Source organism: Streptosporangium sp. NPDC000396 (assembly GCF_042898655.1).
Lineage (GTDB): Bacteria > Actinomycetota > Actinomycetes > Streptosporangiales > Streptosporangiaceae > Streptosporangium.
Genome location: NZ_JBIAZA010000004.1, coordinates 226,930 through 341,420 on the forward strand (window position 1 = coordinate 226,930; position 114,491 = coordinate 341,420).

The window sequence follows — 114,491 nt, forward strand, 5'->3', positions numbered from 1 at the left end:
GCCGAGTTGCTGGAGCTGGTCGGGCTGGCCGACAAGGCCAAGGCGCACCCCGCGCAGCTGTCCGGCGGCCAGAAGCAGCGGGTCGGCATCGCCCGCGCGCTGGCCGGAAGCCCCTCGGTGCTGCTGTCGGACGAGGCCACCTCGGCGCTCGACCCGGGCACCACGCAGTCGATCCTCGCCCTGCTCAAAAGCCTCAACCGCGAGCTCGGCCTGACCATCATGCTGATCACCCACGAGATGCACGTCGTCAAGTCGATCTGCGACTCGGCGGCCATCATGCGCGACGGCCGGATCGAGGAGTCCGGGGCCATCCCGGAGCTGATCGCCAGGCCGGGGTCCCGGCTCACCGCGGAGCTGTTCCCGCTCCCCGAGCCGGAGCCCGGCACGATCACGATCACCTTCACCGGGCACGCCGACGAGCCCGTGGTCTCGGAGGTGGTCCGCAAGTTCGACGTGGACGTCAGCATCCTCGGTGGGGCACTGGAGGAGGTGGCCGGCGTCTCAGCCGGACGCCTGCGCCTGCGCCTCACCGGTGAGGAGCGCGCCGTCGCCCTCGCCTACCTGTCCGAGCGCGGCCTGCTGGTGGAGGAGGCCGCATGAGTTGGGATGAGATGGCTCCCCTGCTGTGGGAGTCGGCCGGGCAGACCGCTCAGATGGTCGCGTGGTCCACGCTGTTCACCGTACTGATCGGGCTGCCGCTCGGCGTGGCGCTGGTCGTCACCGACCGGGACGGCCTGTTCCCCTCGTGGGCGCTGAACCGGATGCTCGGTCTGATCGTCAACATCGGCCGTTCCCTGCCGTTCATCGTCCTGATGATCGCGGTGATTCCGCTGACCAGGCTGATCGTGGGCACCACCATCGGCACGGCCGCCTCGGTGGTCCCCCTGACCCTTGGCGCCGCGCCGTTCTTCGCCCGGCTGGTGGAGACCGCCCTGCGCGAGGTCGGCCGGGACAAGGTGCAGGCGGCCCAGGCCATGGGCGCGAGCGCCACCACCATCGTCGGCAAGGTCCTGCTCCCCGAGGCGATGTCCGGCCTGGTCGCGGGGCTCACCGTGACCGTGGTCGCGCTGATCTCCTACTCGGCGATGGCCGGGGCGATCGGCGGCGGCGGGCTCGGCGACCTGGCCATCCGCTACGGCTACCAGCGCTTCGAGACCACGCTGATGGTGGTCACCGTCGTCGTGCTGATCATCATCGTTCAACTCGTGCAGACCCTGGGCGACACCATCGCCCGCCGTCTCGCGCGTCACTGACCCCAGGGGATCCCGCCACAAGCAAGGACCTCTGGTTTTTCACACCCAAAAGGAGTACACCGTGCGTAAATTCTTCGGAATCGCATCGGCCGTCACCGCGCTGACCTTCGCGTTGACCGCTTGTGGCTCGACCGGGACGGCCGAGACCACGGCCGGCGCGGCGGGCAGGGCCTCCATCTCGGAGGCGCTCAAGGTCGGCGCCAGTCCGGTCCCGCACGCGGAGATTTTGAAGTTCGTCAAGGACAAGCTCGCCGCGAAGGAGGGCCTGAACCTGGAGATCGTCGAGTTCACCGACTACGTCCAGCCGAACGTGCAGCTCGACGACGGCCAGATCGGCGCCGACTTCTTCCAGCACAAGCCCTACCTGGATGACTTCAACGCCTCCAAGGGCACCAAGCTGAGCTTCGTCCAGCCGGTCCACCTTGAGCCGCTGGGCCTTTACTCCAAGAAGATCACCGACATCGCCGCGCTGGCCCGGAACGCGACCGTGGCCCTGCCGAACGACGCCACCAACCTGGGCCGGGCGCTGAAGCTGCTGGCCGACAACGGCCTGGTCACCCTGAAGGCCGGGGCCGGGACCGCGGCCACCGAGCGCGACGTCACGGCCAACCCCAAGAACCTGAAGTTCCAGCTGCTGGAGGCCGCGCAGCTGCCCCGCTCGCTGGACGACGTGGACGCCGCCGTCGTCAACGGCAACTACGCGATCGAGGCCGGTCTCAAGCCGGCCGAGAACGCGCTGGTGCTGGAGAAGGCGCAGGGCAACCCCTACGCCAACGGCCTGGTCGTGGCCACCGGCAAGGAGCAGGACCCGCGCGTGGTCAAGCTCGCGAAGCTGCTCGTCAGCCCCGAGGTGAAGCAGTTCATCGAGCGGACCTACAAGGGCGCCGTCATCCCCGCCTCCTGACGCCGGGCACCTCCGACACGGCCGCGACCTCCACACCCTCGGGGGTCGCGGCTTCGTCGCGCCTTCTCACGGAACACCAAACCGAGTAACGTTCGGTTTTATGCACCCGGGAGCCATCGCAGCAGTCGCGCCGGACAAACCCGCTGTGATCATGGCGGATTCGGGGCGGGTCGTCACCTTCCGCGAGCTGGACGAGGAGTCCAACCGGCTCGCCCATCTGTTCCGCGCCTCCGGGCTCCAGCCGGGTGACCACATCGCCTTCATGCTGGAGAACCACCCGCTGTTCCTGGTGGTCGCATGGGCCGCGCACCGGTCGGGTCTGTACTACACCGCGATCAGCTCGCGGCTGAAAACCGACGAACTCGCCTACATCGTCGACAACTGTGAGGCGCGGGTCTTCATCTCCTCCGCCCAGCTGGCGGATGTGGCCACCTCGATCACGGCCGCGACACCGAAGGTCGAGCTCAGGCTCATGCTGGACGGCGTCGCCCCGGGTTTCGGCTCCTACGAGGAGGCGGTGGCGGCCCAGCCGTACACGCCGATCGGGGACGAGTGCCAGGGCGCGGACATGCTCTACTCCTCCGGCACCACCGGGCTGCCCAAGGGTGTCAAACCCACCCTGGCGAAGGTCGAGCTGGACCGGCCGGGGGCGCTTTTCCAGCTCATCCAGTTCCTGTTCGCGCCGTCGGCCGACAGCGTCTACCTCTCCCCGGCGCCGCTGTACCACGCCGCTCCGCTGCGCTACTGCATGAACTTCCAGCGCTTCGGCGCGACGCTCGTGGTCATGGAGAGGTTCGACCCCGAGCAGGCGCTCGCGCTGATCGAGAAGTACGGCGTCACGCATTCGCAGTGGGTGCCGACCATGTTCATCAAGATGCTCAAGCTGCCGGAGCGGACCCGGGCGCGCTACGACCTGTCGTCGCTGACGTGCGCGATCCACGCCGCGGCGCCCTGCCCGATCCCGGTCAAGGAACGGATGATCGAATGGTGGGGCCCGATCATCCACGAGTACTACGCGGGAACCGAGGGCAACGGATTCCTCTATGTCGGTTCGGAGGACTGGCTCAGGCACAAGGGCACGGTCGGCCGCCCGCTGCTCGGTGTCGTGCACATCTGCGACGAAGGGGGCAACGAACTGCCGCCGGGCGAACACGGCACGGTTTACTTCTCCGACGGGCCGAAGTTCGTCTACCACGGTGACGAGGACAAGATGAAGGCCTCGCAGGACCCCCTGGGCCGGGGCTGGACCACCCTGGGCGACATCGGCTATCTCGACGAGGAGGGTTTCCTCTATCTCACCGACCGCCGCTCCTACATGATCATTTCGGGCGGGGTGAACATCTACCCGCAGGAGGCCGAGAACGTTCTGTCGATCCACCCGAAGGTGGTCGACGTGGCGGTCTTCGGCGTCCCGGACGAGGAGATGGGCGAGCAGGTCAAGGCCGTCGTCCAGCCGGTCTCCATGGACCTGGCGGGGCCGGAGCTGGAGGCGGAGCTGATCGAGTACTGCCGCTCCCAGCTCGCCCCCTACAAGTGCCCGAAGTCGGTCGACTTCCGCGAGAGCCTGCCCAGGCACCCCACGGGGAAGCTCTACAAACGGCTTCTCCGCGACGAATACTGGCCCGCCAAACCCTGATCTCGGCATGAACCCCGCTGCCGGTGCCGTCAGGACAGCAGCCCGCGCTCCAACGCCGTGATCACGGCCGCGGTCCGGTCGGAGACGTCCAGCTTCTTGAACGCGCGGAGCAGGTGCGTCTTGATCGTGGCCTCGCTGACGAACAGTTGCCTGCCGATCTCGGCGTTGGTCAGGCCCTGGCTGACCAGGCGCAGCACCTCGCGCTCCCGGTCGGACAACGGCTGCCGCATTCCCCGCGCCCGGAACAGCCTGGTGGCCAGCGAGGGGGTGAGAACGGTCTCGCCACGTGCGGCGGCATGGACGGCGTTGATCAACTCCGCTCGGGAGCTGCCCTTGAGGAGGTAACCGGCCGCACCGGCCTCCACCGCGCGCAGGATGTCGGAGTCGTTCTCGTAGGTGGTGACGATGACCACCTTGCTTCCCGGTGAATGCCGCAGGATGCGCTCCGTCGCGGTCACCCCGTCCATCTCGCCCATCCGCAGATCCAGCAGCACGATGTCCGGTCTGAGCGCGGTGGCCAGCGTGACCGCCTCCTCGCCCGAACCGGCCTGCCCGACGACGGTGACGCCGTCCGCGGACTCAAGCATCGCGCACAGGCCTTCTCTCACCACCGGATGATCGTCGGCCAGCAGCACCTCGATCGTCCTGCCGTCATCCACCGGTTTCCTCCCCGACCGCGGGCTCCGCGGGCACCGTCACCTCGACGGTGGTGCCCCCTCCGGGGCGGCTGCCGACCGTCGCCACGCCGCCGATCTCCTCCACCCGGGACCGCATGCCGTGCAGCCCGAAGCCCTCCTGATCCGGGCGTACGGCGAAGCCCTCGCCGTCGTCCCGGACGACAAGGCGGACGGTGCTCTCGTCATACGCCAGGAGCACATCCACCCTTCGTGCCTCCCTGGCGTGCTTGCGCACATTCGCGACCGCCTCCTGCGCGGCCCGCAGCAGCACCACGCCGGCCGCCATCGGCAGGGGTCTCTCGACGCCCTCGACCGAGCACCGGACATCCAGCCCGGTCTGGGAGGCCAGGCCGTCCGCCTGCCGCCGTACGGCCTGCGCCAGCGAGTTGCCCCGCAGCGCCGGGGGCGCCAGCGCGGTGACGAAGCCGCGGGCCTCGGCCAGGCTCTCCCGAGCCACCCGCCCAGCCAGCCCGAGATGCGAGCGCGCGAGGTCCGGGGCGTCGTCCACCTGCGACTCCGCGGCCTGCACCAGGCTGATGATGCTGGTCAGGCTCTGCGCCAGGGTGTCGTGGATCTCCCGGGCCAGCCGCTCGCGCTCGGCGGAGATCCCGGCCTCGTGAGACAGCCGGGCCACGCGCTCCCGGTTGCGCCGCAACTCGCCGATCAACTCGGCGCGCTCCTTGCTCTGCCGTACCATTCCGCTGATCCAGGCTCCGATGAAGACCGACAGCGCGATGCCGAGCAGCGACGTCGGCAGCACGCCGACCACGCCCGAGTTCAGGTCCCCGCCGTGGAGCCACACCACCAGGACGGGCATGAGGTTGGCCAGCAGGACGACCACGATGGCCGGCGACGTGGGCAGGCTCATCATGAACATGGGAACCACGGCGAACAGCGCGAAGGAGCCTCTCGGGTCGAACGCGGCCGCCAGAGCGAACAGCAGGAAGAGCCCGACGGGGAAGACGACGTTCCTCCGGGCGGCAGCCCTGTCGATCATGAGTCCCCGGCCCAGACCGGCGTACCAGGGAACGATCAGGGTCAGCGCGCCGATCGCGATCGCGCGGTATTCCTGCCGGCCGTCAGAGGTGAACAGAAGGACCGTGGTGACGAGGTAACAGACCGCGAAATAGCCGTCCCACAGGCCGAAGCGGCGAATCCTCGTCTCCGGGGCGTGGGCCGCCTCTGTCTTCGCCGCGTCCACCTGAGTGTGAATACGCACCGCACAAGTCCTACCACTCCCTACGAAATCCTGCCGATCCGGGGCGACGGTGGAACGCTCCCCGCGAGCCGTCGATGACGATCGCCCATCCGCCTGTCCGGCCGCTCATCCGCCTGGCCGCTCATCCGCCTGGCTGCCGGTCCGGCTGTCCACCGACCGGTGGACAGGCGAATCCACCGGCCAGTCGTCGCGCCGGGACAGGCGGCGGCCATAGCGTTTCCGGCAACGGCGAAGCGAATTCCAGGAAAGAAGAGAAAAGGCGGCGTTGAATGAGTCCTTTTTTGACCGCGCTCATTGCCAGCGGAACGATTCTGGCCATCATTTTGGCGACGGACCTCGGTCGCCGCCAGGTCACCACGATGCGAATGATGCGTTCCGTGATCGCGATTGTCGTCATCATCGCGATTTTCGTCCACTCCCTGCCGCTGGACGGAAACGCGCCCTCCCTCCAGCTCGCGGGCATCGGGATAGGTGTGATCTGCGGGCTGGTCGCCGGTTCCCTGCTCCCGGCCTACCGGGACGCGTCCGGTGAGATCTACACCGTCGGCGGGGTCGGATACGCACTCGTCTGGATCGTCATCTCCAGCGCGCGAGTCGTTTTCGCCTACGGTTCCGAGCACTGGTTCGGTGAGGAAATCATCCGTTTCAGCATCGACTACGAGATCAGCGGTCCGGATGTCTACTCCAACACCTTTGTTTTCATGGCGTTGGCCATGGTGCTGACCCGGACCGCGGTGCTCGTGACCAAGCGCGGCCGCCTGCGGGCAGCGCACGCGAACGCCGTCCCCGATGCCGAGTCCATGCAGCGGTCCGGCAGCACGCTGTGATCCGACGGCCGAATGGCCGTCCCGCACCGTGGCGCCGCTCGCGAACCATGCGTCGACGGGGTCATGCATGGACCGAGCTGGGGTGCGTCATCTCGGCTGAGCCGTTGACCGGGGCCGTCTCACCGAGAATGGCGACCTCCGGGGCACCCAGGTGCTCCGCCATGGCGTCGTGGGAGCGGTGCGCGATGGGGAAGCGCTCCAGGAGCTCCTCCGGGATGGCGAAGGCGCCGACGAGATCCAGCGCATGGGGCACGAGATCCGCGACGGCCGCGTCGAGGACGGCGGGGAGCTCGTCGACATGGTCCGCGGACAGATGGCCGGCGGCGAGCAGGTCGCCACTGTGAACGGCGATCCGCCGTAGCGCGAAGAGGCGGTGGAGCAGGTGAAGCAGGCGCTTCGCCTCGGGGTGGGAGGTGCCTGCCGCCGCGCTCAGCATCGCGTCGCCGGCCAGCCGCTGGGCGTGCGCGGCGACGAGCTCCAGGGCCGGGTTGCTGGCGGCGTTCCAGCGACCGAGCGGGTCGGGGTCCGCGCACCGCTCAAGCGCGGCGCGGGCGCGCCGATCCCAGATCCCTTCGACGCTGGTCAGCAGGTACTGCAGGAAGGGCGGGCTGGTCAGGGCGGTTGCGGGCGGCCCGGTCAGGGCGGTGGCGAGAGGCGGGGGCGGGGGCGAGGCGTGCCCCAGGACCATCTTCCCCGCGGCCTTGAGCCAGATGGGCAGGTTGTCACCCTCCGCGGTGATCGCCAGTTCGTTGGAGTTCAGGTAGTCGGCGATGCCGTTGAGAGGGAACAGCCCCTGGGCGCCGCAGCGCTCACGGCACTCGTTGAGCACGTCCCGCGCCTGCCAGGTGATCCAGCCTTTGGCGATCCCCACGAGGTGCTCGGCCTGGGCGCGGTCGTCGGGGGAGCACGTGACCCATCGCCGCACGGCGGTCCGGTGCAGCACGGTGGCGGCGTAGGTGGTGGCCAGCACGCCGAGCAGCCGCGAGTGGTGGCTGCGATAGGCGAACAACGGCACGCTGCCTCCGGACAGGCCCGAGGTGCGGCGAGTGTGGGCATAGCGCACGGCGATGGCCACGGCCGCGCGGGCGCCGCCGAGGCTGCACGCGCTCATGCAGAGCTTCCCGACGGTGACCCGGCCGATGGAGCGGAGAAAGCGCCGCCGAGGGTTGTCGAGGACGCTGGTGAAGGAACCGCCCGCGACGAGCCGCCCGTGGTCCGACTCCAGCAGGGCGTGACGGGGAAGCCGTACGTGGTCGAAGGAGGTGAGGCAGTGGTCCACAGGCGCGCCGATTCTTTCGGGGAGCCGGCGGACGCGGACGCCGGGGAGGATTCCCGTCTCGTCGCTCAACGGGGTGAGGAAGAGGAACACCCCCCGCTCCTCGCCGTCGACGACGAGCCGCGCGGCGACCACGGCGCTCTTGGCCCCGCCGACCAGGCTGGTGTTCGGCATGTATTTCTGGGCGCCCGGATGGGGAGTATGGAGCACGAAGCCGTTGGCGGCGGCGTCGAACACCGCGGTCGTCTCCAGCTGCGCCGCACTGTTGCCGTGCGCCAGCTCGGTGCACAGGAACGCTCCGGTACGGCGCAGCGTGGTGAACTCCCGCAGGCTGCGCAGCTCATGAGGATCGTGGTCCATCAGGCTGCCGAGAAACAGGTTGTAGTGAATGCCCGCGATGACGGCCAGCCCGCAGTCCACCACCGTGGCCCATTCGTGCATGCCCGTGAGCAGCTCCACATCGGTCACGAGCCGCTCGACCGACGTCACACTCTTGTTGACGTGCCTGAGCCGCTGGTAGGCCACCTGCCTGCGTTCTTCGGAGGTCAGGTCCCGATGGCCGCGGAACGGCTCGGTTGTGAAAAGCCGCCGCCATGGTTCGTGGACTTCGTCGAACCGCTCCCCGAAGAGCGCACCGGTAAGTGCTGTCACGGTATCCATTGCGAATTCCTCGTCTCCGTGGCGACGGCGGGTTCAGAACCGCCCGAACAGGCTGTTGCCTGGCGCCGAGGGGTCCGTGCCGAGGAAGTACTCCGCGGTCGCCCGACGCAGCTCCTCCCGGGTGAGATGGCCCTTGGACCCCGTGTCGAGCGAGGCGAACGCCGTGGCGCACTGGTCGGCGGGCACGCCGAACCCCTGGGAGATGACCAGGTCGAACTCCTCCCGGGTGACCTCGCCGTCACCGTCGGTGTCGGCGATGGAGATGATCGCGTCGCCTATGGAGCCGACATTCTGGTAGCCGCCCGATTCGCTGACGACTCTCAGGCCGTACGCGGAGAAGTATTCCTCGAAGCTGACGTGCCCGTCGCCATCGGCGTCCGCGGGTTTGACGACGGTCTCCCAGAAGCTGAGGAAGGAGCCGCGCACGGCCTCATGCTCGGCCGAGCCGGAGGCGAAGCCGAACGACGCACTGACCCTGTCCGCGGTGCCGAGATAGTCGGCGAGCTCCAGGGTGTCGCTTCCGTCGCGGTCCATCAGGGTGAAGAAGTGCCGCAACTTCCGCTCGAGGAAATCAGCCACAGGAATTCCTTCCGTCCATGGTCTCGTTCGTCACTCATGGTAGTCAAGTGACTGCAAATTGTGAACACGTGATCCCGTTGAGTGACCTGTCGTGCGAGAAGACCCTGGGCCGGGACTCGTCGTCTCCCACGGGGCGGCATCGGCCTGACGGCGGCTCGCGGGAGACGCGCCGGCCGGGCGGACGGGCCCGGGGCGGCAGATGGGCCCGGGGCGTGCCGATGCACAGAATGTGCAGGTCCGCGAAGGACACGGCGTCCTCCTAGGGGCCGGTGAAGCGAAGTTCTCCGGGGTGGCCGTGGGAGGCTATAGCTTCGGCCAGTCCGGGCTCGTCGAAGGGCGTGCGACCGTCGCGGAGCGCGCATGATCTTCGGGTCGGTGTCCAGGCCGAGAACCTGGTGTCCCAGGCGGGCCGACCCCGCCGCGTAAGGTGCGCCGAGGCGCCCGCAACCAATGACGTTGATTTTCACGCTGTACCTCCATGTGAGAAAGGGACGATGAGCACGTGCGAATGACCGTGATCGGATGTGGCCATCTGGGCGCGACACACGCGGCCTCGATGGCGGAGATCGGCCACGAGGTGGTGGGTGTCGACATCGACTCCGCCAAGATCGAGACGCTGAGTTCAGGACGGGCTTGGTTCCATGAGCCGGGGCTGGACGAGATGCTCGCCCGGCACGTCGCTTCCGGGCGGCTGCGGTTCACCACCGACTTCGCCGAAGCCGGCGCGTTCGGGGAGATGCACTTCCTCGGGGTCGCCACCCCCGGCATGACCGGCCGTGACGACTACGATCTGTCGCAGGTGTTCGCCGCCGTGCAGTCGCTCGCGCCGCACCTGCACCGGCCGTGCCTCATCGTGGGCAAGTCCACGGTCTCGGTGGGCACCACGGCGGCTGTGCAGGAGCTGGTCCGGGAGCTGGCCCCGGCCGCTGAGCAGGTGTCGGTGGCGTGGAACCCGGAGTTCCTGCGTGAGGGGCGCGCCGTCCAGGACACCCTCCGCCCCGACCGCATCGTTGTCGGAGTGACCTCGGCGAGGGACGAGCAGGCGATCCGCGAGGCGTACCGGCCGATCACCGACGCCGGCGTGCCGCTGGTGGTCACCGACCCGGCCACCTGCGAGCTGGTCAAGGGCGCGGCGAACGCGTTCCTGTCGATGAAGATCTCCTTCATCAACGCGGTGGCCGACATGTGCGACGCGACCGGCGGTGACGTCGTCCAGCTCGCCGACGCCATCGGACTGGACCCGCGCATTGGCCGGGCGTTCCTGGACGCCGGGATCGGCTATGGCGGCGGCTGCCTGCCCAAGGACACCCGCGCGTTCGCCGCCCGCGCCCGCGAGCTCGGTGTGGACCGCGCGGTGGATCTGCTGACCGCCGTGAACCAGATCAACGCCGGCCGCCGTGACCGGGTGGTGGAGATGACCCGCAAGGCGTGCGGCGGTGACGTGACCGGTCGCCGGATCGGCGTGTGGGGGGCGGCGTTCAAGGTCGGCACCGACGATGTGCGCGACTCCCCGGCCCTGGACGTCGCGGCGCGGCTGCACGCGCTCGGCGCGCTCGTCACGGTCTATGACCCGATGGCCGTCGAGACCGCCCGCGCCGTCCATCCGGAATTCGACTACGCCGACGACGCGCCGGCCGCCGTCTCCGGAGCCGACGCCGTGGTGGTCATGACCGGCTGGCCGGAGTTTCGAGATCTCGACCCGGCGGACGTCGCCGCCGTGGTGGCCCGGCAGGTCGTGATCGACGCCCGGGACGCCATCGACGCCGACTGCTGGCGTGAGGCCGGATGGTCGGTGCAGCGGCTCGGTCGCCAGTAGCGCTCTCACGGCCGTTCCCCGATGTTCACGGCGGCCTGCCCGGTCGCCGTGAACCCGTGGCCGTCTCCGTGGTCCGGGTCTCCTCAACCTTCGAAGAAGGTCATGGTCACCCCGGACACGGTGCACTGAACCGGTGTGAAAGCGGCCGGATCCCCGGTTGGATCGATGTGTTCGCGCACGGCCTCGCTCAGATAGATGTGACCCGGCCTGCCGAGGTCCTGAGCCATCTTGGAGGCGACGTTCACCGGCGCGCCGGCGATGTCCCGGCCGCCACCGGGGATTTCCCCCGCCAGCACCGGCCCGGTGTCCACACCGATCCGGCAGATGATCTCGTGCTCGGCCAGGCGCGAACGCAGGCGCCGCGCGAAGCGTACGGCGGGTGCGGGATCCTCGAAGGCGTAGATGGCCAGGGGGCCGGCGACCTTGATCTCGATGGCGCCCTCCGGGGGCATGAGACGCAACCCCGTCTCCTTCATCACCGCCGACAGGGCCAGCCCGTTCAGCAGCGTGAGCTCGGGGCTCCCGGCCGGGACGGCGTCGCGTTCGGCCAGGACCACCGTCCGGTTCCTCAGGTGCCTGCCGGTGAGCCGTTCGGCGAGCTCGGTGTCGTCCGGACGGCGCTCCAGCCGCAGCAGGTCGTCGTGGAAGGCCAGGGGATACGGGATCGGGTATCGCTCGTCGCCCACGGGCGCGTCGTTCAGGCGTGGGCCGTCCAGCACCTGGTAGACGGCGCCGATCGTGCTCTCCACGCCGTCCTTGCGCCGTATGGCGAAGCGGTGGCCGGCGGGCAGCCGGTCGACGACCGTCCCGGTCACGGCGATCTCGCCGCCTTCGAGGTGGTTCTCCGCGATGTCCTCGATCGCGTCGGCCTCCGCGCCGTACAGCCCGCCGGACAGGTCGTAGAAATGTCCGTGGTGCACACCGATGCCGATCCGGACCCGGCAGTGGCGCTCGACCTCGTCCTGGACTCTCAGCAGGGCGGACAGCAACGTCTGCGCGTCGGTCGAAGCCGGGTGGAACATCTGGGCGTTGTCGGCCGCCCACACGCCGACCGCCCGGCCGCCGACGGCCATACCGTGGGCGTGCAGGATCCGCTTGGGCCGGTCGATGAGTGCCAGCACGTGGAGCAGGCTGAGCTGCCCGCTCAGCTTCGTCAGGCCCGCCGAGTCGGACACCACGCTGTAGCCGGTGGCCGTGTGTCCGCTCAGCAGGCGCCGCGCGTCCGCGATGCTCTGACCGCTCTCGCGCCACTGCCTGACCAGCGTCAGCGGGAGGTCGGCCGCCTCCCGCGCGATGTCGAAGGTGCCGGGAGCGTGCAGGTCCGCGGGGGGTTCGGAAGTCACCGGAACACCGTAGCTCACCAAGTGTAGTTGAACATATTCGTTCAGTGACTTTTCTCGCAGGGCCTCGGCGGAACGCGGCACAAGCAAAGCCGTCCTCATGCACTGAGCCCTTTCTACCCTGACGGCGCTGGTCACGGTGGGCATGGAAGAACCTGGCCGAAGTCGGCGAAGTACAGGCGGCTGCCGTCGGTGAGGATGTTGCCGAAGTGGGCATCGAAGTGGAGCAGCCCGTTCGCGTTCATGAAGGAGATCCCGGCGGCCAGTTCCCGCTCCAGCAGGCAGCACGCCGATCCGACGGCGTCGCCGCCGAGGGCGGACTGCGCCGCCAGCCACCGGCTGACGTCCTGCGGGATGTACTGGTGACGGAATGGGAAAGGCTCAGTGTTCGGGGGAGGGGAGGGTCGGTCGCGGGCCGGCGCCGCGATCCAGCGGGCGGGGAAGGAACTGGCCTGGAACGCCGAGCTCACGGCGAAAATTCTCGTGGAACGCGTTCGTCGCGTTCGTGTACAGCCGCCAGCACTTCTCCCACACGTCCGGGTCGGTGTCCAGCTTTCCACGCGCCAGCCACTCCAACCGGTGCACCGCGTCGTTCAGCTCCCCGGTCACGCGGATCGTCTGCGCGTCGCCGAGCATCCTGACCGCCTCGTACGTCAGGGACCGGCGTGTTTCCGCCTCGTCTAGGAGCGCCATGGCCTTGTCCCCGTCCACCCCGGGCGCGGCGTCGTGGAGCCCGTGCTGTGCCGTGATCTGGCGGGTGAGGATAGCCAATTGCTTGATGTCTCCGGCGTAGCGTGTGTAGAGCTCCAGCTTTCTGTCCACCCAATGGCGCGCCACTTCCCTGCGGTAACGCGACCTGTCGTTCAGCGCTGTAACCGCGTACGTGGTGAGTGCGCCGATCACGACGGCGGCTATGGTCGCTATCTGGCTGGCGAAGTCCATGACATCTACTTCGCAGGACTTCGGGCGATTCGTCAACGGATCGACCGGCCTCTGGCCAAGTCGGCGCCGCCACCCGGCGGGCCGCCCCGGGCCGGCCGTGATGGCCGTCGCAGGTGGCGGGTGCTGACAGGGGCTCAAGCCGGGTAATCCCTCGGCTCGTGCAAATCCGAGAAGGCATACCAGGCGACGCCGAAGCAACCGCGACGCTGCGCACGGAGTGCTTCTCAGCGCCTTTCGTCGGCAGGTACTGCCGTCCAGGAAGTACGGCTTGGCTCGAGTGCGGCCGGTCGGGCGTCCGGAACTGCGATAACAGAGCCAACGACTCGTTCCGGGCAGGTGGCACGCAAAGCGCTCAGCCCGCCCGGCCTTGCGTGACATCGGCATGGAGCAGGCGCGGGGAGGCTGCGAATCCGTGGCGGGAATACGCCGAAACCCCTCGGTCGCTGGAGTGCACGGTGACCCGCTCAAGCTCGAAATTACGAGCCCACGCCAAGACTGCCTCAATCAGCTCGCCACCCAGGCCGCGGTCACGCTCATCCGGCGTTACGTACACGCACTGCACGTCACCCGACGCCCGTTCGAAGGCCTGCGGGTGCGGCACGCGCTGCGTGATCGCCAGCCATGCCATGCCGATGACCACATTGTCGCGTACCACGACCATGCACCGATGCGAGGACTCGTTCTCTCGCGCCCACGCCACGAACCGGGGCACGAACTCGCTCAACGTCGCCATGGGCGTGCCGTGGATCTCTTGCACCCATCGCCAGCGCAGCTCGGCGACAGCGTCTAACTCATGGGGCTGAACAGGACGAATCGCAATGTCGTTCACGAACTCATCCTGGTGCAGGCGCCGCCGGTGTGACGGCCGTTTCCATCACCCGGGACCGTCGAGACACCGGCCCCAGACCGACACGTATGCACCTGAAGACCGCAGTGCAGGAGAGACGCCGACCGCGCAGCGCCCAAACCGCCCCGCCCGCTCGTCCCCCTCCGGTCACTCGGGCTCCAACAGGCCGGAGACGACAAGCAGCTCAGCTGCTTCACCGCGGAGATCGGCTGGCGGCTCGGCCATCCGTACTACCAGCCACGCAGCGAATACGACCCCATCGCGCACTGGATCGAGCAAGATTGCTGGCGACCGCCCAGCCCGCCGCCGACCACGTTCGCCGCCGCCCCAGGACATCGCCGCCCTGGCCACCTGGCCACGGCCGTCACTCGCTCCAGCCAGACGCGCCACGACAAGGCCGCCTTGTGGTTCTCCCGCAAGCGCCGTCCCGGCCGAGTCATCCTGTTCCACCGCACGGTCCACCCCGTCGTCATCCGCGAGTGGAGCACCCCGATGGAGACCTTCTCCGGCGCGATCTGGCAAAGCCAACGCACCACACAATCTAGTCGGCCATGAGGGCGGCGGGATCAGCGAGGCTTTCCCTCATGGCGCCTCACCGACAGGAAGACCTGAACAGGTCCACTCGAAATCGTCGAGACGAAGGTGTCGTGCCGCAGTTCAACATATGTCTCTCCCGCCAACTTCAACCGGAAGAGACACTCGTGCGCCGGTGAGCCATGGCGGTCGGCTTCACCCACCTGAAGGTCGCCGTCGAACCCAGAGGCCCGTGCGCACTCGCCGCAGCGATATCCGGGCGGATCGAGATCACGTCCGGCACAATAGGGGTGGTTCTGTCCGGGGGGAACGTCTCCTGGACCAGGTTCCGGTCGCTGGTCGGCCGCACAGCCGCTGCTGGGGGAGATGGTGGGGTGTCTGGCCTGCACGCCTGGAGCAGGCAGCAGCCGGCAGGCCATCCATGAGGGCGTCATCCCGGCCACCCAGTACATGAGCACAGAGCGGATCGGCGCCATCGTCTACGACGGCGCCGATCCCGCCGATGACCCGCGATGGCACCTATCAGGGGCGCACACCCGAGCCGAGTACGACCGATGGTGCAGGCACGCCTGCGGCATGGCCTGCCTGCAGATGGTCCTCGACCACCGCGACGGGCACACACCGCCCCTGCTGGAGCTGCTGCACGGCTGCCGCTCCTACGGCGGCTACGTCGAGGACGATGACGGCGAGATCAAGGGCTTGTACTACGCCCCCTTCGCCGCGTACGTGCGTGAAGTTCACGGCCTACACGCCGATGTGCATCCGTACCTGGCCGTGGCCGAGATTCCTGGCCTGCTCGCCGACGGGCACCTGGTGATGGCTTCCGTTCACAAGGAGATCCGTCGCCCGGACCTGCCGGCACCCGGCCGCGGCGGGCATCTGGTCCTCGTGACCGGCCACGACCACGGTCTGATCCACCTGAACAATCCTTCCGGCCACACCCCCGATGCCCGCCGAGCCTGCCTGCCCATCGACGTGTTCGAGACGTTCTTCGGCGGTCGCGGCATCGCCGTGCGCACGCGCCAGATCTAGAACGTGCTGTCGAGATGAGGACACCCCGCCAGCCCGCCCGGGACGGCTGGTCCGGCGGTCCGGGATGACTGCGCCCTGGTGCCGGCGTCTCGACGGTGATCCGCAGGGCCCTGGGGACCAGGGCGCGCACATCGAAGAACGACAAGTATCTGCGGACGGACCAGCCGATCTCGGCCGTAGTGGAACGGGCCGCAGCTGCGGCTGGTCGTACCAGCACACGTTTTTCTCGGCCGCATGAAGGTATTCGCCATGATTCCGCTGCCACCCCACCGCACCAAGGACCGCCGCGTCTGGACGCGACGTCCTCCGGGCTGGTCGGGCCGTACGGGGTCGGGCGGGCCGAGGACAAGCCTGACAACACCGCACCGGCCGAGCCGGACACCATCGAGTCCCGGCCGGTAACGGGATGAAGTGATACTGCGGTGGTGGCTGACCCTGGACACGCCGGCCGACGGCAACCCCTGCACGACTCCGGGACCAGGGGGCTTGGCAACCCGCCAGAAAGCGCGTATCCCAACCATGGCGATAGACCGTCTATGAGCCGGTGCAGGCCTAGTATGAGCCGGTGACCGAGACCCTGCACCCCAAGGGTGTTGATCTCTTCGAAGTTCACCGGCTTCATCTGGCGGAGGCTGACGCGCCGTGGTTGTCGCCTGAAGACCAGTTGGTCAGGGACCGCGTGTGGGACAAGGCGGTTCAGGCCAATCCGGCACTCTTCGATGGGCCGGTCGTGGTGATGACGCGGTTGGAGTGGGAAGGCCCACACAATCTCGTCATTTCTTGGGCCCGGGTGACGTATCGGCACTACGCCCTGCGTCAGGTTCCGGGCGCCACCGCGCTGCCGTCGCTGTTCGTGAATGTCGTGCAGCCGACGGACGACGGGTGTGTGCTGGCGGCGCGGATGTCGCCGTCAACGGCTGCTCCGGGCCGCTGGCAGCTGCCGGGCGGATCAGTTGAGCCGCCCGAAGAGCACGAGGTGCTGGATGAGGCTGCGCTGCGTGGCCATGCCGCGCGCGAGCTGGCTGAGGAGACCGGTCTCGACACGGCACCCGAAGACCTGACTCTGTGGGCCGTTACGCGCGGCGAACACGGGAGCGTCGGTTTTGTTTTCCTCGCCCCGGGTCAGCCGGCGTCGGTGATGCGTGAGCGCTTCGCGACTCTGGTGGCCGCCGAGCAGGCCCGGGGGCGTGAATCCGAGCTGGACCAAATTGCTCTGGTGCGCTCCCCGGTTGAGCTCGCGGACCTGGATGGGCCGCACGTGGACTACCTGGAGCCGGTCGTCCGCCGGTACACGGAGGCATTGCTCCGACGCGATGCCTCCGACCCGATGTAGCTGCCGGACCGGTCATCGGCTGCTGGTGCGGAAGTCTCGGGCTCGCTCGGCGAGCTCGGCCGCGCACCGCAGGCCGTTATGTTGAGACTCGTCCCGATTTCGCCTTGCGTCTTCGCGATGCTCCTCGCCGGATCGGCCACTGTCACCCGCGGGTGAACACTCCTGCGGCGATCAACCCGGCGAGTCCCATGTCCATGTCGGTCATCGCACCCGACAGCACGTGATCAACGAACGCATCCAGCGGCACCGTCTCCACCCGCAGGAACTCCGCCCCTTGCGGGGAGGGAGCGGCCACCCTGCGGCACCCCCGCGCGAGCACGCCGTACCGGACATGGGTGGCGTAGGAAGCCAGGTAGGTTTCGGCCACGACCTCGACCGAGGATGCCTTGTAGCCGGTCTCTTCCAGCAACTCACGTTCGGCTGCGGCCTCCACGCTCTCCCCGGTGTTGGCATCCCCGCCGGGTAGCTCAGCGAGCACTCGGCCCGGACCTGGGCGAAATTGCGCCACCATCACCGCCTGGCCGTCGTCTGTCAGGGCGACAACGGCGACCGTCCGACCGCCTTCCAAAATGTCCCAGTCACCTGCATGCCCATCCGGATACCGGTAGGTGCGAGAACCCACCTTGCGATAGCCGCCGGGGGTGCCGCTTTCCCCGATCAGTTCCCACTGCAGCGTATCGCGCGGCGTCTCATTCACGCCGCGACCCTATATCCGGAACATCCTGGTGACCGTGGAATGAGCCGCAGCGAGTCAGCCTTCTACCGGAACTGGCCCTGACCCGTCGCGCCCAAGGGCTGGTGATCGGCCAGGAGGCTAAGGGTGTGTTAGTCCGCCAGGACTCCGCCGAGACCTCTGAGTCGGAAGCGCCCGGCGTGACTGGCGAGATCCTCGACCAGCTTGCCCGAATATGCCAGTCCCTTAAGGAGCTGGGTGATCGATTCGCCGTTCTGGAAGCGGTCGTGTTCGAAGAGCGGAAGCGATCTCAGCTGCCAACGTGCCGCCTGGATCGAGACTGCCCTATTTATCTCCGAAGTCGAAGATTGACTCCTCGTCCCAGAACGGCAGAACGTAGCGACACCGCTTACAGATCATCAGCGTCATCAACTGCGAGTTCCAGCCCCATCTGCTATCGACTCGGCCCTGTTCCTGCTGGAAGGAGGTGCAGTTGCAGAGGGGGCAGGATAACTGCGGTGTCGTCATGCCAGCGGAACGAGCGGGCGATCAGATGGGTTCCTCGCGGTACCGTCAGCTCTGAGCGGCTTTCTGTGGCGCCATTCACGCGGCGTGCCGCCCGCGGGCTTTCTCGGCTCATCGCAGAAGAGGGTGTAGTCGGGGCCTGAAGCCGCCGGTGTCGAGCATGCTGCGGGTGATGTAGTTGGTCAGGTTGCGGAAGCCGAGGGCGGTGCCGCGGAGGTGTTCGAGTCGGCCGTTGATGGCCTCGGTCGGGCCGTTGGACGTGCCGGGTCGGTCGAAGTAGGCCAGCATGTCAGCGGCGCGTTGTTTCAGCGTTCTGCCGAGTCGACTTAGCTCGGGCAGTCCGGCCGGGACGCCGTGGCTGATTGTTTTGTGATCCAGAATCGCTGATCGGGAGAAGGGGCGGCGCGAGCCGAGGTCGCCGACTCGCCCGCGCCGGCCCCACTGCTCACTCTGCCGTCAGTCCCTCAACAAGGCCGGTCGTTGGCCTGCCGAGGAGTCGAGAAAGATCGTCACCGACCCGAGCAAAAACCCCGGCGGCGATGGTTTCATCGAGACTTACCAAGAAGCTGGCCAGCTCGCCGTCCATCCCCGAATTGATGAGCGCTACCTGCAACTCTTCGGGAGTGACAGGCTGGTAAGTGACCTCTCGCTCCAGCACGACCGACATCGCTTCGGCGATGTCGGCGTAGGTGAAGTTCGTGTCGCCTGAGAGGCTGTAAGTGATATTGCCGTGCCCATCTGTGGTGACAACGACGGCCAATGCCTCAGCCAGGTCCTTCCGGCTGGCTGCCGCAACGACGGCGTCACCGGTCGCCGCGGCGAGAACGCCGGTGAAGCGGGGGCCTGCCAGCGCCTGAATGTAGTTCTCGATGTACCAGGTGTTCCGCAGGATCGTGTACATCACACCGGAAGCGGTAAGAGCTTCCTCTGTCGCCCTGTGGTCCGCATTGATCTCGAACCGGTCATCGTCGGCTCGAACTCCGCTGGTGTAGTAGACGTGTCGGACATTCGCGTTCTTCGCAGCCTCGATGACCGACTCGTGCTGAGCAAGGCGATTCGGGTCGCTGCCCGAGATCAACACAATGTCAGAGTGCCTGGCAACCAGTTCTGCGACGCCGACTGAATCCGACAGATCGACGGCAGCAGTGCTGAACCCGGCGGAAGCAAGTTCCCCGAGGCGCAATTGATTCCGGCCGACCGCGGTGATCGTTTCGGGACTGATTCCCCGAGCGACCAGCGCGTCCAGGACGTGGCGACCGAGTGCCCCGGTAGCCCCGAAAACCAGGGTGCTCGCCTCAGGCACGGTCATGGAGAGTGATCTGGTAGCCGTCGGGGTCGGCGAAGGTGAATGTCCGGCCGAAGGGGCCGTCGATCGGTGCGGAGACGATGGTGTGACCGTCGGCGACGAGAGCATCGTGAATGGCCTGGACGTCTGTGGCGTGGAGCCAGATCGCGGCACCGATGCCGGGCTGAGCAACGGATGCGAGGTCGGTGCCGGGAACGACGTCGCGGAGCGCGAACGCGATCGGCTTCGTCTCGAAGACGACGGCGTGCGGAGGTCCGGCCTGCGAGCGAACGAGGCCGAGGTACTTCTCGTAGAACGCCTGCGAAGCGTCGAGGTCACGCGCTTGCAGTGAGATGAAGTCGGGGCCGATGGCGGGCAAGATGATGCTCCTTCTCTTCGTGTCAGTTTTCTGACACAGGCCACCGTATGTCAGAATACTGACATGAGTCAAAACGGTGCCGGTGTCGACCTGGACAAATCACTGGGCTACCTGCTGAAAGAGGCTTCGAGCGCCCTGCGCGCAGCCATGGAGGAGGTGCTGCGGCCACTCGGGATGAGCGTGACGCACTACTCCTGCCTCGAACTGCTGGCTCAACGGCCGGGCTTGTCGAACTCCGAGCTCGCGCGCGGCGCGTTCGTGACACGGCAGTCGATGAACGTGCTGCTCCAGGCCCTGGAACGAGAGGGCTACGTGACCAGGCCTGCGGAGGCGCCCGTAGGGAAGGTTCTTCCCGCGCGGCTCACGTCTCGAGGCCGACAGAGCCTGGAGAAGGCGACCGTAGCGGTCCGGTCCGTCGAGGTCAGAATGCTGGCCGGCATGACCGAGACCGAGCAGGCAGGCGCGTTCCGGATCCTGCAGAGCATGATTCATTCCCTGCGCGATGGCAACGACGGTGCATAGCTCGTTCCTCGGCGCGCGTCTCGCCGCGCCCGGACAAGGAGTGCAGCCGAGCGTGAAAATCCGTGCAGGCGACCTCGAAAACCGACAGCCCCCGACTACACCCTCTTCTGCGATGAGCGGCTTTCTCCATCGTGTCTGTCGCCGTCTGTACCGCGGCGTCCGATACGCGGCCTCGAACAGTTGATATTCATCCTCGCCGAACCACAGCGCTTTGTGGTGAACGGTTTGACTCCGGTGTGCACGAACACCGGGATGCCTGCGTGGTTCAGGCGATAGCAGAAGCTCAGATTTTCTGAGAAGGGGCGGCCATCGCTGTAGCGGACCTGGGTGAACCATGCCTCGCCGGATGCCTCACGGACCTTTTCGGCGGCTGTGCGGGAGCCGTACACCACCAGGGGTGGGCGGGGCGGGACAGGTGCGACGGACAAGAGGAGAGGTTACGGGTGAGGGCTGACGGATCAGCGAAGAGTCATGAGGCGAGCAGGTCGAATCGGTGCCGAGCGTGGACCTGCCGTCCAGCCACATGCCCCACGCGTCGAGGTAGTTGATGTCTGCCACGACCGGAGCGTAAAGCGGCTGGCATGGTCTGGCCAGGCCGTGCGGGCGGTCAGCCGATCTCGGTGATGTATGGCTTCAACTCGAAGGAGTCATCTCGCCCGTACACATACTTGATGCCGAGTGGGTTGGGGCCGAGGTCGAAGCGGGTTTCCCGCATGTAGTCCTCGCCTCTGTCGTCAACCAGGTCGAGCGAGATCTCCTCGATGTTCACACCCTGGAGCTTCTGCTTGGCCAGTTGTAGCGCCTGCTCGCAGTCTTGGGTGTCGAGTTTCGCGGCGAACTGTGTACTTGCTTTTTCGTCGATGACGACGTGTGGGGGGTTGACTGTTGGGTTCCCGCACGTGTGGATGTAGCCCTGCTGGAGGGCGTACAGGAAGTTGTGCACGCTGTCTGCCTTCAGGACATGGTTGCCGCCGAAGACCACACCTAACCCGCCAACGATCACGAATAACCCGATGACCACCACGACGGCGAGGACCATAGCGCAACCAGCGATTCGTCCCATGGCGATCAACATGCCCGCCTAGTACGGCGACCACGCCTGTTCTGTGAGTGCGCGTCTAAGGGGTCAAGCGGCGTGGTGGGCGCGTTCCAGCTCCGCCAACTGGCGGTAGTCGTACACGTTGTAGCGGCCGATTCTCCCGAGGGGTTCGAGCCCGGCGCGGGAGATCCAGGAGCGAACCGTGCCAGCGGGGATGCCCCATTCGCGGGCGACCTGTGTCGGTGTGACGACGTCGTGAGGTTGAGGGTCGGAGGACATGTCCACCTCCGGAAATGCGAAATGCCCTCAGACTTTCCCGTCTGAGGGCATAGCTCTGCTGGGATCCTGCGTTGCAGGCCTGATCAAATTCCGCAAGTCAAGGCTTGACTATGACGTATCGGACGTCTATCCGACCGCGTAGGCCGTTGTCGTGATCGACATGGGCTGATCACTGATCACCATTCGCAGATCGACTTTGAGCGCATCGCACAGCATCCGGGCCTCATCAAGGTTGAACGTCTTCCGCTTGCCGCGCTCCAACTTGGCGATGATCGACCGGTGGATCCCTGTCTGGTTGGCGACGTACTGGATCGTCAGTCCGCGGGCGAGCCGGATTTCCTTGAGCCGGGCGATGATCGCCGCCTGGTCGAGCATGCCGACCATCATGGCCCTCTCATCGAGTCGGAGCCACTCGCGGACGGTCATGGACATCGACTCCTCGGGCACGTTCAGAGGGAGGACGAACGGGATGACCCGTGCGCTTCCGTCAGCGCACAGGGTCACATCCGCGTAGGTGGTGGGGCGTGGAGGCGGTGAGATCACAATGTGATCATTGTTTCAGATCGGGCAGGGCGACGGACCAGTTTGACGGCCTCCTCCACGAGGGCGTCGTACTCGGTGACCAACAGGACACGGGCGACCAACCATGCGCAGCCGAGGGTGAGAGAGTCGGTGTGAAGCGCTCCGGCTTCGGTGACGCTCTCCGCGTCGCAGGGAAGGCCGTTCTTCTCAAGGAAGGTGATGAAGGCGCGGGCGGTCCGCGTGTACAGGTAGATCGTGGGGTCGGCCTTCTTCTGCGCTTCCAGGGTGAGCTGCCAGGAGCCGAGGAGCGCAGGCAATGGCGTCCCCGCGGGTATGGAGGGCTTTGGACGACGGGTGCATCTGGGGCGATCGGGGTTGAAAGCGACGACGTTGGTTTCGGACACGAGGGGCCTCCTCATCGCGGGTCGCAGCCATCAAGCGGCTGCCCGGCGGGGAGGCCGATCATTGGCCCTTTCACCTACGTCCAGGCCGGGAGAAAGTTGTGGGAGGCGGTTTCCGTGCCGCCGGACCCTGTCTGACCACGGCTGATAAGGCGGTTGTCAGAGGATTCGGGTCGTCGAGATCATCCCCTTAACCTGGGCTTACTCACCCTCGGGCATCGTTTGGGTACCGGGAAGCACTGGTCGCCGCTCCGGCAACCCGCGGGCGGACGTAGGACTTGGGGGATGACATGGACCCGAACAAGAATGAGCAGAACACCACCCCGGCCGAGACGACCCCTGAGAATGACGGCTGGAGCCAGTTTGGAAAGGTGCCACCGCGCGCCGGCGGTTTCAGCGCGGGCAGGGACACCGGGCCGGAGCCGACGTTGATTCACCCGGTGCCGGAGGCGCTCACGGCCCAGGCGCCCGCGGTGCCCGCCCAGCGAACTCCCCTCACCTTCGGGCAGAAGCTGGGCGCCGGTCTCGCGCTGGCGGCGATGGCCGTCGGCGGCGGAGTGGCGGGGGCCTTCGCCGCGACCTCTTTCAACGGTGGCACCGTGACGGCCATCCCCGTCTCCGCTCCCGTCGTCAACCCGGTCGGCAACGTGACCACGGTCGCCGACGTCGCCAAGGCCGTTCAGCCCGCGGTGGTGTCCATTCAGGTCAAGACCGGCAACGGCGGAGGCGAGGGATCCGGCGTGGTGTTGTCCGCCGACGGCCTGATCCTGACCAACAACCACGTCGTGGAGGCCGGTGGGCGAGGCGGCCAGGTGACCGTCAAGTTCAGCGACGGCAAGACCGCCACCGCGAAGGTCGTCGGCACCGACCCGGCCACCGACCTCGCGGTCATCAAGGCGAACGATGTCTCCGGTCTCACCGCGGCCTCCATCGGCGACAGCGACCGGCTCAAGGTGGGCGACTCCGTGCTCGCCGTCGGCAGCCCGCTCGGACTGTCCGGCTCGGTCACCGCCGGAATCGTCAGCGCCCTCAACCGCACGCTGACCGTTGGCGGCTCGCAGCAGCAGATGCCGCCCGGCTGGGGTGGCCAGCAGATGCCGCCGGGCTGGGGCGACGGCCCGCAGGAGCGCGGCGGCGCGTCCACCACCATCGGCGGCGCCATCCAGACCGACGCGGCGATCAACCCGGGCAACTCCGGTGGCGCGCTGGTCAACGCGGCCGGGCAGGTGATCGGCATCAACACCGCCATCGCCACCAACGGTGGCGAGGGCAGCATCGGTGTCGGCTTCGCCATCCCGATCAACACCGCCAGGCAGGTCGCCGAACAGCTCATCAAGAACGGCAAGGCCTCCCACGCCTTCCTGGGCGTGAGCGTCACCGACGCCACCGGCGACGCGGGTGGGGCACTGGTCGGCCAGGTGACCGACGGCAGCCCCGCGGCCCGGGCCGGGATCAAGCAGGGCGACCTGATCACCAAGATCGACAACACTCCGGTGGAAGACTCCGCCACCGTGGTCGGCGCGGTCCGCGGCTTCAAGCCGGGGCAGAAGGTGACCATCGCCTACGTCCGCGACGGCCGGCCCCAGACCACCACCGTGACCCTGGCCGAGAAGACCGGCGAGTAGTTCCCGCGAACTTTCACGAATTTCCGCGGACGGATGTGCCGCCGGGACCACGGACGGTCCCGGCGGCACACCCGTTTCGAGGACCCGGTGGCCGGGTCTTGTCTCCGGGGCCCGGATGCCTGGGAGCACCGAGTCCCGATAACGCCTCCCCGGAGCCGGTGGCCGGGTCTCGTCTTCGGGGGCCGGGCGCACGGGAGCCTCTGGTCCTGGGAAACGCCTCCCCGGGAGGTGTTCCCAGGACCGGGCGTTCCCGGGCGAAAGAGCCCTGACGTTCAGGCGAAGCGGCGGCCCTCGTCACGCCGGTAGGCCCACACGGCCAGTGCCCCGGCGACCGCGCTCCAGACGGCGAACATCACCAGCGGCAGCGTCCCGGGGGTACCGTGGCCGACCGCCGCCCAGACCAGTTCGACCGCGCCCCGGCTGGGCAGGTAGGGGCCGATCAGGCCGATGAAGGCCGGTGCGTTCATCGGGTCCATCAGCAGCCCGCCGCCCACCGCCATCGGGAAGAGAAGGAGCTGCACCACCGCGATCGCGGCCTTGGACGGCAGCGCGTAGCCGATGAACAGCCCCAGCAGGGTGAACGGGATCGACGCGACCACCAGGGCGCCCAGCCCGAGCAGGAGCTGGGCGGGCGTCGCGCTGGCCTCCGTGAGCAGCGCGGCGATGACCAGCACCGGAACGATTCCGAGGAGGGTGAAGAGCAGCCCGTTGAGCAGCCTGGCCCCGAACCTCGGCCACGCTCCCGCCGGGAGGGTGCGGGTGTAGGGGTCCCACGGCTGGGCGCGGTCCTCGGAGACTCCCAGGCCGTGGGTGAACAGGGCACTGGACATCACCGCGAAGACCATCATCGACGCGCTGGCCAGCGTGGCCCCGACCGGGTGGTCCCCGGCGAACGGCACCACGAAGAAGAGCATGGAGGCGGCGGGGAAGAAGCTGTTTCCGATCACCGCGATCGGGATGCGGACGGTCTCCAGGAACTGGTACTTGGTATGGGTAAACAGGAGGGACATGGGGGTGGTCCTCTTTTGGAAGCTCAGGCGGCTTGAGGCGCGCGGGCGGTGATGACCAGGAACGCCTCCTCGAGAGAGGTGGGGCGGATCTCCAGGCCGGAGAAGGGGACGTCGGCGCGGACCAGGTCGCGGACCAAGGCGTCGGCGTCGGCGGTGAGCAGGTGGGTCCGGGAGCCGTCGTGCTCTGTGCTCAGGACGCCGGGCAGCTCGGGGAGGCTGTCGCAGACCAGGGTGACGCGGCGGATGCCCGCCATGTCGCGCACCGCCGCGGTGGTGTCGTCGGCGAGGACCCGGCCCTGCCCGATGACCACCACCCGCTCGGCCAGCGCCTCGATCTCCTCCAGGTAGTGGCTGGTGAGAACCACGGTGCCGCCGTCCGCGTGGAAGTGCCGGATGGCGTCCCACAGCGCCCGGCGGGCCTCGACGTCCAGGCCCGTGGTCGGCTCGTCGAGGAAGACCAGCCGGGGGTTGCCGACGAACGCCAGCGCCACCGCGAGCCGTCGCTTCTGCCCGCCCGACAGCCCCCCGACCTGGCGGCGGTCCAGCCCGGACAGGGCGAACCGCTCCAGTAGCGCCCCCCGGTCGGCGCTCCGCGGGTAGTGGGCGGAGACGAAGTCCACGACCTCGCCGACCCGCAGCGTGGGCGGCAGGCCGGTCTCCTGCGGGGTGACGCCGATGCCGCGTCGCCGTACGGGGTCGGCGGGGGAGCCGCCGAACAGTTCGACCCGGCCCGAGCTGGGCCTGCGCAGTCCGACGAGCAGGTTGATCAGGGTGGACTTGCCGGCGCCGTTGGGGCCGAGCAGGCCGACCAGCTCACCCTGCCGGACGTCGAGGGAGACGCCGTCCAGCGCCAGCACGTCCCCGTAGCGGCGGGTGACCTCGACGGCCCGCGTCAGTATCTCCGTCATCGGCGGAAACCTTCTTTCCTGGATGGATGTCAGCTGTTGTCGCCGGGGGGCGGTGTCACGGCCGTGTCCAGCAGTTCGCGGATCGCCGCGGTGTAGTTCTCGAAGGCGAGGCGGCCCCGCCGGGTGAGGGCGACATAGGTGACGGGGGTGCGTCCCCGGTGAGTTTTGGTGATCTCGATGTAGCCGGGCTCCTCAAGCTTGGTGAGGTGCACCGACAGGTTTCCCGCCGTCATCCCGAGGAGGTCCTTCAGGCCGGGGAAGGTGATCTGGTCCCCTTCGGGCAGGGCGTTGAGCGTGACGACCACCCGTAGCCGGGCCTGTGCGTGGATCACCGGATCGAGCTCGGGTGTCATCCGTGGCCTCTCCGGCGCAGCAGCAGACCGCCGACGATGGACCCACCTCCGGCGCCCACCGACATCAGCAGGGCGTGCCAGCCCGGCCCGGCGGCGGTGCCGACCGCGTTGAGCACGGCCATTCCCGCGCCGAGGACGAACATCGGCCGGACGAGCCAGAGGGCCCCGCCCGCCATGTAGAGAATGGCGACCACCATCATCGACAGGCTCGCCCACAACAGGCTGTTCTCCGCGGGGGGAAGCTGTGTGCCGAACCGGATGGCGATCGCCCACATGGAGAGAAAGCCGAAGGACCAGGCGAAGCCGTACATCATGCCGCGCGTCTGGGACGCGCCCCGCACCGGGCTGCGAAGCTGCCACATGGTGAGCGCGCTGACCAGCATCGCCAGCGCCATCAACCCGAACAGCAGCGTCAGTACGACGGGGAAGGGGATCGGCACGTACGGCGTGCCGGACAGGCCGTGGTGAAGGAACAGCGCGCCGAATCCGACGAACCAGGCGACGCCCCACGCCAGATAGTGCGGCACCGGGTCGGGTGTGAGCCTGTGGGCGGCCACGGAACCCTGTTGCTCGATCAGCCGGAGCATCTCCTCCGGACTCAGCGCCCGCTCGTCATCGTCCACGGCGTCCCCTCGGGGGTGCAAAGAAGTTTGAATCGCAAACCTATGGTTTGAACTGTAAACCACATTGCGCTGTCAACTCAACTTCGCGGGCAGGTGCCACCCCGGCCTCCCGGAGCGTGTTCCGCGGACCCTCTCCCACGCGGCGGATCGGCCAGGCGGATGCACCGCAAGGCCACGGTGAGGGCACATGACGGGCCAGAGGCGACGCGCCCCCGAGCCTCCCGCGGAGAACTCCGCCGGCCGGCGTCTCAGAGCTGTCGCCTCCGTGCCGCGGCTCCTACTTGACCAGCGCCTCCGACCGCCACAGGTCGCGGTAGTAGCCGTCGGCACCCACCAGTTCCTCGTGGGTGCCCCGCTGGATCACCGAGCCGTTCTCCAGCACGACGATCTCGTCCACCTGCTCCAGCCCGCGCAGGCGGTGCGTGACCAGCAGCGTCGTGTGGCCGTGGGTCGCGTCCAGCAGGTCGGTCATGAGCGCGTCGGCGGTCTCCTCGTCCAGCGCCTCGGCGGGCTCGTCCAGCAACAGCACCGGCGGGTCGTGCAGCAGCGCCCGCGCCAGCGCCAGCCGCTGCAACTGCCCTCCGGACACCGTCCGCCCGTCCTCTCCGAGCGTGGTGTCCCACCCGGTCTGCTTCACCCACCGTTCCAGCCGGGCCCGCCGTACGGCGTCGGCCAGGGCGTCCTCGTCGGCGTCCGGCCCGGCCAGCCGCAGGTTGTCCTTCAGCGAGGCCTGGAACACGTACGGGTCCTGGGTCAGCCCCGTCATCATCCGCCGGGCGTCATCCGAGGACAGCTCCCGTAGCTCCACCCCGTTCAGCCGGATCGTGCCCGACTCGGGCTCCACCAGGCGCATCAGGGCGGACAGCAAGGTGCTCTTGCCGGCGCCGCTGGGGCCGACCAGGGCGACGCGCTTGCCGGGAGTGAGGGTCAGGCTGACGCCGTTGAGGGCCGGGGAGCGGCCGGATCCGTGCCGGACCACCAGGTCGTCGATCTCGACGGTCGGCGGTCCGCCGGGGACGGGGGCGGCGGAGACGGGCTCGGTCACGGCGGGCGGGGTGGTGCGGACCTCCCGCAGGCGGCGAAGGGCGGCGAGCACCCCGGTCAGCCGCTCTCCGGCCGCGGCCATCGGCAGCACCGGTTCGAACGACACCAGCGAGGTCAGCGCGAGCACCGCCGTGGCGACCGTGCCCGTCCCGGCGTTCCGGGCGGCCAGGATGACCGCCAGCACGGTCAGGCCCTGAGTGAGCGCGCCGAGCCCCACGGCCACCGCGTTCGCCCGAGCCTGCCTGCGTTCCAGCCTCGCCAGCCGGGCGTCGGCCTCGGCGCAGGCCGCCAGCGCCCTGTCGTTCGCTCCGTAGGCGGCCAGGTCGGCGCAGCCGTGCACCAGGTCGGCGACCCGGGCGGCCAGGTCGGCGCGTGCGGGGGCGATCCGGGCCGACCAGCGCCGTGCGGCGGCGGCCGTCCCGGCCGGAATCAGCACCCCGGCGATCACCAGACCGGCCAGCAGCACCAGCGCCGCCGCCGGAAGCAGGAACAGCGCGATCGTCACCGCGGCCACCCCGGTCACCAGAGCCGCCACGGCCGGAAGCAGGCAGCGGACCAGCAGGTCCTGCACCGCGTCGGTGTCGTCGACCATCCGGCTGAGCAGGTCGGCTCCCCGATGGTTCAGCGGCCCGGCCGGGATGAGCGCCTGGTACAGCCGCTCCCGGGTCGTCGCCTGGGCTCGCAGCGCGACGTCGTGCCCGGCCAGACGCTCGCCGTACCGGAAGGCGCCCTTGCTCGTCGCGAACGCCCGGACCCCGACGATCGCCACGCTCAGCGCCGCCAGCGGCGGCTGCTCGGCGGCCCTGGTGATCAGCCACGCCGCCGTCCCGATGAGCCCGAGCCCGGCCAGTTCGGCCGCCGCCCCCGCCGCCGCGGCGAGAGCCAGCCGTCCGCCCGCGCGCCTCATCGAGACGCTCCGATGCGCTCGGTGGACACCACGCGGCCGTCGGCGAGCCGGATCACCCGGTCGGCCAGATCGATCATCGCGGGCCGGTGGGCCACGATCACGGCGGTGCGGCCCTCGGCGAGATCGCGGGTCGCGGTCACGATCGCGGCCTCGCTCCGGCCGTCGAGCCGTGCGGTCGGCTCGTCCAGCAGCAGGAGGTCCGCCGACGGACGGCAGAACGCCCGGGCCAGCGCGACCCGCTGCCGCTGCCCGGCCGACAGGTTCGCGCCGCGCTCGCCGAGCACCGTGTCGTAGCCTTCGGGCAGCGCCGTCACGAACTCGTCGGCGTGGGCCGCCCTCGCCGCGGCCCGGACCTCGTCGAAGGTCGCGCCGGGGGAACCGAGCCGGATGTTGTCGGCCACCGAGGTGGCGAACAGGTGCGGCCGCTGCGGCACGAACGCCAGCCGGGCACGCCAGGAGTCGTGGTCGGTGAGCTCGACGCCGTCGACCAGCACCCTGCCGGTCGTGGGGGTGATGAAACCCAGCAGGAGGTGGAGCAGGGTGCTCTTGCCCGCGCCGCTCTCGCCGACCAGCGCGACCCGCTCACCGGGCGCGATCACGAGTGAGACGTTTTCCAGCGCGGCCTCCTCCCGCTCCGGATAGCGCACGGTGACGTTCTCCAGCCGGATCTCCGGAGCCGTGCCTGCTCCTGCTCCCGCGTCCGCTCCCGTGGTCGCGTCCGTGCCGGACGTCTCGCCGGCCGAGGCCGGACGCCCGGCCTGCCCGTCGAGTACGGCGAAGGCCTGGTCGGCCGCCGCGACCCCCTCCATCGCCGCGTGGAACTTGTTGCCCATCGTGCGCAGCGGCAGGTACGCCTCCGGTGCGAGCAGCAGCACCAGCAGCGCGGTCGACAGCTCCAGCGACCCGGACAGCAGCCGCAGGCCCACCGGCACGGCGACCAGCGCCAGCGACAGCGACGCGGCCAGCTCCAGTACCAGCGACGACAGGAACGCCACCCGCAGGGTGCGCATCGTCGCGGCTCGGTGGGCGTCGGCGACCTGCCGGATCACCTCGGCCTGGAACCGGGCCCGGCCGAAGGCGCGCAGCGTGGGCAGGCCCCGGACCACGTCCAGGAAGTGCCCGCCGAGGCGGGACAGGGCCCGCCACTGCCGTTCGGTGACGGCTTTGGTGTGCATGCCGACCAGCGCCCCGAAGATCGGGATGAGCGGCAGCGTGACCAGCACGATCACCGCGCTGGCCAGGTCGGCCGCGAACAGCCGGACGAGCACGGCGATCGGCACGACACCCGCGACCGCGACCGCGGGGAGATACCCCGAGAGGTAGGGGTCGAGGGCGTCCAGGCCCCGGCCGGTCAGCGTCACCAGCTCACCGGAACGGTGCGAGCTCAGCCGGGCCGGGCCCAGCTCCTGCAGCCGCGACAGCAGCCGGTGGCGCAGCACCGACTTCACACCGGTGGTCATGTGCCCGGCGGCGACGCCCTGCACCAGGCCGAATACCGCCCGGACACCGACGACCAGCGCCAGCAGGGCCAGCGCCGAGGTCGCGAACCGGCCGGACAGCACGCCGGCGAGCAACTCCGCCTGGACCAGGACGAGCAGTCCGGCGAGGATCGCGGCGGCCAGGCAGAAGGCCAGGTGGCGGCGGACGGCTCGCTCGCTGCGCGCCAGCCGTACGAGATCCTTGTGCATGCGAACCTTAGAGGGAACCTTAGAAGAACGACGGGAACTGATCGGCCGCACGCCGGGGGCCGAACGTGCGCCACACCCATACTTGCGCACTTACCATGATCGGTGCGAACGGCAGAATCATGACACTCAACACACTCAGTGTGCCCGCCGGCGCGGTGTGCTCCAGCATCCACGGGGCGAGTACGGCGAGCAGCACCGCCGCGGGCGCGGCCGCCGCGCATGCCGAGGTCACGAGCGCCTTCCCGGTACGGCTCGCGCCGGTCACCTGTCCGGGCAGCCGCCAGGAGGCGAAGGTCCAGCCGTGGAAGGCGAGCGCCGCGATGACCACCGCCCCGCAGCCGAGACCGGGCAGGCCGACCGCCGGTCCGGACAGGCCGCCGGCCATCGCGGCCAGTGCCATGCCCCAGCTCAGCGCCAGGCCGTACGAACCGATGCAGATCATCCAGTCCCAGCCCGCCCGCCAGGCGCGGCCGTCGAGGCGGCGGCGGAACCACAGCCCGGCGTCGCGCAGGATCCACGAGACCAGCAGGCAGACCACCAGCGGGTAGAGGCCGAACAGCACCTCTCCCTCGATCGAGGGGAAGACGCCGAACAGCACGCCTGCCACGGCCACCAGCCACACCTCGTTGGCCAGGACGAACGGCGCCATGGCGGCGACGATCCTGTCCCTGTCCCGAGGGGTCCTGCCGAGCACGGGCAGCAGCATGCCCAGGCCGATGTCGAAGCCCTCCAACGCGAAGTAGCCGATCAGGAGCAGGGCGAAAACGCCGAACCAGAGGATGTCCATCGTCTGTCCTAGAAGTTCAGCGCGGGGGTGCGCGCGGGGGAGTCGGTTGAGCCGTACGCGCCGAGGGTGACGGCGGCGGGCCCGCGCAGGACGGTGCGGGCGATCAGGATGTAGTCGACGACCGCGAGCAGGCCGAGCACTCCGGCGAAACCGATGAAGGACATGGTGACCATTCCGGAGGTGAGACCGGGGGACATGGCGTCGGCGATGGTGAGCTTGCCGTTGATCAGCCATGGCTGGCGGCCGAGTTCGCGTGTCAGCCAGCCGCAGATCGCGGCCAGGAACGGCAACGGGGTGATGATCATGAGGATCGGCTGCGCCCACCGCCAGCGCGGCAGCCACCACGCGACGGGCAGCAGTACGAACATGATGAGGAACTGAAGCATCTGCCCGATGAAGAGCATGAACCCGAGCGTGGAACCGGCCACCGACGTGTGGAACTTGTCCGGCTGGAACTGGGAGATCGGGCCGAACTGCGCGTAGCCGAAACCGACCGTGATCAGCGAGCCGACGAACGAGGCGACCACTCCCAGGCGGAGCGAGCGCGTGAAGAACTCCCGCTCGGCGGTGCGCTTGAACAGGTGGTAGGCGCTGGCTCCCATCACCACGAAACCCCCGGTCCACAGACCCGCGCCGAGCACGTGGGGAAGGGCCATGGTCAGCATGGGGTTGGCGGCCAGCGCGCCGAAGTCGGTCAGGACCAGGTGACCGCCCCGCTCCACGGCTCCGGCAGGATTCTGCAGGAACGAGTTGGCCATCATGATCCAGAAAGCGGAGACGTAGGCGGTCAGCGTCACCAGCCAGATGCACGCCAGGTGGAGCCACCTGGGCAGCCGGTGCCAGCCGAAGATCCACAGGCCCAGGAACGTGGACTCCAGGAAGAAGGCTCCGAGCGTCTCGGCCGCGAGCGGCGCGCCGAAGATGTCGCCCGCGTAGTGCGTCAGGCCGCTCCAGCTCAGCCCGAACTGGAACTCCATCACCAGGCCGGTGAAGATGCCGAGCGCATAGTTGATCACATAGATCTGGCCCCAGAAGCGGGTCATCCGCTCGTGGACCGGCTTGCCGGTCATGGCGTAGCGGGTGTGCATGATCGCCACGAGGGGTGCCATGCCCAGGGTCAGCACGACGAACAGGAAATGAAGGCTCCCCGTCACCGCGAACTGTGTCCGGGCCAGGTCGAGCACGTCCATGGCTTCGCCTCCCTTGTTATGTTTGTCTACATGTAGACACTCTACATGTAGCACGCCTACGCGTAGAGTGCCTATACGAGAGGTAGGGTGACGAGGTGAGTGAGCGAGCCGACAGTCGCGGTGACGCCGCGTTCGAGGGGCAGTCGCAGGAGGTCGCATGAACGCCGACGCGCTCCGGGGGCATATGGACGCCCTGCTGCTGTCCGTGCTGGAGCACGACCCCCTGCACGGCTACGCGATCATCGAGGCGCTGCAGGAGCGCAGCGGGGGCGCGCTCAACGTGCCGACCGGCACCGTCTATCCGGCGCTCCGCCGCCTGGAGCAGGCGGGATATCTGGCCAGCGAGTGGGCCACGGTGGGCGGGCGCAGACGGCGCACCTACCGCCTGACCTCCTCGGGCCGCAGGGCCCTCGCCGGAGAGCGTACGGCCTGGCAGAAGTTCGCCGGTGCGATCGGCAGCGTGCTGGAGCCGCGCTCGACGCGGTGAAGCGTGCCGGGGTCGCGTTCGACGCGGTGAAAAGTGCCGGAGCCGCGCTTTACGCGGTGAAGCGTGCTGGAGCCGCTGAAGCGTGCCGGGGTCGCGCTCTACGCGGTGGACGGGCGGCGGGCGGTGGCGCGGAGGCACTGGCCGGCGCCGTACAGCTGCAGGAACAGGAACGCGTCGCTCACCAGCGAGACGGCCACGCTCGGCGGGTAGCCGAAGAGACCGGCCGGGTCCCGCGAGCCGTAGATCAGCGCCGCGGACAGCACCAGCGTGACCGGCAGCATGACCCAGACGAACACGGCCAGAGACCGGGTGACGCGCCGGGGCCGCCGGATCCTGCGCAGCCCCCGGCCCAGGGCGAGCAACGCGGCGCCGCCCAGCACGCCGGTGAGCATCTGGAGGATGTCCAGGCCGCGGGCGACCGGCGTGAACCAGCCGGGTTTGAGCTCGTAGAGCGCCGGGTCGGCGGGGAAGAGGCGCCAGATCACGCTCCACATCACCGCGGTGAACGGCACGCTGACGAACAGCAGGCCGGCGAGCCTGCGCCCGGCCGCGACGCTCAGCCCCTCCTGGTAGCCCGGCGCGATCTCGCTGATCGGGCCGAACTCCTCGACCGCGACCCGCTCCGCCTCGGCCCGGTCCAGGCCGTCGCTCTCCAGCGCCTCGGCGGTGTCGAGCAGGCTGTCACGCGCCTCGGTGACCATGTCGAGCTTGGGACCCCTCGGGCCTTTGAGAGTACGGCTGAGTCCGAGCACGTAGTCGTCGATGACGTGGGGGCTCGCCATGTTCTCTCCAGTCGCCGGGTCCCTCCAGCGTATTTGCCGCCCATTGTGGCCGCGGCCGTGGGTCGGCCGCATCGGGGACCACCCTGAAAAGACCCGGGGTCGACCGGTGGAAGGTCTCCTGCCCGTCACAAGCCGTGCGAGTCACGGGACGTGCCCTCGCAGGTGGCCGTACGGCGTCGGCTCTAGGCTCGGAGCAGCCTCGGAGCAACCTCCGGGCAACCGGGGAGAGACCGGCCGATCGTGATGGAGGCAGCCGCCGATGACAGAGACCGTCTTGCCGTACAACGGGACTCGGCTGGACCGGGCGTCCGTCCGTCGCGGCGATCCCGCCTGGATCGATACGCGCCGGCAGGCGGCGGGGAGCACGGTCATCCCGTTGTGGCGGGATAAGTGCCTGGTCACCGACATGGGTCTGGTGACGCTGCCCGCCTCCGAAGCGGGAGAGGAACCCGTCTTTCTCGGGCTTGATGCCGGGGCGGCGCTGTTCGCGACCGACCTGTCCGCTCTCGACGAGGGGGAGGCGCTGCGCGTGGTGGGGGCGGTGAGGAGCGTGGAGGTGCGCGAGCTGTTCTCCACGCTCGACGCCCAGCAGGCCGCGACCCTGGCCTACGCGCGCGGAATCCTGCACTGGAATCGAAACCAACGTTTCTGTGGTGTGTGCGGCGGCGGCACCGAGAGCCGCGACGGCGGCCACCTGCGGATATGCCTGTCGTGCGGAAAGCTGCTCTTCCCGCGGATCGAGCCTGCGGTGATCGTGCTGGTCGAAGCTCCGGGGGAGCCTCGCCGGTGCCTGCTCGGCAGGCACCGCGGCGCGGCCGGAGGGGCGTATTCCACGTTGGCCGGATTCGTCGAGATCGGCGAGAGCGTGGAGGACGCGGTGCGCCGGGAGGTGTTCGAGGAGGCCGGGGTGCGGGTCGGCCCGGTCGAATATCTGGCTTCCCAGACCTGGCCGTTCCCCGCCGGTCTGATGCTGGGATTCAGGGCCACGGCGCTGTCGGAGGAGATCGACCTCAGCGGTGACGAACTCGTCGACGCCCGCTGGTGCACCCCGCAGCAGGTGCTTGAGCTGCAGAACGCGAACATCCGGCGTGGGACTCACCGCACGGACTCGATCGAGCAGTTCCTGGTCGACTCCTGGATGCGTTCGAGCGACCCTGACTGAGTCACGCCTCCAGCCGTCCCGCCTCACCTCTCTCCTCTCACGTCGCCCGCGAACGCCGGAGGGCCTTTCCGGCCGCGGCAGCCTGGATGTCCCACAGGGCGCCCGCCTAATGGAACAGGTGGATCCCCGGGGCGGGTGCTCGGGGGCCGATCGGGCGGCGGGCGGCGTGGGAGACCGAGCTCGCCAGGAAGCTTCCGGCCGTGATGGCCGCGACCAGGACGAACCATCCCATGGCGCGGCTCATCCGCAGGCCGTACCCGCTGAGGATCCAGTAGAGCGACAGCAGCCAGCGCCCGGATGACCGGCTGGTGATGCGGCGCATCTCCATCGCCCCGAAGGCGAAGTCGGCGGCGACGGCCTTGTCGTCCACTCCGGAGCGGAGGCGGGAGTAGAGGACGGCGAGGCGGTGCGGGGTCGGAGGCTCGGCCTCGGAGCGGGACCATCCGCGCCAGATGTGCTCGTCGGCGAGGGTGCGCCGCCGGGTCCACCAGCGCAGCGGCGGCCAGCGCAGCGCGAACCGCACGCCGCGCGGGGTGGTGGCGAACGCGCAGCCGGTCAGCCGGAGCCGCTCCGGGTGACGGATTCCGCTGAAGCGGCAGTCGCTCAGGTCCACGCAGGTCAGCTCCAGCGCCTCGGCGTCCACCCCGCGAAGTGAGGTCACCCGGGCGGTGCCCCGCCCGCTGACCACGGCCGGGCCGAGCAGCGTCGCGCCCTCAAGGTCGGCGTCGGCGTCGTCGAGGCGAACGGCCAGCCGACCGGTCACCCACAGGCGCCGCAGGTCCACCGGGCAGCCGCTGACGGACAGGTCGAGGCCGTTGCCGGCCCACGCGCCGAGGAGGGTCAGGCGGCGGCCGACGGTGGCGGGAGTCAGGTATCCGCCCGCCCAGAACCGGGCCACCTCGAATCCGGCCAGCCCGCCGAACTCGGCCTTGCGGAACGACACGGCCCGGCCGAAACGGCATCCCCGGAAGGTCGCGTCACCGGTGAACCGGGTGCCGTCGAAGGTGGCGAAACCATGGAGCTCGGCGCTCTCGAAGGACACGGTCCGCTCGAACCGGGCCGTGCCGAACAGCGCGTCGCGGCCGATGGAGACCCGGTCGAAGGCCGCGTGCCCGGTGACGGTGACGCCGTGCATGGACAGTTCCTTGGCGAATCTGACCTCCCTGAAGGAGGCGTTTCCGGCGAAACGCGCATCGAAGAACGAGGCGAGGCGGTGGAAGCGGGCGTGGTCGAAGGAGACGTCCCCGCCGAACACGACGCCGCCGAACCGGGCCTCCTCGGGGAAGACCGCCCGGTCGAACCTGGCCCGGCCCAGGTGGCTGCGCGTGGCGGCCAGGATCCGCTCCAGCAGGTGCATGCCGACGGTGGTGCCCCGCAGGTCGATCGCGGAGCCGGGGGACAGGTCGCGGACGACCTCGTCGAGTTCGCCGTGATCCAGGTGTGCCAGACAGCGTCCGTACGGTTGCCGCGCCGATCCGGCGCACTCCGGGGAGGCGGCGCAGGTTACCCAACCCACGTCCAGAGTTCTCATGACCGAGTGATACCCACAGACGGCGACAAAGCGAGATCTAGGTCAAGGCAAGCCATATCTGAGACCGCTTGATCGACATGAAGTGTCAATATTCGCTTATTTCACTCTCTATCAACTTATAGGTAAGTGTCTCCAGATCAAAGGAGCTCTACGCTCCCGATCATGCGTGCTTTATCCAGCGTTTTACCCAGGACGCTCGCCGCCCTCGCGGCCGTCAGCGTCGGCGTCGTCGGAGTGACGGCCCTCACCTCGGCCCCGGCCCTGGCGGAACCGGGCAACGTCGTCATCAGCCAGGTCTACGGCGGGGGCGGCAACAGCGGCGCACCGCTCGCCAACGACTTCGTCGAGCTGTTCAACCGCTCCTCCGCGCCCGTCACGCTGGACGGATGGTCCGTCCAGTACGCCAGCGCCACCGGCACCGGCAACTTCGGCGCCAACCCGGTGGTGCCCCTGTCCGGCGTCCTGGCACCCGGCCAGTACCACCTCGTCCAACTCAGCGGCGGCGCCAACGGAGCCCCGCTGCCCGCACCGGACACCACCGGCGCCATCAACATGAGCGCCGGCGCGGGCAAGGTCGTCCTGGCCCGTTCGGCGGAGGGCCTGGCCTGCAACGGCGGCTCCACCCCCTGTACGGCGGAGCAGACGGCGTTGATCGGCGACCTCATCGGATACGGCACCGCGAACTATTTCGAGGGCACCGCGGCCCCCGCCCTCTCCGGCGCCGCGGCCGGTCTGCGCAAGGACCACGGGTGCGCCGACACCGACGTCAACGGCACGGACGTGGAGACCGCGGCCCCCGCGCCGCGCAACCGGGCCACCGCCCCGGCGCCCTGCGGCGGCGTCGAGCCCACCCCCACGCCGACTCCCACGCCGACCCCGACCGTCGAACCCACACCCACCCCCACGCCGACGCCCACTCCCACCCCGACGAAGGAGCCGTGCGAGACCCCGGCCACCCACCAGATCGCCCAGGTGCAGGGGAACGGCGACGCCAGCCCGCTGGCCGGCCAGACCGTCCGCGTCGAGGGCGTCGTGACCGCGGACTTCCAGGAGACGGGCCAGCTCGGCGGGTTCTTCCTGCAGGATGAGACCCCCGACGCCGATCCGGCCACCTCGGAGGGCCTGTTCGCCTTCGCCCGCAGCTCGTTCAAGGACGTCAAGGCCGGTGACCGGGTGCTGGTCACCGGCAAGGTCGTGGAGTTCAACGGCTGGACCGAGCTGTCGCCGGTCACCGCCGTGGACGTCTGCGGCACGGGCGCCATCACGCCGGCGCGGCAGAGCCTGCCGCTGGCCGAGGGCGCGACCTTCGAGCCGGTCGAGAGCATGCTCGTCACCTTCCCCGGGCCGCTGACCGTCAGTGACCACTACAACCTGGGCCGCTTCGGGGAGATCACCGTCTCCTCCGGGGGCCGCGTGTTCCAGCCGACCGACCGGCCGGGTGTGGACGCCGCCGCGAACGCGCGCCGGACCCTGCTCGTGGACGACGGCTCCACCAAGGAGAACCCGCCGGCCATTCCCTACACCGACCCGCACACCGTCCGGCTGGGCGACACCGCGTTCGGCGCCACCGGCGTGCTGGGATACGGCTTCGGGAAGTACCGGCTCCAGCCGACCAAGCCCATCGGTTTCCTGCGGACCAATCCGCGCCTGCCCGCGCCGCTCCCCGTGCTCGGCAACGTCAAGGTGGCCAGCTTCAACACTCTCAACTGGTTCACCACCCTGCGCTCGCGCGGTGCCGGCAACGCTGAGGAGCAGCAGCGGCAGCTGGCCAAGCTGGTCGCGGCGCTGAAGGGCATGAACGCCGACGTGGTCGGCCTGATGGAGGTCGAGAACAACGGCCAGACCGCGCTCCAGGCCCTGGTGGACGCGCTCAACGCCGAGGTCGGGGCAGGCACCTACGCGGCGCTGACCCACCCGAACCCCGGCACGGACCTGATCCACGTGGCGATGATCTACAAGCCGGCCAAGCTCCAGCTCGTCGGCGCGGCCCAGTCTTCGACCGACCCGGTCTTCCGGCGCCCCCCGCTGATCCAGACCTTCCGCCGGGTCCAGGGCGGGCAGCCGTTCACGATGGTCGTCAACCACTTCAAGTCGAAGGGGTGCGACGCGAACGCCACCGGCCCCGACGCCGACCAGGGCGACGGCCAGGGCTGCTACAACGGTGAGCGCGTCCGCCAGGCGAAGGCGACGCTGGGCCTCATCGAGAGCCTGGAGCTGCCCAACCCGCTGGTGCTGGGCGACCTCAACGCCTACGGCGAGGAGGACCCGCTCGACACGCTGGAGGCCGGCGGCCTGGCCAGTGTGACCAAGAGGTTCATCCCCGCGCCGCTGCGCTACAGCTACCTCTTCGACGGCCAGGTCGGCGAGCTGGACCACGCCCTGGCCGGCAAGGGCCTGATCAAGCGGGTGACCGGCGCGACGATCTGGCACATCAACTCCGACGAGAGCCGGATCCTCGACTACAACACCGAATACAACCCGCCGGACCTCTACCGGCCCGACGCGTTCCGTTCCTCCGACCACGACCCGGTGGTCATCGGCCTGAGCCTGCCGGGGCGTTAGAGGGGCGTACGGCATCCGGGGCGCCCGGGGCGGATGGAATGCCCCGGGCGGGGAAATGGTTATGCCAGCCGTACAGACGTGAACGACAAGAGGAGCCACAGGTGGCGACCATTGAGGTAACCGAGAAGAACTTCAACGAAATCGCCGACGAGGGAATCGTCCTGCTGGACTTCTGGGCGGCGTGGTGCGGGCCGTGCCGCACGTTCGGGCCGATCTTCGAGAAGTCGTCGGAGAAGCACGGCGACATCAAGTTCGGCAAGATCGACACTGAGGCGGAGCAGGGCCTGGCGCAGGGGTTCGAGATCACCTCAATTCCGACGATCATGGCCATCCGCGATGGCATCGTCGTGTTCGCCCAGCCCGGGGCGCTGCCCGCGCCCGCTCTGGAAGACCTGATCAGCCAGGTCCGCGCGCTCGACATGGACGCGATCCGGGCCGAGCTCGCAAACGAGATGGGCGTCCAGAACGGCTGACGCCCGATAGGGAAAGCCCCGCGACCGGCGGCCTCGGGCTCCGGGATCGTCGCGACACCTGATCCGTTCAGGGGTCGCGACGGCTCCCGGGGCCGGCCGTGAGGGCGCGGGGCTTTCGCGTGCGAACGCCTCCGAAGGCTCAGACCGCGCGGTACAGCTCCGCCAGCCGGAAGGCCAGGTCCAGCGACTGGCTCCGGTTGAGACGGGGGTCGCAGGCCGTCTCGTAGCGCAGCGCCAGGTCGTCTTCGGCGATCTCCAGGCCGCCGCCCACGCACTCGGTGACATCGTCACCGGTGAACTCGATGTGGATGCCGCCGGGGTGGGTGCCGAGCGCGCCGTGCACCTCGAAGAAACCCGCCACCTCGTTCAGGACGTCGTCCAGGCGGCGGGTCTTGTGGCCGCTGGGCGCCTCGAAGGTGTTGCCGTGCATCGGGTCGCAGATCCACGCCACCTGGGCGCCGCTCGCGGTGACCTTCTCCACCAGCGTGGGGAGGTGTTCACGGATCTTCGACGCGCCCATGCGGGTGATGAACGACAGGCGCCCGGGCTCGTTGTCGGGGTTCAGCTTCTCGATCAGCGCGAGGGCGTCCTCGGGCGTCGTCGTCGGGCCGAGCTTCACCCCGATCGGGTTACGGATCTGGGAGAAGAACTCCACATGCGCGCCGTCGAGCTGGCGGGTGCGCTCGCCGATCCAGACCATGTGCGCCGACACGTCGTACGGCCGGCCGGTCCGGGAGTCGATCCTGGTGAGCGCCCGGTCGTAGTCGAGGATCAGCGCCTCGTGCGAGGAGTAGAACTCGACGCTGTGGAACTCCTCCGGGTCGGCCCCGCACGCGCGCATGAACGCCAGCGCCTGGTCGATCTCCCGGGCGAGCTGCTCGTAGCGCTTGCCGGCCGGGGACTCGGCCACGAAGTCCTGGTTCCAGGCGTGCACCAGGCGCAGGTCGGCGTAGCCGCCCTTGGTGAAGGCGCGGACCAGGTTCAGCGTCACCGCGGAGGAGTGGTAGGCGCGCAGCAGCCGCCAGGGGTCGGGGATGCGGGATTCGGGAGTGAAGTCGAAGCCGTTGACCATGTCGCCCCGGTAGGCGGGCAGCTCCGCGTCGTCACGGACCTCGGTCGGCTTGGACCGGGGCTTGGCGAACTGCCCGGCCATCCGGCCGATCTTCACGACCGGCACCTTCGCCGCGTAGGTGAGCACGATCGCCATCTGCAGCAGCGTTTTGAGCTTGTTGCGCACGTCGTCTGCGGTGGCTCCGGCGAACGTCTCGGCGCAGTCGCCGCCCTGCAGCACGAAGGCCTCGCCCCGCGCCACCGCCGCCAGGTGCTCCTTGAGGTTGTCACACTCCCCGGCGAACACCAGGGGCGGCAGCCCCTTGAGTTCGGCGACGACCTTGTCCAGCTCGCCGTGGTCGGGCCACTCGGGCTGCTGCGCCGCGGGCAGCTGCCGCCAGGAATCGAGGTTGATGCTCACGACATACCAGGCTATTGCAACTACGTGGGAGCGCCGACCCATTGTCCACGTATTGAGAACGTTCTTTACGCATGATGAGACTTCATGGGGGTCCTGACATGTTCGGGAAGGACGCCCTGGCCGATGAAACGGCGGGCCAGAGAGCTGATCACCGGGAGCCGGGAAATGTCGCGCGGCAGCCGTACCGGCCGGGCTTTCTCGGATAGGGCGGGACGGATCACCAGGTTCTGCACCACGCGCTGGGCGAACTGGGTGATCACAGTGGGCGGGATGCGGCGGCGCTGGATCTTGGCGAGCAGCGATTCGGGGATTTCGGCTCCGGCGGCGAGCGGTCCGGCCAGCAGGTTGGCCGCGGCCACCGCGTCCTGCACCGCCAGGTTGATGCCGACGCCGAAGACCGGGGACATGGCGTGCGCGGCGTCGCCGATGATCAGCAGGCCCGGACGATGCCAGCGGCGCAGCCGGTTGAGCGCGACCGACAGCACGCTCACGTCGCCGAAGTCCGACAGCAGCTCGACGCGGTCTTTGAGGAAGGGCAGCAACCTGCCGACCGGCTCGCGGAGCGCCTCGATGCCCCGGGATCGCAGGGCGTCGAAACCGTTCTTGGGAATCATGTAGGCGAGCTGCCAGTAGGTCCCGCGGTTGATCGCCACCATCATGTGGCCGGTGGACAGCCGCAGGAACGTCTCGTCGGGGTCGGCGGACTCGCGCGGCAGCCGGAACCAGAGCACGTCCATCGGCGCGCCGTGCTCGACTGGGACGAGCCCGGCGGCCCTGCGCACGTCGGAGCGGCGGCCGTCGGCGGCCACGGTGAGCGTCGCCCGGATCTCGTGCTCGCCTTCGGGGTCCCGGTAGCGGACTCCGCGCACCGCGTTGCCCTCGCGGATCACGCCGTGCACCTCGGCGTTCATGACGAGGCGGAAGTTGGGATAGCGGCTCGCGGCGCTCGTCACCAGGTTGAGGAAGTCCCACTGCGGAACGAACGCGATGTAGTCGTATTTGCCGTCCAGCCTGGACAGGTCGGCGACCGGCACCGTGGCGTCGTCGGTCTTGAACTCCATGGAGGACATCTTGCGGTGGGGAAGCCTGAGGAACTCCTCCGCCAGCCCGATCTCGTCGAGGACCTGCAGCGTGGAGGGGTGGATCGTGTCGCCTCTGAAGTCACGCAGGAAGTCGCCGTGTTTTTCCAGGAGTGTCACCTGGACGCCGGACCGGGCCAGCAGCAGCGCGAGCATGGCCCCCGCCGGGCCGCCCCCGGCGATCACGCATGTGTTCCGATTCATAATTCATCACCCATTGAAATTCTCTCACAGGGTGGCCGCGAAGAAAACACTCTCCCTGGCAATCCGGTCGTCACCCGGTGTCGAATGGGGAGGTGTGAGGACAGAGCGTGAGCCCTCAGAGGCGCCGGTCCCCGGAGCGGGGACCGGCTTGGAGGATCTCCTGGCTCAGGTGGCGCTGGGACAGGAACAGGCGTTCGACCGGGTCTACGACCTTCTGGCCGGACCGGTCTTCGGTCTCGCCCGGCGGGTCGTGCGCGACCGCGCGCAGGCCGAGGAGGTGGCGCAGGAGGTCCTGGTCGAGGTGTGGCGCACCGCGTCCAGATACGACCGGACGCGCGGCAGCGCCCTTTCATGGGTGATGACCATGGCCCACCGCCGCTCCGTGGACCGGGTCAGGTCCGCGCAGGCCTCGACCGACCGGGAGGAGCGGGTCTCCCGGATGTCCGGGGAGGTCGCCTACGACGAGGTCTCCGAAACGGTCACCGCCCGCCTGGAAGGGGAGCGGGTGCGCCGCTGCCTCGGAGGCCTGACGGACCTGCAACGGCAGGCGGTGACGCTCGCCTACTACGGTGGTTACAGCTACCCGGAGGTGGCCGGGTTGCTCAAGGTGCCGCTCGGCACGATCAAGACCAGGATGCGCGACGGACTCGTGCGACTGCGCGACTGCATGGGGGTGGAGCGATGAACGAGGATCTCCACACCCTGTCCGGCGCCTACGTGCTGCACGCCCTTCCGGAGCGGGAGGTGGCGCTCTTCGAGGACCACATGGCCAGGTGCGAGGCCTGTGCCGTCGAGGTGCGCGGCCTTTCGGAGACCGCGGCCCGCCTCGCCGCGGGAGCCGCCGAGACGCCGCCCGCCTCGCTGCGGGCCCGCGTCATGGAGCGGATCGCTGAGGTGCGCCAGGAACCGCCGCTGGTGGAGCGCTCCGCCGAGCCGCCACCCGGCGACGTGGTACGGCTCAGGCCCCGCTCTCCGTGGCGCGGGCGTGTCGCGACGGGCCTGGTGGCGGTGGCGAGCGCGGCCGCGGTGTTTCTCGGCGTCGTCGCCGTGGACGCCGTGCGGGAGCGTGACGCGCTCCAGCGGGTCGTGGCCGTGATCGCGGCCCCCGACGCCAAGACCGTCAGGCGCCCCGTCTCCTCCGGGGGCACCGGCACCATCGTGATGTCGCGGGCGGAGGGGCGGATGGTGTTCACCGCGCGAGGCCTTCCCGCACTGCCCGGCTCGCGTGTGTACCAGCTGTGGCTGATGGGGTCCGGCGGCGTCCGCCCGGCGGGGCTGCTGGAGCGCACCTCCGGCGGCGTCACGGCCCCTGTCCTGGCCACCCCGCTCGAAGGCGACGACCGGGTCGGCCTGACGGTCGAACCGGAGGGCGGCTCCGAACAGCCCACCACGACGCCCGTCATGGTGGCCAGGATTCCATCCGCCTGACGGGTGACGCGTGCCGTGACCGGTTCGGCGACAGTTGTGCCATGACCGTTTATGAGACCGAGAGACTGATCATCCGTGAGTGGACCCACGACCAGGCCGATCTCGACCGCGTGACCGACCTCTACTCCCGTGAGGAGGTCACCCGCTGGCTGCCGCCCTTCACCTTCGAGGCGGCAGCGGCGGTGGATCGCTGGCGGGCCTTCCACGAGCGGGATCGCCGGTTCGGATCCTGGGCGGTCGAGGTCCGCGACACGGCGGTCGCGGCCGGGACCGTGCTGTTCCGGCCGATCCCGGGGGGAGAGGGGGAGGTGGAGGCGGGCTGGCACTTCCACCCCGACTCCTGGGGGAACGGCTATGCCACCGAGGCCGCCAGGGGCGCGGTCGAGCGAGGCTTCGCCTCCGGGCTGGAGGAGGTCTACGCCCTGGTCATGCCGGGCAACGAGGCGTCCATGGCCGTCTGCCGCCGACTCGGCATGACCCCGCGCGGGCGGACCCGGCGCTTCTTCGACATGGAGTCCGAGATGTTCCACCTGCCCCGAGACCGGTGATCTCTTCGCGGCGGCGCGGCGGCACTCGCGTCATTCCTTGAGAGCCGCCTCGCGGGCCGCCATGACCTCGTTCACGTTCTCCTCGGCCCAGTCGGTGATGGCCTGGATCGGGGTCCGCAGCGTCCGCCCGAGCGGAGTCAGCTCGTACTCCACGCGCGGCGGCACTTCGGCGAAGACGCGCCTGGTCAGCAGGCCGTCACCGGCCATCGCGCGCAGGGTCTGCGTGAGGACCTTGGGGGTGACGCCATTGATCATGTTGCGCAGCGTGGTGAACCGCTGGGGGCCGTCCAGCAAGGCCAGGACGACCAGCACCGACCACTTGTCGCCGATGCGGTCGAGGACCAGCCGGGTCGGGCAGTTCGGGTCGAACGCATTTCCGCGCTTCATAGTTTCCAAAGGGTATCAAGAGAACTTTGAAGTAACCAGTATCCAATGGATACCTTCACTTCCGCGACCATCGTAGGAAGAAAGTGGAGGTATGTCATGAGAATTCTGCTCATCGGAGCCGGCGGCATGATCGGGAGCCGGATCGCGGCCGAGGCCCGGGCGCGGGGACATGAGGTCACCGGGGTGACCCGCAGCGGCGCCGAGGGGACCGAGAGGGCGGACGCGAGCGACGCCCCGGCCGTGGCCGCGCTCGCCGCCGGCCACGACGCCGTGGTCCTCGCGATCGCGCCGCCGCGTGACGGCTCGGAGGCGTCGGGCCCGCTGCTCGCGGCCGGGCACGGCGTGCTCGAGGGGCTGCGCGCGTCGGGGGTAGGCCGCCTGGTGGTCGTCGGGGGAGCGGGCAGCCTGGAGGTGGCGCCGGGGACTCGGCTCGTCGACACCCCCGGATTCCCCGACCTCTACAAGGCCGAGGCGCTGGCCCAGGCCGAGTTGCTGGACCTGATCCGCACGCGGGCCGGCGATCTCGACTGGACCTATGTCTCGCCCCCGGCGGAGATCGCGCCGGGGGAGCGCACGGGGGCCTACCGGCGGGGCGGTGACCAGCTGCTCACCGACGCCGACGGCAGGAGCTTCATCAGCGCCGAGGACTACGCCGTGGCCCTGGTGGACGAGCTCGAGACGGGCCGGGGCACCGGCCGCCGCATCACCGTCGCCCACTCCGGCCTCCCCGCGGGCGAGGAGCCGGCTGAGGAGTCCTGACGGAATCTCTCCGGCGGCAGGGGCTCCGGCCGCTTCCGCATCCGTCGCGTCCGTCCGGCGCGGGTCAGACGGGGGAGATCGTCCAGGAGGTCTCGACCTTGTCGCCGGGCTGGAGCACGATCAGATCGGTGCCCGAGTTGAAGGCGTCCGGCGGGCAGGTCATCGGCTCGACGGCCAGCCCCGCGTGGTCGAGCCCGGTGCCGGTGCACACCTGCACCCAGGGCAGCCTCGCGGCGTCCCAGCGGAGCTCGACCCCGCCGGCCGGGCCGCTCACCCGCACCCGGACCAGCCCGTCGGGGTCCGGGAGGAGGCCAGTGAAGGCGTGGTCCACGGCGGTGGCGCCGACCGGGCGTGAGGTCCTGAAGTCGTACGGCGTGCCGGAGACGTCCTCCAGCGAGCGCGGCAGCAGCAGGTCGTCCACCAGCAGCACCGTGGTCGCGGGCACGCGCAGTTCGTATTCCTCGACGCTGTCGCCCGCCAGCAGCCACGGGTGCGGGCCACAGCCGTAGGGGGCGGGGCGGTCGCCGAGGTTCTCCGCGGTCAGTGTGGTGGCCAGCCCGTCGGGAGTCAGGGAGTAGGTCACCTGCAGGGCGACGGTGAACGGGTAGCCGGGGGAGGGGGTGATCGTGTGCGCCAGCCGTACGAAACCGTGCTCGTCCTCCACGGCCAGCCACTCCACCGCCCGCCAATCGGCTTCGGCGACCAGCCCGTGCAGGGCGTGGCCCCTGTTCTCCTCGTTCACGGGAAGCCGGTAGGTCTCGCCGCCGAAGGCGTAGGAGGCGCCGGCGACCCGGTTGGGCCAGGGAGCGAGCAGGGTGCCGCTGTAGCAGGGGATCGGCCCGTCCTCCGGCCAGCTGGTCACCAGGTCGCGTTCACCGTGCCGGAGCACGCGCAGGGCCGCGGCTCGCTCGGTGATCTCGGCGTACATGGCGCCGCTGCGGAGGGTGAACTGCCGGGACACGGGGGTCCTTTCGCCGGGGATGGAAAGTATGTGCGACCCGCTCAAGTTACACGTGTCCGATCGGGCGGAGTCACGCTTGATCGGATGGGTGTCCAATGTCACCGCGGGGCGCTCCAGGCGCCCGCGCACGGCCGCCGCCGGGGTGGGTGAAGGGTGAACAAAAGCGGCGAGCGGTCCCTGCGAAGGGGGATCGCAGGAACCGCTCGCTCAAGGAGCCTTTTGAGTTCTCACCCCGAGGGGAGGGGCGTGCACCCTACCGGCGCGTTTGGGTCAGCCGCTGTAGACCGGGTAGCCGTAGCCGACGACCTGGGAGGTGGGCCGAACGCGCTGCTCGACCTTGCCGTTGCCGGTGTTGCCCTCGATCGTGGTGATCGTGCCGTCGCCGTTGTCCTTCTTCACGAAGCCGACGTGGTCGATCCCGTCGATGCTCTTGCCGCCGTTCCAGTCGAAGTAGACGACGGCGCCGGGCTTGGGAGTGGTGCCCCAGTGCCCGTTGTTCTTGAACCACTGGGCGTGGGTGACGGTGTAGGCGTCCCAGCCCATGGTGGGACGGATGCCGGCGTGGTCGCCGACCCAGGAGACGAACATCGCGCACCAGGGAGCGTTGGCGTAAGCCCGCACGCTGCCGCCGTCACGGGCGACGGTCTCCTGGGCCCGCTGGGAGGACATGTACCAGGCGTGGAACTTGGTGCCGCCGCCCTGAGCGTTCTCCGAGACACCGATCTGCTTGGAGGCCAGGTCCAGGACCTGCGCGGCCGTGACCTTGGGCAGCCGCTGGGCCTGGTTGTTGGCGACCTCCGCCGGCGGGGCGCCGACGGGGCTGTGTCCGGGCGTGTCCGCCAGGGCGGGGGCCGCGATGAGGCCACCGGTGACGGCGATGGACGCACCCACGAGGACGCGGGCCAGACGGTTCATCTTGGGGGTGAGGCGGTGCTCGGTCATGCGGGGATTCGACTCCTTGCTTCGCTTCCATACCGCCTACCGGGTTAGCTGACGGGTTCGGGCTGGGAAGTGCCCTACGGCGCGTGAAAGCGCTGATTCACCCCAGAAACGTGGTTCCCCGGTTCCGCGAGACTCGCGGATTCGGCGGCCGGGCTCATCAGGCGGATTGGTCCGTTCCTGACAAGTTCGGTCGGGCAATGTACTGGCAATGCGCAGGCCTTGGCAGACCTAGGCGTTCGCCACGAATGAGTAGAAGCTACGTGAACCGGACAAACGATTACAAGTCCGACACATTGCCTTGACTTGGGAAAACGCCCCAATCGAGGGGGAAAGGTTGGAAGTTCCGGAGCTGTCGCGAGAATGTGCCCGCGATCGATTCGGCGCCGGAAACCCCTGTGAATCAGGCGTTTTCGAGCGACGGCATCGGCGAGGAGCCGCCATGGCGCGGCTTTGCGCTTCTCTGACCCGGCCGTCACCGTAGATCTTTTAGCTTGCGACCGTTTTAACCTGCGAAGATGCCCGTGCGCGTCATGATCCCGTCTTGGGATTCGCCGTGAACCAGGCGGCGCCCGGCGGGGACGGCACCCGGCGGGCCCGCCCTTGACGAAGAGGTCCCAGGGGGCCTGCCGGTAAAGGGCGGACCATGTGAGGGCAGGGACTCGGCGGCCGTCCGGCCGGGCTCGGCCCTCCCGGCCGGGGCACAAGTTGGTGTATTCGGGTGTTCACCCATAGTTCCCGGGCGTGTAAGACATCCGGGTTACCGTGGGACAGTCGTGAACGGGTCATCGCCCGGCGTGGAGCACGGTCGAGACCACGCGCGGGAGCAGGGTTCGGCCGTTGCCTGGGTGGAGTCCCCGCTGCAGATGCTCTGCGCCGTGGAGGCCCACCACGCCGGGCTGCTCGAAGCGCACACCCGGGTGGTGCCCCGGGCCGGGCTGCGTCCGCTGGCCGTCACCCGCCGTGAGATCTCCCGGCTCGGCCTTCCCGGCGGCCTGGAGCTGCCCGAGCCCGAGCCCGAGATGCCCAGGCCCCGTCGGGGCACGACCTGGGCGGTCGGTGACGCCTTCTCCGGCAAGGTGCAGGTCGGCTGGCTCACCGCGCTGCCGGGCCGCATCGTGATCGTCGACGACGGCCTGGCCACCATCAGGCTCCTGGAACTGCTCACCGGCCGGATCTGGACGCCGCTGCTGAGGGCCCGGGCCACCGCCGGTCCGCTCGGGACCAAACTCAGGAGCGTGCTGGGGACGGCCGCCGGCCTGCGGCTGCGCGCCGCCGCCCGATCGGGGCGGCTGTCCGTCTTCACGGCGCTGCCCGTGCCCGCCGAGCTGGCGCGGGCCGTACGGGACAGGGGCGTCGAGCTGGTCACCCACGACTTCGCCTGGTTGCGGTCGCAGCCCCTGCGCAGGCCGCGCCCCGAGGAGCGGACCGTCGTCCTCGGCACCTCGCTGGTCCGCAACGGCCTGATCCACCGTGACCGCTACTTCACCTGGCTGGCCGGGCTCGGCTCGGCCGAACCGGTGGCCTACTTCCCGCACCGCCGGGAGGACCCCCACGATCTCGCCCGGGTCAGGGAACAACCCGGGATCACCGTTTATGACGGTGGCATCCCCGCCGAGATGACCCTGCGCGGGCTGGCCGCGGAGCAGCGGGTGCTGAGCCTGCCGTCCACCGCGGTCACATCTCTGCGGGTGCTGCTCTCGGCCCGCGGCGTCACCGTGGAGACGGTCGACGTTCCCGACGAGTGGTGGACCGCCCAGGCGGCCCCCTCGCTCCGTTCCCACCTGTCGATGTTCGCCCATCACGACGCTGGAGTCACAGGGTCATGACCCCCCGGATGAAACGGATCGATCCGAGGGGACCCCACGCTGGAGGTGCTTGTTGAAGATCCTGGCTGTGGCCGACTCGGATTCCTACCTGAAATGGGCCGCCTACCTGCTCGGGGACCTTCCTTCGAGCTGTACGGCGGAGCTGACGGTGATCCGTACCCCGATCACGCCCTCCCCGGCCCAGATCCACGCGGCCGTCGCGGGCGCGGCCACCGATCCACCCGTGCTGTCGGCCCGGGCGCTGCGCCGGGCCGCCGAGCGGCTCAGACCCGACGTGGTGCTGGTCGCCTGCACCGGGCCCGTGGTGGACGTGCTGGTCAGCGAGGTGCTCGCCGGCCTGGCGCCGAGACCGGTGTTCGTGTCGGGGCTGCCGGGGATCTCCATCCCGGCGACCGAGAAGGCGTGGCTGTTCCGCAGCGGATGTGACCTGTTCGTCCTGCACAGCGGGCGGGAGGTGGAGGAGTTCTCGGCGCTCGGCCGGCAGCTGGGCGGAGGAGGGGCGGTGGGCCTGGCCCGGCTGCCGTTCCTGCGCGGCGGGACGGAGGTCCCCGTCACCGGTCCCCGCAACCGGGTGGTGTTCGCGACCCAGGCCAAGGTGCCCAAGCGCAGGGAGGAGCGCGAGCAGATCCTGCTCGCGCTGGCCACGCTGGCCGAACGCCGTCCGGACCTGGACGTGGTGGTCAAGCTTCGTGCCTTGGACAACGAGCGCCAGACCCACAACGAGCGCCATCACTACCAGCGCCTGTGGCAGTCGCTGGCCGACGGGGGCCTGGTCCGTCCCGGCGCCGTACGCTTCGAAGCCGGTTCCATGCACGAGCATCTGGCCCACGCGGCCGGGTTCGTCACGGTCAGCTCGACCGCGGCGCTGGAGGCGATCGCCCAGTCGGTGCCCCTGCTGGTGCTGTCGGACTTCGGGGTCAGCGCCGAGATGATCAACCTGGTCTTCGAGGGAAGCGGCCTGCTCGGCACCCTGGACGACCTGTCCGAGGGGCGTTTCCTGACGCCGGACGAGGCCTGGTGCCGGGCGAACTACTTCCACCAGCCCGGCGACAGCGACTGGATCTCCCAGCTGGTCGCCCTGGTCGGCCAGGCCCGTTCCGGCCGCCTGGTCCCCGCGCGATCGCTGCTCGACGGCCCGGAGTTCGCCGCCGCCCGCCGCCGTGCCCGCCTGCGCGTCGAGGTTCCGCCCAACGTGCTGCGCGTCGGCTACCGGGCCAAACGCCGGATGCGCCGCTATCTCAACGCCCTCGGCTAGACGAGTAAGTCCGAGCTCCACGCCGAGCATGTGCTACCCGGTCGGCGTCACGTAGCCGAGGAGCACGTACGGATAGCAGGAGCCACGTCACGGCCTCATGCCTGCGAGGAACCCGGTCCAGCGCAGGTCGGGCGGGAGGTGGCTCATGTCGTTGAACATCACGATCGTGGGCGGCAGGCCGTTGCGGTACTCGATGACCGTCAGTGCGGTGTTGGCGCTGTTCAGCCCGAGCCACCGGGATGGCGGCGCGTCCAGTGCGTGCCGCACCAGCCACGCGATCTGGTAGGCGTGCGTTACCAGGACGTCGTGTGTGTCGGGCCGGGTCTCTTTCGTGGTCGTGTCGGGGGCCTTCGCGAACCGGGCAACCAGGGCCTCGGCGAGTCTCTGGCCCGAGGCTGCCTCGGTGTCGTCGTAGCCGTCGAAGAAGCCGGCCCAGGACGGGGGTGTTTCGGCCGCACTGGGAACGTAGGGCACGTGGTCGACGAGTTCGGCGGCCTCAGTCACGGGCACGTTAGGTAGATGCCGGGCGAGTTCGTGCGCGCTTGCCACGGCGCGTGGTAGCGGAGAGTGCCACACGGCGTCGACCGGTACGCCGGCGAGCCGTTCGCCCAGCAGGTCCGCCTGCTGGCGCCCGATGTCGGTGAGCTCCCCGAACGCGTCGGCCGCGCCGTGGCGTGCTAGGTAGAGGTGTCGCGTTGTCATTAGTGGTTAGGGGCGCGGTGTCCGTGAGGGCCCGCTTCCCATCTCCTTTCGATCCGTAGATGTGGGTTCGGCGGCGGGATGCTTGGGTGGGGTCGGCTCTTGATCTGGCAGAGACCGAGGAGACCGTGCGCGGCCGGGCGGCGCGATCATCGTCAGCGAACGGGGCGGGGTCCGTGCCGTTGCGACTGCTGACACTCTTGCTACGTCGGCGGTGTGCGACTTCTGGCGATGTCTCCCGGCCAGGGACGGAAGTGATCAGTCAAGCGTTTGTGGCCGTGACGGTGCCGGTGGTGCCGTCGATGGTGATGATGGTGTCGTCGTGGAGCCTGCTGGTCGCGTTTGGGATGCCGAGGACGGCGGGGATGGCGTGCTCGCGAGCGACGATCGCGGCGTGGGAGAGCACGCCTCCGGTTTCGGTGACGACGCCGGCGGCGATGCGCAGCAGCGGTGTCCAAGCGGGGTCGGTGAAGGGGCAGACGAGGATGTCGCCCGGGTGCACACGTGCGAAGTCGCCGGGACCGCGGACGATTCTCGCGGTGCCGGTCACGGTCCCGTGACTGCCTGGTGTTCCGGTGAGTGTGGCGGCTGGGGTGGCCGAGGTGCCGGAAGGCGGTGTTGGTGGTGGGGGTGCGGCGGTGACCGGCCGTGCTTGCAGAATCCAGGTGCGGCCGTCGACGATCGCCCACTCGATGTCCTGCGGTCCACCGAGTAGGGCAGCAATCTCCTTGCCCAGCTTGGCCAGCTGTGTGGCGGTCGCGTCGTCGATCGTCGGTTGGTTCCGGGTGCGGGTGGGTACGTCGCGAATGACGAGCTGCGTGCCGTGCCGGTCGAGGCGGGTTCGTTTGTCTGCGATGGCGCGTGTGACCGACCCGTCGTCGGCGACGCAGTAGGCGTCAGGGGTGACCTTGCCCCCGACGATGCTGGGGCCGAGGCCCCAGGACGCCTCGATCTGGGTGGCGTCGTTTGGGTCTGCGGGTGTGAACATGACCCCGGATACCTCGGCGTCCAGCTGGCGTTGGACGATGACGGCCATCATAAGATCGTCGGACGGCTGGTCGTCTCGGCCGGAGGTACGCCGGTAGTCGATGGCACGTGGAGAAAACAGCGAGGCCCAGCAGGCACGCACGGCATCGGCGACCTCGCTGACTCCGTGTACGGCGAGGAAGCTCTCGTGCTGACCGGCCGCCGATGCCTGACCGGTGTCTTCATTTGCTGCCGATGATCTTACCGCCACGGGCGGATCGCCGAGCTCGTCGAGTGCGTTTCCCAGCGCATCGATCACGGTGGCGTGGACCGGGCGGGTCTCGATCACCTGCCGCGTTGCGTCAAGATCGTCCGACTCGCTGGCGAACCGCCCGAGGTTCAGGTCGCGGACAGCGGCGAGGTAAGCAGCGAACGAGACGACGAAGCCATCAGGAACCGGCAGGCCCGCGCGGAGCAACGCGCCGAGTGCGCCGGCCTTGCCCCCACAGGTATCGGCGACAGCCTCCGTGAGGGGTACGATCATCCACCTCAACCCTTCAACAAATAGTTGACAACATTTTGTTGATTATGAATCATGGGCTGCATGCAACGCAAGCACGACATCGCTCACACCGTGCACACTGACCACATCCAGGCCCACCGTGAGCAGGACGCGCGTGAGCGCCTTCTGAGCCTGGGCGCAGATGCGCTCGACGCCCGCCCGTGGCGACCCTCGCCCGCCCCGCTGTCGGCGGTCGACCTCGTGCAGTTCGCTGTCTGGCGCTGGGCCGATCTGGGCCCGGAAGACATCCTGAGCACGCTCGCCCTCCTGCCCGCCGCACGCGACGAGGTCGAAGGACTCGAAGCCGCCCTGCTGTTCACGGCCCGGAGCGCAGGACTGACCTGGGCACAGATGGCGCACGCAATGGGGTTCAACTCCCCGCAGGCGTGCCAGCAGCGGTACACCCGCCTGGCAGCACGACAGGACGCCGGCTCGTGACGCGGGACTCTCAGCCCGACCTGCTGGTCCTGCACGCCATGCGCCTCACCGGGTTCGCAGACACCCCGGTGATCGCTCATCGGTTCGGGCTCGATGCGGCCAAGACGAAAGAGGCGCTGTGCGACGCCGAGGCACGTGGCTGGGTTGAGCACACCGCCTTCGCCGGCACCGGAGGTTGGTCGTTGACCGAACCGGGCCGGGCCGAGAACGAGCGCCGGCTCGCGGCCGAGCTCGCACGCGTCGGCGGTGCCGACGAGGTCCGTGACGTTTACCGCGAGTTCCTCCCGCTGAACGCCCTCCTGTTACGAGCCTGCACCGACTGGCAACTCCGGCCCACCGCCGGCGATCGGCTCGCCGTCAACGACCACTCCGATTATGCCTGGGACGCCAGAATTCTCTACGAGCTCGCCGGCATCGACCGCGCACTCACGCCACTCGCAGACCGGCTCGGGAGCGTCCTCACACGGTTCCGCGGATACGACACACGATTCACCACAGCCCTGGCGCGCGCCCGAGCCGGGGAGGGCGCCTGGGTCGACCGTACCGACGTCGACTCCTGCCACCGTGTCTGGTTCGAGCTCCACGAAGACCTCATCGCCACGCTCGGCCTCGACCGGCGCGCGGAACCCTGACCTTACGCTTCCCCGCCCACATCCACTCGGCTGCCACCGCCGACGCGCCAGCGACCGGATCATCTTCGACTCATGACCGCACCCCTATCCGTACGGCCTCCTACAGCCCCGGGTAGAAGCCCGGAGAGCCCAGCTGCTCGAACCAGCTCGGTGGCTCAGACGCGGTGAACGCGTTGGCCATCGCGTCCAGCCAGGCGCCGAACGTGGGGAAGGTCGCCGCGGCCCACCTGCTCGGGCATGTGCACGAGATCGGAGTTCAGCGCAACGATGGCATCGTCACCGACGACGACGAACTCGATGTACCCGTTGGATGAGACGTCCCAGCGCTTACCGGCAAAGGTGTTGTGCTCGGCGAGGAAGGCCCGGTAGCTGGGCGGAGCCGTCCAGTCGACGGTTCCGAAATGGGGCTTCAGCCCGGTCTCGCGGTCGCGGACGGCTTCGGCGGAGGCGGGCTCCGACGCCGTGATGATGACCGTTCCGGATTCGGCGGCGCGGTGAAGGATTGCCAGACTCTCGTGTATCGACATCGCGGTCCTTGACCGGGTGATCGTACGGCTACGTGGGCGTGGCCCGACAACTACAGGTGCCTGATTGTGGCCGATGACAGCGATCGGCGGGATCCGTAGAACCACACCAGGCGATGACGCATTCAATTACGCGGCGTCACGTTCGAGAACCCCGGCAGCCCGAGTGGGCAAGTCCTGACCCAGCCCGCAGACAGCCCCCATCCGCACCAATCCACGTGGCCTCTCAGGCGTCCTTTGTGGATAGCCGACTGGCGGAATCAGCCCGCGTTGCGGGGTTCTCGCCGGGTGAGCACCAAGGGGGCGTCCTCGGTGATGGTGACGGTGTGCTCGGAGTGGGCCGTGCGCCCTCGTCGGACGTGGCGAGCGCGCCAAGTGATCGCTCCTGTGGGCGCAGCGCCCGCGATGGCAGGGTGACGATGGTGTACAGGCGGCAGCCTGTTGTCCAGTGGACAACAGGCTGCCGTTCATGACACCCAGACGACGCAGGCGCAGTCCCGAGGAATCGCGGGGGGAGCTGCTGGCGGCGGCGGCGGCCCGGCTGATCAGGGAACGAGGTCCGGACAATGTCAGCTTGAGACAGATCGCAGAGGCGGCCGGTGTCGCCCATGGGCTCGTGACGCACTATTTCGGCACCTATGCCGCCCTGGTCCGGGAGGTATTGACGGCCGAGAACGATCGTGTCGAGGAGCGGGTACGCGAGCGGATCAGGGCCGAGCGGGGTGTACCGACCGCTGCGGGGATCATGGGAGTGCTGTTCGACATCCTGGCCGATGAGCGCTACCTGCGCCTGTTCGTCTGGGCTGAGATGCATTCCGACTATCAGGGGGCCGCGCGGCCGGAGCTGGTGGAGCTGATGGACGCGATCGAGGCCGGGATCCGCGCCGCACTGGCGGGGCGGCCCGTTCCGAGCCGGTCTCGCATCGAGGCGGTGGCGAGATCGATCTGTGCGACGCCCGCTTCACCAACCACGAGATCAGGGTCCGTGTCTTCGCCCTCTGGGGCTACACGGAGGTCACCGTTCCCGACGACGTCGAAGTCGAGGTCAAGGGCTTCGGCCTGTTCGGCGGATTCGACAGAAGCGCCGTCCGCAGAAAGCGGGGGGCGCCGCGGGTCGTCGTCAGCGGCCTTGCCTTGTTCGGCGGTGTCGGCACGAAGGCCAAGAGGGCACGGAAGACGTCCTGACCAAGAATCGGGCGCCGGCTGGGGCCAGCTCGGCCAGTTCGTCTTTCCCATGGACGCGCTCTGCCAATGCGGCGTCGTGTCAGCAAACGGTTCCGGTGGGAAACGAGCCTTCCGCGTCTACCCGCCCTGGGTGACCACCACCAACCGCCAAGCCAGCACTGCGCAGGCGTGGCAACTGGACCACTTCCTGCACCTGCCCCAGGACCGACCCATCGACTCCGCCCGCGCCCAAGAGCTCTACTACCCATAGGACGGACAACCCAGCCGGGGTGACACGATCGCTGATCGCCTACGACCTCTGATCATTCGGAATGACTCGTCTAGGGGGAGGCCGGACAGGCAGGCGGAGCAAGCAAGGCGGCGGGGCAAGGCGGGCGGGCGGAGGTTACGAAAGGGCCCTGGACAGGCAACGGCGGAGCCTGCCCAGAGTGCTCGCCTGAGGTGTGCCGCCGGCGGGGAGCAGCCCCAGGGTTGTCAGGCGCTGGCGCTTGAAATAGCGGGCGGGGCCGTGGGCGTCCAGGTAGGCGGCGGCCGTCTCGCGCAGGCCGGGGTGGGTTTCGCTCTGCATGCAGTAGCCGACCGCGCGGACCAGCACCGGAAGGTCCACCGCCGGCGGCTCCTCCAGCGATCCGTCCGGGGACAGGCGGGGCAGCAGGGCGTCGGTGACGGTGGCGGGAATCCGGTTGCTGTTCTCGTACGGCGTGAGCCGTTCCAGGACCGTCTCGCCGCCCATCGCCGCCACCGGCAGGCCGAAATAGCGCCTGGCGGTGATCAACGCGGTGGAGAAGCACCCGACGACGAGCTCTGGCCTGAGCGCGGCGAAGCACGACTCCGCCGGGACCGTCTCTCCCACGACCGCCAGCCGTACGCCCAGCTCCCCGGCGGTCTCGCGAAGCTGCTGGGCGTGCCGCCGCCCGGCGGCCGGGTGGGGCTTGAACAGCACGGTGCCGAAGCCCCGCGCGGCCAGTCCGCGCAGCATGTCCGCGTGGAGCCCGGCCTCCTCCTCGGGGGTGACGATGTCGAGCGCCGACAGATACTGGCCCAGGATCATCGCCTGGCCGGTGGGCAGACCATCCGCGCTCGGCTGGATCATGCTGAGCACGTCGAGGAAGGACCGGTCGGGAAGGCGCTCGGCGGGCACGCCGTACTCCGACAGCAGCAGCGGGGACAGGCCGGGAACGAGGTCGAGGTGGAGCAGGCGGGTGATCCGGCCGGAGATCTCCTGGGGGAGGGGGTCGCGGGTGGGACCGTAGCTCATCAGGCCGTCGGAGTAGACCGTGATCGGGCAGTCCTTGATCAGACCCGCGATGGTCCTGGCCGGGGGGACCGCGATGGACTCCAGGACCAGCTCGTCCGGGTCGCCGTCAAGGGAGAGATGGGACCGCAGGAGGCGGCCCAGCATCGGGACCTCGATGATCCGGGCCTTCCAGTCCGACGGGTGCAGCGGGGCCACGATGTCGTTCCACGACCAGACCTCGTCGAAGCGCGGGCGCAGCGCGGCGAAGCCGGGAGCCTCGTCCAGGGACGGGGTGATCTCGGGAATCGCCGCGTTGTTGGAGACCAGCAGGATCCGGCGGCGGTCGTGCGGCCCGAAGCGGCCGTCGTCGATCGCGGCCGCCAGCGTCATCGCGCCGAACAGGGTCGAGGCGTAGAACAGCTGCGTCATCGGGTCTCCAACAGTCTCTGCAGGATCTGGTCGCGTTCCGGTTCCAGGCGGACCTCGGCGAGCAGGCCCGGGGGCAGCCGCCGCAGGGCGTCGGCGCCGCGTCGCTCGAAGCGGGTGCGGAGCTCGGGGGAGAAACGGTCACCCAGCTCCAGGTGATGGGCCAGAAGCGCGCAGAAGGTGCGCGCGGCCTTGGGCGCGAACTCCTCCTTCAGATCCGCGAAGACCAGGTCGAAGGCGTCGAAGAAGTGCAGCTGCCTGGCGTCGCCGACCTGGGTCAGCGAGCCGGACACCATTCGCCGGTAGAACAGACCGGCCAGCGAGACCACCCCGAACGAGCTCGCCTGCCGGTGCAGCCGCCAGATCCACGGCCGGTCCTCGGCGGTGTGCAGGTGCCCGGGGAAGGTCAGCAGGTCGCCGAGATCGCGGCGGTAGATCCCGGCCCAGGCGTAGGGGTAGTCGACCATCGTCTTCACCCCGGCGGGCAGGATGTGGTCGCGCGGCTTCAGCACCACCTCCCGGGTGGCCAGCGGCGCCCGGTGGACCACCCGCTTGCGGCCCTCCACCTGGACGTGGTCCACCCGGACGAAGTCGCAGCCGAGCCGCTCGATCGCCCCGACCAGGTCGGCGAGGTAGCCGGGGGCGATCCAGTCGTCACCGTCCATGAACGTCAGATAGCGGCCGGACGCCAGGGACACCCCGAGGTTGCGGGCGTCCGCCAGCCCGACCGGAGCGTCGTTGCGCAGCGCGATCAGACCGGGCAGATCATCGCGGAAGTCGTCGATGATCTGCCCGGTCGCGTCTGCCGATCCGTCGTCCACCACGATGAACTCGAAGTCCCTGCGCGCGTTCCTCGCCAGCGAGGTGAGCGCGTCGGAGATGTAGAGTTCGGCGTCTCGTACCGGGACGACGACGGACAGCTTTATCAAAATTGTCCCTCTGTGATGTTTTCCGGACGGCTAGACGGTGACGCGGCGCAGGCGCGCCTTGGGGGCCTCCTCGCCGGGGAAGACCCGCTTGACGCCGTCACCGAGGGCGGTCTCGATGATGCGGATGTCGCGGACCAGGTGCTCCAGGCCGGCCGGCTCCAGCGAGGCGGCGTGGTCGGAACCCCACATGGTGCGGTCCAGCGTGATGTGCCGCTCCACGGTCACCGCGCCCAGCGTCACCGCGGCCAGCGAGATCTGCAGCCCGCGCTCGTGGCCGGAGTAGCCGACCGGCACGCCGTACCGCTCCTGGAGGGTGACGATCGTGCGGAGGTTGGCCTCCTCCGGGGGAAGCGGGTAGGTGGAGGTGGCGTGCATCAGCACCAGCTTGGAGGTGCCGAGGATCTCCACCGCGCGGTCGATCTCCTCCAGCGTCGACATGCCGGTGGACAGGATGATCGGCTTGCCGGTGGCGGCGAGCGCGCGCAGCAGCTCCAGGTCGGTCACGCTGGCCGAGGCGACCTTGTGCGTGACCACGTCCATGGCCTCCAGGAAGTCCACCGAGGGCACGTCCCACGGCGAGGCGAACCAGTGCAGGCCCCGCTCCTGGCAGTACTTGGCGATCTCGGTGTACTCCTCCAGGCCGAACTCGGTCCTGATCTTGTACTCCATGTAGGTCATCTCGCCCCACGGCGTCTGCCGGATCTGGTCGCGCTGCTCCAGCGGCACGCAGATCTCCGGCGTGCGCTTCTGGAACTTGACCGCCTGGCAGCCCGCGTCGGCGGCCACGTCGATCAGCCTGCGCGCGATGTCCAGGTCGCCGTTGTGGTTGATGCCGATCTCGCCGATCACGTAGACCGGCTGCCCGGCGCCGACCAGCGTGTCGCCGATCTGGACCGGCTTGGCGACCGGGGAGAGCCGCAGCTCGGCCCGGGGGGCGGGCGCGGGCTCGGTCTCCGGGCGGGCCGCGAGGACCCGGTCGCACAGCTCCCGTACGGCTCCCGCCCCGCCGGGCCGGGTCAGCACGGTCCGGGCGGCGGCGCGGACCCGGGGGTGGGCGTCGGGAACCGTGACGGGCCAGCCGACCTCGCTCATCGGGCCCAGGTCGTTGACGTCGTTGCCGACGTAGGCGACGCGGGCCGGGTCCAGCCCCTCGATGGCCAGCCAGTCGCGCAGCACGGTCCGCTTGTCGGTCAGGCCCTGAAGGACCGGCACGCCGAGCTTGCGGGCGCGGGCCGCGACCACCGGGTTGTGCTCGGTGGACATGATCATCAGCTTGACGCCGGCCCGGCGCAGCAGCGCGATGCCCATGCCGTCGGAGCGGCTGACCGCCACCATCTCACGGCCATCCTGGTCGACGTAGGCGCGGTCGTCGGTGTGCACCCCGTCGAAGTCGGTGATCACCGCGTCCACGTCGATCGGCTCGGGCTGGTCCACGAAGGGCGCCAGCGCCCGGACGATCTCCAGGTCCTCGGGGGTGTCCACCTCAAGGGCGTGCCGCGACGGCACCGCCTGTACGGCGACGGCGCCGAAGAAGCGGTGCCCGTGCTCGCGCAGGCCCTCGGCGCGCATCACGTAGAACGCGCCGGTCTCGCGGAAGTGCGGCTCGCGGTCCTGGCGGCGCGGCCGGAAGGACGGGTCGTGGTTGACGCCCGCACCGGCGGCACTCCACAGGAACTCGTGCGTCTCAAGCCCGGAGAACACCACGTCGGCGGTGCCGTCGAGGACCTTGACGATCGCGGTGTCCAGGTCGGCGGGGTCGATGAACGCGCTGGTGCACTGGACCAGGACGACCACGTCGGGGGTGTCGGACAGGTGGTCGAGCACGTGCAGCACGGCCGACTCGCTGGAGGCGGTCGCGTCGCTCAGCTCGGTCGGCCGGTCGATCACGGTCGCTCCCGCGTCGCGGGCCACCCGGGCGATCTCCGCGTGGTCGGTGCTGACCACCACCTCGTCGATCAGCTCGGCCCGCAGACAGGCCTTCACCGCGCGGGCGACCAGGGGAGTGCCGCCCACCGCGGCCAGGTTCTTCAGCGGAACGCCCACCGAACCTCCACGGGCGGGGACAACGGCCAGGACTCGCAAGGTGGCTCCTCATGACATACGGCAAACGCCCCTGAACTGGGGTGTTTTAGGAACGCTAGTCACGAGGGTGACCGGACAGGGGTGCCTGAGCTGAACGTCCAGAGTCGCCCGTCTTAACTTTCCGGGCGAGTGGGAGCTCCAGCATGGGGGGTGTCATGGCCGGTGCCGAACGGCGTCCGGCACCGGCCGTCACCGGCCGTCACCAGGGCCGGCTCTGCGGCGCCGGCGCCAGGTGACGGAGGAACCAGTCGCGGGCCAGCCGGGCCACCTGCTCCAGCGCCCCCTCTTCCTCGAAGAGGTGCGACGCGCCGGGGACGATCACCAGGCGGACCTCGCCGTCCAGCTCCTGCGCCGCCTCGCGGTTGAGCTTGACGACGACGGGGTCCCGCTCCCCGACGATCAGCAGTACCGGCTGGCGGACCGACCCGAGCGCCTCACCGGCGAGATCCGGCCGCCCGCCACGGGAGACCACCGTCTTCACGAAGGCGGGCCGGGCGGCGGCGGCGACGAGCGCGGCCGCCGCGCCCGTGCTGGCGCCGAAGAGCCCGAGGCCCAGGCCGGCGGTGGGTTCGTGCCTCACCAGCCAGTCGGTCAGCGCCGCCAGCCGTACGGCGAGCCGGCCGACGTCGAACCGGAACTCGCCGGTCTGGGCGTCGATCCGCTCCTCCTCGGGAGTGAGCAGGTCGGCGAGGATGGTCGCCAGACCGGCCTGCCGCAGCTCGTCGGCCACGTGGCGATTGCGCGGGCTGTGGCGGCTGCTGCCGCTTCCGTGCGCGAACAGCACCATTCCGCGCGCCGGGCTCGGCACCGCGATATCGGCGTCCAGGACGACGTCCGCGGCGGGGATCTGCTGGCTCATCTCCCCTCCTGGCGTGACATCGACGCGGCGCGGAGCAGGTCGCGCACCTCTTCGTCGGTCGTCTGGGTGAAATCCAGGTAGGCCTGCCCGACCGCCAGGAAAGGCGACGGCATGGTGGCGCAGACCATCTCGTCGACCACGGCGGCGAACTCATGGCAGGTCGACTCGGGCGCGGCCGGGACCGCGACGACGATCCGGGCCGGCTGAAGGCGACGAAGCGCCTGGACGGCGGCGCGCATGCTCGCGCCCGTCGCGAGACCGTCGTCCACGACGATGACGGTCTTGCCGGTGAGATCCGGCGGGGGACGCCCCTCCCGGTAGGCCCGCTCCCTCCGGAGCAGCTCGCGGCCTTCCCGCTCGGCCGTCTCCTGGATGGTCTTCGACGAGATTCCCAGGCCCCGGATGACGTCCTCGTTGAGCACGACGCCCCCGCCGCTGGCGATCGCGCCCATGGCCAGTTCCTCCCTGCCCGGGACGCCCAGCTTGCGGACGAGGAAGACGTCGAGCGGAATGCCGAGAGTCCTGGCGATCTCGTACGCCACGGGCACACCGCCCCGGGGCAACCCCATCACGACGGTATCGGGCCTGTCCCGGTAGTGCTCCAGGAGGCCGACCAGAACTCGACCGGCATCATGCCGGTCCTGAAACAAGTGGTCTGACATGGCTACCAACCCCGATCGGCGTAACCCGCCTTACCCGCTCCACATCAACCCAACCTGCACCATGCCGAGTTTTGAATCTGGTCGCACGCCGGATCCCGCTCACCCGGCCGCCACCGTGAAAACGGCCACGGTGCGTGCCGGGACGCTCAGCGTGCCGGTGCCGGGGTCGAAGGCAGACCGCTTCACGACGTCGTCGCCGCCGGCCGCCTGGACGGGGTGGAGCTTCGCTCGGGCACCCTCCAGCGCGGCCATGGTCTGCGACTGCGTCTCGGGGGTCGCGTTGAAGACGACGGTGATCGACTTCCAGTGCGGATCGATGCCTGAGGCGTCCAGGTGCATGGTCACGACACCCGGGATCTCCCCGATGCCGCTGGTGGGAAAGGTGAGCCGGCTCTGCACCTCGGCCAGGGAACCGAGCGCGAAGGCGGGGGAGGAGGAACGGATCCTCAGCAGCTCGCCGTACCTGGCCCGTGCCGCGCCGATCGCCGCGCAGTCCGGCTTCAGCGCCGGGTCGGCGAGCAGCGGCCTGGCGTAGACCCACCTGTCCGCGTTGCCGGCCTCGGGGGGCAGCCCCGCGCCGAAGCCGTTGCCCCGCGAGCAGTCCCACAGCAGCCGGTTGAACCAGTCGCCGGAGTCGTAGGAGTTGCGGTCGAGCGACTTCGATCGCAGCCGCTCGCTGCCCGCGTGGACGAACGCGATGCCCTGGGCCAGCACGACCGTGGCCAGCGAGAGCGACTGCATGCGCACCCGATCGGCCATCGAGGTCGCCTGCGGCAGCTTGTAGGCCAGCGCGTCGAACAGGGTCTCGTTGTCGTGGGCGTCCACATAGGTGACGACCTCGCCCGGTGCGGCGGCGTAGCCGGCGGGGGAGCCGTTGTAGCTCACCTCCGAGCCCCTGACCTGCCGGCCGTCGGAGGCGGTGAAGATGTAGTCACGCAGGTTGCCGGTCAGCCCCACCTTGATCAGGTCCTGGTAGTCCAGGAGGCGGATCCTCTGCTGCTCGGCCGTACCGTTGGCCGCGGACCCGTTGGGCGCGCCGGCCAGACCCGAGCCGAATCCCTGGACCCGGGGGTCGGCGTCGAACGGGTTGCCGCCGCGCACCGCGTCACGCAGGCGGTCGCTGAAGGTGGCGATTCCGCTGCCGGCCATGTTGAGCTGGGTGGCCTGCTCGAAGCGGGCGCCGCCGGCGACTTCGCCGAAGTTCCAGCCCTCGCCGTACAGGATGATCGACGCGCCGTCCACGCCGTCCTCGGCGAGGGTCAGCTCGTCGAGCGCCCTGCGGACCGCGAGCATGTTCGCCTTCGGGTGGTGGCCCATCAGGTCGAACCGGAAGCCGTCGACCTTGTACTCGCGGGCCCAGGTGACGACGGAGTCGACGACGAGCTTGCCCATCATCATGTGCTCGGGCGCGGTGTTGGCGCAGCAGGTGGAGGTGGCCACGGTGCCGTCGCCCAGCAGCCGGTGGTAGTAGCCGGGCACGACGCGGTCGAGCACCGAGGCGGGGTCCTGGCCGGAGGCGTGGGTGTGGTTGTAGACCACGTCCATGACCACCCGCAGCCCGGCCGCGTTCAGCCCCGCCACCATGCTCCGGAACTCCCTGATCCGGCCCGAACCGTCCGGGTCGCGGGCGTAGGAACCCTCGGGCACGGTGTAGTGCAGCGGGTCGTAGCCCCAGTTGAAGGAGTCCTTGGCCGCGGTCCGCGCGATGCAGGCCTGTTGCCGTTCGGAGTCGGCGGGCATCGAGGCCAGGTCGCAGCGGGGCTCGGTGCGGCCGGCTCTTCTCTCGGGAACGGTCGCCATGTCGGAGACCGGGAGCAGGTGCACGTGGGTCAGGCCGTCCTCGGCGAGCCCGCGCAGCTCCTTCATCCCGTCGGAGTCCGTGGCGAACGCCGCGTAGGTGCCCCGCAGGTCCTCGGGAACCGAGGCGTCGGAGGCGGAGAAGTCACGCACGTGCAGTTCGTAGATCGACGCGCGCCCCTGGGGCACGGCCTCGGGCTTGACCAGGGAGGACCAGCCGCCGGGCCACAGGGACCGGTCGGAGAGGTCCACGAGCTGGCTGCGGACCGAGTCGGCGGCCAGCGACAGGCTGTAGGGGTCGGTCACCTCGTTGGTGACCACCCTGCCCGCGGCGGGGGAGTAGACCGTCACCAGGAAGGTGTAGTAGCGCTCCTTCCAGGAGGGCAGGCCCCGCACCGACCACACGCCGGTCTCGTCGTCACGCCGCATTTCGTGGATCGTACGGCCGGCGCCGGACGCGTCGCGGTAGAGCGCCAGCTCGACCCCGCGCGCGGTCGGAGCCCAGACGGACAGCGTGGGCTCCCCGCCCCAGGACGGGCCGAGTTCGGCGCCGGCGGCCCTGGCGTAGAGGTCGTCGAGCACGCCGGGGATCTGCACGCCGGTGGCGGTGAGCAGCGCCCCGGAGGCGTCCCGTTCGACGGCCACGACCTGGCCGCGCAGCGCCTCCCCGGCGAGGCCGGCGTCGCGCGGATCCACCGTCAGGGCGGTGTGCGCGGCCAGGTGCGGCCACCTGGCCTTCTGCGCGTCGGTGAGCGCGCCGGGGGTCAGGCGGATGACCCGCGTGTCACCGGTGAGGTCGCCGTCGGCGTAGGCGATGTCGCCCTCGCCGGAGAAGGCGAGGTGGTAGCGGAGCGAGGGGGACGGCTCCACCTGCCAGGCGACGGTGTTCCGGTCGATCCAGTGCGCCGAGGACCTGCCCAGGTCGGCGTCCGCGTCCCGGGCGGGCGGCAGCGGGCCGCCTTCGGCGGCCGTCACTGCCGGGCCTCACGGCCCACGGCGGTGGAGTCCGGTGTCCGGCCCCCCTGCGGGCTCTTGTCGGCACCCCTGCGGATGATGTCGCTCACGTTTTTTTGCCCCTTCGGTCAGGGGACGCGCGAACGGACTTTCGCAGCCGTTCCCACCGGCAGGCCGGAACGAGGCGGTCCGCTCGGTGGGAGCCGCCGTGTCACCCCGCGGATGCGGTCCCCCGCCGTCGTGATTCCCGCCCTGCCGGTGGTAATGCGGGATCCCGTTTCGCGGGTGTTGCCGGAAGGCCGCCCGGCGGGCGCGATCCGCGCAAAATCTTGCGGAAAGTTCCCGAAATGTTTTCGCCTTCTGCTTCGGGCGCCGGAGCCCGAGGGCGTGTTCCGCGGGTCTCCGCCTCCGTCGCGGATCCACGGAACACGCCCTCAGGTGCGATCTTCAAAGGCCCCGAGCGGCTCAGGCCCGAGCGGCTCAGGCCCGAGCGTTCAGACCGCGAGCCAGAGCGCGGTGTCGGCGGGGATGGAGCCGTTCTCGCCGAGCGGGCCGCTGGAGATCAGCGGCTCGCCGGACAGGCCCAGCTCTGCCAGGGTGACCGGGCCGTCGGTGACGTTGACCACCACGACCAGGCCGGGCTCGCGCGCGATGACCAGCACGTCCTCGGGCGAGTCCAGCCACTTCACGCGGCCGCCGCCGAGCGCCGGATGCTCCCTGCGGATCCGCAGCGCGGTCCGGTAGAAGTTCAGCGTCGAGTCCGGATCGTCCTCCTGGGCCTGCGCGGTGAGCGGCTCCCACGACGCCGGCTGCGGCAGCCACGGCCTGGCCGCGCCCGCGGGGCCGAACCGGAAGCCCTCCTCCACCGTGCCGCCCCAGGGCAGCGGCACCCTGCAGCCGTCGCGGCTTTCCCCGGTGCGCGGGAACGCCGGGTCCTCGCGCAGTTCGTCCGGGAGGTCGAGGACCTCGGGCAGGCCCAGCTCCTCGCCGTTGTAGAGGTAGGCGGAACCGGGCAGCGCCAGCATCAGCAGCGTGGCCGCGCGGGCCCGGCGCAGCCCCGCCTCGCCGTCGCCGTACCTGGTCACGTGCCGCCACTTGTCGTGGTTGGACAGCACCCAGGTGGTGGGCGCGCCGACCAGTTCCGCCTCGGCCAGCGACCTGTCGATGACGGTGCGGAACGACTTGGCGTGGAAGTCGGCCATCATGAAGTCGAAGTTGAACGCCTGGTGCAGTTCCTGCCTGCCGATGTAGCGGGCCAGCCGTTGCGGCGAGGAGACCCAGGCCTCGGCGACCGCCATCCGGCCCCCGGGATAGCTGTCCAGGATCGGCCGCCACTCGCGGTAGATGTCGTGCACGCCGTCCTGGTCGAAGTACGGCACGACCTCGTCGCCGAGCATCTCCGCCTGGCGGACGCCGTCGTCGCTGCTCCGGCCGACCGAGGGCAGCCCCTCGGCCTTGATCATGCCGTGCGCCACGTCGATCCGGAAGCCGTCGACCCCCCTGTCCAGCCAGAAGGCCAGGATGTCCCGGAACTCGGCCCTGACCCCGGGGTTCTCCCAGTTGAAGTCGGGCTGCTCGGGTGCGAACAGGTGCAGGTACCACTGCCCGTCGGGCAGCCGGGTCCACGCGGGGCCGCCGAAGATCGACTCCCAGTCGTTGGGCGGCAGCTCGCCGTTCTCACCCGCGCCCTCGCGGAACATGTACCACTCGCGCTCGGGGGAGCCGGGCTCGGCCGCGAGCGCGGCCTGGAAACGCGGGTGCGCGTCGGACGAGTGGTTCGGCACCAGGTCCACGACGACCCGGATGCCCAGCTCGTGCGCGTCGCCGATCATCTGGTCGAAGTCGCCGAGGCTGCCGAAGCGCGGGTCCACGTCCCGGTAGTCGGCCACGTCGTAGCCGCCGTCGGCCAGGGGGGAGGTGTAGAACGGGCTGAGCCAGATCGCGTCCACGCCCAGGGTCTTCAGGTACGGCAGCCTGCTCCGCACGCCCTGGAGGTCGCCGGTGCCGTCACCGTCGGCGTCGGCGAAGCTGCGCGGGTAGACCTGGTACACGACCGCGTCGCGCCACCAGTCGTCGTTGCCGAGGATGGTCACTGGTTGTTCCTCCGGGGGATCGGATCGCAGGGGGACGCGGTGTCCGTGATGTCCGGTGAAGGATCCCGTCCTGCTCCGGGAGCGTCAAGCCGACTTGCAGAAAGTTGCAGAAGCCGAGAAGCGGACATCGGGCTGTTGATCTTCAAAATTAGGACAAAACGGTAGATATGTCAATGTATCGCAAGCAGTCTTCCATCGCCAGGTAGCGGTCTGATAACTCTGTTTCGCAAGTTCTTCCAGAGCTTGCAACCAGTCGCTAACGTCCCGGAAACATAAGCCTCAATCGGGTCAAGGTCACGCAAACATGACATGAAGCCCGAAAGTGGTCATAAGAGATCTTTATCCCGGAACCTCACCACATCACGAGGAGATCCCATGCGCGTCCGTGTTGCGGGTGCGGCCACCGCGGTGGCCGCCCTGGCCCTTGCCGTCACGGCCTGTGGCGGCGGAGAGAAGCCCGCCGCGGAGGCCCCCGGCGCGACGGCGGCCACCTCCGCCCCCGCGAAGGACAAGGGCAACGGCAAGCTCGTCATCTGGGCCGACCCCAACAGGACGAAGGCGCTCAAGCCCTTCGCCGACGAGTTCGGCACCGCGAACGGTGTCACCGTCGAGGTGAAGGAGATCAGCAAGGACAACCAGCAGACCTTCCTCACCGCCTCGCAGCAGGGCAGCGGCCCCGACGTCATGATCGGCGCGCACGACTGGATCGGCAACCTCGTCCAGAACGGCGCCATCGACACGGTGAACCTGACCGCCGAGCAGAAAGCGGCGTTCTCCGAGATCGCGCTGAAGGCCGTCACCTACAACGGCCAGATCTACGGCGCCCCCTACGCGGTGGAGAACATCGCGCTCATCCGCAACACCAAGCTGGTCCCCGGCGCCCCGACCTCCATGGAGGTCCTCATCAAGGCCGGTAAGAAGCTGAAGGACGAGGGCAAGGTCAAGGAGATCCTCTGCCTGCCGGTCACCCAGAAGGGCGACGCCTTCCACGTCTATCCGATCTTCGCCTCCGGCGGGGGCGCCATGTTCGGCACCACCGCCTCCGGCGACCCCGACCCCAAGCAGGTGCTGGTCGGATCCGAAGGTTCCGTGGCGGCGTTCACCAAGCTCAAGGAACTCGGGGAGAAGGGCGAGGGCGCGCTGAAGACCTCGCTCACCAACGAGAACTCCATCCCGACCTTCGCCGGCGGCAAGTGCGCGTTCCTGATCTCCGGCCCGTGGGCCATGGCCGACGTCAAGAAGAGCGGTGTGAGCTACGACATCAGCCCGGTTCCGGGCTTCGAGGGCGGCAAGCCCGCCACCCCGTTCGTCGGCGTGCAGTCCTTCTTCCTCGCCGCCAAGGGCAAGAGCAAGGCCCTCGCCCAGGAGTTCGTCGCCAACTACGTCACCAACCCCGACGTCGCCAAGGCCCTCTATGACGCCGACCCCCGCCCGCCGGCGCTGACCGCCGCGCTGGAGGCGGTCAAGGCCACCGACCCCGACGCCGGAAAGTTCATGGACGCGGGCAAGGACGGTTTCCCGATGCCGGCCATCCCCGAGATGGCGGCGATCTGGGAGCCCTTCGGCATCGCCGAGGCCGCGGCGGTCAAGGGCGGCGACCCGGAGAAGGCCGCGACCGCCGCGCAGAAGGCCATCGACGGCTCCCTGAAGAACTGACCTGAGACAGCCGATGTCCACTCCAGAGATGACGGCCGTGGAGGGCGAGAGCCCTCCCCGGCCGGGGCCGCGGGCCGGCAAGCACGGCCCGGCCCCCGCGCGACGTGAGATCTCCACGGCCTTCGTGGTGAGCAGGATCGCCGTGCTCGGCGTCGTGGCGGCGATCCTGCTCTACGCGGTGCCCCCGCTGATCGCCACGGAGGCCTGGACCGCGCTCGCGGTCCTCGGCGTCGCCACCGTGGTCATCGGCTACCTCTATCTGACCCGCCGGTTCGTTCCGGCCAAATACCTGGTGCCCGGCACGATCTTCCTGATCGCCTTCCAGGTCTTCCCGGTCGTCTACACGCTGACCACGGCCTTCACCAACTTCGGCGACGGCCACCGAGGTGACAAGCAGGCGGCGATCGAGGCGATCGAGTCGGGCTCCGTACGGCAGACGCCCGGCTCGCCCGAATACGGCCTCACCATCGGGCGGAAGGGCGACGAGCTGGTCTTCCTGCTGGTCGACACCAAGACCAAGCAGGTCCAGGCCGGCACCGCCGACGGCCTCACCCCGCTGCCCGGTGCGAAGGTCAGCCTCGGCGGCAAGGTCACGCAGGCCCCCGGCTACATCGTTCTGACCACCCCGCAGGCGGCCGAGCTCGGGTCGGAGATCTCCGCCTTCTCCGTCCCCACCCCGGGCGGCGCCATCAAGGCCAACGGCCTGAGCCGAGCCGTCGAGGGCAAGGCGCAGATGACCTACGAGGCGGGCTGCGACTGCGTCGTGGACGCCGGGAACGGCCGGCGGTGGACCGCCGACGAGTCCAGGGGCTTCTTCGTCGACTCCTCCGGCCGGCACCTCGCGCAGGGCTGGCAGGTCAACGTCGGCCTCGCCAACTTCACCAGGGTCGTCACCGACCCGGCCATCTCCGGATACTTCCTCGGCGTCTTCACGTGGAACGTGTTCTTCGCGGTGGCCTCGGTGCTCACCACGTTCGCGCTCGGCATGGGGGTGGCGCTCACGCTGCACCACCCCCGGATGCGGGGCACGAAGATCTACCGGGTCGTGCTGGTCCTGCCGTACGCGATGCCCGCCTTCGCGATGCTGCTGGTCTGGCGGGACATGTTCAACCGCGACTTCGGCCTGATCAACCAGCTGTTCGGGCTGAACCTCGACTGGCTGGGCGAGCCGACCACGGCCAGGCTGGCGATCATCCTGGTCAACCTCTGGCTCGGCTTCCCCTACATGTTCCTGGTGACCACCGGCGCGCTGCAGGCGATCCCCAGGGAGCTGACCGAGGCGGCCGGCATCGACGGGGCCTCACCGACGTACGCCTTCCGCAAGGTGACGCTGCCGCTGCTGCTGGTCGCGCTCACCCCGCTGCTGATCTCCTCCTTCGCGTTCAACTTCAACAACTTCAACGCGATCGCGCTGACCACCGAGGGCGGCCCGTTCCCCGCCGAGAGCCCCCAGGTCGGCGCCACCGACCTGCTGATCACCTACACGTTCCGGGTGGCGTTCGGCGCGGGCGGGGCCCAGTTCGGCTTCGCCGCCGCGATCTCGGTCTTCATCTTCACGATCGTGGCCGTCATCTCGGCCGTCACCTTCCGGCGGACCCGCCGGCAGGAGGAGGTGTACTCATGACGCGCTGGTTCAGGCAGGTCGGCTGGCGCCACCTGGTGGTGCTCGCGGTGGCGGCGTTCGCGCTCTTCCCGATCCTGTTCGTGCTCTCGGCGGCGATCAACCCGCTGGGCACGCTCGCCTCCTCGGACCTGCTGCCGACCGGGGCGAGCCTGGACAACTTCACCAAGCTGTTCAGCTCCGGCACCTACCCGTTCGCGCGGTGGTTCCTCAACTCGATCTTCATCGCGCTGGCCGCCTCGTTCGCGAGCCTGCTGCTGAGCATGTTCGCGGCCTACGCCTTCAGCCGCATGCGCTTCCGCGGCCGCAGGACGGGCCTGCTGGCGCTGCTGCTGATCCAGATGTTCCCGCAGTTCCTGGCGATCGTGACGATCTTCATGATCTTCACGAAGGTCACCGAGCTCTACCCGGCCTTCGGCTTCAACACGGTCTGGGGCCTGATGCTGCTCTACCTCGGCGGCGCGCTCGGCGTGAACACCTGGCTGATGAAGGGCTTCCTGGACACGATCCCGAAGGAGCTCGACGAGTCGGCGACGGTCGACGGCGCCACGCACGCGCAGATCTTCTGGCGGATCATCCTGCCGCTGGTGACGCCGATCCTCGCGGTCACCGCGATGCTCGCCTTCATCGGCACGATGAGCGAGTTCATCATCGCCAACATCTTCCTGCGCGATCCGGAGAGCAAGACGCTCGCGGTCGGCATGTTCGGCATGATCTCCGGTGACGGGCGCAACGCCAACTTCGGCATGTTCGCGGCGGCCACGCTGATCACGGCGATTCCCACCGTCGGGGTCTTCCTCTGGCTGCAGAAATACATCGTCTCCGGTCTCACCGCCGGGGCGGTCAAGGGCTGAGGCCCAGGCACAGGTCGCGACCCCGGACACGTTCACGGGCTGAAACGTCGACTTCTCACCACGAAAGGACGGGCATGCGTCTCATCGACGAGCCACACCACGACGGTTCGGCCCTGTACGTCTCCACACTGACCCCCGCTCTCGGTGAGCGGGTCACGGTGTGGGTGCGGGTCCCGCGCGCCGCGGAGGTCACCGCGGTGCACGTCCGCGCCGTGTACGACGGCGAACCGCGCTTCGCCGCCGCCGAGATCGACCACGACCGCACCGGCCGGGCGGTCGGCGGGTACGGCGCCGCCGACGTGTGGTGGAAGGCGGAGGTGATCGCGCGCAACCCGGTCACGCCCTACCGCTTCCACCTGCGCCGCGGCACCGGAGCGCCGGTCTGGCTCACCGCCGCGGGCACGGTCGCGCACGACCTGCCCGACACGGGAGACTTCCGCCTGGTGACTCACGCGGCGCCACCGGCCTGGACGGGCGAGGCGATCGTCTACCAGATCTTCCCCGACCGCTTCGCCCGCTCCGCGCAGGCGGGCCCGCTGGATCCGGCCGTCCTGCCGGGATGGGCGCTGCCCCGGGAGTGGGACCGGGACGAGGTGATCGGGCACGGGCCTGGCACCGCGGAGCAGTTCTTCGGCGGAGACCTGGACGGCATCGCCGAGCACCTGGACCACATCCAGGCGCTCGGCGCCGACACCGTCTACCTGACCCCGGCCTTCCCCGCGCGATCCAACCACCGTTACGACGCCTCCACCTTCGACGCCGTGGACCCGCTGCTCGGCGGGGACGAGGCGCTGCGGCGGCTCTCGGACGCCCTGCACGCCCGGGGCATGCGGCTCGTCGGCGACATCACCACCAACCACTGCGGCGACGCGCACGAGTGGTTCACCGCCGCGATCTCCGACGTGGCCGCGCCGGAGCGGGAGATGTTCTACTTCGACCCCGACACCGGCGACTACGAGTCGTGGCTCGGGGTCAAGAGCCTGCCCAAGCTCAACTGGGGCAGCCCGCTGGTGCGCGAGCGCATGCTCGCCGTACTCCGCCGCTGGCTGGGCGTCCTGGACGGCTGGCGGGTCGACGTGGCCAACATGACCGGCCGTCGCGGTGCCGCCGAGCACACCCACGAGGTGGCGGCGCTGCTGCGCCGCGAGGTCGCCGCCGCGCTGCCCGAGGCGATCTTCGTCGCCGAGCACGCCCACGACGCCGGGGGAGACCTGGACCGCGACGGCTGGCACGGCACCATGAACTACGCGGGATTCACCCGTCCGGTCTGGAGCTGGCTGCGTGGCGCCGAGCTCGACCTGCCCGACTTCCTCGGCGTGCCGGGCGGCGTCCCGGAGCGGGACGGCCTTGGCGCGCTGGCCACCGTCCGCGCCTTCGGCGCCCGCATGTCGTGGCGTTCGCTCACCCACTCCTGGCAGCTGCTCGACTCTCACGACACGGCCCGCATCCGCACCGTCACCGGTTCCCTCGAGGGCCAGCTGGTCGCGCTCGGGATGCAGGCCACACTGCCGGGCGTCCCCATGATCTATGCCGGGAGCGAGTACGGCCTCACCGGCTGGAACGGCGAGAACGCGCGCACCCCGATGCCGTGGAACAGGCCGGACGACCGGGACGAGACGACGCTGGCGGCCTACCGGACCCTGTTCGGGCTGCGGCGCACCGAGCCCGCGCTGCGCCACGGCGGCCTGCGCTGGCTGCACGCCGACGCGGACGGCCTGGTGTTCCTGCGCGAGACGGAGACCGAGTCGCTGCTGGTGTCGGCGCGGCGGGCGGCGGGAGACCCGGTCACGTTGCCGCTGGGCGCGCCCGCGACCGGCGTCCACGACGCGGACGACCTCGCGGTGGACGCGGCGGGCGGGGTGACCCTGCCCGGCGACGGCCCGAGCCTGCGGATCTGGCGGCTGACCCATGCCACGCCCGCCTGACCTGGTCCCGCTGAGCACTGCTGAATGTCGAGAATCGGGGGATATTTCATGACCGAGCTGATCCATGATCATCACGCCGGGACCGCCACCGCCTGGTGGCGAGACGCGGTGATCTACCAGGTCTACGTCCGCAGCTTCGCCGACGGCAACGGCGACGGGGTCGGAGACCTGCTGGGAATCCGCGGCAAGCTGGACTACCTGGCGGAACTGGGAGTGGACGCGCTCTGGCTGACGCCGTTCTACACCTCTCCCATGGCCGACTTCGGCTATGACGTCGCCGACTACCGGGACGTGGATCCGATCTTCGGGACGCTGGCGGACGCCAGGGGGCTGCTCGACGACGCGCACGCCCACGGGCTGCGGGTCATCGTGGACGTGGTGCCCAACCACACCTCCGACCGGCACACCTGGTTCCGGCAGGCACTGGCCGCCGAGCCGGGCTCCCCCGAGCGCGAGCGCTACATCTTCCGCGAGGGCGCGGGCGAGAACGGCGAACTGCCTCCCAACGACTGGGAGTCGATCTTCGGCGGCCCCGCGTGGACCCGGCTGCCCGACGGGCAGTGGTACCTGCACCTGTTCGCACCCGAGCAGCCCGATCTGAACTGGGAGAACCCCGAGGTCCACGCCGAGTTCGCGTCGATCCTGAAGTTCTGGCTCGACCTGGGCGTGGACGGCTTCCGGATCGACGTGGCGCACGGCATGGTCAAGGCCGCCGGGCTCCCCGACGTCGGCCACCCCGACCAGGTCAAGATGATCGGCTCCGAGGTCGTCCCGTTCTTCGACCAGGACGGCGTGCACGAGATCCACCGGGCCTGGCGCAGGCTCCTGGACTCCTACCCGGGCGAGCGCATCGGGGTGGCGGAGGCCTGGGCGCCCACCCCCGAGCGCCTGGCCGGCTACGTCCGTCCCGACGAGCTCCACCAGGCGTTCAACTTCCACTTCCTGACCACCCCGTGGGACGCGGAGCGGTTCCGCGCGGTGATCGAGGAGTCGGTGCTCACCGCCGGCCTGGTGGGCGCGCCGACGACGTGGGTGCTGTCCAACCACGACGTCAAACGGCACGTCACCCGCTACGGCGGAGGGGAGCTCGGCCTGCGCCGGGCCAGGGCGGCCGCGCTGCTGATGCTGGCCCTGCCCGGCTCCGTCTACATCTACCAGGGCGAGGAACTGGGCCTTCCCGAGGTGCTCGATCTGCCGGAGGAGTTCCTGCGGGACCCGCAGCGGCTGCGTAACCCCGAGGACGGCCGCGACGGCTGCCGGGTGCCGATCCCGTGGGCGGTCTCCGGGCCCGACTTCGGCTTCGGCTTCCCCGGCAGCCAGGACAGCTGGCTGCCCATGCCCGGCTCGTGGGGCGAGCTCAGCGTCGAGGCCCAGCTCGACGATCCGGACTCCACGCTCGGGCTCTACCGGACCGCCCTGGCCGTCAGGCGCGAGCGGGAGGAACTCGGTGACGGCTCGCTGACCTGGCTCAAGTCGCCCGAGGGCACCCTGGCGTTCGGCCGCGGCGCGTTCGTGTGCACGGTCAACCTGACCGGCGCGCCGGTGGATCTGCCGGCCCCGGGCAGGGTGCTGCTGGCCAGCGACCCGCCGGCGTTCGACGGAGAGACGGTACGGCTGGCACCCGACTCCACGGTTTGGTGGGAGCGCGATGACGATTAACGGCAGCCTCGCCGGTGGCACGTCGCCACGGCTGGTGGACATCGCCGCTCAGGCGGGGGTGAGCGAGGCGACGGTGAGTCGCGTGCTCAACGGCAAGCCGGGTGTTTCCTCGGGGACGCGGCAGGCGGTGCTGGCGGCGCTGGACCTGATGGGGTATGAGCGTCCTCAGCGGTTGCGGCAGCGCAGCAACGGCCTGATCGGGCTGGTGACCCCGGAGCTGGACAACCCGATCTTCCCGGCGTTCGCCCAGGCGTTCGAGAAGGCGCTGGTCCAGCACGGCTACACCCCGGTGCTGTGCACCCAGCTGCCCGGCGGGGCGGTGGAGGACGAGTTCACCGAGGTGCTGATGGAACGCGGGGTCAGCGGGATCATCTTCGTCTCCGGCCTGCACGCCGACGTCACCGCGCGCTCCGACCGCTACACCCAGCTGATCGGGCACGGTGTGCCCATCGTCCTGCTCAACGGGCACGCCGACGACGTCCCGGCGCCGTTCATCTCTCCGGATGATCGGGCCGCGGCGCGGCTGGCCGTGCAGCATCTGGTGGATCTGGGGCATGAGCGGATCGGTCTGGCGGTGGGGCCGGGCCGGTTCGTGCCGGTGATCCGGAAGATCGAGGGGTATCGGCGGGCGATGGCGCAGTTGCTGGGGGCGACCGAGGTGGGGGAGTTGATCTCGCATTCGTTGTTCTCGGTGGAGGGTGGTCAGGCGGCGGCGGCGCAGTTGCTGGAGCGGGGGTGCACGGGGATCGTGTGTGCCTCGGATCTGATGGCGTTGGGGGCGATCCGGGCGTGCCGGGATCGGGGGTTGTCGGTGCCGGGTGATGTGTCGGTGGTGGGGTTCGACGATTCGCCGTTGATCGCGTTCACCGACCCGCCGCTGACCACCGTGCGCCAGCCCGTCCAGTCGATGGTGACCGCGGCGGTGCACACCCTGCTGGAGACCATCTCCGGCGCCCCGATGAAGCACTCCGAGCTCATCTTCCAGCCGGAGTTCATCGTGCGGGGCTCGACGGGCTCGGGCCCGAAGGTCCTGCGCTAGGTCCTGTGCCGTGGATCTTTCCGTCCGCCGCGGCCGTCCGGGCGGGTTTTGTGGATCTTTCGTCCGCGCCGCGGGTCCGCGAAACAAACCTGGGGCGTCCCGGAGGCGGGCAGGGCGTGGTTGATCTTCCTTTCTTTCCCACCCGTCCCGTTCATTTCCATCCACCCTGACTGATTGCATGTCCGAGCTAATGTTTTCGGGCTTCAGGTCTTATCCTGGACATCACCCCGGAACCTTCGCGAAACCTGTCTAGGACACCCTGATGTCCGAAAGAGAGGTGGCGACGATGATGTTCCGACTAAGGGTGTCCTTTCCCGATCGGCCCGGTGCCCTGGGCCAGGTGGCCCGGGTGCTCGGCACGCTGGGAGCCGACATTCTCCAGGTGACGGTGCTGGAGCGCGAAGCGGGCCGGGCGGTGGACGACTTCACCGTCTCCTGGCCGGGCAGCCCCGACGCCGACACCGTCCGGGACCACATGTCGTCCGTTCCCGGCCTACGTGTCGAAGCCGTCTGGCCCACCCGCGAGATCCCCGGCTGCGCCCTCGATTACGACCTGCTGAAGCATGCCGCGGCGGACCCCGGCAGGGCCTTCGCCACGCTCGTGGACGCCGCCCCCGCCCTGGTGAGCGCCGAGTGGGCGGTCGCCGTGTGCGCCAAGACCGGCGAGCTCGTCCACCGCAGCTGGCAGGCCCCGTCCTCCCTCGACGAGATGGGTGGCCTGGCCGGGGTCAGGGTGAGCGGCCTCACCCCCCTGCGGCCGTCGACCATCGGCTCCGGCCGTCATCAGCTGATGTGCCTTCCCGTTCCCGGCACGGACCTGCATCTGGTCCTCGCCCGCACCGAGGGGCCGGCCTTCCACCGCGCGGAACTCGACCGCGCCACCCGCGTCGTCGAGATCGTCTCCCTCATCGGCCGCTGATCCGTGAAGACGCCGTCCCGGGCGATCAGCGATGCGGGGGATCGATCCGGGAGCCGTCGAGGGTGAAGAGCATCAGGCGGGTGACGTCGACGCCCACGCGGGCGGGTTCGCCGGAGCGCCAGGCGGGGCGGGCGCCGAGTCGGACGATGAGGTCGGTCCGGCGGTGGGTGCCGCCCACCTGCTCCTGCGCCTGCGCCGGCTCGGGATCGGAGGCCGGCCCCGGGAACAGACGCCGTATGGCCTGGCGGGCGCGGCCGCCCTGGGCGGCCGCGCCCGCCAGGCCGCGGGCGGCGCGACGGGGGTCCGGCGGCTCGGGGACGGCCACGGAGGGGATGCCGCTCTCGACGTAGGCGAGCCACTCGTGGCCGTGATACTCCAGAACCCGGACGCGGCCCAGGAAGACCGGTCCCTGGAAGGACTCGGGAACCGGGGCGAGGCAGTCCGGGCGGATGCCGACGATGATCTGGCGGCCGACGTGCCGGGAGACGGCGTAGGCCCTGGGATCGGTCCAAGGGATCATGATCTGGTGCATCCCGAAGTCCAGCAGGATGAACTGGTTCTGCGGGGTGCGGACGGTGGCCGCGAGCAGGTTGAGCTGCTGGGAGCTGAGGAAGGCGGCGGTGAACGCGGTGGCCGGGTCGTTGTAGACCTGCCCGGGGGTGCCGAGGTCCTGGAGCACGCCGCGGTTCATTATGGCGATCCGGTCGGCCAGGGTCAGGGCCTCGACCTGGTCGTGCGTCACGTAGACCGTGGTCACGCCGAGGGAGCGGACCAGCGAGGAGATCTCCATGCGCAGTTCGGTGCGCATGCCCGCGTCGAGGTTGGACAGCGGCTCGTCCATCAGGAAGATCGAGGGCTGCCGGACGATCGCCCGGCCCATGGCCACGCGCTGGCGCTGGCCGCCGGAGAGCGTTCCGGGACGGCGGTCGAGGGTCTCGTCGATGTGCAGCACCTTGGACAGCTCGATCACGCGTTCCCTGACCATCGCCGGGTCGGCCTTGGCGATCTCCAGGGGGAAGGCCATGTTGCCGCGCACCGTGCGGTGCGGGTAGAGCGCGCCGTTCTGGAAGACCATGGCCACGTCCCGGTCACGCGGGGCGAGGTCGTTGGCGCGCCTGCCGTCCAGCCACAGGTCTCCGGAGGTCACCTCCTCAAGGCCCGCGATCATCCGGAGCAGCGTGGACTTGCCGCAGCCGGAAGGCCCGAGCAGGACGAGGAACTCCCCGTTTTCGGCGCGCAGGTTCATACGGTCAACCGCGAGGTACCCGCCGGGGTAAACCTTGCTCACATTGTCGAGGACGACGGTACTCATGCGCGCTCGTTCCTCCCGGGCTCCGTCGCCCGGATCCAGCTGTGTGATTGATGAGGTAGTACATCGCGCTACTTGCTCGTGTGTCCATAGATGTCGTTAGAAATCGCACAGCTATGGGTTACCCCTTTGTTCCCTGATGAGCAGAGGAGTTACGGATGAGGAGATCCCGGGCGACAGATACTGTGGCAACCGTGGTGGAGAGCTCAGGATGTTACAGTTCGTGAAAAGTTTTTGGAAACGAGTTTCACATCCAAGGTGTCGAATGCCGATTGGCGAGTACCCAATATCAGCCGCATGGTGGAGTACTTCTGGTGGACGGTGAACTCACGCGGCGCCCCGACGGCGCAGGCACCCGGCTGGCCGACATCGCCGCTCAGGCGGGGGTGAGCGAGGCGACGGTGAGTCGCGTGCTCAACGGCAAGCCGGGTGTTTCCTCGGGGACGCGGCAGGCGGTGCTGGCGGCGCTGGACCTGATGGGGTATGAGCGTCCTCAGCGGTTGCGGCAGCGCAGCAACGGCCTGATCGGGCTGGTGACCCCGGAGCTGGACAACCCGATCTTCCCGGCGTTCGCCCAGGCGATCGAGAAGGCCCTGACCCAGCACGGCTACACCCCGGTGCTGTGCACCCAGCTGCCCGGCGGGGCGGTGGAGGACGAGTTCACCGAGGTGCTGATGGAACGCGGGGTCAGCGGCATCGTCTTCGTCTCCGGCCTGCACGCCGACACCACGGCCAAGATGGATCGTTACACCCGCCTGCGCGAGCGCGGGCTGCCGATCGTCCTGCTGGACGGCTACAGCAACCAGATCGACGCGCCGTTCATCTCTCCGGATGATCGGGCCGCGGCGCGGCTGGCCGTGCAGCATCTGGTGGATCTGGGGCATGAGCGGATCGGTCTGGCGGTGGGGCCGGGCCGGTTCGTGCCGGTGATCCGGAAGATCGAGGGGTATCGGCGGGCGATGGCGCAGTTGCTGGGGGCGACCGAGGTGGGGGAGTTGATCTCGCATTCGTTGTTCTCGGTGGAGGGTGGTCAGGCGGCGGCGGCGCAGTTGCTGGAGCGGGGGTGCACGGGGATCGTGTGTGCCTCGGATCTGATGGCGTTGGGGGCGATCCGGGCGTGCCGGGATCGGGGGTTGTCGGTGCCGGGTGATGTGTCGGTGGTGGGGTTCGACGATTCGCCGTTGATCGCGTTCACCGACCCGCCGCTGACCACCGTGCGCAAGCCCATCGGCGCGATGGCCTCGGCCGCCGTGGCGACCCTGCTGGAGGAGATCAACGGCGCCCGGGGAAAGCACATCGAGCTGATGTTCCAGCCCGAGCTGGTCGTGCGCCGCTCGACCGGGTCCGGCCCGCTGGTGAACCGCTGATGAGCCATGACGTCGTGATCATCGGCGGGACCGGGGTGGACACCACGGCCTACGTGCCCGAGCTGCCGCTGCCGTACGCCGACACCTACGCCGTTCCGCCGATGATCGACCGGATCGGCAACACCGGCAGCGGCGTCGCGCTCGGCTGCCACGCGCTCGGGCTGAAGGTGAAGCTGGTCGACCTGATCGGCGACGACCCGCAGGGCGCGTTCATCCGGGCCCACCTGCGGGACAGAGGGGTGGAGTTCGCGTGGGCGCCCGCGCCCCAGGGCACCCGGCGCAGCGTCCTGCTGGTCGGCCCCGACGGGCGGAGGCTGTCGCTGTTCGACCCGCGTGCCGTACCGGGCGAGCGGCTGCCCCGGGAGCTCTACCTGCCCGCGGTGCGCGCCGCCCGGCACGTCCACGTGTCGATCACGGACTTCTCCCGGCACGTCTATCCCGACCTGGAGGGCCGCTCCGTCTCCACCGACCTGCACGACTGGGACGGGGAGAACGACCACCATAAGGACTTCGCCTACTCCTCCGACCTGGTCTTCCTGTCGGGCACCGCGCTCGGCTCCCGCCGTGACGCCGTCATGCGCGACATTCTCACCCGCGGCCGCGCCACGGCCGTGATCTGTACGGCTGGCGCCGAGGGCTGCCGCGTCCTCGACGCCTCAGGGCCGCGGGACTTCCCCGCCGTCCCGCTGCCCGGCCCGATGGTCGACAGCAACGGCGCGGGGGACGCGTTCGTCTCCGGCGTCCTGTACGGCCTGCTGTCGGGCCGCTCCCTCGACGACTCCATCCGGCTGGGCGGCATCGCGGGCGCCCACGCCTGCACATCGGCGGGCACTCACGAGAACCCCGTCGACGGGGAGACCCTGCTGAAACGAGAGCGGGAGCTTTGAGGGCGTCATCCGCCGCTGCCGCGGGTCAGGCCGGAACGCGGTGAGCGGCGCTACCGCCCGCTTCCGGCAAAGGACACGTGACGTCCTCCGCCGGACACGGTGTGGTTCACCTCACAGCGGACCGGCGATGGCGCATGCCCGGCACGGGGGCTGCCCGCACGTGCACTGCATGATGGCGTTGAGAACATCGCGGTCGTGGTAAAGGCACTGGTCCTTGCAGGTGTGGCGCGGAATGAACCCCGCCTGGATCTCGTCGGGCCATGGCTCTTCGCCATCGCGGCAGCGGACGAACCGCTCGGGATCCGCCGAGTGCAGCCCGTGCATGCTCGCCCTGGCCTGGGTCTCCAGTGCCCGCGCCTCGGCCACCATGGTCTTGATCTGGGTGGCGAGGCTGGAGTACCGATCGTCACCGGTCCGTACGTGCGCGGCCTGCAGCGCCATCGCCGCATTGCCGAGAAATCGGCCGGCGTCCTGGAGGTTCGTGGTGTGGTGCAGCTGCGTGCCTGTCACACCTCGCACCCACACGGCGTCGTTGTTCATTGATCAACCTCTCGAAGTGGCAGGCGCTGGCACCTGTTCGATGCGGCAGTACGCGGATGTCCATGTTCATCTTGGTTTTGGACACCGCTTGCCTGCGGCTTGTGGAACAGATCCGAGCGGAGAGCCTACTAGAGGGTGCCCGAAAGCTCCTTAGGTGAGCATATTAATGGCGAATTAACCCATTTTGAAAGTGCGGGGCTGTCGATGACGGTGAAATTTGCCACGGATCCGGCGGATCCGGGCGGCATCGCGGCGGAAAGTCCGGGCGCCGAAGCACGTGAACGATCAGCCGGTCCCTCCCGGCGACCGGGCCCGGAACCTGCCGTCCGGGCCCGGAACGCCTGCATGCTCACCGCTCGATCGGCGCGTGGACCTCAGGCACCGGAAAGCCGGTCAAGGATGGCCCTGGCGGAGGCGCGGTACTTCGCGACGTTGCCCAGCTTCACGTGCTCGTAGCCGCGGATCACGTCCGGCAGCTCGGCCAGCTCGCGGATCCGGTCCTCGGTCTCCGGGCTCAGGTGCGCGAGGGCGCGGTGCACGTCACGGGTGTATTCGTTGACGAGCTCGCGCTCGATCCTGCGCACCCCGGCCACGCCGAACGGGTCCAGCCGGGTGCCGCGCAGCCCGCGCATGCCGTACAGCAGGCGGAACGCCGGGTCGAACCAGGTGCCGAGGCGGATCTTGCGGTTCATGCCCAGGGCGCGGAAGACCGGCGGGTGCAGGTTGTAGGAGATCTTCGCGTCGGGGCCGAACTCGGCGGCGATGCGGGCCCGCTCGGCCGGGTCGAGGTGGAGCCGGGCCACCTCGTACTCGTCCTTGTAGGCCATCAGGCGGTGCAGATGGCAGGCGTAGGCCTCGGTGATCGGGTAGAGCCCGGCCGAGACCGCCCGCTCCTTGGCGAGGACCGCGCGGACCGCCTCCGCGTAGCGGGTGGCGTAACGCAGGTTCTGGTAAGCGGCGAGGTCGGGGACCCGGACCATGAGGAGCCGGTGCAGCTCGGTGCCCGCGGCGGCGATCGAGTCGACGAGCCTGACGATCTCGGGGCTCGGCGGCTGCTCGGCCGGCGCGTCGGAACCCATCGCCCGCGTCACGGCCTCCGGGTCGGCGACGACGGCCCGGCCCCAGTGGAAGGCGGCGATCGTCTTGTCCGCGCTCTTGCCGCCGCCCATCCGGATGGCCCGTTCGATCGACTCCAGGCCGAGCGGGATGAGACCGCGCTGCCAGGCCGCGCCGATCACGATCGTGTTGGCCGGCATGTGGTCGCCGAACAGCGCCTGCGCCACGTCCTCGGCGTCGAGGTAGACGTTCAGCTCGCGCCGGGTGCGCGACTCCAGCGCGCCGATCGGCGAGCCCAGCTCGGTGACGTGCCTGGACGGGTCGACGACCATGGAACCGGTGGGGACCAGGCTGGTGGAGACCACCGCGACGGTCCGGTCGCGGTCGGCGGCGCTCAGCTGCTTGGGGTCGGTGGCGCCGATCAGGTCGAGCGCGAGATAGGCGTCCACGCTGGCCGTGCCGGCCTTCCCGGACCGGTCATCCCCGCCCTCGAAGATCAGGATGTCGGAGACGACCGTGCCGCCCTTCTGGGCCAGGCCGGTCTGGTCGAGCCCGCGCGACTGCTTGCCGTCGAGCATCGCGGCGGTGCCCAGCATCTGCGCCACCGACACCACGCCGGTGCCGCCGATGCCGACCAGCCGGATCGTCGTCTCCCCGGTGCGGAACTCGGGCGCGGGCATCTCCGGAGCGGCGGGTACGGCGCGCTTTTTGGACGCCTTGCCCGGCGTGACGGTCAGGAAGGAGGGGCAGTCGCCCTCCACGCAGGAGTAGTCCTTGTTGCAGGACGACTGGTGGATCTCGGTCTTGCGGCCGAACTCGGTCTCCACCGGCAGCACCGACAGGCACTCGGACTTCTGCCCGCAGTCGCCGCAGCCCTCGCACACCCGCTGGTTGATCGCCACGCGCTTGACCGGGTCGGGCAGGTCGCCCTTCTTGCGCAGCCGCCGCTTCTCCGCCGCGCACTGCTGGTCGTGGACCAGCACGGTCACGCCGGGAACCCCGGCCAGCTCCCGCTGGGCGTCCTCCAGCGCGGTGCGGTCGCGGACCTCGGCGATCGGCGCCAGCTTGACGCCGCGGTAGCGCTCGGGCTCGTCAGTGGTGACGATCACCCGCCGCACACCCTCCACCTCCAGCCAGCGAGTGAGGTCGGCCACGGCGAGGGACGGGGTGATCACCTGGCCGCCGGTCATGGCGATCGCGCTGTTGTAGAGCAGCTTGTAGGTGATGTTCACGCCCGCGCCGACGGCGGCGCGTATGGCGAGCGAGCCGGAGTGGTGGAAGGTGCCGTCGCCCAGGTTCTGGAAGATGTGCGGGGTGTCGGTGAACGGCGCCTGGCCGATCCACTGCGTGCCCTCACCGCCCATCTGGGTCAGGCCCGTCAGCTCGCCCTTGCCCTCGCGGTTGATCACCACCATCGTGTGGCAGCCGATCCCCGCGCCGACCGGGGCGCCGTCGGGGACGGCGGTGGAGCGGTTGTGCGGGCAGCCGGAGCAGAAGAAGGGGGTGCGCTGGGGGCCGAGCAGTTTCAGCGGCGCCGGACGGGAGATCACCGCCAGGCCCTTCGCGACCTGGTCACGCACCTCCGGCGTGAACCGCTCCGCCAGCCCCGGGATGTCTTCGCCCGGTGCCGCCACGCCGCCGTCCAGGCCCCTGCGGCGCAGCCGGAAGGCGATCGCCTTGGCGGCCAGATCGGCGTCGACGGCCCCGGCCTGGGGGATCAGGACGGCGCCGTTCTCGTCGAGCTTGCCGAGGACGCGCGGGGCGTTCGCGGTGCCGTACAGGATGTCCTTGACCTGGGTCTCCAGCAGCGGTGCCTTCTCCTCCACGACGAGGATCTCGCTGAGCCCGCGCGCGAAGGTCCGGACGATCTCGGGCTCCAGCGGCCAGATCATGCCGATCTTGAGGATGCGGATGCCGAGCTCGGCGGGGTCCACGCCCAGCTTGCGGAACCCTTCGAGGATGTCGTAGTAGGCGGTGCCCGAGGCGACGATGCCGAGCCAGGCGTCACGGGGGTCCGAGGTGATCTGGTTGAGGCCGTTCTCCCTGGCGTAGGCGCGGGCCAGCGCGAGGCGGGGGCCGACCAGGGTGCGCTCCATCTCCAGCGACCAGGGGGTGAGCAGGGTGGCGTCCGGCGTGTGCCGGTACGGCCTGCCCTCGTGCTCGACGACCGGCATGACGGGGACCACCCGGCCGAGGCCGACGTTGACCGTGCCGGTGGCGTCCATCACGTTGGAGACGGCCTTCACCGCCACCCACAGCCCGCTGGCCCTGGAGGCATAGATCGCGTGACGGCCCAGGTCGAGCAGCTCCTGGACGCTGCCGGGGTGGACGACCGGCATGCCCAGGGCGGCGAGCGCGGTCTCGGTGGCCGAGGGCAGGGTGGAGGACTTGCAGGTCGGGTCGTCGCCGCAGAAGGCGATCAGGCCGCCCTCAGGGTGGGCGCCGACGAAGTTGCCGTGCCGGAAGGCGTCGGCCGCGCGGTCGACGCCGGGGGCCTTGCCGTACCAGACGCCCAGGACGCCCGTCTTGCGCGGCCGGGGGAGCGCGGGAACGAGCTGGCTGCCCCAGACCGTGGTGGCGCCCAGCTCCTCGTTCTGGCCCGGCCGGTGCACGATGTCGAGCGGTTCGGTGTGCTTGCGCGAGCGGGCGAGTTCCTGGTCGAAGCCGCCGAGCGGGGATCCGGGGTAGCCCGACACCATCGTGCCGGTGTCGAGATCGGCGGCGCGGTCGGCGCGCATCTGGTCGAGGATCACCCGGACCAGCGCCTGCGTGCCGGTCATGAAGACCTGGCCCTCGTCGAGTGCATACCGGTCGTCTGGGGTCACTTCACGGGCGTCGGCGAAGATCGTCATGATCGTTTTCCAGTCTTCCGGTGCCGCTTGGATTGCCGCAAGGTTATTTCAGAGTGGACGGAATATGATGTCAATATTTATGGTGATCTTCGCTTTGGTTAGCATTGACTGCTATGGATGCCACAGATCGCGCAATTCTCAACCTTCTGCAGGTGGAGGGGCGGCTCAGCAATCTTGAACTCGCCGAGCGAGTGCGGCTGACCCCCTCGCCCTGCCTGCGCCGGGTCCGCAACCTTGAGGAGTCGGGGGTGATCAGCGGATACCGCGCCGTGGTCGACCCGGCGGCCGTCGGGCGCGGCTTCCAGGTCCTCGCCTACGTCGAGCTGGAGGGGCAGGACGCCGAGACCGTCACGGCCTTCGAGGCGGCCGTCATGGAGGTCGACGATGTCGTCGAGTGCCTGCGCATGTTCGGCCGCCCCGACTACGTGCTGCGGGTCGCGGTGCCCGATATGGAGGCCTACAGCCAGCTCTGCCTGGAGAAGCTCGGCCGCCTGCCCGGGCTCGACAAGCTCACCTCGCAGATCGCCATGAAGGCCCTCAAACCCGGTGGCATCCTGCCCCTGTGAGTCGCGTCGTCCGCGAGTCGGGCCGGTTCGTGAGTCGTCCCGTTTGGAGCGGCGTCCTCTGGGCGCCGCGCCGTTCGTGAGCCGCGCAGTCTCGCACGATGGCGTGACACCCCGCGCGATGTGGCGATCATCACCTTTCGCATTCTTTGTACTTTTTACGAACTTTGAACGTTCAAAACTGAATCGGGCGTGATTGGATCGGTTGAGTAAAGGAAGCGTTGCGTAATGTGCACCTCCGGCGCTCATCCGTCAAGGTTGCGTCGGCTCGACTTGACCCAGAGGAGCCGTTCGTGCTTGTCGAAGCCACGTCCGAGCCAGGCAGGGCTGTCGGCGGGGCGGCCGACCCCGGCCCGCCGTACCGCCTGCAGCCGCTGCTGCACGACCTCGTCAGCACGGTCATGGCGCCGACGATCGCGCTGGGCGGCACCGACGGGCAGATCCGTCCCGCGGGTGTCCAGGGCCTGTTCCACGCGGACTCCCGGGCACTGTCGCAGGCCAGGCTGGAAGTGGATGGGCGGGAGCCCGAGGCCGTCGGACATGCTCCCGACGGGCCGGGCGGCGCCCGGTTCGTCGGCCTGCTCCGGTGGCTGGGTGACCGCGGCCCCGATCCCACGGTCCGGGTCGACCGCGTCCGCCAGGTCACCCCGGGCGGCATGAGCGAGCGGATCGAGCTCGCGTCCACCGCCTCGGCGATCGTCGCCGCCACTGTCACTCTTGAGCTGAGCTGTGACTTCGCCCCGATCGAGGTGGTGAAGTCGGGTGGTGGCACGGTGCCCGCCACCGCTGAGGACAGCGGGCCCGGCGAGTTGTCCTGGGAATCAGACGGCATCCGGGTCGCCGTGACCGGGCAGGACGCGAAAGCCGAAGCGGGGCGGACGGCGCGGCTGACATGGCAGGTCACGCTGCCTCCGCGGGGGCGCACCGTGCTGCGCTGGGAGGCCCGGATCGACGACCCGCGCGCCGTCGTGGTCGCACCCGCCCGCGCCGTCGAGTGGAACCAGCCGCAGGTCGCCGCCGCCGACCATCGGCTGACGCGCCTGCTCGACCGCTCGCTCGACGACCTGCGGTCGCTACGACTGGCCGAGGCGGGCGCTCCCGGTGACACCTTCCTCGGCGCGGGCGTGCCCTGGTTCCTGACCCTCTTCGGGCGCGACAGCATCTGGGCGGCCCGCATGCTCCTGCCCCTCGGCACCGAGCTGGCGGCGGGCACCCTGCGGGTGCTCGCCCGCCGTCAGGGCACACGGATCGACCATGACTCCGGCGAGGCCCCTGGAAAGATCATGCACGAGCTGCGGCGGCACGAGTTCGCCGTGGAGGGCAACGACCTGCGCCTGCCCGCCGCCTACTACGGCACCGTCGACGCCACCCCCCTGTGGATCAGCCTGCTCCACGACGCATGGCGCTGGGGGATGCCCGAACAGCAGGTGGCGGCGCTGATGCCCCACCTGGAGGCCGCGCTGGGCTGGCTCGGCGAGCACGCGGACCCCGACGGCGACGGCTTCGTCGAATACATCGACACCGGCTCGCATGGGCTGGCCAACCAGGGGTGGAAGGACTCCGCGGACGCCGTGCACTTCCGCGACGGCCGCCAGGCCCAAGCCCCGATCGCCTTGGTCGAGGTGCAGGGCTACGCCTACCAGGCGGCTCGGCAGGCGGTGGCGCTGCTGGAGGCGTTCGGGCGCCCCGGTACGGCACGCTGGCACGACTACGCAGAGGCCCTGGCCGAGCGGTTTCGCGCCCGCTTCTGGGTGGACGGCCCGCACGGAAGGTTCCCAGCGCTCGCCCTGGACCGGGACAAACGCCCCGTGGATGCGCTGACCAGCAACATCGGCCATCTCCTCGGCACCGGCCTGCTGTCGGACGAGGAGTCGGCCGTGGTCGCCCGGCTGCTGGCCTCGCCCGCGATGGCCGACGGCTTCGGGCTGCGCACGATGGCCTCGGACGAGGGCGGGTTCAGCCCGCTGTCCTACCACTGCGGATCCGTCTGGACGCACGACACGGCGATCGTGATCGCGGGCCTGGCGCGCGCCGGGTTCGGAGCCCAGGCGGGAGCGCTCGCCGAGGGCCTGCTCGCGGCGGCGGAGTCGTTCGACTATCGGCTGCCGGAGCTGCTGGCCGGCGACGCCCGGCACGCGGTGGGCCGGCCCGTGCCTTACCCGGCTGCCTGCCGTCCGCAGGCATGGTCGGCCGCGGCGGCGGTCGCGATCGTCCACGCGGCCGTGGGCCTGTATCCCGATGTGCCCGCCGGCCGCGTATCGCTGCGCCCACTCGCCGGGGCGCCGCTCGGGGAGATCTCCGCACGGGGGCTCCGGGTGGCGGAGGCGGAGGTGAGCGTCGAGGTCGACCGGGACGGCATGGCCAGCCTGACCGGCCTTCCGGCCGGGCTCTCCATCCAATTCGCCGGGCCCGCACGAAGCTTTGCCGGGCACGCATAAAGCGGGCGACCGTCAGGCAACGGTGGTGAGGAGGATGACGGAGTCCTCATCAGCCTCCAGCGAATGCCGGTGGGGCGGAACCGGTGAGATATGCCCAGCGGTGAGCTCGATGGTCTCCTCGCCGCCGACGATGACGAGCCGCACGCGCCCCCACAGGAGGTGAAGACTCACCTCCGGCGGGCCTTCATGCTCGCCAAGAGCCGCTCCTCCGGTCAGCGCGATGATCGCCTGGCGTAGCGATCCGACGCGGAGGAAGGTATGGCTGCTGTGGCCGTGCGGGCTCTCCTTGGCGCGGGCCAGTTGCTCCCGGCCGAGAGCCAGTACGTCGATCATTTGGCATTCCTCCTGGTTCTCCTGACATCTGCCCGCGCTCGCGGGATGATAACTGTTCGTGTTTGAGCATGCACTAATATGTATAAGCGATCTTGAAAGAGTGGGCCACGGCGCAGGGCGTCCACCCGATCACCGCTTACCGGTGGTTTCGGGAAGGCACCCTGCCCGTGCCCGCTCGCAAAGTCGGACGACTGATCCTGGTCGGCGATGTCGAACCGGCCACACCTCCCACCGAAATCACCGTGGTGTACGCACGGGTCTGCTCGGCCGACCAGAAGCGTGATCTCGATGGGCAGGTGGCGCGGGTGACCGCGTGGGCGACCACGCGCGGCATGAGCGTGGACCGCGTCGTGACCGAGGTCGGCTCTGCGCTCAACGGCCGCCGCAAAAAGTTCCTCGCCCTGCTTGCCGACCCGCAGGTCACCACGATCGTGGTCGAGCACCGCGACGGGTTCGCCCGGTTCGGGGCCGAATACGTCGAAGCCGCCCTGGCTGCGCGGGGCCGACGCCTGCTGGTCGCCGATCCGGCCGAGGTCGATGACGATCTGGTGCGGGATGGGACGGAGATCCTCACATTGCTGTGCGCCCGCCTGTACGGGCGCCGTTCGGCGGGCCGCCGGGCGCATGTCTTTCGCTGATCGGATGGCCGCCGACCCCGCCCCAAAGATAAACTCACGGTGATCTAAATACAACGTAGAGTAAAGAGGTGGAGGGGTGGTGCGGGTCCATCAGGCCTACCGGTACGCCCTCGCCCCCACCACCGAACAGGCACACGCGCTGGCCTCGCACTGCGGCGCGGCCCGGTTCGCGTTCAACTGGGGCCTGGGCCTGGTCAAGGCCGCGCTGGATCAGCGCGCGGCAGAAAAGACCTACGACGTGCCCGAGGAACTGCTGACCGAGATTCCCTGGTCGCTGTACGGCCTGCGCCGGTCCTGGAACGCCGCCAAAGGCACGGTCGCGCCGTGGTGGACGGACAACTCCAAGGAGGCCTACAACACGGGCCTGGACGGCCTGGCGCGGGCGCTGAAGAGCTGGGCCGCCTCCCGCACGGGCACCCGGGCCGGGACGAAGGCCGGCTTTCCCCGGTTCAGGTCCAAGCATCGCGCCGCCCTGTCGTGCCGGTTCACCACCGGGACCATCCGCCTGGAGACCGACCGGCGCCACGTCACGCTGCCCCGGCTCGGCACCATCAAGACGTGCGAGTCGACCCGGAAACTCGCCCGTCACCTGGAACGCGGCACCGGCCGAATCCTGTCGGCCACCATCCGGTTGGCGGGCGGGCGCTGGTTGGTGTCGTTCACCTGCGAGGTTGACCGTCCCGACCGCGTCCCGGCCCGCCCGGACGCGGTGGTGGGGGTGGATCTCGGGGTGAAGGCGCTGGCGGTGCTGTCCACCGGCGAGGTCATCGACAACCCCAAACACCACCGCGCGGCGCTGCGCACACTCCGCAAACTCAACAAGCAGCTTGCCCGCCGCACCGGGCCACGCACCCCCGATGGTGGCCGGCGTGAGGCCTCGGCCCGGTGGCATAAGGCCAAGGCGGCGCTTGGCAGGGCGCACGCCCGCGTCGTTAACCAGCGGCGCGATGGCCTGCACAAACTCACCACCCGCCTGGCGGGCAGCTACGGCACGGTCGTGATCGAGGATCTGCATGTGTCTGGGATGCTCGCCAACCGGCGCCTGGCCCGCGCGGTCGCCGATGTCGGCATGGGGGAGGTGTGCCGTCAGCTCGGCTACAAAACCGGGTGGGCCGGCGGCAGGCTCGTCGTGGCCGACCGCTGGTATCCCTCCAGTAAGACGTGTTCGGGTTGCGGCGCGGTGAAAGCCAAGCTCGCCCTGTCCGAACGCACCTACGTCTGCGCCAGGTGCGGTCTGGTTGTGGACCGGGATCTGAATGCCGCGCGCAACCTGGCCGCGCTCGCGGCCCGGTATGAGCACGACGTCGCCCAGAGTTGCGGGGAGACGCAAAACGCCCGCCGAGGAGCGGTAAGACCCGGCGTCCGTGCCGGGCACGCACCAGTGAAATGGGAACTCCCGTCAGGGAGAACGCTCCGGCGCAAGCCGGAAGCTGTTTGAGAGTGCGCTTACCAAAGCACACTCACAAGCAACGGGACATCGCCAGGCTGAGGTAAAGCCGTCTGTTCCGCCGAGTCGCCATCGGGCGCTCCACCGTCCAGCGGCTCGCCGTACCCGCTGACGCTGTGGTGGACTGGTTCGCCGGAGACGGCGAAGGGATCTTGCATCATCATGGCGCGGCGGTTGCGAGGCGGCCTGATCGCCGGCGGGGGCGCTCTGGTGGCCTTCGTCCTCGCGGGGCACAGGTCGCTGCCGAACTGGCGGGGAATGGGCAACACGCTCGACAGCGCCCTGCCGTGGATCGGGTTCGCCGTTCCCCTTCTGGCGCTGGCCGCGCTCGCCCGGTGGTCACGGCTCGCGCTGGCGGGGGTCGTGATCCCGGCCGTGACATGGGTGATGATCTTCGGGCCCGCGTTCGTCCGCACCGCCCAGACCGGGCCGAGAGACCTGCGCGTGGTCCATCAGAACGTCAACTTCGCCAATGGCGACCTCGCCAGGACCGCCAGGGCCCTGCGAGCCACCGGCGCGGACATCCTCGTGGCGGCGGAGGTCCCCGACGACCCGGTGCTGATGAACGGAACGGTTCACCCCGCCTTCGCCGGGCCGATCGATCCCGGCTACCGGTACCGGTTCCCGGACAACCCCGGTGTGGCGGTGTGGAGCAGGTATCCGTTCGAGGGCCGGCCGCGGCCCGTGCCGGGGGTGGAGCGCTCCCGGCACGCGATCATCCGCACGCCGCGGGGCGAGGTGAGCCTTTACGCGGTTCATCTCGCCTCCTTCCGGCCCGACCAGCCGTCCGTCATCGCCCACCGCAACGCGGAGGTGGAGGCCCTGGCCCGTGCGGTCCAGGCCGACCGCAGCGCCCGGGTCATCGTCGTTGGGGACCTGAACACCGCCGGCACCGACCGGGAACTGGGCCGGCTCACCGAGACCCTGTCGCCCGTGTCGGAGAAGGCCGGCACCGGCCTGCAGTTCACCTGGCCGGCGGTCCTGCCGGTCGTCCGCCTGGACCATGTGCTCACCCGCGGCTTCACGGCCGTCGACAGCCGGGTGCTGCCGATGACGGTCAGCGATCATCGGGCGATCCTGGCGGACCTGCGGGTCTCGGCCGCCGGCGGGGATTCGCCGAACCGGTGAGCGGCCGACCAGGCAGGGGCCTCCTCACGCGGGACCGGCTGGTCAGGCGGAGGGCTCTTCCTGGGAGACCGGCCGCTCGGCTCCGGTCCGGCGGCCCCGGGTTCCGGTGACTCGGGATTCCGGCGATCCCGAGGTGCTGGGAGTTTCGGCAACCCGAGGTGCCGGAAGTTTTAGTAGCCGGAGGTGGAGGAAGGGACTGCCGTCGGGGTGGCCGAAGAAGTGGGGGCGTCGGCACCCGCGTCGGCCGGGCGGATCAGGCCGAGGAGACCGTGGGCTCCGCCGTCGGGGCCGGAGCTGAACCACAGGGCGTTCTCGCCGCCGTTGGCCGCCGTGCCGGGTTCGAGGTCCCACAGGCCGCTCAGGGTGATGGGCCTGCCGTCAGGGGTGCACAACGGGCCGAGCGGGCGGCGGGTACGCGGGTCGTAGGCGTTGATCCGGCCGTCGCCGAAGTTGCCGACGAGCAGGGCTCCGGCGTGCGTGCCGAAGCCGCTGGGGGCCAGGGTCATGGCCCAGGGGGCGTTCAGCGCGCCGCGCGTGGCGAAGCGGCCGAGGAACCGGCCGTCCCCGTCGAACTGGCTGACGAAGCCCTTGCCCGGACCCGGTACGGCCTTGCCGGTCCGCGGGTCGCGCTTGGCGTAGGCGACGAGGACGGAGCGGCCCACGACCTCCACGTTGAACGGGGCGTAGTCCGGTGGCAGCGCGGGGTCGCGGAACGCGCGGCGGTGCAGCCGGAGGCGGTCGAAGTCGCCGTCGAAGACGTGGACGCGGTTCTGGGCGAAGTCGGCGGCGAACAGTCTCGGGCCCCGGTTGGTCCGGGCCAGGGCCAGGCCCTTGAGGTCGCTGTTCTTCACGAACGCGCTGATGATCGCGTCGTCGGCGTCGGCCTGGGCGTTCCAGCCGGTGATCGCCCCGCTGGGGCTGGCGAAGATGAACGTCGCGGGCCCGGAGCCGTCCTTCCCCTTGATCGTGAACTCCTGGCCGGGGTTGACCACCTGTCCGGTGGGCCTGCCGCCGGGGATGCGGACATGTGTCCTCTCCTGCCTCGCCGTGCCGATCCCGCCCGAGTAGACGGTGGCCGAGTCGGTGCCGGTGGCCGACACCCACAGCGTCTTGCCCATGGCGAGTCCCCATGGGTTGACCAGCGCCGGGTCGGTGATCGCGGCCCGGCCTTTCACATCCGAGACCATGCCGGCGACGGTGAACCGGGTCCACGTCCGTTGGATCCCGGCGGATGCCGTACGGGCTCCGGCGGATGTCGTACCGGCGGCGCCCAGAACCAGGGTGGCCGTGCAGACCATGACAATGCGTACTCGCATCGGTGCCTCCTCCTTGCGGGAGTGCCTGTCGCCGCGAGATACGCGCGGGGCCGGTGCCCGGTTCAGCGGGTGCCGCCGGGCCCGGCGGGGAGGGAACGGGCGGCCGCGGTGGGGGAGTGGCAGCCGCGGTAGGAGAGCGGGCGGGAAGGGCGCGGGAGAACGGGCGGGAAAGACAACAGCCCATGGCCGCCGGGTAAGGGGCCATGGGCTGGATTCCACAAGCAACACACCGGGTCACGGTGGCTCATGGCCGCGCGCGGATCGAGGAAGGAGGTGATCCGCCCGCGGAGCCGCGGGAAGTCATGGGGGAGGCGCGGAGAGGCCCAGGGAAGCACGGGAAGGCACGGAGAAACACGGGGAGCCGTGCCCGGCCGTTCCCGCCGGAGCCCTATCGGAGCCCTGCCGGAGTCCTACCGGAGCGCGGCCGCCTCGGCGGCCAGCTTCTCGATCCGGGAGTAGTCACCGGTGGCCAGCGCGTCGGCGGGGGTGAGCCAGCTCCCGCCCACGCAGCCGACGTTCGGCAGCGCGAGATAGGCGGGAGCCGTCGCGAGCTTGATCCCTCCCGTCGGGCAGAACCGCACCTCGGGCAGCGGGCCGCCGAGCGACGCCAGGTACGGCAGGCCCCCCGCGGCCTCGGCCGGGAAGAACTTCATCTCCGTCAGCCCGCGCTCCGCCAGCGCCATGACCTCCGAGGCGGTCGCCACGCCGGGCAGGAACGGCACGCCGCTCGCCTCCATGGCGTCCACCAGCTTCGGCGTGCTGCCCGGGCTGACCAGGAACCTGGCACCGGCGTCCACCGAGGCCAGCACGTCGGCCTGGGTGCGGATGGTCCCGGCGCCGATGACCGCCTCGGGCACCTCGGCGGCGATCCGCTTGATGGCCTTCAGGGCGGGAGCCGTACGGAGGGTGACCTCGATGACCGGCAGGCCCCCCGCCACCAGGGCGCGGGCCATGGGCACCGCGGTCTCCAGGTCGTCGATCACGACGACCGGGACCACCGGGGCGATGTCCAGCAAACTCATGCAAACTCCAGATTCGACATGGCCGACATGCGCTGACCGAGCCACGCGGCCGCGCCGGTGAGCGCGGGCTGGGGGGCGACGATCAGCGTGGTGGCGATGCCCGAGAGATAGTCGTTCAACGTCGGGGTGGCCTCGAACCGGCGGCGGAAGTCGCTGGAACGGACCCGCTCCACGATACGGGGCAGTACGCCGCCGCCAAGATAGACGCCTCCCCGGGCGCCCAGGATCAGCGCGACGTTCCCGGCGAAGGTGCCGAGCATGCCGCAGAAGACCTCGACGGCCTCCGCGCACAGCGAGTCGTCCAGCCGGGCCACGATGTCCGCGGCGGACAGCCGCGGCGCGTCCACGCCGTGCACCAGCGCCAGGGCGCGGTGCAGCCGGGTCAGGCCCGGCCCCGACAGCAGGTGCTCGGCCACCACGTGGTCCAGTCCCTCGGCGCGCAGGGCGCGGACGATCTCGTGGTCCCGTTCGTCGAGGACCGGCACAGTGACGTGGCCGCCCTCGCCGGGGACCGGCACCCACCCCTCGGCCGCGGGAACCAGCCCGCTCACACCGAGGCCGGTTCCCGGGCCCAGCACGGCCTTGACCCCGCGCGACGGCGCCGGGCCGCCCAGGGAGACCAGGTCGCCGCCGTGCAGGTGCGGAAGGGACGCCGCCAGGGCCTCGAAGTCGTTGAGCAGTTCGACGTGCGGGATCCCCAGATCGCGCACGGAACCCGACCAGTCGGCATTGGTGAACCGGTAACGGTCGCCCTGGACCGGACCCGCGATCGCGATGCATGCCGCTCCCGGCCGAACTCCGCCCGCGTGCTCCGCGAGATAGGCGGCTACGGCTTCGGGGAGGCTGTCGTGATCGGCCCCGGACAGTACGTCCACCTCCGAGGGGCCTGCGCCCGGCTCCGTGACCAGCCCGAACCGGGCGTTGGTGCCGCCGATGTCGGCGACGAGCCAGGGGAGGCTCACCGGGCCCCCTCGTGGCCGTTCAGGGCGAAGATCCCGGCACCGCGCTCGGCGGGGCCCGCCGTACGGCGGAAGGCGGCGAACAGCTCACGGCCGGTGCCCACCCACTGGGCGTCGGTCAGCGGCGCGCCCTGCGGCGTGCGGGCGGCCAGCTCCTCGGCCGGGACCAGCAGTTCCAGGGTGCCCGCGGCGGAGTCGAGGCGGATCGGGTCGCCGTCCTGGACCAGCGCGATCGGGCCGCCGTGGGCGGCCTCGGGCGACAGGTGGATGGCGGCCGGGACCTTGCCCGACGCGCCGGACATCCGGCCGTCGGTGACGATCGCCACCCGCTGCCCCCGGTCCAGCAGCACCGCCATCGGCGGGGTGAGCTTGTGCAGCTCGGGCATGCCGTTCGCGCTCGGTCCCTGGTAGCGGATGACGGCCACGAAGTCCTGCCCGTCGAGCTCGCCCGCCTCGAAGGCGCGCAGCAGGTCCAGCTGGTCGTCGAAGACCTTCGCCGGGGCCTCGATGACCAGGTGCTCCTCCTTGACAGCGGAGACCTTGCTGACCGCCCGGCCCAGGTTGCCGTTGAGCATGTGGATGCCGCCGTCGGGGGAGAACGCGTCGCTCACCGGCCGGAGCACGTCGAGGTCGGTGCTGCCGCCGGTGCGCTCCTCCCAGACCGGCTCGCCGTCCTTGAGCTCGACGGCCGAGCGGTAGTGCTCCAGCCCGTGCCCGGCGATCGTCAGCACGTCGCCGTGGAGCAGCCCGGCGTCCAGCAGGTCGCCGATGAGCACCTGCATGCCGCCCGCGGCCTGGAAGTGGTTCACGTCCGCCTGCCCGTTGGGGTACATGCGGGTCAGCAGCGGCACCACCTTCGACAGGGCGGCCAGGTCGTCCCAGAGCAGCTCGATGCCCGCCGCCGCGGCGATGGCGACGATGTGCATGGTGTGGTTCGTGGAGCCGCCGGTGGCCAGCAGCGCCACGCAGGCGTTGACGATCGCCTTCTCGTCGACCACCCGGCCGACGGGGGTGTACTCGCCGCCGTGCGCGGTCAGCTCGACCGCCCGCCTGCCCGCGGCCCTGGTCAGGGCCTCGCGCAGCTCGGTGCGCGGGTTGACGAAGGTCGAGCCCGGCAGGTGCAGGCCCATGACCTCGATCATGACCTGGTTGGAGTTGGCGGTGCCGTAGAAGGTGCAGGTGCCGGGGGAGTGGTAGGACTTCGACTCGGCGTCGAGCAGTTCCGCCCTGCCGACCTTGCCCTCGGCGAACAGCTGCCGGGTGCGGGCCTTGACCTTGTTCGGCAGGCCGGAGGACATCGGCCCGGCGGGCACGAACACCGCGGGCAGGTGGCCGAAGTGCAGCGCGCCGATGAGCAGGCCCGGCACGATCTTGTCGCAGACGCCGAGCATCAGGGAGGCGTCGAACATGTCGTGCGAGAGCGCGATCGCGGTGGCCATCGCGATGACCTCGCGGCTGTAGAGCGACAGCTCCATGCCCGCGCGTCCCTGCGTGATGCCGTCGCACATGGCGGGCACGCCACCGGCGAACTGCGCGACCCCGCCCGCCTCGCGGACTGCCGCCTTGAGGATCGCCGGGTAGGTCTCGTACGGCTGGTGCGCCGACAGCATGTCGTTGTAGCTCGACACGATCGCCACGCCCGGCTTGACCCCGGCCCGCAGGTCCAGCTTGTCGGTCTTCCCGGCGGCCGCGAAGCCGTGGGCCAGGTTGGCGCAGCCCAGGCCGGCCCGGGCCGGCCCGCGGCGGCGGGCGGCCTCGGCCTCGGCGTCGAGTCGTGCCAGATAGGCGGTACGGCTGGCGCGGCTGCGCTCGATCAGGCGGTCGGTGACCTCTTGGATCGCGGGGTTCATCCGGCCTCCTCCGTCGTTGTCGGGTCGGTCGCTCATGCGAGGTCCTCCTCATGCCAGGCGCGGCCGCTGCGACCGACGAGCTCGTGCGCTCCGGCGGGTCCAGAGGTACCCGCCGGGTAGGGCTCGGGCGGCGTGCCGTGCGACTCCCACGCGCTGAGAATCGGGTCGATCCAGCGCCAGGCGGCTTCCACTTCGTCGCGCCGCATGAACAGGGTGGGGTTGCCGGTCAGGACGTCCATGAGCAGCCGCTCGTAGGCCTCGGGCACCCGGGTGGTGAAGGTCTCGGCGAAGCTCAGGCTGAGCGGGACCGGCTTGAGCCCCACCTCGCCCGCGCCCGGCTCCTTGGCCATGATGTGCAGCTTGATGCCCTCGCTCGGCTGCAGCCGGAGCACCAGCCGGTTGGGCGTGCTGCCCGGGAAGATCGAGTGGGGCACGTCCTTGAACTGCACCACGATCTCCGAGCACCGGTACGGCATGCGCTTGCCGGTGCGCAGGTAGAACGGCACGCCCGCCCAGCGCCAGTTCTTCACCTCGGCGCGGATCGCGGCGAAGGTCTCCACCCGGTGCGAGGCCTCGGTGGGGGCGGTGTTGTCGGGCTCGTCGAGGTATCCCGGAACCCGGACGCCGCCGCACTCGCCCGCCGTGTACTGGCCGCGGACGGTGAAACGGTCCACCTCGCCGCCGACGATGGGCCGCAGCGACTCCAGGACCTTGACCTTCTCGTCGCGGATGGACTCGCGGTCGTTACGCGACGGCGGCTCCATCGCGACCAGGCACAGCAGCTGGAGCAGGTGGTTCTGCACCATGTCGCGCAGTGCCCCCGCGTGGTCGTAGTAGCCGCGGCGGCCGGGAGTGCCGACGGTCTCTGCGGCGGTGATCTGGACGTGGTCGATCCAGAGGGAGTTCCAGATCGGCTCCAGGAACGCGTTGGCGAACCGGAGGACGAGCAGGTTCTGGACCGTCTCCTTGCCCAGGTAGTGGTCGATGCGGTAGATCTGCCGCTCGTCGAAGATGGCGCCGACCTCGTCGTTGATGCGCTGCGCGCTGGCCAGGTCGCGGCCGAGCGGCTTCTCCAGCACCACCCGGGAGGCGGGGGTGACCAGGCCCGCCCGGTGCAGCTCCCGGCAGAAGGGGCCGAACGTCATCGGCGGGCTCGCCAGGTAGAACACCCGCCCCCGCTGCTCGTGCCCGGCGAGCATGCCGGTGATCTTCGCCCAGCCCGTCGTGTCCTCGCCGCCGATGTCGATGGAGACGTGGTGCAGGCGGCCGAGGAAGCGCTGCCAGGTGTCCATGTCGTCCACCGGGACGGAGTCACGCACCTCCGCGTCCACCTTGCCGCGGAAGTCGGCGTCGTCGAGCCCGCCGCGGGACATCGCGATGATGCGGGTCTCGGGGGCCAGACGGCCGTCGCGGTCACAGTGATAGAGCGCGGGGAGAAGTTTCCGCATGGAGAGGTCGCCTGTGCCGCCGAAGACGATCAAGTCGGCGGATTGCGGGGTCTCGGACATGGGGACTGCTCCGTGGTGATCTACCGGAATTGGGGATAGATCGGACAGTAGCCATATCTTGCGCTTCGCACAAGCAAAGTTTTGTCATTTGAGATGAGAAAGTGTGAACTTTTCATTCCCTAAGCAGGTGTGATTCACTTGGCTGATGTCTCGTCGTCCCGCTGCCGCGCTAGCCACCAGCGGTGAGGTGCTTCGCCTCATCCGCACCGGTGAAGCTGTCACGCGCGCGGACATAGGGCGCGTCACCGGCCTGTCCCGGCCCGCCGTCTCGCTGCGCGTCACCGAACTGCTGGATCGGGGCCTCGTCGTGGAAGACAGCGAGGGCCCCTCCACCGGAGGGCGGCCGCCCACCCGCCTGGTCTTCAACGCCTCCGGCGGCGTCGTGCTGGTCGGCTCCCTGGGCGCGAGCCGCGCGCAGATCGCCGTCTGCGACCTCGCGGGAGCCGAGCTGGCCCGCGCCGACCTCGCCGTCGACGTGGAGGAGGGCCCGGACGTCGTCCTCCCCCTGGTCATGCAGACCTGGAGCGAGCTTCTCGGAGACCTGCCGGTCTCCCAGGTGCGCGGCGTCGGCCTGGGCGTCCCCGCGACGGTCGAGTTCGCGGCGGGCCGTACCGAGAGCGCCCGCATCATGGCGAACTGGACCGGTGTCGCCATCCCGCCGATCATCGCCGAGCGCTTCCCGGTGCCCGTCTTCCTCGACAACGACGTGAACGTCATCGCGATCGGCGAGCACCGCGCGATCTACGCGGGCGAGGCCGACGACCTGCTGTTCATCAAGGTCTCCACCCGGATCGGCTCCGGCGTCATCGCCGGGGGCGAGATCCTGCGCGGCGCGCTGGGCGCCGCCGGGGAGATCGGGCACATCCCGGTCCGCGACGGCGGGGGAGTGCTGTGCCGATGCGGCAACATCGACTGCGTCGACTCGGTCGCCAGCGGCACCGCGATCCTGCGCGACCTACGCGCCCGGGGGCACGACGTGAAGACCCTGGCCGACGTGGTGAACCTGGTGCGGGCAGGTGACGCCGAGACCATGACCGTGGTCCGCGACGCCGCCCGGATGCTGGGAGAGGTCGTCGCCAGCGCCGTCAACCTGCTCAACCCCGCCGTGGTCGTCCTCGGCGGCGACGTGGCCGAGACCTTCCAGCCCATGGTGTCGGGCGTGCGCGAGGTCGTCCACCGCCGCTCGACCGCCCTGTCCACCCGCAACCTGAGGATCGAGCGCAGCCGCCTCGGCCCCGCCGCGGGCATCGTGGGCTGCGCTCACATGGTCCTCGACCACATCCTCTCCCCCGAGGCCGTCGACGCCCTCCCCTGACCGGACGTCTCAGCCCGCTTCGGTGGTCGTGCCGGGATGGCGTGACTGGCGGCGGACCGCCAGGACGATGTCCACGATCACGATCACCATGAGCACGGCCATGGCGACGATCAGCCAGGTGAGGCCGGTCGCGAATCCGAACACGCCGAGAGCGACGATCGGGATGAGCGCGAACGAGCCCATGCGGATGTGCACCACGTCTCGCGGCGTCGCGCGGACCATCGGCTTGCCGGTCTCGGACCTCTGCTCCGGCTGTCCTTCGGAAGTCATCTGTTCCCCTCCTCCGCTTCCTTCGCTCGGACGCATTCTTCGCACCCCCATACCCGGATGCCTCCCTGTCATGTGTCGTGCGATCGTCTGTCATGCGGTCGTCGGAGTGCCTTCATCAGTTCTTCGGGTTCGGCCACGGTGAAGGTTGCACCGGGATGGGTCAGCAACCCGCCGGGCACGAGCGCCGGCACGGGGGCGCGGAAGCGGACGCAGACACCGCGCCGGGGATTGGTCCCGAAGGTCACTCCCCGGTCGGCCGCCGACAGGCGCGGCCCGAAGGCCTTCCACGCCGTATAGGGACCGGTCAGGGTGACCTCGACGACATTGGACAGGGGCGTGCGCAGCACCCAGGGGCCGAAGCGGACCGTGAGCTCCTCGTCGTCCACGAGGGCGAAGGCCCGCGCGGGAGTGACACCGAGCAGCCGGAGGGGGATCCTCCAGGCCGGTTCGATCGCGAAGCCGAAACGAGGCACCGGTCAGCGTTCCCACGGAGGCTCTTCGCCCATTTTGGCGTAGTACTTGGCCAGGTGGGACTTGATCCTGTCGACCTCGTCCTTGGGCACGTCGACCCCGCCCCGCGCGCCCTGCATGACGCCTCCGGCAGCCATGATCGCACGAGGTACGGCCTTGAGTTCGCCTCCGATCACATCGGCGATCGGCAGCTTGTAGCTTCCGAAGTTCTCGGGATCGTCGCCGTCGTACCAGACATGCGCGTCCCGGTATTTCGCGTTCGGCGCCTCCTCGGCCCCTGCCCAGGCGCGGACGTGCTTGTCGGCCTCGTCCGCGTCCCAGTCTCTGTCCCGGTCGGCGAGTGGAAGATCCTGAAACCGTGTCACCGTCATCGTCCCGCTCCTTCCCTCAGCGGATCCCCTACCCGGTCGTCCGGCTCCATGCCTGCCGGACGACATATTCGGGCCTCTGCCGGGGAGGGGGCTGACATGAACGACGAGCGTGAAACGAGTGAGAAGCCGGACGAACACGGCCCCTCGGACGAGAAGCCGGTCGCCACGACGCCACGAGGCACCGGTGGAGAGAGCCGGGTCGTGGCCGAGAGGTCGGGGGCGGACACCTCCTTCCCGGAACGGCCGATCCTGGCCGATCCCCCCGAGGCCGAGGCCCGCCGTACCGAGCGCATGGACGAAGAGCCCGGCGAGGGCGAGCCCGAACCCGAGATGGGCCCGGCGTCCTGACGGAAGAGGCGGGACCGGCGTCCCGACGGACCAGACGGGGCCGGTGTCTTTCGGGAACCCGAAGTGAGAGCCGTATCTTGCCGGAACCTGAGACTGGACCGGCGTCCTGACGGAGCCCGGGGTGGGGAATGCGTCTTGCCGGAGCCCGAGGCCAGCCCGGTGTCTTGCCGGAACCCGGAGTGAGAGCCGCGTCTTGCCGGAACCTGAGACGAGATTGGCGTCCTGGGAGGGCCCGAGGTAGGCGAGATAGGTTGGCACCCCGGCGAAAGCAGGCGGTGGAGGCCCCGAAGCGGGGTCTCCACCGGCATGCGCTGGAAGTCAGCTCTTGAAGGCGTCCTTGACCTTCTTCGCGCTGTCCTTCACCTTCTCTCCCGCCTGCTTGAGGTTGCCCTTGAGCTGATCGTCCTTACCCTCGGCCTCCAGGCTCTCGTCGCCGGTGGCGCGACCGGCGCCCTCCTTGACCTTGCCCTTCAGCTCTTCGGCCTTGTTGGAAATCTTGTCATCGGCGCCCATGGTGTAATTCCTCCCGTTACATGAGGTTTTCTCATGCACAGATACCTGCTATCCGCAGATGAGAGGGGTAAACATGGGCCATGCGGCTCTCGCGACGGCGACGGAGGACATGCTCCTGCCCGGCAGGCGGCCGCCCTGGCGCGTCCTGCTGCTCTGCGGCGCCTCCGGGACCGGGAAGACCCGGGTGAGCTACCCGCTGGCACGGCACTACGGGGTCCCGATCGTGGAGGTGGACGATCTCGTCGAGGCGCTGCAGGCCATGACCACGCCGGAGCAGCAGCCGCTCCTGCACTACTGGCGCACCCACCCCGAGGCCGCGCGACTGCCCCCGGCCGACGTCGCCGACCTGCAGATCGCGATCGCCGAGGCGCTCGTCCCGGCCGTGGACGCGGTGGTGGGCAACCACCTGGAGACCGACACCCCGGTGATCATCGAGGGGGACTACCTGCTGCCCGCCTTCGCCGTCCGCGACAGCTTCGCCGGGGTTTCCGCCGGAGGGCGGGTCGCCGCCGTGGTCCTCCACGAGCCCGACGAGGCCCAGCTCGTGGCGAACTACCTGGACCGCGAGCCCGGCCACGGCGAGCAACGCCACCGCGCCCAGGCGAGCGCCCTGTACGGCGACCGCCTCGCCGCCCAGGCCGCGGAGGTGGGCGTTCCGACGGTGACCGCGCGTCCCTGGGACGACGTGCTCGCCCGCGTCACCGCCACCTTCACCGCTCCCCAGCCGGTCTCCGCCGCTCACTAGTGCAGCGACTGCACACCTCCACCGTGTTCGTCGTCCGTCCAGAGCGCCGGTACGGCGAGCGATGGGGTGGCGTTCGCGCGTCGGCTCGCGGTCCGGCGGGCAGTGCCGATGCTCGTCCGCCTTGCCGGGACGTGTCTCCCGGAGTTCTCCGGGAGACACGATCGGATCACGGCCGCCTGCCCCGGCGCGTCCAGGACAGACAGCTGTCGGGCCGTCGAACTATCGAGCCGTCGGGCTGTCGGGCTAGAGCTCGGACACCCAGTAGGGAGTCACGTCCATCCACCCGTTGGCGGCGGCGCCGTTGAGGCGGCCGCCGCTGCCGGTGGACAGCGTGTACCAGGAGTCGACGTAGTCCGGGTCGTCGGTCCACCACGAGCCCGGGATGGCGGAAATGATCGCGTTGACCAGCGGGACATAGGCGCCGGCGTCCACGATCGTGAGCAGGGCGGTGGCGATGGCCTGGGCGAGCTGCTGGTAGTTGGTGTCGCCGTCGTCCTCCATCATGACGACATCGGCCAGGTTGTACTTGTAGGCCGAGAAGTGCACGAGGAGCTGGTTGGGGTAGTAGGTGGTGCCGTCGTGGTCGAGGTACGGCATCTGCACGATGTTGACGGCGGCTTTGCCGTCGAGCCCGAAGCCTCCGACGATGCTGTAGATCTCGGCGGCGCCCTTGATCCAGGGCTCCTCATCGTCGTTCAGCCGGACGGCGTTGACCTTGGTGGCCCAGTACCCACCGGCTGCGGCCGCCGAGGCGGGCTTCTCCGCCACCATGCCCCGGGCGGCCAGCGTGTCCTCCATGAGCTTCAACCCCATCGGCAGAGCCTTGGCCACATCGACCTCCACCACGAGAACGGGTCTCTGCGGCAGCTTGACCGGGTCAAGGACGACCCTCTCGCCGAGCGGGCCATATGCGTTCACCGCGGTCGGCTCGTCGTCGGTGGGCGCCGCCGCGACCAGGGGCACCTCGCCACGCGCCAGAGCCGCGCGCATGTCCGGGTGCGCCAGCCGTACCTGCAGCACCGAGCCGCCGGTCGCGGGCAGACCCTTGGCCGCAAGCACGGCCAGGTTGGCGGCGCGCGCGGCCTGCCCGAGCCCCGCATCGGGCGCGAGCGCCAGCATGTCGGCCGCCCCGGACGCGGTCGCCGAGACCACCCGATCCCGAACGGCCCGATCGGCCAGGGCGTCGGCGACCTGACCGGCGAGGCGGTCGGTGACGGTGAATACCTTGCCCGGGGCTTTGACGACGGAGGCGGGCCCACTGCGGGACGGGGCCGTGACGGCTCCGGCGGGGGCGATGGCCGAGGTGACCGATAAGAGGAGTGCGGCTACCGCGGTGGCGGTGGTGATGAGGACTCGAGTCACGAGCCTTCTCCTATCTCGGGGCTCCGGGCCAGAGGCGCTCTGGCCACGGACGGGGGGAGCGAGACAGAAGAAGTATGTCAATTCATGACATGTAGCGAAATACGCAGTATTGCCAGTGTGTCAAGTCGGGCTGGGCGGATCCTGTCGCCGGACTAGCTGAGCGCCAGGCGAGCTGGGATGATACTCGGGTGGTGATGGGGCCGCCAGGGTGAATCCCGGCGAAAAGTGAGTGGAGAGGCCGTCGGTCGGCGATGACTCGCGGAGTGCGACGTTGGCGAGCTCGACGGAAACCGTTTGGCTGAGCCGTACAGGTCTGTATAAGACGGTCAGATACCTCGTGTGTCAATTGACAACAGTGTTCTCGAACGATGATCGTTTATCCCCGGACCGACGTGATCGGCCACGTCATCGCGACCTTCGCCGCTTGACAGCCGATCGGCGGGAGGAAACTGTTCGCCGCTGTTCGGGCACTCGATTGAACCCACGATGAATGGGTGGTCGTTGGCCGTACTGCAAATCTCCAGCCGGTCTTGTCCGGAACCATTTGCATGCCATCACCAGGAAGACCCTGTCGCGCCGCATCACTCCATTACGTGCCGAAGCTGTTCGACGACGATGTCGGCTTCCGGGACGCCCATCTCGGTGAAGATCTGAAGCGCCTGTTTCCAGTGATATATGGCTTCGTCGGCCCGGCCAAGAGCGCATAGAGCTAGAGCCAGCCCGTTGTGCGTATAAGCTTGCTGGTAGGGTCCTCCCGCGGAGGGGGCGATGTCCAGGGCGGTCTTGTAATATTCCAGAGCTGTTTGGTTCTCTTCTATGGCGCGATAAACATCTGCCAGCCCCTGGAGCGCTTCGCCTTCCAAATGGTGTCCGGGAATTTCCCTGGCCTTGGTGAGTGCTCGCTGTTGATGGTCTAAGGCCATCGCGTTGAGTCCTTGCTGTCGGTAAGTCCTGCCGAGCCCGATGAGGGCCTGCACCTCGAGACGCAGGTTGCTCATTTTCTGGCTCAGCTGGAACATACGCTGAAGCGACTCGATGGCTGTCTGATGGTCGCCAAGCCTGGCATGAGCCTCACCTAAGGTCAGAAGAGTATAAGCTTCGTCATGAATCCTCTCCTGTTCGCGCCAGTAAGGCAGGCAGAGATGCAGGCACTCGAGAGAGTCGACGATCCTTCCTATGTGCAGATAGGCGCCCGCCAAATCCAGGAGGACGGAGAACTCTCCCCCCTGGTTACCAAGGCTCCCATGCATGCCACGGGCTTGTTGAAGAGCTTCTATGGCTTCCGCGTATCTACCTGTGCGTATTAATCCGTAGCCCATGTAGCCGAGAGCATTGGCTTCGCCGGATAAATCCCCGGTAGCGCGGGATAGGGCCACAGCTTGTCGCTGGCAGTCCAGAAACTCCGGATACTGCGAGGTCGACATGTAAGCATGACCCATAGTGATAAGAATCATGGCCTCCCCATGCTGATCGCCTATTCGCTGTGCAGCTGAGAGCGCGATCTTGTGGGTGTCTATCCAATCATCTACATAATCTCTGAGATAGAAGAAATAAGCAACGATATGTGTAAGCTGCCAAGCGACGACCGGCCATCCGTGCACGGCCGCATGACTAACCAATGGAATCAAGTTGGGACGTTCGGCCTCTAGCCACGCCAGAGAGCTGTCATAGTCGCTGAATTCCTTTGAACCGCCTAGCGGAACTGGCGTCGTCGGGCGTAGAAGAGTGGCATCAAGATCGATATACCCCATGGCGGAACGAACTGTGTGCGCGTACCAGTTGAACATGTTGGATAGCGCACTATGGCAATTGTCTTCCGTGTCATCCACGCTGCTGTGATCCCGCGCGTAGATACGCACCAGGTCGTGCATCGTCAATCGCTCGTCGCTGACTCTGTGAACAAGGTGAGCGCGAACGAGCGTGTCCGTGACTTCATGGACCTCGTTGAGCGGTAGGCCGCTCAACGCTGCGATCGCTTCAAGGCTGATGTCAGGCCCAGGATGAAGACCTAGCAGTCGAAAAGTGCGCCGTTCACGCTCGTCCAAGCTCCTGTAGGAGAGCTCGAACGTGGCACGGACTCCGATGTGGGGATCCTCCCGCATGTCGAGGGCGGTAAGGCGATTCTCCTGGCGAAGCTTTGTGACGAAGTCGTTGACCAGCAAGGCGGGCTGGCTGACGAGATGTGCAGCAGCCAGCCGAAGCGCAAGTGGCAAATACCCGCATAGCCGGGCGAGCTCGTCCACTGCTTTCAATTCATTGCCGAATCGTTTGCCACCTATGAGGGCTAGAAGTAGCGCCCGGCTTTCTTCTTCCGCCAGGACATCCAACGTGATGGTGTGGACATCGTGTGTCACGGAGAGTCCGCGCAGAGAGTCTCTGCTGGTGATGATCACTCTGCAGAGAGCCGAGCCGGGCAGCAGCGGACGTACTTGCTCCGGCGAGGCCGCGTTGTCGAGGACTATGAGCATCCGTTTGTCGGCGATCAGCGATCGGTAGAGAGCGGCGCGCTCTTCTCCGTCGTGAGGGATTTCATCCGTCGCCACGCCCAGTCCACGCAGGAGCCGGTGCAGCGCCTGCACTCCTGTCACCGGCTCGCTGGGTGAATAACCGTGCAAGTTCACATACAGCTGGCCGTCCGGAAAGCGATGGGCTACACGATGGCCCCAGCGCGTCGCCAGCGCGGTTTTACCCACTCCGCCAGCTCCTCCAATGGCCGAGATCACGATAGGTGCGACGCCTGGACCGTCGGACAAGAGGGCGTCCAACTCCTCAAGGCTCTCCTGTCGGCCGGTGAAGCGTGCGATATCAGCGGGCAACTGGCGAGGTACGGGTGATGGCCGCAGGGAAACCGCCGACTCATGTGACGCGGCAGAATCGGCTTTCTCGCCGTCGGCGGGACTATCGGTGAGGATGGCCTGATGCAGCTTGGCCAGTTCCTCGCCCGGCTCCAGGCCGAACTCCTCACGCAGATGGTGACGTCCGATCCGGTATTCCTCCAGGGCTTCCGCCGTACGCCCGGAACGGTGAAGGGCGAGCATCAGCTGACCCCGTAGCCGCTCCTGCAGAGGATGCTCGGCGATGAGCCGACGCAGTTCACTGATCAAGTCCGCGTGGCGCCCCAGCGCTAAGTCGGCCTCGATGCGGTCATTGAGCGCGGCCATGCGCTGCTCTTCGAGCGCCGCGCCTTCAACCAGTTGCAACTCGTCCCGCGTTCCGGCCAGAGCAGGTCCGCGCCACAGCTCCAATGCGAGCCGCAGTTGATTCGCCGCCTGCGCGGCATTACCCGCGGCCAGAGCCGTACGGGCAGCGCGAGTTTCAGTGGTGAAGATGTCAAGATCTGATCTGCTCGGTGGCACATGGAGGGAGTAGCCCGTCGGCACACCGGAAAGGTGACTGGCGTCGGTCAACAGGCGGCGCAGGGACCACAAGTGGTTGTGCAGCAGTTTTCGGCCTGAGGGCGGAATCTCCGAACCCCACAGCGCGGCCAGCAACCGATCGTGCGAGACCACCTGATTGGCATTGAGCACCAGGACGGCCAGCAAGGTGCGCTGCTTTTGACCGACGACCGGCATTGAACGTTCATCTCGCCACAGATCCACCGGTCCGAGGATGCGGTACTCCACCATTGCCTCCTTTCGAGGCGCCTGAGACCTGCTTCTGACTACGACGATGGCGCGCTCGTCGATCACGTGTAGGTCCGGCTACATGGTCTCGAGTCTGGATTTCTATAGACCAATCGCCGGATGACGGATCAAGCGCCACAAGATCGAGATATTACAGTGCCAAGATCAAGAGTGCTGCCCGGCATGCTTGCGATGATCACTTCCGGCCGGTTCCTCCCATTTCCCGAACACCGGTCGGCCTATCTCTCCCCAAGACGGAGGTATTGGTGGGCTCTTCTCCCCCCAAGCCCAGATTCTTCGCGCCGATCCGCCGGCGAAGATTCCTGGAACGCGCCACCACCGTGGTGGCCACCCTCGCACTGATGACATCGTCGGCCTACGCGGCTGAGGCATCCGCGGTCTTACAGCCGCAACCGACATCACAGCCGAAGCCGCTTCCCGCGAAACTGGTGACCGAGCGCCCCGACCGGGTCTCAGCGGCGCTGAGTGCACGCTTGCAGGGCAGCCGGGTGCTAATCACCGGTGAGACGACAGAGTCAAATCTCACCTACGCTAACCCTGATTCCACCTTTACCACCGAGGCAGTGAGCGGCATCGCTCGGGTGAAGCAGGACGAGCGGTGGGTCCCGGTCGACACCACGCTGATCGAGGAGAACGGTGTGCTTCGGCCGCGTGCGGCCAAGGCCGTTGTGGAAGTCTCCGCTGGCGGCCAAGATCGGCCGCTAGCGAAGATGTCCCACAGCGACAAGCAATCCTTCGCGCTGAAGTGGCCCATCGCGTTGCCGAAGCCCAACGTTAAAGGCAACGTCGCCACCTACGCCAACGCGGCCGGTCCCAATGCCGACCTCGTCGTCACCGTCCTACCCGCAGGATTCCGCCACGATGTGGTGCTGCGCGAACGCCCTACAGGGCCGGTGGAGTTCAAGATCCCGGTGCAGGCCGAAGGCCTCACACTTGGCATGACCAAGCAGGGTGGTCTGAAGCTCACCACGAGCAAGGGTAAGGTCGTTGCTTCTGCTCCCAAGCCGTTCATGTACGACTCCCCGGCGGGCGAGACGCCGCAATCGACAGACGCGGCGCCGGTGGAAGCCTCCATCACCACTAGCGTGAAAGTTGAGGACGGGCAGCAGATGCTGGTCCTCAAGCCCGACCCCGACTTCCTCACCGATCCCGAGACTCAATATCCGGTGACGGTGGATCCGACCACGACCCTCACCTTGCTGGCAGCAAGGACCCTCAACTCTGCATGCTCCAATGGATACGCCGGTGAAACGACCAGCTGGAACCTTACCCCGGGTATTAGGGGTAATGGTGACCAGGAGTGCGGATACGCAGCCAACGGCTCGAGATTGAGTCGCGGACTGATCAAGTTCGACACCTCCAGCCTGTCCGGCCAGCAGGTGGTCGATGCCCGGCTGGAGTTGTTTGGCGACCTGCTCCGGTGTCCGGTCGGGCAGAGCCTTCGGGTTCGCCGCCTCACGAGCAACTGGGACCCTGACGAGGTGTTTTGGTCTAACCAGCCCACTTCTACCAGCGATGGCGAAACTACGTCAGCGCCGCCTGCGGTGTGTGGGCCCACCTCTTATACAGAAAACACGCCGTGGTCAATGGCGGTGACCGCAATCGCCAAGGCCTGGGCCGGTGGCGCAGCCAGCCATGGGCTGGTCCTGGCACCCAGCAACGAACAGGACCGCAGCAAGACCTTCGGCTGGCACTTCAAGGACAGCGGTGTCAACGCACCAAAACTGGTAGTGACCTATGGGTCCACGCCATGGATTGCTGGCCCGCTGCGTGCCCAACCAGTGGCGGCGGTTAACAACAACGTCTATACCAACACGCACACGCCTACCCTGGTCGCCGGTGTTCACGACGCGGATGGCGGATTGCTGCGGGCCGAGTTCGAGATTGAGCACGACCCTTCGGTATCCGGGCAAGGCAGCGGCCTGATCTGGTCTGGGAGCGTTGATAACGTATCCGCTGGTACTGACGCGAAAATCGCGGTCCCTGCAGGCAAACTGAGCGATGGCTGGAAAGTGCGCTGGCGGGCTCGCGCGTCTGATGCGTCATCCTCCTCGGCTTGGTCCCAGTGGCAGATTCTGACCGTCGATGCGACAGTGCCGAAGGTCACTCAGATTAGTTGCACCTACCCCGTAAATACTTGGAGTGGCCAGCTTGGGAATGCCGAATGTGGTGTCTATACCGAAGACAACGACCCCATAGATTCTGACGACAAGGGCACCAACGATCCCACCGAGATCTTGTGGGGACTCGATGATCCCTCTACCCCCAATGTGCTCAATAAGACCTGGGGGTATAGCCAGGGGCAGAAATCGATCTGGTTTAAAATCGATCCTCGAGATGGCTGGCGGACCCTGTACGCCAAGGTCCGCGACAAGGCGCACAACACCTCAACGGTTACGACGTATAGCTTCGGTGTTGGTCCGGGTGGTCTTGTCACAAAAAAGAATCGTACACAGCGCTCGGTCATGCTCAGCGCGGCAGCTCCATCGGAGCGTACGCAGGTTCGATATGAGTACGGGGGTGAGGGCTACACACCCTATGGCAGTTTTGACGACGAATGGCTGGTGGTTCCGCCAGCAGATGTCACCCCTCCGGGGTCGTCAACACCGATCACGTCTTGGCCGCAGCCTCGTAGTGACACGTCCAAGAACTTCTCTGAATTATCGTGGGACATCGCGAAGACGTTCCGTAACGCGGGGAGAAAAGATGGAGCCGTAGGTGTCAGGGCCTGTTTCTCAGGTGGCGCTGCGGGCGAGGTCTGCTCAAAACCAATCACAGTGACGCTGGACCGATCGGCGTTCGGCAGTTCCTACGCAACTGCGAATATCGGCCCGGGGTCGGTAGCCTTGCAGACTGGTGACTTTTCGTTAAAGCACACAGATGCCAGTATCTTCGGGGTTGATGTAACCCGGACGCTGACAAGCCTTGAACCAGGTTCCGACCGAGAAGACGAGCAACTGATTGAAAACAAAGTGTTCGGTCCCGGTTGGCGTGGTGGGTTCCCAGCGGTGCCGTCCTGGATTTCAGATTTCTCCCCATCCAACGATGGCGATTCGGGGTCGATCCAGATGATCGGTCCCGACGGTGAGACCCTAACTTATGTTCGCGAGGGTGCCAGCTTCACCGGGTATGGCGATGCCGCCGATGGTTCAAAAATTATTGTAGATTCCGATAATGGCCAGCTGATCGTCACGGACAGAAGCGGTGTCAAAACCACCTACAGTCGTGTAAATGGTAGGTGGGTCATCACTAAGGTTGAGACCACAGGAGCTGAATCGGGAATAGTCTACCTTCGTGATAGTCAAGGTCGAGTGACGCGTATTCTGTCGTCTGTCGCAACCGGTATCACGTGCGGCACCACACTGGTAGTTGGCTGTCGAGCCTTAGATCTCACCTACGGCTCCTCGACAACCGCCACAGGTGTCAGCTCAGGATGGGGTGACTACACCGGCCTGGTAAAGCAGGTTGCCTTCACGGCGTTCGATCCTGATTCGAATGCGATGAAGACTACCGCGTTGGCATCCTACCTATATGACTCCACTGGGCATCTACGTCAGGTGGCTGATCCGCGTACCGGGCTGGCTGCGACGTATTACTACACCGCCGAGGGGCGGGTCTCGCAGATCACCCCACCAGGATTGGCACCATGGCGGATGGAGTACGACAGCTTCGGCCGTCTGGCTCATGTGCAGCGGGAAGGCGGGGAAGTCGACCCAACCCAAGCGGTGGTTTACGACGTGCCGATCAGCACACCGATCGATCTGACTGTGGGACAGACCTCAACCTGGGGCCAGACACTTGATCTGCCGCAGTTGGGCGCAGCAATTTTCCCCGCTTCGCATGTGCCGACTCGCAACGGCGATGGAACCTATCAGTCTACAGTCGGGGATTGGGAGTACGGCGCATTGACCTATGTGGATGTCAACGGCCGCGCCGTCAACAAAGCCGCCTATGGTGCCGGAGCTTGGCAAATCTCGACTACCCGCTATGACGACAAGGGCAACGTGGTCTGGCGTCTGTCGCCCGACTACCGTGCCCAGGCCTTGACACCGACGGGTGACACCGATCCGTATGTGACCGGTCGGATGGATTCGGCCGAGCGAGCCCACTTGCTCGCGACTACGCGCATATTCTCCAGCGATGGCGATCTGCTGTCCGAGACAGGGCCGGCCCATCCGGTGCTGCTTGCTTCTGGGGTACTGGTATCGGCCCGTAAACGTGTCAGCAACACCTATGACGAGGGCAAGCCCCTCAGTAATGTCAACTACCATCTGGTGACCACGTCCACTCAGGAACCAGTGGTTCTCGACGGGACGGCTACACCGGGAACCAACGATGTGCGGACGACTAAGACCGGATATGACCCGATCATGTCGGGAGACGCCTCCGGGTGGGCACTACGCAAAGCCACGACCACCTTTGTTGTCATGGCGGGACAGAGCAACATCATTCAACGTGTCCGCTACGACGCCACCGGAGGCCAGATCGAGCGACGCATGCCCGCGTCGAACGGGACCGATGCCGGCACCGCGCTGACGTACTACTACACCGCCGGAGCCCACCCCAGCGTGGCAGCCTGCGGTAACAAACCTGAGTGGACCGGCCTGACGTGCTATACGGCACCTGCTGCGCAGCCTTCCACAGGCAAGGTGCTTCCAACCCAGTCGATGATCTATGGATACTACGGCAATCCGACGAAGACTACGGAAACAGTAGGCGCGGTGGTGCGAACCGCAACTGTGACCTACGACGCGGCCGGACGCACGATCAAGTCGAAACTTGAGGTGACGCCAACCGGTGAGGGCGGTACCGCAGTTCCGGAGGTCACTTACACCTACGATGCGGCTACCGGCCTGCAAACGCAAAAGGCGGCCGGTGGCGATACGATCACCGTCACCTACGACACCTTTGGCCGACCAGCATCGACGACTGATGCCACCGGGAACATGGCCACCGCTAGCTACAACCTCGATGGACAGATCGCGACGACCAACGATGGCCGCGGCATCACCACCTTCACCTACAACGGCACCGATGCTGCCGGAAAGATCGAACGTCGCGGCCTGGTTACTAAGAACGACGCTAATGGCGTAGGCGTGTTCACCGGCGCCTATGACGCTGCCGGACGTCTCACCCTGCAGACCTATCCCAATGGTCTGACAGCAACCAACCGCTACGACGCCACAGATAAGCTCATCGGCCTCACTTATGCCAAGAACGGCGTGACATGGCTCAATTTCACTGCTACCCCCGACGTTCAAGGGCGAACTGTAATCCAGCAAGGCCCTGGTGGCAGCGCGCAAAACTATAGTTACGATCCGGTCAGTCGCTTGATCAAGACCAGAGACACCTACGCGGGACGTTGCACCACTCGGATTTACGGTTTTGACATCAACACCAACCGCACCAATCTGAGCAGCTATCCTGCTGACAGCACCGGGTTCTGCAGCACAAATACCACCCCCAGCACCCAGAACTACAGCTATGACCAAGCTGACCGCATCACCAACTCCGGCTATGTCTACGATGCTTTTGGCCGCACCACCCAAGTACCCACCGCGCACGTGACTGGTGGCGCCGATCTCACGATCGGATACTTCGCCAACTCCATGGTCGCCTCACTCTCTCAAGGTGGTCAGAGCAACACCTTCACCCTGGACCCCGTCGGCCGGGTCAAGACCATGACCACCAACGGCGGTTCTCGGCCTGGGACAGTCACCAACCACTACTCCGGAACCGAGGACAGCCCAGCCTGGATCACCGAGGCCAACGGTACTTGGACCCGCAATATCGTTGGCTTCTCCGGACTGGCTGCTATTCAAAAGAGCGACGGCACCTCCACCCTGCAACTTTCCAACCTGCACGGCGACATTGTCGCTACCAGTGACAACACCCTCACTGCCACTGGCGTGCAGAGCTATGCCGAACAGACTGAATTCGGTATCTCCCGCGCTGAAAACACCAGTAACCCGACCCGATACGGCTGGCTCGGCAGCAAGCAGCGATCGGTTGACGCTTTGGCTGGCCTTGTCCTCATGGGGGTTCGCCTCTATAACCCCACCACCGGACGCTTCCTCCAAGTCGACCCCCTCGTCGGCGGAAGCGCCAATGCCTACGACTACTGTTTCGCAGACCCAATAAATTGCACCGACCTTGCCGGAACAGCTGGCAATCCGAACTACGATGTAGTTTACCGTCGTACAGACATGCTGGGCGAAAAGTCTGAAGCCGTCGCTTGGAGGGAATGGGCGGAGCAAGTATTCGGCCCTCAGGGATTCGTTATCGACAAGTTTCAGCACGTTCGCTACGTGGAGCATCGGAAGCGCACCGTTTTCACCGGCATGCAAAGCAAGAAAAAATACGAATGTGATATTCCCGGTCCGGGTCGCTCATGCACAAGAGGTGAATGGGTAACCTATGAGCGAACCATGTTCGCCAATTACATTGAGGAATGGACCAAGACTGTTACCATTATCACCATGAACAAAGGTGGCGAGGCTGTCTTTGGAACTAAGACCGTCACCTTTGAACCTCATCACGCCGGATTCCAAGACTGGATCTTCTCCCACACGGTCAAATCATGGAATCATTACGGCAAATGGGTGAGAGTCGGATAAAAAGAATTTAGCTAAAAGATTCTGGAAGTGCTATAGGCGCTGACGGAGGAAGGGTCGACTCCTCGCGGAGGTAGCGTCTCCTATGGGCTCAATTTTTGCCAAATTCGGAGCGCTACCTCCAGAAGGCGTCAAATCCTAGGATAGGAAGCTCATGATGGAGATCCCGCCTGAAGGATCCACCGAAAATGCTGGGAATAACATCAAGAAGAATGCCAATTCCCCTTCAAGGGGGCTGAGGAAGGGTGAATCGAAGCCGCGATCCCGTACACTCAGGGCCCTTATTGCTGCGGCGCTCGTATGGTTCCTAATCATAGGCCCATACGTCGTTTATAGATTGATAGTGAACCTCTATAGAGTTATAGAGGCCGCTCCGGGTCTAGGAACAGAAAAAATATCAACATTAGGAGATATTGTAACGGTAGTCACGATTATTGGGACCCAGCTCGCCTCGCTCTGGATTACCGTAAATCGTGTGTCGTATCGATCGCGAGATATTCTGATCATTCTAGTGCCAATCTATGGCTGGATTTGGGCCGGTAAGATAATGTGGCGTATTGCGTACTTGCCTTACGTTGACTGGCGACCGTGCCCTAATGAGATGGAAAACATAGAATTCATCAAGATTGACGGGCGCGAAGAGCCGGTCATGCGCCGCAAGTTCTAATTTTGAACCATCAGACCCTTCTCTTTATCGGACTCGTAGCACTGAGGATCGTTCAATGCGATGCATGTGGCAGATAAGGGAATGGGGCATTTGGGTCGGCCAAAGCAAGTGACCGTAGTTTCTGGCGGCAGCTTCCCGAAGCTGCCGCCAGAAACTATGTGAGGCCTCGCATACATCCGACACGACGGAGAGAGGCTCACGGGTTATCGAAGGTCCTCCCAGAAGTGTGGACACCTTGAGTGCCAGATCATGGAGATCTGGAGACAGGGAAGTTCTTGGTGGTCATGAAGGTCTACTCGGCTGAGTTCAAAGCCGATGACGTTGCGCTGTACCTGTCGGATCCGGCTCGGATGATGGCCTCGGGACCCGCGACTTGGGCATTAGCCGGGAGACGTCGACGAGCCCTCTCACTGGCAAGCCAAGGTCGACGAAGATCCCGGTTACGCCCGCTAGCCACGGAGCGGATTCGACGGTTCCCACAAGGCGCTGGCCGAGGTGGAGGTGAGGGCGCAGACGCTGCCAGGTCTCTGCGTTCATGCTCGTCTCCTCATCCCGTCAGCGTAGAGCGGCTGGGAGAAGATACTGAGGGCATGCGGTACTTTCGGCGTCCCTGGGACGAGGATCGAGGGGATGAGTACGCGAGCTGGGGGACGTCTACGTTCTATCTGGCGCTCGATGACGAGGGCTACGCCCATGCGCAGATCGAGGTCTACGCCAACGGCACGGTGCTCGCCTACGACGCGGAGCA

99 protein-coding genes, 1 pseudogene and 1 riboswitch (2 of these 101 only partly in view) are annotated in these 114,491 nt (G+C 68.6%); of the genes and pseudogenes, 43 read left to right on the forward strand and 57 right to left on the reverse strand.

Features of this window, described 5'->3' with window-relative positions; all coding sequences use genetic code 11:
* The 4 genes from ACFY2X_RS08200 to ACFY2X_RS08215 form a co-directional block, all read left to right on the forward strand.
* Positions 1-600 carry the 3' portion of a methionine ABC transporter ATP-binding protein gene (locus ACFY2X_RS08200; protein WP_389934170.1) on the forward strand. The gene continues 363 nt to the left of window position 1, outside the view, so the window shows 600 of its 963 coding nt (coding positions 364-963); the start codon falls outside the window, past its left edge; its stop codon occupies positions 598-600.
* Complete coding sequence (locus ACFY2X_RS08205; RefSeq protein WP_389934173.1) at positions 597-1,253, forward strand: methionine ABC transporter permease; 657 nt, start codon at positions 597-599, stop codon at positions 1,251-1,253. The genes ACFY2X_RS08200 and ACFY2X_RS08205 overlap by 4 nt, the downstream gene beginning before the upstream one ends.
* 61 nt (positions 1,254-1,314) lie before the next feature.
* A complete protein-coding gene (locus ACFY2X_RS08210) occupies positions 1,315-2,157 on the forward strand; it encodes a MetQ/NlpA family ABC transporter substrate-binding protein (RefSeq protein WP_389934176.1) in 843 nt (280 codons plus the stop codon).
* Positions 2,158-2,257: 100 nt separating this feature from the next.
* Positions 2,258-3,793, forward strand: a complete 1,536-nt coding sequence (locus ACFY2X_RS08215; protein ID WP_389934178.1) for an acyl-CoA synthetase — start codon at positions 2,258-2,260, stop codon at positions 3,791-3,793.
* 29 nt (positions 3,794-3,822) lie between these two features.
* Here the strand turns inward: ACFY2X_RS08215 and ACFY2X_RS08220 are convergent, their stop codons facing one another.
* The 3 genes from ACFY2X_RS08220 to ACFY2X_RS08230 form a co-directional block, all read right to left on the reverse strand.
* Positions 3,823-4,452 carry a response regulator gene (locus ACFY2X_RS08220; protein WP_389934181.1) on the reverse strand — a complete coding sequence of 210 codons (630 nt, stop codon included), beginning with the start codon at positions 4,450-4,452 and terminating at the stop codon, positions 3,823-3,825.
* Positions 4,445-5,689, reverse strand: a complete 1,245-nt coding sequence (locus ACFY2X_RS08225) for a sensor histidine kinase (RefSeq protein ID WP_389934184.1) — start codon at positions 5,687-5,689, stop codon at positions 4,445-4,447. The genes ACFY2X_RS08220 and ACFY2X_RS08225 overlap by 8 nt, the downstream gene beginning before the upstream one ends.
* Before the next feature lie 121 nt (positions 5,690-5,810).
* A complete protein-coding gene (locus ACFY2X_RS08230) occupies positions 5,811-6,086 on the reverse strand; it encodes a hypothetical protein (protein WP_389934187.1) in 276 nt (91 codons plus the stop codon).
* On the opposite strand from ACFY2X_RS08230, the gene ACFY2X_RS08235 reads away from it, so the two are divergent.
* The gene (locus ACFY2X_RS08235; protein ID WP_389934190.1) at positions 6,067-6,516 is read left to right on the forward strand and encodes a hypothetical protein; all 450 of its coding nucleotides are present in this window, start codon (positions 6,067-6,069) and stop codon (positions 6,514-6,516) included. The genes ACFY2X_RS08230 and ACFY2X_RS08235 overlap by 20 nt on opposite strands.
* 61 nt (positions 6,517-6,577) lie before the next feature.
* On the opposite strand, the gene ACFY2X_RS08240 is transcribed toward ACFY2X_RS08235, so the two are convergent.
* Positions 6,578-8,452 carry an acyl-CoA dehydrogenase gene (locus ACFY2X_RS08240; RefSeq protein ID WP_389934193.1) on the reverse strand — a complete coding sequence of 625 codons (1,875 nt, stop codon included), beginning with the start codon at positions 8,450-8,452 and terminating at the stop codon, positions 6,578-6,580.
* Positions 8,453-8,485: 33 nt separating this feature from the next.
* Positions 8,486-9,031: an EF-hand domain-containing protein gene (locus ACFY2X_RS08245; RefSeq protein WP_389934196.1), complete on the reverse strand. Its 546-nt coding sequence runs from the start codon at positions 9,029-9,031 to the stop codon at positions 8,486-8,488.
* Positions 9,032-9,539: 508 nt separating this feature from the next.
* Here ACFY2X_RS08245 and ACFY2X_RS08250 point away from each other — a divergent pair.
* Complete coding sequence (locus tag ACFY2X_RS08250) at positions 9,540-10,847, forward strand: UDP-glucose dehydrogenase family protein (RefSeq protein ID WP_389934787.1); 1,308 nt, start codon at positions 9,540-9,542, stop codon at positions 10,845-10,847.
* Between the two features lie 83 nt (positions 10,848-10,930).
* Here ACFY2X_RS08250 and ACFY2X_RS08255 read toward each other — a convergent pair whose 3' ends face one another.
* The 4 genes from ACFY2X_RS08255 to ACFY2X_RS08270 form a co-directional block, all read right to left on the reverse strand.
* Positions 10,931-12,190 carry an adenylate/guanylate cyclase domain-containing protein gene (locus tag ACFY2X_RS08255; protein WP_389934198.1) on the reverse strand — a complete coding sequence of 420 codons (1,260 nt, stop codon included), beginning with the start codon at positions 12,188-12,190 and terminating at the stop codon, positions 10,931-10,933.
* A 131-nt stretch (positions 12,191-12,321) separates the two neighbouring features.
* On the reverse strand, positions 12,322-12,657 hold the full coding sequence (locus tag ACFY2X_RS08260) for a hypothetical protein (protein ID WP_389934200.1): 336 nt from the start codon (positions 12,655-12,657) through the stop codon (positions 12,322-12,324).
* Complete coding sequence (locus ACFY2X_RS08265) at positions 12,569-13,129, reverse strand: hypothetical protein (RefSeq protein ID WP_389934203.1); 561 nt, start codon at positions 13,127-13,129, stop codon at positions 12,569-12,571. Before ACFY2X_RS08265 ends, ACFY2X_RS08260 begins: the two co-directional genes overlap by 89 nt.
* 352 nt (positions 13,130-13,481) lie before the next feature.
* Positions 13,482-13,958, reverse strand: a complete 477-nt coding sequence (locus ACFY2X_RS08270) for a GNAT family N-acetyltransferase (RefSeq protein ID WP_389934206.1) — start codon at positions 13,956-13,958, stop codon at positions 13,482-13,484.
* Positions 13,959-14,876: 918 nt separating this feature from the next.
* Here ACFY2X_RS08270 and ACFY2X_RS08275 point away from each other — a divergent pair.
* Together ACFY2X_RS08275 and ACFY2X_RS08280 are read left to right on the forward strand one after the other, a co-directional pair.
* Positions 14,877-15,542, forward strand: coding sequence for a C39 family peptidase (locus ACFY2X_RS08275; protein WP_389934209.1), 666 nt, complete (start codon positions 14,877-14,879; stop codon positions 15,540-15,542).
* A gap of 565 nt (positions 15,543-16,107) precedes the next feature.
* A complete protein-coding gene (locus tag ACFY2X_RS08280) occupies positions 16,108-16,875 on the forward strand; it encodes an NUDIX domain-containing protein (protein ID WP_389934211.1) in 768 nt (255 codons plus the stop codon).
* A 142-nt stretch (positions 16,876-17,017) separates the two neighbouring features.
* Here ACFY2X_RS08280 and ACFY2X_RS08285 read toward each other — a convergent pair whose 3' ends face one another.
* From ACFY2X_RS08285 to ACFY2X_RS08300, 4 genes and pseudogenes are all read right to left on the reverse strand, one after another.
* Complete coding sequence (locus tag ACFY2X_RS08285; RefSeq protein ID WP_389934214.1) at positions 17,018-17,572, reverse strand: NUDIX hydrolase; 555 nt, start codon at positions 17,570-17,572, stop codon at positions 17,018-17,020.
* Between the two features lie 612 nt (positions 17,573-18,184).
* A pseudogene (locus tag ACFY2X_RS08290) lies at positions 18,185-18,436 on the reverse strand (transposase); the annotation flags it as partial.
* Between the two features lie 82 nt (positions 18,437-18,518).
* On the reverse strand, positions 18,519-19,382 hold the full coding sequence (locus tag ACFY2X_RS08295; protein WP_389934217.1) for an NAD(P)H-binding protein: 864 nt from the start codon (positions 19,380-19,382) through the stop codon (positions 18,519-18,521).
* Complete coding sequence (locus ACFY2X_RS08300) at positions 19,369-19,737, reverse strand: VOC family protein (protein WP_389934221.1); 369 nt, start codon at positions 19,735-19,737, stop codon at positions 19,369-19,371. The genes ACFY2X_RS08295 and ACFY2X_RS08300 overlap by 14 nt, the downstream gene beginning before the upstream one ends.
* 63 nt (positions 19,738-19,800) lie before the next feature.
* On the opposite strand from ACFY2X_RS08300, the gene ACFY2X_RS08305 reads away from it, so the two are divergent.
* Positions 19,801-20,259 carry a MarR family winged helix-turn-helix transcriptional regulator gene (locus ACFY2X_RS08305; protein WP_389934224.1) on the forward strand — a complete coding sequence of 153 codons (459 nt, stop codon included), beginning with the start codon at positions 19,801-19,803 and terminating at the stop codon, positions 20,257-20,259.
* A gap of 607 nt (positions 20,260-20,866) precedes the next feature.
* Here ACFY2X_RS08305 and ACFY2X_RS08310 read toward each other — a convergent pair.
* The 4 genes from ACFY2X_RS08310 to ACFY2X_RS08325 all read right to left on the reverse strand — a co-directional run bounded on the left by ACFY2X_RS08310 (position 20,867) and on the right by ACFY2X_RS08325 (position 22,503).
* Complete coding sequence (locus ACFY2X_RS08310; RefSeq protein ID WP_389934227.1) at positions 20,867-21,334, reverse strand: hypothetical protein; 468 nt, start codon at positions 21,332-21,334, stop codon at positions 20,867-20,869.
* Between the two features lie 51 nt (positions 21,335-21,385).
* Positions 21,386-21,577: a MerR family transcriptional regulator gene (locus ACFY2X_RS08315; protein WP_389934229.1), complete on the reverse strand. Its 192-nt coding sequence runs from the start codon at positions 21,575-21,577 to the stop codon at positions 21,386-21,388.
* Between the two features lie 126 nt (positions 21,578-21,703).
* On the reverse strand, positions 21,704-22,003 hold the full coding sequence (locus ACFY2X_RS08320) for a helix-turn-helix domain-containing protein (RefSeq protein WP_389934232.1): 300 nt from the start codon (positions 22,001-22,003) through the stop codon (positions 21,704-21,706).
* A gap of 113 nt (positions 22,004-22,116) precedes the next feature.
* Positions 22,117-22,503, reverse strand: a complete 387-nt coding sequence (locus ACFY2X_RS08325; protein WP_389934235.1) for a hypothetical protein — start codon at positions 22,501-22,503, stop codon at positions 22,117-22,119.
* Positions 22,504-22,790: 287 nt separating this feature from the next.
* Between ACFY2X_RS08325 and ACFY2X_RS08330 the strand changes: the two genes are divergently transcribed.
* Positions 22,791-24,125 carry a S1C family serine protease gene (locus ACFY2X_RS08330; protein WP_389934238.1) on the forward strand — a complete coding sequence of 445 codons (1,335 nt, stop codon included), beginning with the start codon at positions 22,791-22,793 and terminating at the stop codon, positions 24,123-24,125.
* Between the two features lie 272 nt (positions 24,126-24,397).
* Here the strand turns inward: ACFY2X_RS08330 and ACFY2X_RS08335 are convergent, their stop codons facing one another.
* The 8 genes from ACFY2X_RS08335 to ACFY2X_RS08370 form a co-directional block, all read right to left on the reverse strand.
* Complete coding sequence (locus tag ACFY2X_RS08335; RefSeq protein WP_389934240.1) at positions 24,398-25,135, reverse strand: ABC transporter permease; 738 nt, start codon at positions 25,133-25,135, stop codon at positions 24,398-24,400.
* 23 nt (positions 25,136-25,158) lie between these two features.
* Positions 25,159-26,043, reverse strand: coding sequence for an ABC transporter ATP-binding protein (locus ACFY2X_RS08340; protein ID WP_389934243.1), 885 nt, complete (start codon positions 26,041-26,043; stop codon positions 25,159-25,161).
* Positions 26,044-26,072: 29 nt separating this feature from the next.
* Positions 26,073-26,396 (reverse strand): transcriptional regulator, encoded by a 324-nt coding sequence (locus ACFY2X_RS08345; protein ID WP_389934246.1) that lies wholly within the window; start codon positions 26,394-26,396, stop codon positions 26,073-26,075.
* Entirely contained in the window at positions 26,393-27,019 is a 627-nt protein-coding gene (locus ACFY2X_RS08350) for a hypothetical protein (protein WP_389934248.1), read from the reverse strand. The genes ACFY2X_RS08345 and ACFY2X_RS08350 overlap by 4 nt, the downstream gene beginning before the upstream one ends.
* Before the next feature lie 277 nt (positions 27,020-27,296).
* Positions 27,297-28,970 carry a thiol reductant ABC exporter subunit CydC gene (cydC, locus tag ACFY2X_RS08355; protein WP_389934251.1) on the reverse strand — a complete coding sequence of 558 codons (1,674 nt, stop codon included), beginning with the start codon at positions 28,968-28,970 and terminating at the stop codon, positions 27,297-27,299.
* Positions 28,967-30,658 carry a thiol reductant ABC exporter subunit CydD gene (cydD, locus tag ACFY2X_RS08360; protein ID WP_389934254.1) on the reverse strand — a complete coding sequence of 564 codons (1,692 nt, stop codon included), beginning with the start codon at positions 30,656-30,658 and terminating at the stop codon, positions 28,967-28,969. Before cydD ends, cydC begins: the two co-directional genes overlap by 4 nt.
* Positions 30,659-30,677: 19 nt before the next feature.
* On the reverse strand, positions 30,678-31,445 hold the full coding sequence (locus tag ACFY2X_RS08365) for a cytochrome d ubiquinol oxidase subunit II (protein ID WP_389934256.1): 768 nt from the start codon (positions 31,443-31,445) through the stop codon (positions 30,678-30,680).
* An 8-nt stretch (positions 31,446-31,453) separates the two neighbouring features.
* Positions 31,454-32,635: a cytochrome ubiquinol oxidase subunit I gene (locus ACFY2X_RS08370; RefSeq protein WP_389934259.1), complete on the reverse strand. Its 1,182-nt coding sequence runs from the start codon at positions 32,633-32,635 to the stop codon at positions 31,454-31,456.
* A gap of 157 nt (positions 32,636-32,792) precedes the next feature.
* Here ACFY2X_RS08370 and ACFY2X_RS08375 point away from each other — a divergent pair, with 157 nt between their 5' ends.
* Positions 32,793-33,122: a PadR family transcriptional regulator gene (locus ACFY2X_RS08375; RefSeq protein ID WP_389934262.1), complete on the forward strand. Its 330-nt coding sequence runs from the start codon at positions 32,793-32,795 to the stop codon at positions 33,120-33,122.
* Positions 33,123-33,220: 98 nt separating this feature from the next.
* On the opposite strand, the gene ACFY2X_RS08380 is transcribed toward ACFY2X_RS08375, so the two are convergent.
* Positions 33,221-33,904: a permease prefix domain 1-containing protein gene (locus tag ACFY2X_RS08380; protein ID WP_389934265.1), complete on the reverse strand. Its 684-nt coding sequence runs from the start codon at positions 33,902-33,904 to the stop codon at positions 33,221-33,223.
* A gap of 259 nt (positions 33,905-34,163) precedes the next feature.
* Between ACFY2X_RS08380 and nudC the strand changes: the two genes are divergently transcribed.
* A complete protein-coding gene (nudC, locus tag ACFY2X_RS08385; RefSeq protein WP_389934268.1) occupies positions 34,164-35,066 on the forward strand; it encodes an NAD(+) diphosphatase in 903 nt (300 codons plus the stop codon).
* A 106-nt stretch (positions 35,067-35,172) separates the two neighbouring features.
* On the opposite strand, the gene ACFY2X_RS08390 is transcribed toward nudC, so the two are convergent.
* Entirely contained in the window at positions 35,173-36,597 is a 1,425-nt protein-coding gene (locus ACFY2X_RS08390) for a pentapeptide repeat-containing protein (protein WP_389934271.1), read from the reverse strand.
* Between the two features lie 162 nt (positions 36,598-36,759).
* Here ACFY2X_RS08390 and ACFY2X_RS08395 point away from each other — a divergent pair, with 162 nt between their 5' ends.
* The gene (locus tag ACFY2X_RS08395; RefSeq protein WP_389934274.1) at positions 36,760-39,159 is read left to right on the forward strand and encodes an ExeM/NucH family extracellular endonuclease; all 2,400 of its coding nucleotides are present in this window, start codon (positions 36,760-36,762) and stop codon (positions 39,157-39,159) included.
* A 101-nt stretch (positions 39,160-39,260) separates the two neighbouring features.
* Complete coding sequence (gene trxA, locus ACFY2X_RS08400) at positions 39,261-39,632, forward strand: thioredoxin (protein ID WP_389934277.1); 372 nt, start codon at positions 39,261-39,263, stop codon at positions 39,630-39,632.
* A gap of 139 nt (positions 39,633-39,771) precedes the next feature.
* Here trxA and ACFY2X_RS08405 read toward each other — a convergent pair whose 3' ends face one another.
* Entirely contained in the window at positions 39,772-41,103 is a 1,332-nt protein-coding gene (locus tag ACFY2X_RS08405) for a class II 3-deoxy-7-phosphoheptulonate synthase (protein WP_389934280.1), read from the reverse strand.
* Between the two features lie 65 nt (positions 41,104-41,168).
* Positions 41,169-42,386 carry an FAD-dependent oxidoreductase gene (locus tag ACFY2X_RS08410; RefSeq protein ID WP_389934282.1) on the reverse strand — a complete coding sequence of 406 codons (1,218 nt, stop codon included), beginning with the start codon at positions 42,384-42,386 and terminating at the stop codon, positions 41,169-41,171.
* Between the two features lie 148 nt (positions 42,387-42,534).
* Between ACFY2X_RS08410 and sigK the strand changes: the two genes are divergently transcribed.
* Genes sigK through ACFY2X_RS08425 form a run of 3 tightly spaced genes read left to right on the forward strand, consistent with a single transcriptional unit; the run spans position 42,535 to position 44,362 of the window.
* Positions 42,535-43,071: an ECF RNA polymerase sigma factor SigK gene (gene sigK, locus ACFY2X_RS08415; RefSeq protein ID WP_389934285.1), complete on the forward strand. Its 537-nt coding sequence runs from the start codon at positions 42,535-42,537 to the stop codon at positions 43,069-43,071.
* A complete protein-coding gene (locus ACFY2X_RS08420) occupies positions 43,068-43,814 on the forward strand; it encodes an anti-sigma factor domain-containing protein (RefSeq protein ID WP_389934288.1) in 747 nt (248 codons plus the stop codon). Before sigK ends, ACFY2X_RS08420 begins: the two co-directional genes overlap by 4 nt.
* Before the next feature lie 41 nt (positions 43,815-43,855).
* Positions 43,856-44,362: a GNAT family N-acetyltransferase gene (locus ACFY2X_RS08425; RefSeq protein WP_389934291.1), complete on the forward strand. Its 507-nt coding sequence runs from the start codon at positions 43,856-43,858 to the stop codon at positions 44,360-44,362.
* Between the two features lie 30 nt (positions 44,363-44,392).
* Here ACFY2X_RS08425 and ACFY2X_RS08430 read toward each other — a convergent pair whose 3' ends face one another.
* On the reverse strand, positions 44,393-44,749 hold the full coding sequence (locus tag ACFY2X_RS08430; protein ID WP_389934294.1) for a winged helix-turn-helix transcriptional regulator: 357 nt from the start codon (positions 44,747-44,749) through the stop codon (positions 44,393-44,395).
* 96 nt (positions 44,750-44,845) lie between these two features.
* Between ACFY2X_RS08430 and ACFY2X_RS08435 the strand changes: the two genes are divergently transcribed.
* Positions 44,846-45,508 (forward strand): NAD(P)-dependent oxidoreductase, encoded by a 663-nt coding sequence (locus tag ACFY2X_RS08435; protein ID WP_389934297.1) that lies wholly within the window; start codon positions 44,846-44,848, stop codon positions 45,506-45,508.
* 64 nt (positions 45,509-45,572) lie between these two features.
* On the opposite strand, the gene ACFY2X_RS08440 is transcribed toward ACFY2X_RS08435, so the two are convergent.
* Together ACFY2X_RS08440 and ACFY2X_RS08445 are read right to left on the reverse strand one after the other, a co-directional pair.
* Positions 45,573-46,469, reverse strand: a complete 897-nt coding sequence (locus ACFY2X_RS08440) for an aldose 1-epimerase family protein (protein ID WP_389934299.1) — start codon at positions 46,467-46,469, stop codon at positions 45,573-45,575.
* A 270-nt stretch (positions 46,470-46,739) separates the two neighbouring features.
* A complete protein-coding gene (locus tag ACFY2X_RS08445) occupies positions 46,740-47,411 on the reverse strand; it encodes a CHAP domain-containing protein (RefSeq protein ID WP_389934302.1) in 672 nt (223 codons plus the stop codon).
* Positions 47,412-47,429: 18 nt separating this feature from the next.
* Positions 47,430-47,568, reverse strand: a riboswitch (cyclic di-AMP (ydaO/yuaA leader).
* Between the two features lie 616 nt (positions 47,569-48,184).
* Between ACFY2X_RS08445 and ACFY2X_RS08450 the strand changes: the two genes are divergently transcribed.
* Both ACFY2X_RS08450 and ACFY2X_RS08455 read left to right on the forward strand, forming a co-directional pair.
* Positions 48,185-49,237 carry a hypothetical protein gene (locus ACFY2X_RS08450; RefSeq protein ID WP_389934305.1) on the forward strand — a complete coding sequence of 351 codons (1,053 nt, stop codon included), beginning with the start codon at positions 48,185-48,187 and terminating at the stop codon, positions 49,235-49,237.
* Positions 49,238-49,289: 52 nt separating this feature from the next.
* A complete protein-coding gene (locus ACFY2X_RS08455) occupies positions 49,290-50,492 on the forward strand; it encodes a DUF6716 putative glycosyltransferase (RefSeq protein ID WP_389934308.1) in 1,203 nt (400 codons plus the stop codon).
* Positions 50,493-50,579: 87 nt separating this feature from the next.
* Here the strand turns inward: ACFY2X_RS08455 and ACFY2X_RS08460 are convergent, their stop codons facing one another.
* Together ACFY2X_RS08460 and ACFY2X_RS08465 are read right to left on the reverse strand one after the other, a co-directional pair.
* Positions 50,580-51,194, reverse strand: a complete 615-nt coding sequence (locus ACFY2X_RS08460) for a histidine phosphatase family protein (RefSeq protein WP_389934311.1) — start codon at positions 51,192-51,194, stop codon at positions 50,580-50,582.
* 259 nt (positions 51,195-51,453) lie between these two features.
* Positions 51,454-52,701 carry a PEP/pyruvate-binding domain-containing protein gene (locus ACFY2X_RS08465; protein ID WP_389934315.1) on the reverse strand — a complete coding sequence of 416 codons (1,248 nt, stop codon included), beginning with the start codon at positions 52,699-52,701 and terminating at the stop codon, positions 51,454-51,456.
* A gap of 60 nt (positions 52,702-52,761) precedes the next feature.
* Here ACFY2X_RS08465 and ACFY2X_RS08470 point away from each other — a divergent pair, with 60 nt between their 5' ends.
* Both ACFY2X_RS08470 and ACFY2X_RS08475 read left to right on the forward strand, forming a co-directional pair.
* Positions 52,762-53,157 carry a DNA-binding protein gene (locus ACFY2X_RS08470; protein ID WP_389934318.1) on the forward strand — a complete coding sequence of 132 codons (396 nt, stop codon included), beginning with the start codon at positions 52,762-52,764 and terminating at the stop codon, positions 53,155-53,157.
* On the forward strand, positions 53,154-53,789 hold the full coding sequence (locus ACFY2X_RS08475; RefSeq protein ID WP_389934321.1) for a transcriptional regulator: 636 nt from the start codon (positions 53,154-53,156) through the stop codon (positions 53,787-53,789). The genes ACFY2X_RS08470 and ACFY2X_RS08475 overlap by 4 nt, the downstream gene beginning before the upstream one ends.
* Before the next feature lie 155 nt (positions 53,790-53,944).
* Here the strand turns inward: ACFY2X_RS08475 and ACFY2X_RS08480 are convergent, their stop codons facing one another.
* On the reverse strand, positions 53,945-54,316 hold the full coding sequence (locus ACFY2X_RS08480; RefSeq protein WP_389934324.1) for a hypothetical protein: 372 nt from the start codon (positions 54,314-54,316) through the stop codon (positions 53,945-53,947).
* Positions 54,317-54,761: 445 nt separating this feature from the next.
* Here ACFY2X_RS08480 and ACFY2X_RS08485 point away from each other — a divergent pair, with 445 nt between their 5' ends.
* Positions 54,762-55,748 (forward strand): MepB family protein, encoded by a 987-nt coding sequence (locus ACFY2X_RS08485; RefSeq protein WP_389934327.1) that lies wholly within the window; start codon positions 54,762-54,764, stop codon positions 55,746-55,748.
* Between the two features lie 135 nt (positions 55,749-55,883).
* Here ACFY2X_RS08485 and ACFY2X_RS08490 read toward each other — a convergent pair whose 3' ends face one another.
* The 7 genes from ACFY2X_RS08490 to ACFY2X_RS08520 form a co-directional block, all read right to left on the reverse strand.
* Positions 55,884-57,164: an alpha-2,8-polysialyltransferase family protein gene (locus ACFY2X_RS08490; RefSeq protein WP_389934330.1), complete on the reverse strand. Its 1,281-nt coding sequence runs from the start codon at positions 57,162-57,164 to the stop codon at positions 55,884-55,886.
* The gene (locus ACFY2X_RS08495) at positions 57,161-58,090 is read right to left on the reverse strand and encodes a glycosyltransferase family 2 protein (RefSeq protein ID WP_389934333.1); all 930 of its coding nucleotides are present in this window, start codon (positions 58,088-58,090) and stop codon (positions 57,161-57,163) included. Before ACFY2X_RS08495 ends, ACFY2X_RS08490 begins: the two co-directional genes overlap by 4 nt.
* 30 nt (positions 58,091-58,120) lie before the next feature.
* Positions 58,121-60,172 (reverse strand): N-acetylneuraminate synthase family protein, encoded by a 2,052-nt coding sequence (locus ACFY2X_RS08500; RefSeq protein WP_389934336.1) that lies wholly within the window; start codon positions 60,170-60,172, stop codon positions 58,121-58,123.
* Between the two features lie 199 nt (positions 60,173-60,371).
* Positions 60,372-61,031: a dienelactone hydrolase family protein gene (locus tag ACFY2X_RS08505; RefSeq protein ID WP_389934338.1), complete on the reverse strand. Its 660-nt coding sequence runs from the start codon at positions 61,029-61,031 to the stop codon at positions 60,372-60,374.
* Positions 61,028-61,693 carry a phosphoribosyltransferase gene (locus ACFY2X_RS08510; protein ID WP_389934340.1) on the reverse strand — a complete coding sequence of 222 codons (666 nt, stop codon included), beginning with the start codon at positions 61,691-61,693 and terminating at the stop codon, positions 61,028-61,030. Before ACFY2X_RS08510 ends, ACFY2X_RS08505 begins: the two co-directional genes overlap by 4 nt.
* A gap of 99 nt (positions 61,694-61,792) precedes the next feature.
* Positions 61,793-64,465, reverse strand: a complete 2,673-nt coding sequence (gene pulA, locus ACFY2X_RS08515) for a pullulanase-type alpha-1,6-glucosidase (RefSeq protein ID WP_389934343.1) — start codon at positions 64,463-64,465, stop codon at positions 61,793-61,795.
* Positions 64,466-64,938: 473 nt separating this feature from the next.
* A complete protein-coding gene (locus ACFY2X_RS08520) occupies positions 64,939-66,537 on the reverse strand; it encodes a glycoside hydrolase family 13 protein (RefSeq protein WP_389934345.1) in 1,599 nt (532 codons plus the stop codon).
* 375 nt (positions 66,538-66,912) lie between these two features.
* On the opposite strand from ACFY2X_RS08520, the gene ACFY2X_RS08525 reads away from it, so the two are divergent.
* From ACFY2X_RS08525 to ACFY2X_RS08555, 7 genes are all read left to right on the forward strand, one after another.
* Positions 66,913-68,193, forward strand: coding sequence for an extracellular solute-binding protein (locus ACFY2X_RS08525; protein ID WP_389934348.1), 1,281 nt, complete (start codon positions 66,913-66,915; stop codon positions 68,191-68,193).
* 28 nt (positions 68,194-68,221) lie between these two features.
* On the forward strand, positions 68,222-69,817 hold the full coding sequence (locus ACFY2X_RS08530; RefSeq protein WP_389934350.1) for an ABC transporter permease subunit: 1,596 nt from the start codon (positions 68,222-68,224) through the stop codon (positions 69,815-69,817).
* A complete protein-coding gene (locus ACFY2X_RS08535) occupies positions 69,814-70,668 on the forward strand; it encodes a sugar ABC transporter permease (protein ID WP_389934354.1) in 855 nt (284 codons plus the stop codon). Before ACFY2X_RS08530 ends, ACFY2X_RS08535 begins: the two co-directional genes overlap by 4 nt.
* Before the next feature lie 74 nt (positions 70,669-70,742).
* The gene (locus tag ACFY2X_RS08540; RefSeq protein WP_389934356.1) at positions 70,743-72,593 is read left to right on the forward strand and encodes a glycoside hydrolase family 13 protein; all 1,851 of its coding nucleotides are present in this window, start codon (positions 70,743-70,745) and stop codon (positions 72,591-72,593) included.
* Between the two features lie 48 nt (positions 72,594-72,641).
* The gene (locus ACFY2X_RS08545) at positions 72,642-74,252 is read left to right on the forward strand and encodes a glycoside hydrolase family 13 protein (RefSeq protein WP_389934358.1); all 1,611 of its coding nucleotides are present in this window, start codon (positions 72,642-72,644) and stop codon (positions 74,250-74,252) included.
* On the forward strand, positions 74,242-75,291 hold the full coding sequence (locus tag ACFY2X_RS08550; RefSeq protein ID WP_389934361.1) for a LacI family DNA-binding transcriptional regulator: 1,050 nt from the start codon (positions 74,242-74,244) through the stop codon (positions 75,289-75,291). Before ACFY2X_RS08545 ends, ACFY2X_RS08550 begins: the two co-directional genes overlap by 11 nt.
* 286 nt (positions 75,292-75,577) lie before the next feature.
* Complete coding sequence (locus ACFY2X_RS08555) at positions 75,578-76,210, forward strand: amino acid-binding protein (RefSeq protein WP_389934364.1); 633 nt, start codon at positions 75,578-75,580, stop codon at positions 76,208-76,210.
* 25 nt (positions 76,211-76,235) lie between these two features.
* Here the strand turns inward: ACFY2X_RS08555 and ACFY2X_RS08560 are convergent, their stop codons facing one another.
* Positions 76,236-77,522: an ABC transporter ATP-binding protein gene (locus tag ACFY2X_RS08560; RefSeq protein WP_389934367.1), complete on the reverse strand. Its 1,287-nt coding sequence runs from the start codon at positions 77,520-77,522 to the stop codon at positions 76,236-76,238.
* 311 nt (positions 77,523-77,833) lie between these two features.
* Between ACFY2X_RS08560 and ACFY2X_RS08565 the strand changes: the two genes are divergently transcribed.
* Positions 77,834-78,886 carry a LacI family DNA-binding transcriptional regulator gene (locus ACFY2X_RS08565; RefSeq protein WP_389934370.1) on the forward strand — a complete coding sequence of 351 codons (1,053 nt, stop codon included), beginning with the start codon at positions 77,834-77,836 and terminating at the stop codon, positions 78,884-78,886.
* On the forward strand, positions 78,886-79,773 hold the full coding sequence (locus ACFY2X_RS08570; protein WP_389934373.1) for a carbohydrate kinase family protein: 888 nt from the start codon (positions 78,886-78,888) through the stop codon (positions 79,771-79,773). The genes ACFY2X_RS08565 and ACFY2X_RS08570 overlap by 1 nt, the downstream gene beginning before the upstream one ends.
* A gap of 111 nt (positions 79,774-79,884) precedes the next feature.
* Here ACFY2X_RS08570 and ACFY2X_RS08575 read toward each other — a convergent pair whose 3' ends face one another.
* Both ACFY2X_RS08575 and ACFY2X_RS08580 read right to left on the reverse strand, forming a co-directional pair.
* Positions 79,885-80,313 carry a hypothetical protein gene (locus ACFY2X_RS08575; RefSeq protein ID WP_389934375.1) on the reverse strand — a complete coding sequence of 143 codons (429 nt, stop codon included), beginning with the start codon at positions 80,311-80,313 and terminating at the stop codon, positions 79,885-79,887.
* A 374-nt stretch (positions 80,314-80,687) separates the two neighbouring features.
* A complete protein-coding gene (locus ACFY2X_RS08580; RefSeq protein WP_389934377.1) occupies positions 80,688-84,221 on the reverse strand; it encodes an indolepyruvate ferredoxin oxidoreductase family protein in 3,534 nt (1,177 codons plus the stop codon).
* A 113-nt stretch (positions 84,222-84,334) separates the two neighbouring features.
* Between ACFY2X_RS08580 and ACFY2X_RS08585 the strand changes: the two genes are divergently transcribed.
* On the forward strand, positions 84,335-84,787 hold the full coding sequence (locus ACFY2X_RS08585) for an Lrp/AsnC family transcriptional regulator (RefSeq protein ID WP_389934379.1): 453 nt from the start codon (positions 84,335-84,337) through the stop codon (positions 84,785-84,787).
* A gap of 290 nt (positions 84,788-85,077) precedes the next feature.
* Positions 85,078-87,222, forward strand: a complete 2,145-nt coding sequence (locus ACFY2X_RS08590; RefSeq protein WP_389934382.1) for a glycogen debranching N-terminal domain-containing protein — start codon at positions 85,078-85,080, stop codon at positions 87,220-87,222.
* 12 nt (positions 87,223-87,234) lie between these two features.
* Here ACFY2X_RS08590 and ACFY2X_RS08595 read toward each other — a convergent pair whose 3' ends face one another.
* Complete coding sequence (locus tag ACFY2X_RS08595) at positions 87,235-87,555, reverse strand: cupin (protein ID WP_389934385.1); 321 nt, start codon at positions 87,553-87,555, stop codon at positions 87,235-87,237.
* Between the two features lie 92 nt (positions 87,556-87,647).
* Between ACFY2X_RS08595 and ACFY2X_RS08600 the strand changes: the two genes are divergently transcribed.
* The 3 genes from ACFY2X_RS08600 to ACFY2X_RS08610 all read left to right on the forward strand — a co-directional run bounded on the left by ACFY2X_RS08600 (position 87,648) and on the right by ACFY2X_RS08610 (position 90,768).
* A complete protein-coding gene (locus ACFY2X_RS08600) occupies positions 87,648-88,193 on the forward strand; it encodes an IS607 family transposase (protein WP_389934388.1) in 546 nt (181 codons plus the stop codon).
* A gap of 79 nt (positions 88,194-88,272) precedes the next feature.
* Positions 88,273-89,631: an IS607 family element RNA-guided endonuclease TnpB gene (gene tnpB, locus ACFY2X_RS08605; RefSeq protein WP_389934390.1), complete on the forward strand. Its 1,359-nt coding sequence runs from the start codon at positions 88,273-88,275 to the stop codon at positions 89,629-89,631.
* Between the two features lie 171 nt (positions 89,632-89,802).
* On the forward strand, positions 89,803-90,768 hold the full coding sequence (locus tag ACFY2X_RS08610; protein WP_389934393.1) for an endonuclease/exonuclease/phosphatase family protein: 966 nt from the start codon (positions 89,803-89,805) through the stop codon (positions 90,766-90,768).
* A gap of 170 nt (positions 90,769-90,938) precedes the next feature.
* Here ACFY2X_RS08610 and ACFY2X_RS08615 read toward each other — a convergent pair whose 3' ends face one another.
* From ACFY2X_RS08615 to zwf, 5 genes are all read right to left on the reverse strand, one after another.
* Entirely contained in the window at positions 90,939-92,084 is a 1,146-nt protein-coding gene (locus ACFY2X_RS08615) for a TIGR03118 family protein (protein ID WP_389934395.1), read from the reverse strand.
* Between the two features lie 410 nt (positions 92,085-92,494).
* On the reverse strand, positions 92,495-93,106 hold the full coding sequence (eda, locus tag ACFY2X_RS08620) for a bifunctional 4-hydroxy-2-oxoglutarate aldolase/2-dehydro-3-deoxy-phosphogluconate aldolase (protein ID WP_389934398.1): 612 nt from the start codon (positions 93,104-93,106) through the stop codon (positions 92,495-92,497).
* Positions 93,103-94,068 carry a glucokinase gene (gene glk / locus ACFY2X_RS08625; RefSeq protein WP_389934401.1) on the reverse strand — a complete coding sequence of 322 codons (966 nt, stop codon included), beginning with the start codon at positions 94,066-94,068 and terminating at the stop codon, positions 93,103-93,105. Before glk ends, eda begins: the two co-directional genes overlap by 4 nt.
* Positions 94,065-95,951, reverse strand: a complete 1,887-nt coding sequence (edd, locus tag ACFY2X_RS08630; protein WP_389934404.1) for a phosphogluconate dehydratase — start codon at positions 95,949-95,951, stop codon at positions 94,065-94,067. The genes glk and edd overlap by 4 nt, the downstream gene beginning before the upstream one ends.
* On the reverse strand, positions 95,948-97,423 hold the full coding sequence (zwf, locus tag ACFY2X_RS08635) for a glucose-6-phosphate dehydrogenase (RefSeq protein ID WP_389934407.1): 1,476 nt from the start codon (positions 97,421-97,423) through the stop codon (positions 95,948-95,950). Before zwf ends, edd begins: the two co-directional genes overlap by 4 nt.
* A gap of 145 nt (positions 97,424-97,568) precedes the next feature.
* Here zwf and ACFY2X_RS08640 point away from each other — a divergent pair, with 145 nt between their 5' ends.
* The gene (locus tag ACFY2X_RS08640; protein WP_389934410.1) at positions 97,569-98,738 is read left to right on the forward strand and encodes an ROK family protein; all 1,170 of its coding nucleotides are present in this window, start codon (positions 97,569-97,571) and stop codon (positions 98,736-98,738) included.
* A 9-nt stretch (positions 98,739-98,747) separates the two neighbouring features.
* Here the strand turns inward: ACFY2X_RS08640 and ACFY2X_RS08645 are convergent, their stop codons facing one another.
* The 3 genes from ACFY2X_RS08645 to ACFY2X_RS08655 all read right to left on the reverse strand — a co-directional run bounded on the left by ACFY2X_RS08645 (position 98,748) and on the right by ACFY2X_RS08655 (position 99,850).
* Positions 98,748-99,008, reverse strand: coding sequence for a hypothetical protein (locus tag ACFY2X_RS08645; RefSeq protein ID WP_389934412.1), 261 nt, complete (start codon positions 99,006-99,008; stop codon positions 98,748-98,750).
* 68 nt (positions 99,009-99,076) lie between these two features.
* Positions 99,077-99,481 carry a hypothetical protein gene (locus tag ACFY2X_RS08650; protein ID WP_389934415.1) on the reverse strand — a complete coding sequence of 135 codons (405 nt, stop codon included), beginning with the start codon at positions 99,479-99,481 and terminating at the stop codon, positions 99,077-99,079.
* A 3-nt stretch (positions 99,482-99,484) separates the two neighbouring features.
* Positions 99,485-99,850 (reverse strand): hypothetical protein, encoded by a 366-nt coding sequence (locus tag ACFY2X_RS08655; protein ID WP_389934418.1) that lies wholly within the window; start codon positions 99,848-99,850, stop codon positions 99,485-99,487.
* Between the two features lie 96 nt (positions 99,851-99,946).
* Here ACFY2X_RS08655 and ACFY2X_RS08660 point away from each other — a divergent pair, with 96 nt between their 5' ends.
* Complete coding sequence (locus ACFY2X_RS08660) at positions 99,947-100,198, forward strand: hypothetical protein (RefSeq protein ID WP_389934421.1); 252 nt, start codon at positions 99,947-99,949, stop codon at positions 100,196-100,198.
* A 318-nt stretch (positions 100,199-100,516) separates the two neighbouring features.
* Here ACFY2X_RS08660 and ACFY2X_RS08665 read toward each other — a convergent pair whose 3' ends face one another.
* Positions 100,517-100,711 carry a CsbD family protein gene (locus ACFY2X_RS08665; RefSeq protein ID WP_389934424.1) on the reverse strand — a complete coding sequence of 65 codons (195 nt, stop codon included), beginning with the start codon at positions 100,709-100,711 and terminating at the stop codon, positions 100,517-100,519.
* 73 nt (positions 100,712-100,784) lie between these two features.
* On the opposite strand from ACFY2X_RS08665, the gene ACFY2X_RS08670 reads away from it, so the two are divergent.
* On the forward strand, positions 100,785-101,456 hold the full coding sequence (locus ACFY2X_RS08670; protein ID WP_389934427.1) for a hypothetical protein: 672 nt from the start codon (positions 100,785-100,787) through the stop codon (positions 101,454-101,456).
* A gap of 243 nt (positions 101,457-101,699) precedes the next feature.
* Here ACFY2X_RS08670 and ACFY2X_RS08675 read toward each other — a convergent pair whose 3' ends face one another.
* Together ACFY2X_RS08675 and ACFY2X_RS08680 are read right to left on the reverse strand one after the other, a co-directional pair.
* On the reverse strand, positions 101,700-102,818 hold the full coding sequence (locus ACFY2X_RS08675) for a DUF3103 family protein (RefSeq protein ID WP_389934430.1): 1,119 nt from the start codon (positions 102,816-102,818) through the stop codon (positions 101,700-101,702).
* A gap of 581 nt (positions 102,819-103,399) precedes the next feature.
* Positions 103,400-106,441 carry a BTAD domain-containing putative transcriptional regulator gene (locus ACFY2X_RS08680; protein WP_389934433.1) on the reverse strand — a complete coding sequence of 1,014 codons (3,042 nt, stop codon included), beginning with the start codon at positions 106,439-106,441 and terminating at the stop codon, positions 103,400-103,402.
* 266 nt (positions 106,442-106,707) lie between these two features.
* Between ACFY2X_RS08680 and ACFY2X_RS08685 the strand changes: the two genes are divergently transcribed.
* The 3 genes from ACFY2X_RS08685 to ACFY2X_RS08695 all read left to right on the forward strand — a co-directional run.
* Positions 106,708-113,079 carry a DNRLRE domain-containing protein gene (locus ACFY2X_RS08685; protein ID WP_389934436.1) on the forward strand — a complete coding sequence of 2,124 codons (6,372 nt, stop codon included), beginning with the start codon at positions 106,708-106,710 and terminating at the stop codon, positions 113,077-113,079.
* Positions 113,080-113,230: 151 nt separating this feature from the next.
* Positions 113,231-113,743 (forward strand): hypothetical protein, encoded by a 513-nt coding sequence (locus ACFY2X_RS08690; RefSeq protein WP_389934439.1) that lies wholly within the window; start codon positions 113,231-113,233, stop codon positions 113,741-113,743.
* Positions 113,744-114,333: 590 nt separating this feature from the next.
* Positions 114,334-114,491, forward strand: partial view of a hypothetical protein gene (locus tag ACFY2X_RS08695; RefSeq protein WP_389934442.1) — the 5' portion only. Its footprint extends 154 nt past the window's final position; only the first 158 of its 312 coding nucleotides appear in the window; its start codon is at positions 114,334-114,336; the stop codon falls past the right edge of the window.

Excerpts from the sequence above, each read along its gene's own strand:
- ACFY2X_RS08205 (WP_389934173.1), top strand. The coding sequence starts at position 597 with ATGAGTTGGGATGAGATGGCTCCCCTGCTGTGGGAGTCGGCCGGGCAG.
- ACFY2X_RS08215 (WP_389934178.1), top strand. The coding sequence starts at position 2,258 with ATGCACCCGGGAGCCATCGCAGCAGTCGCGCCGGACAAACCCGCTGTG.
- ACFY2X_RS08230 (WP_389934187.1), bottom strand. The coding sequence starts at position 6,086 with ATGACGACAATCGCGATCACGGAACGCATCATTCGCATCGTGGTGACC.
- ACFY2X_RS08240 (WP_389934193.1), bottom strand. The coding sequence starts at position 8,452 with ATGGATACCGTGACAGCACTTACCGGTGCGCTCTTCGGGGAGCGGTTC.
- ACFY2X_RS08250 (WP_389934787.1), top strand. The coding sequence starts at position 9,540 with ATGACCGTGATCGGATGTGGCCATCTGGGCGCGACACACGCGGCCTCG.
- ACFY2X_RS08265 (WP_389934203.1), bottom strand. The coding sequence starts at position 13,129 with ATGGACTTCGCCAGCCAGATAGCGACCATAGCCGCCGTCGTGATCGGC.
- ACFY2X_RS08275 (WP_389934209.1), top strand. The coding sequence starts at position 14,877 with ATGGTGGGGTGTCTGGCCTGCACGCCTGGAGCAGGCAGCAGCCGGCAG.
- ACFY2X_RS08295 (WP_389934217.1), bottom strand. The coding sequence starts at position 19,382 with ATGACCGTGCCTGAGGCGAGCACCCTGGTTTTCGGGGCTACCGGGGCA.
- ACFY2X_RS08305 (WP_389934224.1), top strand. The coding sequence starts at position 19,801 with ATGAGTCAAAACGGTGCCGGTGTCGACCTGGACAAATCACTGGGCTAC.
- ACFY2X_RS08310 (WP_389934227.1), bottom strand. The coding sequence starts at position 21,334 with ATGTTGATCGCCATGGGACGAATCGCTGGTTGCGCTATGGTCCTCGCC.
- ACFY2X_RS08315 (WP_389934229.1), bottom strand. The coding sequence starts at position 21,577 with ATGTCCTCCGACCCTCAACCTCACGACGTCGTCACACCGACACAGGTC.
- ACFY2X_RS08320 (WP_389934232.1), bottom strand. The coding sequence starts at position 22,003 with ATGACCGTCCGCGAGTGGCTCCGACTCGATGAGAGGGCCATGATGGTC.
- ACFY2X_RS08330 (WP_389934238.1), top strand. The coding sequence starts at position 22,791 with ATGGACCCGAACAAGAATGAGCAGAACACCACCCCGGCCGAGACGACC.
- ACFY2X_RS08335 (WP_389934240.1), bottom strand. The coding sequence starts at position 25,135 with ATGTCCCTCCTGTTTACCCATACCAAGTACCAGTTCCTGGAGACCGTC.
- ACFY2X_RS08340 (WP_389934243.1), bottom strand. The coding sequence starts at position 26,043 with ATGACGGAGATACTGACGCGGGCCGTCGAGGTCACCCGCCGCTACGGG.
- ACFY2X_RS08345 (WP_389934246.1), bottom strand. The coding sequence starts at position 26,396 with ATGACACCCGAGCTCGATCCGGTGATCCACGCACAGGCCCGGCTACGG.
- cydC (WP_389934251.1), bottom strand. The coding sequence starts at position 28,970 with ATGAGGCGCGCGGGCGGACGGCTGGCTCTCGCCGCGGCGGCGGGGGCG.
- cydD (WP_389934254.1), bottom strand. The coding sequence starts at position 30,658 with ATGCACAAGGATCTCGTACGGCTGGCGCGCAGCGAGCGAGCCGTCCGC.
- ACFY2X_RS08365 (WP_389934256.1), bottom strand. The coding sequence starts at position 31,445 with ATGGACATCCTCTGGTTCGGCGTTTTCGCCCTGCTCCTGATCGGCTAC.
- ACFY2X_RS08370 (WP_389934259.1), bottom strand. The coding sequence starts at position 32,635 with ATGGACGTGCTCGACCTGGCCCGGACACAGTTCGCGGTGACGGGGAGC.
- ACFY2X_RS08375 (WP_389934262.1), top strand. The coding sequence starts at position 32,793 with ATGAACGCCGACGCGCTCCGGGGGCATATGGACGCCCTGCTGCTGTCC.
- ACFY2X_RS08380 (WP_389934265.1), bottom strand. The coding sequence starts at position 33,904 with ATGGCGAGCCCCCACGTCATCGACGACTACGTGCTCGGACTCAGCCGT.
- nudC (WP_389934268.1), top strand. The coding sequence starts at position 34,164 with ATGACAGAGACCGTCTTGCCGTACAACGGGACTCGGCTGGACCGGGCG.
- ACFY2X_RS08390 (WP_389934271.1), bottom strand. The coding sequence starts at position 36,597 with ATGAGAACTCTGGACGTGGGTTGGGTAACCTGCGCCGCCTCCCCGGAG.
- ACFY2X_RS08395 (WP_389934274.1), top strand. The coding sequence starts at position 36,760 with ATGCGTGCTTTATCCAGCGTTTTACCCAGGACGCTCGCCGCCCTCGCG.
- ACFY2X_RS08410 (WP_389934282.1), bottom strand. The coding sequence starts at position 42,386 with ATGAATCGGAACACATGCGTGATCGCCGGGGGCGGCCCGGCGGGGGCC.
- ACFY2X_RS08420 (WP_389934288.1), top strand. The coding sequence starts at position 43,068 with ATGAACGAGGATCTCCACACCCTGTCCGGCGCCTACGTGCTGCACGCC.
- ACFY2X_RS08425 (WP_389934291.1), top strand. The coding sequence starts at position 43,856 with ATGACCGTTTATGAGACCGAGAGACTGATCATCCGTGAGTGGACCCAC.
- ACFY2X_RS08430 (WP_389934294.1), bottom strand. The coding sequence starts at position 44,749 with ATGAAGCGCGGAAATGCGTTCGACCCGAACTGCCCGACCCGGCTGGTC.
- ACFY2X_RS08435 (WP_389934297.1), top strand. The coding sequence starts at position 44,846 with ATGAGAATTCTGCTCATCGGAGCCGGCGGCATGATCGGGAGCCGGATC.
- ACFY2X_RS08445 (WP_389934302.1), bottom strand. The coding sequence starts at position 47,411 with ATGACCGAGCACCGCCTCACCCCCAAGATGAACCGTCTGGCCCGCGTC.
- ACFY2X_RS08460 (WP_389934311.1), bottom strand. The coding sequence starts at position 51,194 with ATGACAACGCGACACCTCTACCTAGCACGCCACGGCGCGGCCGACGCG.
- ACFY2X_RS08465 (WP_389934315.1), bottom strand. The coding sequence starts at position 52,701 with ATGATCGTACCCCTCACGGAGGCTGTCGCCGATACCTGTGGGGGCAAG.
- ACFY2X_RS08470 (WP_389934318.1), top strand. The coding sequence starts at position 52,762 with ATGCAACGCAAGCACGACATCGCTCACACCGTGCACACTGACCACATC.
- ACFY2X_RS08480 (WP_389934324.1), bottom strand. The coding sequence starts at position 54,316 with ATGTCGATACACGAGAGTCTGGCAATCCTTCACCGCGCCGCCGAATCC.
- ACFY2X_RS08490 (WP_389934330.1), bottom strand. The coding sequence starts at position 57,164 with ATGACGCAGCTGTTCTACGCCTCGACCCTGTTCGGCGCGATGACGCTG.
- ACFY2X_RS08505 (WP_389934338.1), bottom strand. The coding sequence starts at position 61,031 with ATGAGCCAGCAGATCCCCGCCGCGGACGTCGTCCTGGACGCCGATATC.
- ACFY2X_RS08510 (WP_389934340.1), bottom strand. The coding sequence starts at position 61,693 with ATGTCAGACCACTTGTTTCAGGACCGGCATGATGCCGGTCGAGTTCTG.
- ACFY2X_RS08525 (WP_389934348.1), top strand. The coding sequence starts at position 66,913 with ATGCGCGTCCGTGTTGCGGGTGCGGCCACCGCGGTGGCCGCCCTGGCC.
- ACFY2X_RS08530 (WP_389934350.1), top strand. The coding sequence starts at position 68,222 with ATGACGGCCGTGGAGGGCGAGAGCCCTCCCCGGCCGGGGCCGCGGGCC.
- ACFY2X_RS08535 (WP_389934354.1), top strand. The coding sequence starts at position 69,814 with ATGACGCGCTGGTTCAGGCAGGTCGGCTGGCGCCACCTGGTGGTGCTC.
- ACFY2X_RS08540 (WP_389934356.1), top strand. The coding sequence starts at position 70,743 with ATGCGTCTCATCGACGAGCCACACCACGACGGTTCGGCCCTGTACGTC.
- ACFY2X_RS08545 (WP_389934358.1), top strand. The coding sequence starts at position 72,642 with ATGACCGAGCTGATCCATGATCATCACGCCGGGACCGCCACCGCCTGG.
- ACFY2X_RS08550 (WP_389934361.1), top strand. The coding sequence starts at position 74,242 with ATGACGATTAACGGCAGCCTCGCCGGTGGCACGTCGCCACGGCTGGTG.
- ACFY2X_RS08555 (WP_389934364.1), top strand. The coding sequence starts at position 75,578 with ATGATGTTCCGACTAAGGGTGTCCTTTCCCGATCGGCCCGGTGCCCTG.
- ACFY2X_RS08560 (WP_389934367.1), bottom strand. The coding sequence starts at position 77,522 with ATGAGTACCGTCGTCCTCGACAATGTGAGCAAGGTTTACCCCGGCGGG.
- ACFY2X_RS08570 (WP_389934373.1), top strand. The coding sequence starts at position 78,886 with ATGAGCCATGACGTCGTGATCATCGGCGGGACCGGGGTGGACACCACG.
- ACFY2X_RS08575 (WP_389934375.1), bottom strand. The coding sequence starts at position 80,313 with ATGAACAACGACGCCGTGTGGGTGCGAGGTGTGACAGGCACGCAGCTG.
- ACFY2X_RS08580 (WP_389934377.1), bottom strand. The coding sequence starts at position 84,221 with ATGACGATCTTCGCCGACGCCCGTGAAGTGACCCCAGACGACCGGTAT.
- ACFY2X_RS08585 (WP_389934379.1), top strand. The coding sequence starts at position 84,335 with ATGGATGCCACAGATCGCGCAATTCTCAACCTTCTGCAGGTGGAGGGG.
- ACFY2X_RS08595 (WP_389934385.1), bottom strand. The coding sequence starts at position 87,555 with ATGATCGACGTACTGGCTCTCGGCCGGGAGCAACTGGCCCGCGCCAAG.
- ACFY2X_RS08610 (WP_389934393.1), top strand. The coding sequence starts at position 89,803 with ATGGCGCGGCGGTTGCGAGGCGGCCTGATCGCCGGCGGGGGCGCTCTG.
- ACFY2X_RS08615 (WP_389934395.1), bottom strand. The coding sequence starts at position 92,084 with ATGCGAGTACGCATTGTCATGGTCTGCACGGCCACCCTGGTTCTGGGC.
- eda (WP_389934398.1), bottom strand. The coding sequence starts at position 93,106 with ATGAGTTTGCTGGACATCGCCCCGGTGGTCCCGGTCGTCGTGATCGAC.
- edd (WP_389934404.1), bottom strand. The coding sequence starts at position 95,951 with ATGAGCGACCGACCCGACAACGACGGAGGAGGCCGGATGAACCCCGCG.
- zwf (WP_389934407.1), bottom strand. The coding sequence starts at position 97,423 with ATGTCCGAGACCCCGCAATCCGCCGACTTGATCGTCTTCGGCGGCACA.
- ACFY2X_RS08640 (WP_389934410.1), top strand. The coding sequence starts at position 97,569 with ATGTCTCGTCGTCCCGCTGCCGCGCTAGCCACCAGCGGTGAGGTGCTT.
- ACFY2X_RS08645 (WP_389934412.1), bottom strand. The coding sequence starts at position 99,008 with ATGACTTCCGAAGGACAGCCGGAGCAGAGGTCCGAGACCGGCAAGCCG.
- ACFY2X_RS08655 (WP_389934418.1), bottom strand. The coding sequence starts at position 99,850 with ATGACGGTGACACGGTTTCAGGATCTTCCACTCGCCGACCGGGACAGA.
- ACFY2X_RS08660 (WP_389934421.1), top strand. The coding sequence starts at position 99,947 with ATGAACGACGAGCGTGAAACGAGTGAGAAGCCGGACGAACACGGCCCC.
- ACFY2X_RS08665 (WP_389934424.1), bottom strand. The coding sequence starts at position 100,711 with ATGGGCGCCGATGACAAGATTTCCAACAAGGCCGAAGAGCTGAAGGGC.
- ACFY2X_RS08670 (WP_389934427.1), top strand. The coding sequence starts at position 100,785 with ATGGGCCATGCGGCTCTCGCGACGGCGACGGAGGACATGCTCCTGCCC.
- ACFY2X_RS08690 (WP_389934439.1), top strand. The coding sequence starts at position 113,231 with ATGATGGAGATCCCGCCTGAAGGATCCACCGAAAATGCTGGGAATAAC.